At 43.6% G+C, this 115,343-nt stretch carries 97 protein-coding genes and 1 pseudogene (1 of these 98 cut by a window edge); 30 read left to right on the forward strand and 68 right to left on the reverse strand.

Annotated features, from left to right (window positions below):
- The first annotated feature begins 87 nt into the window (after positions 1 to 87).
- Positions 88 to 450 carry a DUF4199 family protein gene (locus tag ACO067_RS04540; RefSeq protein WP_421878268.1) on the forward strand — a complete coding sequence of 121 codons (363 nt, stop codon included), beginning with the start codon at positions 88 to 90 and terminating at the stop codon, positions 448 to 450.
- On the opposite strand, the pseudogene arsC reads toward ACO067_RS04540, so the two are convergent.
- Positions 351 to 698: pseudogene (arsC, locus tag ACO067_RS04545) on the reverse strand (arsenate reductase (glutaredoxin)); the annotation flags it as partial. The gene ACO067_RS04540 and the pseudogene arsC overlap by 100 nt on opposite strands.
- Positions 699 to 865: 167 nt before the next feature.
- On the opposite strand from arsC, the gene ACO067_RS04550 reads away from it, so the two are divergent.
- Entirely contained in the window at positions 866 to 3,772 is a 2,907-nt protein-coding gene (locus tag ACO067_RS04550) for a VPS10 domain-containing protein (protein ID WP_421871262.1), read from the forward strand.
- A 479-nt stretch (positions 3,773 to 4,251) separates the two neighbouring features.
- Positions 4,252 to 4,659, forward strand: coding sequence for an HU family DNA-binding protein (locus tag ACO067_RS04555; protein ID WP_421871264.1), 408 nt, complete (start codon positions 4,252 to 4,254; stop codon positions 4,657 to 4,659).
- Here the strand turns inward: ACO067_RS04555 and ACO067_RS04560 are convergent.
- A complete protein-coding gene (locus ACO067_RS04560; protein WP_421871266.1) occupies positions 4,656 to 5,072 on the reverse strand; it encodes a hypothetical protein in 417 nt (138 codons plus the stop codon). The two genes, ACO067_RS04555 and ACO067_RS04560, sit on opposite strands and share 4 nt — an antisense overlap.
- A gap of 112 nt (positions 5,073 to 5,184) precedes the next feature.
- On the opposite strand from ACO067_RS04560, the gene ACO067_RS04565 reads away from it, so the two are divergent.
- Positions 5,185 to 6,321, forward strand: coding sequence for a tyrosine-type recombinase/integrase (locus tag ACO067_RS04565; protein ID WP_421871268.1), 1,137 nt, complete (start codon positions 5,185 to 5,187; stop codon positions 6,319 to 6,321).
- 895 nt (positions 6,322 to 7,216) lie between these two features.
- A complete protein-coding gene (locus ACO067_RS04570; RefSeq protein WP_421871271.1) occupies positions 7,217 to 7,852 on the forward strand; it encodes a hypothetical protein in 636 nt (211 codons plus the stop codon).
- A gap of 27 nt (positions 7,853 to 7,879) precedes the next feature.
- On the opposite strand, the gene ACO067_RS04575 is transcribed toward ACO067_RS04570, so the two are convergent.
- Positions 7,880 to 8,095, reverse strand: a complete 216-nt coding sequence (locus tag ACO067_RS04575; RefSeq protein WP_421871273.1) for a hypothetical protein — start codon at positions 8,093 to 8,095, stop codon at positions 7,880 to 7,882.
- A 25-nt stretch (positions 8,096 to 8,120) separates the two neighbouring features.
- Here ACO067_RS04575 and ACO067_RS04580 point away from each other — a divergent pair, with 25 nt between their 5' ends.
- From ACO067_RS04580 to ACO067_RS04595, 4 genes are all read left to right on the forward strand, one after another.
- A complete protein-coding gene (locus ACO067_RS04580) occupies positions 8,121 to 8,567 on the forward strand; it encodes a hypothetical protein (protein WP_421871275.1) in 447 nt (148 codons plus the stop codon).
- Between the two features lie 245 nt (positions 8,568 to 8,812).
- On the forward strand, positions 8,813 to 9,358 hold the full coding sequence (locus ACO067_RS04585) for a hypothetical protein (RefSeq protein ID WP_421871277.1): 546 nt from the start codon (positions 8,813 to 8,815) through the stop codon (positions 9,356 to 9,358).
- Between the two features lie 418 nt (positions 9,359 to 9,776).
- Positions 9,777 to 10,004 (forward strand): hypothetical protein, encoded by a 228-nt coding sequence (locus ACO067_RS04590; protein ID WP_421871279.1) that lies wholly within the window; start codon positions 9,777 to 9,779, stop codon positions 10,002 to 10,004.
- Complete coding sequence (locus tag ACO067_RS04595) at positions 9,989 to 10,282, forward strand: type II toxin-antitoxin system RelE/ParE family toxin (protein ID WP_421871281.1); 294 nt, start codon at positions 9,989 to 9,991, stop codon at positions 10,280 to 10,282. Before ACO067_RS04590 ends, ACO067_RS04595 begins: the two co-directional genes overlap by 16 nt.
- A 234-nt stretch (positions 10,283 to 10,516) precedes the next feature.
- Here the strand turns inward: ACO067_RS04595 and ACO067_RS04600 are convergent, their stop codons facing one another.
- The 4 genes from ACO067_RS04600 to ACO067_RS04615 form a co-directional block, all read right to left on the reverse strand.
- The gene (locus ACO067_RS04600; protein WP_421871283.1) at positions 10,517 to 11,917 is read right to left on the reverse strand and encodes an ATP-binding protein; all 1,401 of its coding nucleotides are present in this window, start codon (positions 11,915 to 11,917) and stop codon (positions 10,517 to 10,519) included.
- 96 nt (positions 11,918 to 12,013) lie between these two features.
- Positions 12,014 to 12,934 (reverse strand): DUF3137 domain-containing protein, encoded by a 921-nt coding sequence (locus ACO067_RS04605; protein ID WP_421871285.1) that lies wholly within the window; start codon positions 12,932 to 12,934, stop codon positions 12,014 to 12,016.
- Positions 12,935 to 13,079: 145 nt separating this feature from the next.
- Positions 13,080 to 14,624, reverse strand: coding sequence for a DUF1501 domain-containing protein (locus tag ACO067_RS04610; RefSeq protein ID WP_421871286.1), 1,545 nt, complete (start codon positions 14,622 to 14,624; stop codon positions 13,080 to 13,082).
- Between the two features lie 21 nt (positions 14,625 to 14,645).
- Positions 14,646 to 16,358: a DUF1800 domain-containing protein gene (locus tag ACO067_RS04615; RefSeq protein WP_421871288.1), complete on the reverse strand. Its 1,713-nt coding sequence runs from the start codon at positions 16,356 to 16,358 to the stop codon at positions 14,646 to 14,648.
- A gap of 91 nt (positions 16,359 to 16,449) precedes the next feature.
- Between ACO067_RS04615 and ACO067_RS04620 the strand changes: the two genes are divergently transcribed.
- Positions 16,450 to 16,938: a YciI family protein gene (locus ACO067_RS04620; protein WP_421871291.1), complete on the forward strand. Its 489-nt coding sequence runs from the start codon at positions 16,450 to 16,452 to the stop codon at positions 16,936 to 16,938.
- 53 nt (positions 16,939 to 16,991) lie between these two features.
- Here ACO067_RS04620 and ACO067_RS04625 read toward each other — a convergent pair whose 3' ends face one another.
- A complete protein-coding gene (locus tag ACO067_RS04625; protein WP_421871293.1) occupies positions 16,992 to 17,810 on the reverse strand; it encodes an energy transducer TonB in 819 nt (272 codons plus the stop codon).
- 194 nt (positions 17,811 to 18,004) lie between these two features.
- Here ACO067_RS04625 and ACO067_RS04630 point away from each other — a divergent pair, with 194 nt between their 5' ends.
- Positions 18,005 to 19,273: a fasciclin domain-containing protein gene (locus ACO067_RS04630; RefSeq protein WP_421871295.1), complete on the forward strand. Its 1,269-nt coding sequence runs from the start codon at positions 18,005 to 18,007 to the stop codon at positions 19,271 to 19,273.
- A 53-nt stretch (positions 19,274 to 19,326) separates the two neighbouring features.
- Here the strand turns inward: ACO067_RS04630 and ACO067_RS04635 are convergent, their stop codons facing one another.
- The 29 genes from ACO067_RS04635 to ACO067_RS04775 form a co-directional block, all read right to left on the reverse strand.
- On the reverse strand, positions 19,327 to 20,142 hold the full coding sequence (locus tag ACO067_RS04635) for an ion transporter (RefSeq protein ID WP_421871297.1): 816 nt from the start codon (positions 20,140 to 20,142) through the stop codon (positions 19,327 to 19,329).
- A 75-nt stretch (positions 20,143 to 20,217) separates the two neighbouring features.
- Complete coding sequence (locus ACO067_RS04640) at positions 20,218 to 23,250, reverse strand: TonB-dependent receptor (protein WP_421871299.1); 3,033 nt, start codon at positions 23,248 to 23,250, stop codon at positions 20,218 to 20,220.
- Positions 23,251 to 23,420: 170 nt separating this feature from the next.
- Positions 23,421 to 23,753, reverse strand: a complete 333-nt coding sequence (gene gldC / locus ACO067_RS04645) for a gliding motility protein GldC (RefSeq protein WP_421871301.1) — start codon at positions 23,751 to 23,753, stop codon at positions 23,421 to 23,423.
- The gene (locus tag ACO067_RS04650; RefSeq protein WP_421871302.1) at positions 23,750 to 24,562 is read right to left on the reverse strand and encodes a M48 family metalloprotease; all 813 of its coding nucleotides are present in this window, start codon (positions 24,560 to 24,562) and stop codon (positions 23,750 to 23,752) included. The genes gldC and ACO067_RS04650 overlap by 4 nt, the downstream gene beginning before the upstream one ends.
- Before the next feature lie 6 nt (positions 24,563 to 24,568).
- Positions 24,569 to 25,381: a M48 family metallopeptidase gene (locus tag ACO067_RS04655; RefSeq protein ID WP_421871304.1), complete on the reverse strand. Its 813-nt coding sequence runs from the start codon at positions 25,379 to 25,381 to the stop codon at positions 24,569 to 24,571.
- Entirely contained in the window at positions 25,378 to 26,319 is a 942-nt protein-coding gene (locus tag ACO067_RS04660) for a bifunctional riboflavin kinase/FAD synthetase (RefSeq protein ID WP_421871306.1), read from the reverse strand. The genes ACO067_RS04655 and ACO067_RS04660 overlap by 4 nt, the downstream gene beginning before the upstream one ends.
- Positions 26,306 to 26,989, reverse strand: a complete 684-nt coding sequence (gene truB, locus ACO067_RS04665) for a tRNA pseudouridine(55) synthase TruB (protein WP_421871307.1) — start codon at positions 26,987 to 26,989, stop codon at positions 26,306 to 26,308. The genes ACO067_RS04660 and truB overlap by 14 nt, the downstream gene beginning before the upstream one ends.
- Complete coding sequence (locus ACO067_RS04670) at positions 26,980 to 27,777, reverse strand: undecaprenyl-diphosphate phosphatase (protein ID WP_421871309.1); 798 nt, start codon at positions 27,775 to 27,777, stop codon at positions 26,980 to 26,982. The genes truB and ACO067_RS04670 overlap by 10 nt, the downstream gene beginning before the upstream one ends.
- Positions 27,778 to 27,780: 3 nt before the next feature.
- Complete coding sequence (locus tag ACO067_RS04675; protein WP_421871311.1) at positions 27,781 to 28,011, reverse strand: DUF3098 domain-containing protein; 231 nt, start codon at positions 28,009 to 28,011, stop codon at positions 27,781 to 27,783.
- Between the two features lies 1 nt (position 28,012).
- Positions 28,013 to 28,903, reverse strand: a complete 891-nt coding sequence (locus ACO067_RS04680; RefSeq protein WP_421871313.1) for a cell division protein FtsX — start codon at positions 28,901 to 28,903, stop codon at positions 28,013 to 28,015.
- 41 nt (positions 28,904 to 28,944) lie between these two features.
- The gene (locus tag ACO067_RS04685; protein WP_421871315.1) at positions 28,945 to 29,889 is read right to left on the reverse strand and encodes an anti-sigma factor family protein; all 945 of its coding nucleotides are present in this window, start codon (positions 29,887 to 29,889) and stop codon (positions 28,945 to 28,947) included.
- A complete protein-coding gene (locus ACO067_RS04690) occupies positions 29,889 to 30,428 on the reverse strand; it encodes an RNA polymerase sigma factor (protein WP_421871317.1) in 540 nt (179 codons plus the stop codon). The genes ACO067_RS04685 and ACO067_RS04690 overlap by 1 nt, the downstream gene beginning before the upstream one ends.
- Positions 30,429 to 30,526: 98 nt before the next feature.
- Positions 30,527 to 31,192: a ligase-associated DNA damage response endonuclease PdeM gene (gene pdeM / locus ACO067_RS04695; RefSeq protein ID WP_421871319.1), complete on the reverse strand. Its 666-nt coding sequence runs from the start codon at positions 31,190 to 31,192 to the stop codon at positions 30,527 to 30,529.
- Entirely contained in the window at positions 31,182 to 31,610 is a 429-nt protein-coding gene (locus tag ACO067_RS04700; RefSeq protein WP_421871321.1) for a DUF2147 domain-containing protein, read from the reverse strand. Before ACO067_RS04700 ends, pdeM begins: the two co-directional genes overlap by 11 nt.
- A gap of 33 nt (positions 31,611 to 31,643) precedes the next feature.
- Complete coding sequence (locus ACO067_RS04705) at positions 31,644 to 34,106, reverse strand: ligase-associated DNA damage response DEXH box helicase (protein WP_421871322.1); 2,463 nt, start codon at positions 34,104 to 34,106, stop codon at positions 31,644 to 31,646.
- Between the two features lie 19 nt (positions 34,107 to 34,125).
- Positions 34,126 to 34,512: a DoxX family protein gene (locus ACO067_RS04710; protein ID WP_421871323.1), complete on the reverse strand. Its 387-nt coding sequence runs from the start codon at positions 34,510 to 34,512 to the stop codon at positions 34,126 to 34,128.
- A gap of 42 nt (positions 34,513 to 34,554) precedes the next feature.
- Complete coding sequence (locus ACO067_RS04715; RefSeq protein ID WP_421871324.1) at positions 34,555 to 36,150, reverse strand: ATP-dependent DNA ligase; 1,596 nt, start codon at positions 36,148 to 36,150, stop codon at positions 34,555 to 34,557.
- A gap of 315 nt (positions 36,151 to 36,465) precedes the next feature.
- On the reverse strand, positions 36,466 to 36,867 hold the full coding sequence (locus ACO067_RS04720; protein WP_421871326.1) for a response regulator: 402 nt from the start codon (positions 36,865 to 36,867) through the stop codon (positions 36,466 to 36,468).
- Positions 36,868 to 37,026: 159 nt separating this feature from the next.
- Positions 37,027 to 37,425: a DUF2784 domain-containing protein gene (locus ACO067_RS04725; RefSeq protein ID WP_421871328.1), complete on the reverse strand. Its 399-nt coding sequence runs from the start codon at positions 37,423 to 37,425 to the stop codon at positions 37,027 to 37,029.
- A 31-nt stretch (positions 37,426 to 37,456) separates the two neighbouring features.
- Positions 37,457 to 38,722: an ectonucleotide pyrophosphatase/phosphodiesterase gene (locus ACO067_RS04730; protein ID WP_421871330.1), complete on the reverse strand. Its 1,266-nt coding sequence runs from the start codon at positions 38,720 to 38,722 to the stop codon at positions 37,457 to 37,459.
- A 123-nt stretch (positions 38,723 to 38,845) separates the two neighbouring features.
- Positions 38,846 to 39,250 carry a hypothetical protein gene (locus ACO067_RS04735; RefSeq protein WP_421871332.1) on the reverse strand — a complete coding sequence of 135 codons (405 nt, stop codon included), beginning with the start codon at positions 39,248 to 39,250 and terminating at the stop codon, positions 38,846 to 38,848.
- 212 nt (positions 39,251 to 39,462) lie between these two features.
- Complete coding sequence (locus ACO067_RS04740) at positions 39,463 to 41,805, reverse strand: sodium-translocating pyrophosphatase (RefSeq protein ID WP_421871334.1); 2,343 nt, start codon at positions 41,803 to 41,805, stop codon at positions 39,463 to 39,465.
- An 88-nt stretch (positions 41,806 to 41,893) separates the two neighbouring features.
- The gene (locus ACO067_RS04745) at positions 41,894 to 42,898 is read right to left on the reverse strand and encodes a ligase-associated DNA damage response exonuclease (protein WP_421871336.1); all 1,005 of its coding nucleotides are present in this window, start codon (positions 42,896 to 42,898) and stop codon (positions 41,894 to 41,896) included.
- Positions 42,895 to 43,518, reverse strand: a complete 624-nt coding sequence (locus tag ACO067_RS04750) for a flavin reductase family protein (protein WP_421871339.1) — start codon at positions 43,516 to 43,518, stop codon at positions 42,895 to 42,897. The genes ACO067_RS04745 and ACO067_RS04750 overlap by 4 nt, the downstream gene beginning before the upstream one ends.
- Positions 43,515 to 43,961 carry a hypothetical protein gene (locus ACO067_RS04755; RefSeq protein WP_421871342.1) on the reverse strand — a complete coding sequence of 149 codons (447 nt, stop codon included), beginning with the start codon at positions 43,959 to 43,961 and terminating at the stop codon, positions 43,515 to 43,517. The genes ACO067_RS04750 and ACO067_RS04755 overlap by 4 nt, the downstream gene beginning before the upstream one ends.
- A 12-nt stretch (positions 43,962 to 43,973) precedes the next feature.
- Positions 43,974 to 44,237: a hypothetical protein gene (locus ACO067_RS04760; RefSeq protein ID WP_421871344.1), complete on the reverse strand. Its 264-nt coding sequence runs from the start codon at positions 44,235 to 44,237 to the stop codon at positions 43,974 to 43,976.
- Positions 44,238 to 44,295: 58 nt separating this feature from the next.
- A complete protein-coding gene (locus ACO067_RS04765) occupies positions 44,296 to 44,997 on the reverse strand; it encodes an SDR family NAD(P)-dependent oxidoreductase (RefSeq protein WP_421871346.1) in 702 nt (233 codons plus the stop codon).
- Between the two features lie 8 nt (positions 44,998 to 45,005).
- The gene (gene folE / locus ACO067_RS04770; RefSeq protein ID WP_421871348.1) at positions 45,006 to 45,662 is read right to left on the reverse strand and encodes a GTP cyclohydrolase I FolE; all 657 of its coding nucleotides are present in this window, start codon (positions 45,660 to 45,662) and stop codon (positions 45,006 to 45,008) included.
- 10 nt (positions 45,663 to 45,672) lie between these two features.
- Positions 45,673 to 46,080 carry a 6-pyruvoyl trahydropterin synthase family protein gene (locus ACO067_RS04775; protein WP_421871350.1) on the reverse strand — a complete coding sequence of 136 codons (408 nt, stop codon included), beginning with the start codon at positions 46,078 to 46,080 and terminating at the stop codon, positions 45,673 to 45,675.
- A gap of 106 nt (positions 46,081 to 46,186) precedes the next feature.
- Between ACO067_RS04775 and ACO067_RS04780 the strand changes: the two genes are divergently transcribed.
- From ACO067_RS04780 to ACO067_RS04795, 4 genes are all read left to right on the forward strand, one after another.
- Entirely contained in the window at positions 46,187 to 47,623 is a 1,437-nt protein-coding gene (locus ACO067_RS04780) for a phytoene desaturase family protein (RefSeq protein ID WP_421871352.1), read from the forward strand.
- A 142-nt stretch (positions 47,624 to 47,765) separates the two neighbouring features.
- Positions 47,766 to 48,197: a hypothetical protein gene (locus tag ACO067_RS04785; protein ID WP_421871354.1), complete on the forward strand. Its 432-nt coding sequence runs from the start codon at positions 47,766 to 47,768 to the stop codon at positions 48,195 to 48,197.
- A gap of 134 nt (positions 48,198 to 48,331) precedes the next feature.
- Entirely contained in the window at positions 48,332 to 48,988 is a 657-nt protein-coding gene (locus ACO067_RS04790) for a phosphoadenylyl-sulfate reductase (protein WP_421871356.1), read from the forward strand.
- 43 nt (positions 48,989 to 49,031) lie between these two features.
- Positions 49,032 to 49,952, forward strand: coding sequence for an NAD-dependent epimerase/dehydratase family protein (locus ACO067_RS04795; protein ID WP_421871357.1), 921 nt, complete (start codon positions 49,032 to 49,034; stop codon positions 49,950 to 49,952).
- Here the strand turns inward: ACO067_RS04795 and ACO067_RS04800 are convergent.
- From ACO067_RS04800 to ACO067_RS04810, 3 genes are all read right to left on the reverse strand, one after another.
- The gene (locus ACO067_RS04800) at positions 49,944 to 50,765 is read right to left on the reverse strand and encodes a DUF6268 family outer membrane beta-barrel protein (protein WP_421871359.1); all 822 of its coding nucleotides are present in this window, start codon (positions 50,763 to 50,765) and stop codon (positions 49,944 to 49,946) included. The two genes, ACO067_RS04795 and ACO067_RS04800, sit on opposite strands and share 9 nt — an antisense overlap.
- Positions 50,766 to 50,842: 77 nt before the next feature.
- On the reverse strand, positions 50,843 to 56,068 hold the full coding sequence (locus ACO067_RS04805; RefSeq protein WP_421871361.1) for a gliding motility-associated C-terminal domain-containing protein: 5,226 nt from the start codon (positions 56,066 to 56,068) through the stop codon (positions 50,843 to 50,845).
- A 13-nt stretch (positions 56,069 to 56,081) separates the two neighbouring features.
- On the reverse strand, positions 56,082 to 57,086 hold the full coding sequence (locus ACO067_RS04810) for a PorP/SprF family type IX secretion system membrane protein (RefSeq protein WP_421871364.1): 1,005 nt from the start codon (positions 57,084 to 57,086) through the stop codon (positions 56,082 to 56,084).
- Between the two features lie 222 nt (positions 57,087 to 57,308).
- On the opposite strand from ACO067_RS04810, the gene ACO067_RS04815 reads away from it, so the two are divergent.
- Positions 57,309 to 60,992 carry a response regulator gene (locus tag ACO067_RS04815; RefSeq protein ID WP_421871366.1) on the forward strand — a complete coding sequence of 1,228 codons (3,684 nt, stop codon included), beginning with the start codon at positions 57,309 to 57,311 and terminating at the stop codon, positions 60,990 to 60,992.
- Here the strand turns inward: ACO067_RS04815 and ACO067_RS04820 are convergent.
- The 3 genes from ACO067_RS04820 to ACO067_RS04830 form a co-directional block, all read right to left on the reverse strand.
- Positions 60,955 to 61,854: a flavin reductase family protein gene (locus ACO067_RS04820; protein WP_421871368.1), complete on the reverse strand. Its 900-nt coding sequence runs from the start codon at positions 61,852 to 61,854 to the stop codon at positions 60,955 to 60,957. The two genes, ACO067_RS04815 and ACO067_RS04820, sit on opposite strands and share 38 nt — an antisense overlap.
- Entirely contained in the window at positions 61,851 to 63,122 is a 1,272-nt protein-coding gene (gene fahA / locus ACO067_RS04825; protein WP_421871370.1) for a fumarylacetoacetase, read from the reverse strand. The genes ACO067_RS04820 and fahA overlap by 4 nt, the downstream gene beginning before the upstream one ends.
- Positions 63,123 to 63,193: 71 nt before the next feature.
- A complete protein-coding gene (locus ACO067_RS04830; RefSeq protein ID WP_421871372.1) occupies positions 63,194 to 64,330 on the reverse strand; it encodes an MFS transporter in 1,137 nt (378 codons plus the stop codon).
- Between the two features lie 222 nt (positions 64,331 to 64,552).
- On the opposite strand from ACO067_RS04830, the gene ACO067_RS04835 reads away from it, so the two are divergent.
- The 3 genes from ACO067_RS04835 (at position 64,553) to ACO067_RS04845 (ending at position 68,902) form a co-directional block, all read left to right on the forward strand.
- Entirely contained in the window at positions 64,553 to 67,234 is a 2,682-nt protein-coding gene (locus tag ACO067_RS04835) for a valine--tRNA ligase (RefSeq protein WP_421871376.1), read from the forward strand.
- 25 nt (positions 67,235 to 67,259) lie between these two features.
- Entirely contained in the window at positions 67,260 to 67,895 is a 636-nt protein-coding gene (locus tag ACO067_RS04840; protein WP_421871378.1) for an RBBP9/YdeN family alpha/beta hydrolase, read from the forward strand.
- Between the two features lie 143 nt (positions 67,896 to 68,038).
- Entirely contained in the window at positions 68,039 to 68,902 is an 864-nt protein-coding gene (locus ACO067_RS04845) for a CPBP family intramembrane glutamic endopeptidase (RefSeq protein WP_421871380.1), read from the forward strand.
- Positions 68,903 to 68,956: 54 nt separating this feature from the next.
- Here ACO067_RS04845 and ACO067_RS04850 read toward each other — a convergent pair whose 3' ends face one another.
- From ACO067_RS04850 to ACO067_RS04860, 3 genes are read right to left on the reverse strand one after another with little or no spacing between them, the layout of a single operon-like run.
- Entirely contained in the window at positions 68,957 to 70,183 is a 1,227-nt protein-coding gene (locus ACO067_RS04850; protein WP_421871382.1) for an alanine dehydrogenase, read from the reverse strand.
- Positions 70,176 to 70,601 (reverse strand): tRNA (adenosine(37)-N6)-threonylcarbamoyltransferase complex ATPase subunit type 1 TsaE, encoded by a 426-nt coding sequence (gene tsaE, locus ACO067_RS04855; RefSeq protein ID WP_421871384.1) that lies wholly within the window; start codon positions 70,599 to 70,601, stop codon positions 70,176 to 70,178. The genes ACO067_RS04850 and tsaE overlap by 8 nt, the downstream gene beginning before the upstream one ends.
- Positions 70,598 to 72,151: a PglZ domain-containing protein gene (locus ACO067_RS04860; RefSeq protein ID WP_421871386.1), complete on the reverse strand. Its 1,554-nt coding sequence runs from the start codon at positions 72,149 to 72,151 to the stop codon at positions 70,598 to 70,600. Before ACO067_RS04860 ends, tsaE begins: the two co-directional genes overlap by 4 nt.
- Before the next feature lie 183 nt (positions 72,152 to 72,334).
- Between ACO067_RS04860 and ACO067_RS04865 the strand changes: the two genes are divergently transcribed.
- The 7 genes from ACO067_RS04865 to ACO067_RS04895 all read left to right on the forward strand — a co-directional run bounded on the left by ACO067_RS04865 (position 72,335) and on the right by ACO067_RS04895 (position 78,637).
- Positions 72,335 to 73,591, forward strand: coding sequence for an HD domain-containing protein (locus ACO067_RS04865; RefSeq protein WP_421871388.1), 1,257 nt, complete (start codon positions 72,335 to 72,337; stop codon positions 73,589 to 73,591).
- On the forward strand, positions 73,588 to 74,640 hold the full coding sequence (gene lpxD / locus ACO067_RS04870; protein ID WP_421871390.1) for a UDP-3-O-(3-hydroxymyristoyl)glucosamine N-acyltransferase: 1,053 nt from the start codon (positions 73,588 to 73,590) through the stop codon (positions 74,638 to 74,640). Before ACO067_RS04865 ends, lpxD begins: the two co-directional genes overlap by 4 nt.
- Before the next feature lie 19 nt (positions 74,641 to 74,659).
- Positions 74,660 to 76,054 carry a bifunctional UDP-3-O-[3-hydroxymyristoyl] N-acetylglucosamine deacetylase/3-hydroxyacyl-ACP dehydratase gene (locus ACO067_RS04875; protein ID WP_421871392.1) on the forward strand — a complete coding sequence of 465 codons (1,395 nt, stop codon included), beginning with the start codon at positions 74,660 to 74,662 and terminating at the stop codon, positions 76,052 to 76,054.
- A complete protein-coding gene (gene lpxA, locus ACO067_RS04880; protein WP_421871395.1) occupies positions 76,051 to 76,833 on the forward strand; it encodes an acyl-ACP--UDP-N-acetylglucosamine O-acyltransferase in 783 nt (260 codons plus the stop codon). The genes ACO067_RS04875 and lpxA overlap by 4 nt, the downstream gene beginning before the upstream one ends.
- A gap of 2 nt (positions 76,834 to 76,835) precedes the next feature.
- Entirely contained in the window at positions 76,836 to 77,432 is a 597-nt protein-coding gene (locus tag ACO067_RS04885) for an ABC transporter ATP-binding protein (RefSeq protein ID WP_421871397.1), read from the forward strand.
- A 157-nt stretch (positions 77,433 to 77,589) separates the two neighbouring features.
- Positions 77,590 to 78,084: a hypothetical protein gene (locus ACO067_RS04890; RefSeq protein ID WP_421871399.1), complete on the forward strand. Its 495-nt coding sequence runs from the start codon at positions 77,590 to 77,592 to the stop codon at positions 78,082 to 78,084.
- A 55-nt stretch (positions 78,085 to 78,139) separates the two neighbouring features.
- On the forward strand, positions 78,140 to 78,637 hold the full coding sequence (locus ACO067_RS04895; RefSeq protein WP_421871401.1) for a hypothetical protein: 498 nt from the start codon (positions 78,140 to 78,142) through the stop codon (positions 78,635 to 78,637).
- 26 nt (positions 78,638 to 78,663) lie between these two features.
- On the opposite strand, the gene ACO067_RS04900 is transcribed toward ACO067_RS04895, so the two are convergent.
- The 5 genes from ACO067_RS04900 to hppD form a co-directional block, all read right to left on the reverse strand.
- Complete coding sequence (locus tag ACO067_RS04900) at positions 78,664 to 80,391, reverse strand: cellulase family glycosylhydrolase (protein WP_421871403.1); 1,728 nt, start codon at positions 80,389 to 80,391, stop codon at positions 78,664 to 78,666.
- Between the two features lie 269 nt (positions 80,392 to 80,660).
- Positions 80,661 to 80,921 carry an acylphosphatase gene (locus tag ACO067_RS04905; protein ID WP_421871405.1) on the reverse strand — a complete coding sequence of 87 codons (261 nt, stop codon included), beginning with the start codon at positions 80,919 to 80,921 and terminating at the stop codon, positions 80,661 to 80,663.
- A 3-nt stretch (positions 80,922 to 80,924) separates the two neighbouring features.
- Positions 80,925 to 81,572, reverse strand: a complete 648-nt coding sequence (deoC, locus tag ACO067_RS04910; protein ID WP_421871407.1) for a deoxyribose-phosphate aldolase — start codon at positions 81,570 to 81,572, stop codon at positions 80,925 to 80,927.
- Between the two features lie 9 nt (positions 81,573 to 81,581).
- Positions 81,582 to 81,953 carry a hypothetical protein gene (locus ACO067_RS04915; protein ID WP_421871408.1) on the reverse strand — a complete coding sequence of 124 codons (372 nt, stop codon included), beginning with the start codon at positions 81,951 to 81,953 and terminating at the stop codon, positions 81,582 to 81,584.
- A gap of 48 nt (positions 81,954 to 82,001) precedes the next feature.
- Positions 82,002 to 83,132: a 4-hydroxyphenylpyruvate dioxygenase gene (hppD, locus tag ACO067_RS04920; RefSeq protein ID WP_421871410.1), complete on the reverse strand. Its 1,131-nt coding sequence runs from the start codon at positions 83,130 to 83,132 to the stop codon at positions 82,002 to 82,004.
- Positions 83,133 to 83,258: 126 nt separating this feature from the next.
- Between hppD and ACO067_RS04925 the strand changes: the two genes are divergently transcribed.
- Entirely contained in the window at positions 83,259 to 83,837 is a 579-nt protein-coding gene (locus ACO067_RS04925) for a hypothetical protein (RefSeq protein ID WP_421871413.1), read from the forward strand.
- Here the strand turns inward: ACO067_RS04925 and ACO067_RS04930 are convergent, their stop codons facing one another.
- The 8 genes from ACO067_RS04930 to ACO067_RS04965 all read right to left on the reverse strand — a co-directional run bounded on the left by ACO067_RS04930 (position 83,838) and on the right by ACO067_RS04965 (position 102,869).
- On the reverse strand, positions 83,838 to 84,812 hold the full coding sequence (locus ACO067_RS04930; RefSeq protein WP_421871415.1) for a deoxyhypusine synthase family protein: 975 nt from the start codon (positions 84,810 to 84,812) through the stop codon (positions 83,838 to 83,840).
- Between the two features lie 127 nt (positions 84,813 to 84,939).
- Positions 84,940 to 87,315, reverse strand: coding sequence for a TIM-barrel domain-containing protein (locus ACO067_RS04935; RefSeq protein ID WP_421871417.1), 2,376 nt, complete (start codon positions 87,313 to 87,315; stop codon positions 84,940 to 84,942).
- A gap of 18 nt (positions 87,316 to 87,333) precedes the next feature.
- Positions 87,334 to 89,724: a glycoside hydrolase family 2 TIM barrel-domain containing protein gene (locus tag ACO067_RS04940; protein ID WP_421871419.1), complete on the reverse strand. Its 2,391-nt coding sequence runs from the start codon at positions 89,722 to 89,724 to the stop codon at positions 87,334 to 87,336.
- Positions 89,725 to 89,902: 178 nt separating this feature from the next.
- Entirely contained in the window at positions 89,903 to 91,339 is a 1,437-nt protein-coding gene (locus ACO067_RS04945) for a hypothetical protein (RefSeq protein WP_421871421.1), read from the reverse strand.
- Between the two features lie 54 nt (positions 91,340 to 91,393).
- A complete protein-coding gene (locus ACO067_RS04950; protein ID WP_421871423.1) occupies positions 91,394 to 93,031 on the reverse strand; it encodes a RagB/SusD family nutrient uptake outer membrane protein in 1,638 nt (545 codons plus the stop codon).
- An 11-nt stretch (positions 93,032 to 93,042) separates the two neighbouring features.
- Positions 93,043 to 96,198: a SusC/RagA family TonB-linked outer membrane protein gene (locus tag ACO067_RS04955; protein ID WP_421871425.1), complete on the reverse strand. Its 3,156-nt coding sequence runs from the start codon at positions 96,196 to 96,198 to the stop codon at positions 93,043 to 93,045.
- A 244-nt stretch (positions 96,199 to 96,442) separates the two neighbouring features.
- On the reverse strand, positions 96,443 to 100,462 hold the full coding sequence (locus ACO067_RS04960; protein ID WP_421871428.1) for a two-component regulator propeller domain-containing protein: 4,020 nt from the start codon (positions 100,460 to 100,462) through the stop codon (positions 96,443 to 96,445).
- Between the two features lie 250 nt (positions 100,463 to 100,712).
- Entirely contained in the window at positions 100,713 to 102,869 is a 2,157-nt protein-coding gene (locus ACO067_RS04965) for a glycoside hydrolase family 3 C-terminal domain-containing protein (RefSeq protein ID WP_421871430.1), read from the reverse strand.
- Between the two features lie 181 nt (positions 102,870 to 103,050).
- Between ACO067_RS04965 and ACO067_RS04970 the strand changes: the two genes are divergently transcribed.
- The gene (locus ACO067_RS04970) at positions 103,051 to 104,361 is read left to right on the forward strand and encodes a BNR repeat-containing protein (RefSeq protein WP_421871432.1); all 1,311 of its coding nucleotides are present in this window, start codon (positions 103,051 to 103,053) and stop codon (positions 104,359 to 104,361) included.
- A gap of 10 nt (positions 104,362 to 104,371) precedes the next feature.
- On the opposite strand, the gene ACO067_RS04975 is transcribed toward ACO067_RS04970, so the two are convergent.
- The 4 genes from ACO067_RS04975 to ACO067_RS04990 all read right to left on the reverse strand — a co-directional run bounded on the left by ACO067_RS04975 (position 104,372) and on the right by ACO067_RS04990 (position 109,214).
- Positions 104,372 to 106,996, reverse strand: coding sequence for a DUF5916 domain-containing protein (locus ACO067_RS04975; protein ID WP_421871434.1), 2,625 nt, complete (start codon positions 106,994 to 106,996; stop codon positions 104,372 to 104,374).
- A gap of 164 nt (positions 106,997 to 107,160) precedes the next feature.
- Positions 107,161 to 107,286, reverse strand: a complete 126-nt coding sequence (locus tag ACO067_RS04980) for a hypothetical protein (protein ID WP_421871437.1) — start codon at positions 107,284 to 107,286, stop codon at positions 107,161 to 107,163.
- Between the two features lie 58 nt (positions 107,287 to 107,344).
- A complete protein-coding gene (locus ACO067_RS04985) occupies positions 107,345 to 108,676 on the reverse strand; it encodes a hypothetical protein (RefSeq protein ID WP_421871439.1) in 1,332 nt (443 codons plus the stop codon).
- Positions 108,654 to 109,214, reverse strand: a complete 561-nt coding sequence (locus ACO067_RS04990) for an RNA polymerase sigma factor (RefSeq protein ID WP_421871440.1) — start codon at positions 109,212 to 109,214, stop codon at positions 108,654 to 108,656. Before ACO067_RS04990 ends, ACO067_RS04985 begins: the two co-directional genes overlap by 23 nt.
- Positions 109,215 to 109,327: 113 nt before the next feature.
- Here ACO067_RS04990 and ACO067_RS04995 point away from each other — a divergent pair, with 113 nt between their 5' ends.
- Entirely contained in the window at positions 109,328 to 110,575 is a 1,248-nt protein-coding gene (locus tag ACO067_RS04995) for a type IX secretion system plug protein domain-containing protein (RefSeq protein ID WP_421871442.1), read from the forward strand.
- On the opposite strand, the gene ACO067_RS05000 is transcribed toward ACO067_RS04995, so the two are convergent.
- The 4 genes from ACO067_RS05000 to ACO067_RS05015 form a co-directional block, all read right to left on the reverse strand.
- The gene (locus tag ACO067_RS05000) at positions 110,555 to 111,364 is read right to left on the reverse strand and encodes a CRISPR-associated endoribonuclease Cas6 (protein WP_421871444.1); all 810 of its coding nucleotides are present in this window, start codon (positions 111,362 to 111,364) and stop codon (positions 110,555 to 110,557) included. The genes ACO067_RS04995 and ACO067_RS05000 overlap by 21 nt on opposite strands.
- Positions 111,365 to 111,440: 76 nt before the next feature.
- Complete coding sequence (ychF, locus tag ACO067_RS05005; RefSeq protein ID WP_421871446.1) at positions 111,441 to 112,538, reverse strand: redox-regulated ATPase YchF; 1,098 nt, start codon at positions 112,536 to 112,538, stop codon at positions 111,441 to 111,443.
- A 3-nt stretch (positions 112,539 to 112,541) separates the two neighbouring features.
- Positions 112,542 to 113,633: an AI-2E family transporter gene (locus ACO067_RS05010; protein ID WP_421871447.1), complete on the reverse strand. Its 1,092-nt coding sequence runs from the start codon at positions 113,631 to 113,633 to the stop codon at positions 112,542 to 112,544.
- A 57-nt stretch (positions 113,634 to 113,690) separates the two neighbouring features.
- A complete protein-coding gene (locus ACO067_RS05015; RefSeq protein ID WP_421878270.1) occupies positions 113,691 to 114,041 on the reverse strand; it encodes a DUF3276 family protein in 351 nt (116 codons plus the stop codon).
- Between the two features lie 173 nt (positions 114,042 to 114,214).
- Between ACO067_RS05015 and ACO067_RS05020 the strand changes: the two genes are divergently transcribed.
- Positions 114,215 to 115,117, forward strand: coding sequence for a DUF58 domain-containing protein (locus ACO067_RS05020; RefSeq protein WP_421871449.1), 903 nt, complete (start codon positions 114,215 to 114,217; stop codon positions 115,115 to 115,117).
- Between the two features lie 59 nt (positions 115,118 to 115,176).
- Here the strand turns inward: ACO067_RS05020 and ACO067_RS05025 are convergent, their stop codons facing one another.
- Positions 115,177 to 115,343, reverse strand: the final stretch of a protein-coding gene (locus ACO067_RS05025) for a 4Fe-4S dicluster domain-containing protein (RefSeq protein WP_421871451.1). Its footprint extends 181 nt past the window's final position; 167 of the gene's 348 nt are visible here — the last part of the coding sequence; its start codon lies off the right edge, out of view — the gene reads right to left on this strand; it ends in the stop codon at positions 115,177 to 115,179.

Below are 115,343 nucleotides of genomic sequence, written 5' to 3' on the forward strand. Positions count from 1 at the left end.
AAAATGACCATTATGAAAACGATAGAATCGAGAAGTTTGACATTTGGTGTACTGACTACAGCGGCTCTGATTGCTTATTTCATGATTATGAAAGCAGTGGGTTTGGTACACAACTTTGAGCTGAGAGCATTTAACGCCATCATCATGCTGGCGGGCGTCTATTTATCCATTCACACGTACAAGAAAGCGAAGGAAGGACGCTTCCAATTTTTGAAAGGTGCCGGAGTAGGTTTATTGACCAGCCTTGTAGTGGCGGTCACTTTCACCATCTTTATTTCCACATATATCTTTCTAAATCCGCAGTTTCTGGCAGAAATCAAACAGGCTGAGCCCCAAGGTAGGATATCCAATACATTCTCCGGAGGGCGGCCAATGGCTGCCTTTCCGTTTTTAGTGACGATTGGCCGTTCCATTAGCTTTGGGTACTCAATCATCGCATCAATCCATTGATCATCCGTTAGGTCCTTACCTTTAAACTGTTCTTTGTAAATAGCCTCCCCTTTTCGCAGGAGTTGCTCAGGTTTCATGTCCAGCATCTCCAGTATTTCCTTCAACTCCGCTTTGCTCGGCGGGGTATTGAGGTACTCAATGATGGTCACCATTTCCTTTTTATCTTCTAACAGCTGCAGGGTTTCTCTACTTTTTCTGCATCGTGGATTGTGAAATATGCGGGTCATATTTTCGGTTTTTCTGTACATACAATACTAAGAAGATTCCGCAGAGGATAAAAGCATTTGCCAACCACACAAATCAACAAATCTCCACAAGTAAAGAATGTACAAATGCCACATAGCATTTTTCACTAAATTGATAGTCGGTTACATGACCGACTAGTTTATTGTTGAAAGTATCGAATAACACGACTATGCGCACGACTCTCCTGGCCTTGATGGTCATACTGATGGTACAAGCGGACCTTACCGCCCAAAAACGTAAAAAAAACTCCACTCCGGCGGCTACTCCGGCTGCAGATCGCTGGGCTGGCTATCAGCAACGCCAGCAAATCACGGAAAACTCCTGGGTGAAAAACATCCCCTTTCGCAATGTGGGACCAACCATCATGAGTGGCCGGGTGGTTGACCTGGAGGTAGACCCTACTGATCCTACTCACTTCTACGTGGCGTATGCTTCAGGTGGACTCTGGGAAACGACCAATGAGGGCACTTCATTTACTCCCCTCTTTGACAATGAAATCGTGATGACGATTGGGGATATTGCCGTGGACTGGGAAAATGGTACCATCTACCTGGGCAGTGGTGAAAACAACTCCAGCCGCTCCAGTTACTCCGGTTACGGCCTGTTTAAATCAGCGGATAATGGTAAAACCTGGGAGCACCTCGGTCTGGAAGAAACACATCACATCGGGCGCGTAATACTCCACCCTTCTGACCCGAATACCCTATGGGTGGCGTCACTCGGACACCTCTACTCCACCAACCCTGAGCGTGGTGTCTATAAAACGACCGATGGTGGAAAATCCTGGAAAAAGACCCTCTATGTAGATGATCAATCTGGAATTGTGGAGCTGGTCATCAACCCGTCCAACCCCGATGAACTATTGGCGGCAGCCTGGGAGAAAGACCGCAAGGCCTGGAACTTTGTGGAAGCTGGCAAAGGATCGGGTATTTACCAATCTACCGATGGTGGTGAAACCTGGACGAACGTCTCAGAAGGAGACTCCGGTTTTCCAGATACCGATGGGATGGGACGGGTAGGTCTTGCCTATGCTCCATCAGATCCAAACATCGTCTATGCCGTACTGGACAATCAGGACCGTAGAGAAAAGGAAGATGAAGAAACCTATCCAGTCACCAGAGAGCTTCTTCGCAACACCACCATGGATGCATTCCTGGCGCTAACAGATGATGACTTGAATGACTTTCTGGATCGCGAACGCTTCCCGAGAGAATACAATGCTGTAGACATCAAAGCAGATGCCCAAGCTGGAAAATTAAAACCTCAGGACCTGGTCACCTACCTGGAGGATGCCAACAGCATGCTATTTGACACGCCAGTGAAAGGTGCGGAAGTCTACCAATCCACTGATGGTGGGCTGTCCTGGTCCAAAACGCACGAAGACTACATTGAGGCACTGGTGTATTCGTATGGCTACTATTTTGGACAGATCCGGGTGGACGGTCAAAATCCAGACATCCTTTACACCATGGGGGTGCCATTGGTCAAATCCATGGATGGTGGTAAAACCTGGGAGACTACTTCCTCACAGAATGTACACGCTGATCACCATGCTCTTTGGGTTAACCCCAATCGATCGGGTCACCTGATCAATGGAAATGATGGCGGAGTGAACATCTCCTACGACTATGGCGAAACCTGGTACAAGTGCAATTCCACGCAAGTGGGCCAGTTCTACTCGATAGCCTATGACATGGCCGAACCCTACAATGTGTATGGAGGCCTACAAGACAATGGCGTGTGGAAAGGGCCAAGTACCTACGAGTATTCGTACTCATGGTATGAGGAAGGCAAGTATCCGTACGAACGACTGATGGGTGGGGATGGTATGCAAGTGGCAATTGATACCCGTACCAATGAGCTGGTATACACTGGCTACCAGTTTGGGAATTACTTCCGCATCAACATGAAAACAGGTGATCGCCAATACATCACACCGAGTCACCAGCTCGACGAAGAACCTCTCCGATGGAACTGGGAATCTCCAATCATGCTTTCCAGCCACAACCAGGACATTGTGTACTTCGGTAGTAACAAGTTTCACCGCAGTATGAACCAGGGTGATGATTTTGAGACGCTTTCTGGCGATCTGACCAAAGGTGGCATTAAAGGAGATGTGAGCTATGGTACTTTGACCTCCATCTCCGAGTCTCCCCTGCGATTTGGACTGATCTATACGGGTAGTGACGATGGGCTGGTGCATGTATCCAAAGATGCCGGCCAGACCTGGACGAATATTTCCACAGGACTGCCGGCGGACTTTTGGGTGGGCAATGTGCAAGCCTCCAGCCATGTGGAGGGACGCGTGTTTGTGAGTTTTAACGGTTACCGATGGGACAACTTTGAGCCGATGGTCTATGTGTCCAATGACTATGGAAAAAGCTGGACGTCCATTAGTGCCAACTTACCGAAGGAGCCTGTGAATGTGATCAAAGAAGATCCGAAGGATGCTAACATTCTGTATGTCGGTACGGATCATGGTGCCTATGTGAGCTTGAATATGGGCAAATCTTACATGGCGTTTAGTAAAGACTTACCCGCTGTGGCCATTCATGACCTGGCTATACATCCAAGAGAAAATGACTTGATCCTGGGTTCACACGGCCGATCGATATTCATTGCAGATGTGACCGCTTTACAGCAGCTACCCGCTACTGAAGCAGCAGTGAAGGTATTCCGTGCCGAAGGAGCTACCTTCTCCGATCGGTGGGGTGACAAAGGCTATTATTGGGGTGATCCGTATGAGCCCTCCACTACTCTGGAGATCTTTACACGATCATCAGGAACGGCCACTTTGACCATCACCAAAGATGACCTAACGCTTAAAGAATGGACAGCCGATGTAGATGCCGGACTAAACTACATCGACTATGACTTCACCATTGCGGCAAGCGCAGCCCCAGAACTGCAGCAAGCACTGGAACTGGAAGAAGACCTGGAAGCAAAGGAAAATGGCTCTTACTACCTGCAGTCGGGAGATTATACCCTGAGAGTGATGGTAGGTGGTGCAAGTGCGAGTGAAACACTAAGCATCAAAGAACCGCGAGAGCGACCAAAAAGAAAAGGCAGCAAATAAATACTGCTCTAGCTAAAGAATTCAATTGGCTTGCCCGATCTATGGAGGGTGGTCAATTGAATTCCTTTTGTATGGCTTTGCAACTGGATAAAGTCTCTTACTAACTAATAAGTGTTTAAGTAAGAGTGGCTATCTAATTAAACCGAAGCTGACTACCTTATTTGGAATGATTTGTGCTCAATCTACTCTGTAGCTAATTCACGCCCTCAAATGGCTCACTGTCTATGGGTTTAATCCGACTTTGAGTAAGCCCCCTATCTTTTCCCTAAATGATACCTATCAAAATTCAGTAAGATACCTATCTCCTTTGCTTTAGATAGGTATCGTTTTTGCTACACTACCGCAAAGGTCGACCTATTCATAGGTATGTGCAGACACACTTTACCTTGTGTGCAGACCATAAAGCCTCTGGTTCCCAGTTGAGTGTCGGTAGGTTGACCTTTAACAGCGTATGGTGTAACTCTTAAAACTCAATGATCATGGCAGTATCCTATAAAGTAGTCAGTAAAAGACCCGGCGGCCTGGCCGGCGAAAATCCACCCAAATATTATCCCGTGGTAACGAAGCGATCCCTGGTGGATACCAGAGATCTGGCCGAAGAGATTAGTAGTCGCAATAGTTTCAGCACGGCAGATGTGATCGGCATCATTGAGTCATTGATTCAAATGGTTCCCGAAAAGCTGCAGCAGGGAAGCAACGTACGTCTGGATGGGTTTGGCACTTTTAGTCTTCACGTATCGGCCGTAGGCCAGGAAGATCCAGCCAAGGTCACCAAACGAGACATAACTAAGGTGAAGATGGCCTTCCTGCCAAGCAAGCACATCAAAAAGAAACTCACCGGAACCACATTTACTAAAGTACCCAAAAGCAGAAGGAAAACAGGTTAACCACCCCATGGATTGACCTGGTACTGATCCATGTAGTTTTGCTTCTGGATGATGAGCGCCTTTTCTTTTCCATTGTCATGAATGGGTGCAAAGCCATAGTCGTAACAGAAATAGTATGTGAGCTTGGTGGTGAAAAATTGCCCTGAATAGTATTTGTAATCATACCCTTTGATTTCCAGGACTTCCCTTCTTACAGTGGCCTTTCCTTCGGGGCATAGATCTTTTAGGATTCGTCGATTCTTCCTTATCTGTGCATTGACATTGGCCATGTAGCGCTCATCGGCTCGTTTATGCCTGTTGTGATAAGCATTTCTACACTGTGCATCGCAGAATTTCTGATCCAGGCGTCCCAGGAGAGGCTTCTCACAGTGGAGGCAGGTTCGCGCTTCATTGATATCTGTTCCAAAAGTCATAAACTGCAATTAAACCACTATAGTAAACATTATTCATTTTATTAAATGCTTAGATACGTATATAAATGCTTAAGCAAATGACTAATGCCTCCTTTTTTACCTATTTGCATTCATGAATCCAACCAAAGAACGTCATATCACTTTAAAACACCTGGTCATAGGTGGTGAACGGATGATTGGCTTGCAATTCTACCCTGACAAGGTCATTCATGCGATGGTGAAAAAGTTTCCTGGTGTGAAGTGGAGCCATACGTTTCAAATGGTGGTGCTTCCGAATAACCAGAAGATACTTACGGCCATTTTTGAAACTTTCAAGGGAGTAGCCTGGGTAAATACCAGCTCTTTCTTTGTGAACCGACCAGTGAACAGTGGTAATGAACCATTGAGTGTGGATGCTTACAGGCAGCGTCCGAAAAATCCAAAATGGAAACATTGCCCAGAGGAGTTTTATCAAAAACTGGAGATCAGAAAATACGCCCTCAACACGGCCAAAATCTACATCAGCATGTTTGAGCGCTTCATAAACCATTTTAAAGAAGTGGAGAATCCCATGCACATCTCCGAACAACAGGTGAAGCAATTCCTGCAACACTTAGTGCAAGAACGGCGGTCGGACAGTTACATCAACCAGGCAATCAATGCCATTAAGTTTTACTACGAAGTGGTCAAGGAAATGCCCAATCGCTTCTATGATGTAGAGCGGCCAATTAAAAAGGAAACATTACCCAAAGTGATCAGTAAAGAGAGTGTTTTCAAAATGATCGACTGCTGCAGCAACATCAAGCACAGATGCATCATCGGGCTGCTGTACTCCGCAGGCCTAAGAAGAAATGAGCTGCTCAATCTGAGGTTGGAAGATATTGATAGTGAAAGGATGGTGATTGTAATTAAAAACAGCAAGGGCAATAAGGATAGACTGACCTTGCTTAGTTCTCGACTTTTAAAAGATCTAAGGAAGTATTATCAAATTCACAAACCCAAACACTTCTTATTTGAAGCTCCGAATGGAGCTAGGTATAGTGCTGCCAGTGTGTCCAAAATAGTCAGACGTTCAGCTGAGAAGGTGAAAATCAATAAGCGAGTCACTCCTCATGTTTTGAGACATTCATTTGCCACCCATCTATTGGAAAGTGGTACGGATTTACGTTATATCCAAACTCTTCTAGGTCACAATTCAAGCAGAACTACGGAAATCTACACCCATGTCGCAGTAAATGGTTTGGCATCCATCAAAAATCCACTAGATTAGTCAAGACATAGTGCGTATATGTTGCACAAGTGCAACATATACATACGTTGTGAATCATCTTTGGTTTCTTCTACCGACCCCAGTCCATTTTTTCATCAAATAAGATACCAAGCTGTAGGCATCTGAACCGTCCTAACCGCTTGAGTTTGAACCTTCATCTTGTAGCTCAACTCTGTCATTTCCAAAGGAACTTCATCGCTAAATCAACTTCATCTCAGTTAGTATCTAGTCGCCAAAGTGGCCCATCAGATGGAACGCCTGCATAACCTGATTCCTCCGTCAGAAACAGATTAGTTATCTACTTACTTCGTGCTATCGCGAATAGGCCAAACTGCCGGATTTAGGAACTTTCTACAAAACGGCGTTGTTTTCAGCTTTGCAGTGAACCTCCGGCAGTGCTTAAACGATGGAAGAAGTAGGAAGCTTTGCTTAAGCAGGTAGCGCAGGGTTGGAAGCATCTGCCAGGTTAACAGCTTTTAGCTGAAAACTGATGATTTACCAAGAAGGCGGGCAGGCCCGGCGGAATACCGGGGTGAGCGCAGGCTTTGTGGGTGGAAGGATTATTCCGCCTTGATTTTTGCCTACTTTTCATCTAAGGAAAAGTAGGGGCCCCTCGGCCTGAGGGATGTACTAACAAGCAAAAGACGAATTCACAACAAGCGCTGATCCGCCATGTGTCTTATCATCATTTGACGCTGAATCAAAACCTGACCGCTTACTGCTCATTCTGAAATTTCTTCACACTATTTACCTGAAGTGCTTCTGGAGGAAAACTTGCATTACGCAGTTCTTTGTAGATACTGTTGTGGGGATTGAGCAGTTTCACTACTTTAGAGTATTCTAGCTATCTCGGGACACACAGCGGATAGCTTGGCGTTAGCTGCCAGAACCTCACATGAGAAAATTCATCACCCCATTCAACTTCATCGCTTTACTCCTTTTTGGATTGGGAGTTTATGGAGTTATGGAACCTGGAACATGGGGGTTCGGGCTCTTGGCAACTTTCTATTTCATTCCAATTGCATTGCTAATATTCGGTCTGGATTCATTTATCCGGAACATCACAAACAGAAGGAACCAATATATAAGCGAATTCATTATTATTGGAGTACTTTACTTTTCATATGAATACTCCGAACGCTCAAAAACGTTCATAATTCCAGATAACCCAACATATGAATTCGTAGTAACTATCTACAACCTAGAGAACCAACAAGAACTACCTACCTCAATATTCACTTGGAACTACGAAATGGCTATCCCTGAAAATGGAATCATCTTAACGTCATCCTCAAAGTTTAGCGATCTTCCAAGCACAACTATTCGGACTGCCTCGGGGATCAGTTTAAATGACAGAAATAAAAGCACCGAACTTTGTTTTGGACGAGTTGGATCAGGAACGCTTAACTGCGGAACCCTGAAATTTGACTATGCTGCTTGGAAGATTGACAAAGGGGGTGCAATTTCTTACTCAAGCAACGACATCAAAACACTCGAAAGAAGGCTCTGTCAACTGATAAACCCGGATTGAAATCCGGCAGCTAACAGACACTATCGGTTATGTGCCAAACTGCCTCTTTGCCAGCCTTATCGGGACTTGACCGCTCCAGTACACCTTCTGAAAGTTCATCGCTTTAGGATGCTTCTGTGGTTCTGGATTTTTACTTTCTGAACGCAGTGCCTTGTGGAAACCGTTGTGCTTCTGGTGCACTTCCGCTATTTTAGCTGTACTTGCCAACTGTGGGCACACAAACCGATAGTTGAGCGTTAGCATCAATAAATCTTCTAAACGGATAATTTTGGAATTCGGAATTGGTCAACACTCTAATCTAACAACCCAACAAACTGGTTGGATTAACGAACTTTCTGAAGAACTCAATTCCTTTCTAAATGAACGCAATTTTGGCGATGGTCTGGCAGAATTGGTAATTGGATTAATAGTTGTTAAGCCTGAATTCGAAGCTTTTGCGAAACCTAAACGTCCACGATATTTTCCTGGTGAAAGATCTTTCACAACAGAAGGAATTACAATCAACACTTTGAATTGCGCTGAAATCGATGTGAAAATTGACTTTCAGGATGCAATTAAGCTGGAACGCTTGGAGCTTTTGCAGTTATTATCCGAACGAATCATTGAACAGTTACCTTCATTGACAAGACTATCTAAACTAAAGGATTTTGACTTTGGAGCCTTTGAACTAGAAATAACAAAGTTTCTTCGAAGCAAAAACTACCTGAAAAACTGATGCTAACATGATGTATGAAAGGCATGTGCTAAAGTGCTTTCTACAAACTGTATTGGGACTTGACCGTGAGTCAGCCGCCGAGAAAGTTTTGTGGCTTTCGGAGACTAAAGTTCGCGGGATTTTTTACTTGTGGAACGCACTGCTTTCTACAAACTTTGGAAGCACCGGCAGCTTCACTATTTTAGTGCTGTCCACAAAGTGAGAGCACACGCCTCATACATGGGCGTTACAGCACATAATCTCCCATGAACGAATTTGCAATTCTAGCCCTAATTTTTCTTGCTGTTGTTGGTAACCTTCTATGGTTCTGGCTCAAGAACGACCTCCAACAACTTGGCTATGAAACGCATTTCTTTAGAGGTCATTTCAACGACCTTTCGAACGCTGCTGAAGTAATCAAGAAAACAGATAATCCTCAAACTAAAAGAACTTACCGAAGCGTCCTATTCTCTATAATTGGAGTTATCATTTTGATGCCAACGATCTTCTTCACGAACATCCCAACAATTGGAACCCATAGATGTAAACTCTTCAACGATTACCTGGAAAACCATGTGCAGGCAGTAATTGAGTCAAAATTTATCGACTCTTTTAACCACAACATCCGAACACTGAACTTGAACAACGGGAAGAGAGAAACTCAAACTCCCATATTTGTAATTGAACTTTACGATTATTTACAACCGAACGACAGCATTAGCAAAGTCGCAGGCAACACTGAACTCATAGTGTACCGGAACGGAAACGAACGAACCTTTAATGTCGAACGCACTGACTGGTGCAACGAATAAAAACGTGCTGTAACAGGCGATATAGCGAATGGCCAAACTGCCTATCTGATACTTCAGTGCAACTTGACCGTGATCCTGCCCATTCTGCTGACCTTTCGGCTTCTAGCTACTTTTTTATTTCTGGATTTGACTTGCAGAACGCAGTGCATTGTGGATACTGTTGTGGGGGTTGGGCAGTTTCACTACTTTAGAGGTGTTTACAAAGGATATGGCCACTCGCCATATCTGAATTCCAGGGGTTAAACAAGGGGATGGGTATAAATTTCGTCATATATTCTACCATCCCTCACACAAGCAAAAACTCTATGAATAAGCTTATTTCTAATTGCATTGAGCACTAAGCTAAAGGTTCGTTGTGGTTGTTAGATTTCATTCTATGCTCTAGCAACTCTCATCTCAACTGCTTAACTTTATAAACATGAACGTCAAAGAAAGAATAAAGGAACGAGTTAACGATATCAATGACCCAAGACTATTGGATGAACTGCTGAAGGCAGTCGAACTTGAATATGAAATCGAACATGTGGATCAACTAACAGACATTGAAAAAAGTGCCATAGACGAGGGAATTTCTGACGCTGAACTTGGCAAACTCCACTCCAACTCAGAAGCAAGCCAACTGGTTAAAGAATGGCTAAAAAAGTAAGATGGACTACTCGATCCATTACTGATCGAACGGACATTTACAGATATTGGCTCGAACGGAATCAATCTGATTCATATTCCGAAAAACTTGAACAACTGTTTGAAAAATCGGCAGAACTCATTTCGAACTTTCCAAATATTGGGAAACGAACAGACTATCGTAGCGTGTATTCTAAAGTTGTCCGAGACTACAAGATTTTCTATCGCATTGAACCTAATGAAATCCAAATACTGAGAGTGTGGGATACTCGTCAACACCCTAATTCAACTGGATTGTAAAACGAAAATCTAACAGTCGCTAGCACGAATGCGCCAACTGCCAATCAGCCTGGTGCGGTGGGATTCGCCCACTTCAGTGCACCTTCTGCCAGTTTCTGTGCTCTCTATTCTTCCCTTGCTTCTGGCGAATGTCTTTCTGTACGCATCGGTATCTGAAAGTTTGCGGGGGTGGTGCACCTTCGTTACTTTTATCGTTACCTAGCAAGTTTCGGACATCCGCCGCTTAGCTAATCGTTAGATTCCATCATGCGCCTCTGAAATAATCTCAGGTGTTTTTCCAATCATATAGCACATTATAGCAGCTGGAACTTTTTTTATATCTTTACTTAAATCTTGCTGATCAATAGTGGTAATCCAACCAGCTTGCAGCTTATTAGCTTCCATAAAAGATCTCAAGTTGGAAGTATCTCCGGAATTTGACCACTTAATCTCTAGAGCCCAATTAGGTTTTTGAGTAGCCCTATCAACGCTTACAAAATCGATCTCTCTAGTCTTCCTTCCATCTTTCCATCTTGCATATCGAATATCATAACTCCTATGTAGATATTGATCGAATATTGCCGTTTCTACAAGACCTCCAAACATATCAGATGTCGACTCGATTGGAGTAAACATAGCACTCCTAAATGAGACGTTAGTTAAGAATAGTTTGAACTGCTGCTCCTTTTTAAGTCTGCGCGCATTAACATCAACTCTAGATAACTTTTTAATAAGAAATGCAGCCTGAAGATACTCAATGTAATTATCGAGTAGGTGCCTTGATATTTGCAGGTCACGCTCCATATTGGCCATTGAGGTTTCATTTGATGAGTTGTAAGCAACTACATTAAAAAATGAATTCATATCCTGAGTATCTCTTACTCCATACAAATTGGGGAGATCCTTAAGGAGAACTTTATCAATTATATCCTGAGTTACATATCTTTTTAAATCATCCTGCATTTCAGGATTCATCACAACTTCAGGGTAACCTCCATAATGGATGTATTTAATAAATTCCTGATTAAATGCAACGATATCGAAGGCTTCCGAAACTCTATCAGCGTGCTTGAGCATTCCTTCCTTGCCAGTCATATCTATAAACTCAGCAAATGTTAAGGGAGGTAAGACAAAATCGGTAAATCTACCTGCACCAGACTCCTGACTTTTTCTTCTTAACGCAGCGGCCGCACTTCCAGAAACAATAAACTTTGTTTCATGGTAAGAATCAACCATGGTCTTTAGATAATTCTCCCACTCTTTTAAATATTGAATTTCATCAAAAAAGAAATAACAGCCTTCTGGATTCTCTAAACTTGCCGCTTCGAGAGACAATGACATCAGATAGTCTGGGTCCAATCTCGAATAAATAGGCTTATCTAAACTTATATAGATGATCTTTCGTGACTGTATACCAGAATCAATAAGTTTCTGGATAGATTGATTCAACATCACCGTTTTACCAACCCTCCTTGGCCCCATTAATACAACTGCTCGTTTTGGTCTCTTGGTTGTAACTAGACTATGAAAGGAATCAAAATATGCCCTGTATTTAAACGGTTGGAAAAACTCAGCAATTTCGGATGTTTGCCACCACGGATTGTCAACAACAATTCGCTTTTTAATATCTTCTTTGTCGTATTTGATGAAATTCATTTAAACAAATGAAACATATTTGTTCTTTTTTAACAAAATATTTTACAAAATAAAAGAATAAACAAACACTATCATCCATAAGCTAACTGAGTCTCCTCACACCAAATTCACCAGTTTCGTACACTCTTCCAATAAAGCCAGCTCTTGTTGTAGAAATGCTTCGGTGGTTACCGGACTGGACAACTCGGGCTCCATAAATCGTTTTCGAATGGATAGAGCAATGCGGATCGTATTCCCGATGAAGGCAAACCTGGCATGACCCCAGATCACTTTGCGAGCACGTAAGTCTTCATCAACAGTCAGCAGCTTATTGATTACCTCCACGGAGAATAGCTGCTGCGCAAATGCGGCGTTCTCCGAATACAACCGATACTTACCTAGAGACTTAGAGGTGGACTCATTCAGTTTTACAATCTCAGCCTGGTCGTTTTCACTTAACCGCTTTTTCTTTCGTACCAGCCAGCATGGTGCCGCAAACTGTTGAGACAATTGGATTTCCAGGTACATCCCCTTAAATGCTGTCCTGGTCTTAGTGGAATCCGACCCGGAGAGTAGTTCCAATTTTACCTCAGCAAAACTTATCGACCTACCCTCTATCCTTCCTGAGACAAAATCTTCACTATGACAAGCATTGAAATAAGAAAACAAATAACTCTCCTCCAGTCTCTGCTGGGTAAAACCTCCACGACTCTCATAGATGAATCCAGGACCTAAATGCGGTATGATCTTCGATACCACATTTCTTTGAAAGTAATCCTTGTACTGCCCATGCTCATAGGAGTGCTTGACCCCATAAATCACCAGACACAACATGAATATCCCCCCAGCTATACTAGACGAGGTTGCTCCATCGTCAGGCACTATAATGGCATACACAATGAACAGCAGGGCACTGATCATCCCTAGATTAAAGGCGATTTTGAATGGACGTACGCGACGGTAGTGATACTGGCGCTTTTGCTCAGCATCGTTTAATTCAGCGCTAAGTTCCTGCAGTAGAAATTTGGTATCGAGCATGTTAACCAGAGGGTGATGTCTGATCAAATTACACAATTAATCCGTAACCACCTATAGAAGAGCAACTTACAGAAATACTACTTCTTACCTATTGAATCAATTGATGACTTAAAAAGAGTGGGAACTTGCTCCAATCAAGCATGGCTCACTTAACTACCGAAAACACAGAATGTGTCTCCTTTCCCCGCAATATGACCAGGTATCGGCCCGATGATAAATGATCGGTGCGCCAACTGACTAGTCGCTTCCGGTCTACTACTCCGGCAAAGATGGACTCCACTTTCTTGCCCTGCATATCCACCAGGTCAATCGTCACAAAATCAGTGACATCCTTGACAGCCACCGTCACATTGGACGTGAGGGGATTGGGGTACACCATCAACTGATCGCTCTTTTGTCCAGCTGACTGTACCGTCCGTGATCCAATGATCGGAATCTGTTCAAACCCCTTAAACAAAGCTGATTCAGCCATAGAGGCATCTGCACCAAGCCATTGCTGCAAGATAGATGAATAGGTCTGCCGAAAATCATAGGTCATCTCCAGGTTATCATCATAATTAGCGGTTGATTTGATTATTGGGTTGGAACCTGTCACTCCTCCCATCACGGCATTGCCAAAAAAGAACATAGGTGCGGCGGCACCATGATCGGTACCCAGGCTAGCATTGGACACTATCCTTCTTCCAAACTCCGAGAATGTCATCCCTACTACCCGATCTTCAGTGCCCTGCATTTCCAGATCATCTATAAACGCCATGATGGAATCATTTAAGTCACTCAAAAGATCCGCATGCTCACCTGTGGTATGGTCCAAGGCTTCTACCTGGGCATCATGCGTATCAAATCCCCCAAGACGTACCAGATAAAGCGGAGTGCGTAACCCTCCAGCGATCAACCGACTCACTATCTGTAGCTGCTGACCGAGTGAACTCTGAGGGAAATCCGCCTGGCGCTTTACTTTCTCTGCAGCTTCTTGCACCACTTTACCGTATTGTTGGCTTTGCTTCTCTATCACACGAATGTAGTGCAGCTTATCGCCTGCATAGCTGTCAGGCACTTCACGATCTTCATTGTCCACCAGCTCATAAAAAAACTCCGGATCGCTGATCACCATACTCATGGCACTTTCTGGTCCTTGAAAGAGCAATGAACTGCCATAACCAAGCTCAACAGACAGTGGATCTGTAAAATCATCATTGGGATAGCTATCGGGGTATCCCGGAAACCGGTCGCTTAGGTACCTTCCAGACCATCCGGAATTGACCAGCTCATTAGAGTCGGAAGCACTCATCCAAATATCGGTAGACCGGAAATGCGAATAGTTTTGCTGTGGATATCCTACATTCTGAATAATCTGCAATCGGTCTTCGGTGTAAAGATCATATAAGCCAGATAGAGCTGGATGTAAGCCCACCGGTGCATCACTTAGTCCCAACAGGCTGTTTTCGGGCAATATCACGTGTGGTCGCACTGTATTAAGAGCTGAAAGTTGATCCATTGGCACGACGGTATTCAACCCATCATTACCTCCTTCCAAATAAATCATGACCAGCACCCGGTCGGTGCTAGTAGCCATCCGAAGCAGGTCAGCTAACGTCTGAGCGCCTGGTTGGCGAAAGCCCAGACTCCCCAAAATACCTGGAACGGCCAGTGAATGTCCTACATGCCTTATAAACGACCTTCTTTTCATGTGTTCAAAAGTTTACGCTCATTACATTAGTTGAGCCTCTCCCAGTTGCAATAAATGTTGCATAGCAGGTTTGAGTCTGTTAAGGACTACCATTTCATATTCTGAGTCGCCCGGATTGTTAATTAGCTGATTCCAGGCAATCGTCCAATAGCTGTCAGTCTGCTGGCCTGACAGCAATATCGCTTTGAGGTTGTCCAGCGTGGACTGCTCCAGCTGTATGCCCAATAGCAGTAGACTGCACTCTTTCAGCATGAGATTGGGATCCTCAGGATTATTCAACCGCTTCAAAAATTGGATCAGATCAGCAGGTAACTGAATGTCGCTATTGATCCAATACCCCCAATACACCATCGAATCTCCAGTCAATGCTCTATTGGTAATGGTATCTGTAGTGATCCAGTATTTGTCAAAGGAAGGCTCCTGATAGTACGCAGGCCACCCTGACACACTTGGCGGGTCGCCGAGTTCCATCCCCTGGTTGGCCATCTGCCAGAGTACACTTGAATATTGATCTTTTAGATCCAGAACGTCAGCCTCCACCAGTCCCATACCAAGAGTGCGCCACAGCCCAATCATAAACTCTGCCGGGCTTTTGATCATGGAGCCATGATTAGCAGGATCATTAAAATGAGCACTCGACAGCAGTTTTTCCAACACGGGCTTGATTTCATAATTGCTGGACCGAAACAGGTCAGCCAAAGGCTGAATGATGGTAGACTCGACTGATTCGTCAATATGGTGATAGACGAAAAACTTGTACAACCTGCGGCAGATGTACAGAGCTGTTTCGTTATTATCAAATAGCATGTCCAGCAACTCGTCGAGCTCCTGGGCTCCATCTGCACCGGACTTTCCGGTGATGACTCGATTTCCATAGAAGGCAGAAAACTCTTTGTCTGAAGTCTCATGAAAGGGTGGATAGAAGAAGACCTGAAGCTCTCCGGCATCATAGAAATGCTCCCAATCCACTACCCAACCGGTAAGGACTCTTGCTGCGGCCTGCACATCTGATTCAGTGAAATTAGCAGCTGTCCCCTTCCCGATACAAAACAGCTCCTGAAGCTCTCTGGCATAGTTTTCATCTGGTGCCTCTTTGTTGTTGAAGGTACCATTTAAGTAAAGAAGCATGGCCGGGTCCAATGTGAGCTCACGGATCAACGTCTTGAAATTGCCAAAACAGTTGGTTCGTAGCATGTCAAAATAGCGGTAGCATAGTTTGGCATAAAACACATCCCACGTCTGAACAGGCAATAGATTGTGCCAAAAAAGCACCATCTTCTCTTCCAGACTTGTTGGCTGCTCAATCATATTTCTCACCAGCCAATTTTTCAATGAGATGGTCCTGGGCCCTTCATAGTCTCCTGCATGTGCTGCATGTATCCAGGTTTCCCCAAATGCTACCTCCGGATCTTCTATTCCTTCCGATGGATCGTTGTAATCATTAACCGGTGGCTCAGGCGGAGTGCTTTTGGTCAGTACTAGCTCTACTGCTTCCGCCAATCCAAGACCTGCCAGTGAGTGAAAATCTTCTGGCTTTACTCCAAAGAGCACACGCTTTAAAAAGTGGGCATGATTCACATCGTTCCAGTCACCGGTATAAGGTTCCAGGCCCGTTGAGGTGTTTCGTTGTACAGAACGACTACCCGGATCTGTTTTCAAGATCACGAGTGGCACCTTGCGGTATTTCTGCATCAATTGATGATAGTTCTTTGGACGATAATCCTTAGTTTTCATCTTTATACTTCTAAGTGTATGATATGAAGTTAGCTTTTTTAAACTGCATTCTCAATGACAATTAACGAATCCATCCTTAATCCCATCTATTATGATCAATAAAATTTTCGCCGGAGTACTCGTACTGATATTAGTGCACTCCTGCAATGAGCCAACCAAAAAGGCCCAAATGACTGAAGCCAGCGATGATATGATAGCCTATGATTCCGCCCTGGCTGCCAAAGTAGGGGCTGATGCCTATGGCATGCGCCAATACGTGATGGCCAATCTGATAGCCGGACCGAATCGGGATCAGGACTCCACCACTGCCGCCCAGCTTCAGCGAGCACATCTCGACAACATCACCCGGATGGCGGAGGAAGGTAAGCTGGTACTTGCTGGACCTTTTATGGATGACGGTGACGTACGCGGTATTTATGTATTTGCTGTGGAAACGATAGAAGAGGCCGAGGAGCTCACCAAGTCAGATCCGGCCATCCAGGCAGGCCGTTTGCGTATGGAGCTGCGTCCATGGTATGGCTCAGCAGCACTGATGCTGCTCAACGACTGGCATGAAAAAGTCTCCCAGGAAGGTATATAAACCAAAAAAGCCCCCTGATCGTCCATCAGGGGGCCAAACCAACAATAACCCAATCAACGCTCCTTCAAGATGAAGCGAATTGGGACAGTCCTATAAACTCTTACCGCCATCCCACGTTGCTTACCAGGTTTCCAGGCAGGAGCTTCGCTTACCACACGCATGGCTTCTTCATCACATCCGGCACCTATTCCTTTCACTACTTTCACGTCGGTGATGCTACCATCCTTTTCTACTACGAACTGTACGAAGACCATCCCACTTATATTTAATCTTCTCGCGGCTTCCGGGTAGTTCATATTGTCAGCTACGTACTGATAGAAGCTTGCCATACCACCGTATGGTTCTGGCCATGTCTCCACCACCTGGAAGATCTCTTCTACTTTCTCCTCTTCCATGTCCAGGATCACTTCTTCATAAACCACATCTTCCACGGCTAGATCTTCTGTCATTTCCATGTCCAGGTTGATCTCCATGTCTTCGATGAGCACTTCATCCTCCACTTCTTTCAGCTGAAAGACTTCCAGGTTTTTCTTTGGAGGGGGTGGTGGTGGTTGATTACTCACTGGCATTTCCACTACTTCATCAAAGTTTCCTTCTACATTTCCTAGATCGACCAGATTCATATTGTCATAGGTCTTCCAGTTGAAAGCAATGATGATAAAGAGCAAACTGATACTGAGGCTTAGGAAAAAGAGCATAGGTCTTCTATCGGCTTCTACTCGTTGACGCTCTCGCTTGATCTGCATCAATCCATCATACTGATTGAGTTTCTTTTCCTTTCTATGAATGATTTCATTGGCATGAATCAAATGAGGTAAATGAGCCTCTTGCAATCCAGGAATTTTCTGGGGGGTGTTGATATGCGTTTTCATGACTTATTGTGGTTTGTTTATTCTAAGGTCATGAAATGCTGAGAGTAGACAAATGACCGTTATCAGATGCGGAACTGATTCTTAACGGAGCATTAAGAAAAAATTTAGTATGCTTGCATAACAAATTTTTTCCTAACTTTATAGGTCTCTTATTAGTTAGAGAACATTAACTTAGAAACAAATTAAATCTGAAGATGATGAAGAAAAATTTATTGAACCCACTAAGAGCTCTAGCGCTTTTTACGGCGGTGATTGCTCTTGTATTTACAACTAGCTGTGGTGATGATGAGGATCCCGATTGTGATGAGCTTACATGGTATGCCGATGCGGATGGTGACGGTCTAGGAGATGCTGAGACATCTGTTATGGCTTGTGAACAACCTGAAGGATATGTTGATAATTCAGACGATGATGATGATACTCAAGCTGAGCCTACTTCAAATCTATGGGAACTTGTTGAGTCAACTGAAGGATTAGACTCTCTTGAAAAATATCTTGGTGTTTATCCTGATCTAGTTGCAACTTTGGAAGCTGAAGGAACATTTACACTATTTGCTCCAGACAATAATGCATTTATAGGTCTTCTCCAAACTCCTGGATTCCCTCAAAATATAGCCTCAATCAATCCTGACATTATCAAAAATGTGCTAGCCTACCACGTATCGGTTACACTGTATGAGTCTTCTGACTTAACTGCTGGTACTCAGGTGGCTACAGCTAGTGCTGGTAACGAGTTGATCATCGTAAATGAAGATGGAACGCTTAAGACAGGATCAACGAATCAGAATATCGAGATTAAGACAGCAGATAGAGCTGCTACTAATGGAGTGATGCACATAGTGGGTTCGGTCATGATACCACCAACTGTTGGGCAGACATTGACTCCAATTCTAGGTACAAATGCTGGCACACTGCTTTTAGGTGCTGACTTCTCTATTTTAGCTCAAGCAATTCTTAAGGCAGATACTTTTGCAACAGGTGCTGGTCTACCAACTCTAGCGTCCATACTTTCAGCTGATGCATCAGAGGATGCCACCAAGTTGAACACGGTTTTTGCACCTTCTAATGCAACATTCGAAGTGCTTGCTGACAGTCTGTTTGGTGATAACAATGATGAGGCTACTGAAGCAGAAATTAACAGTTTCTTAGGGTTTTATTCAGGCCAACAATTCTATGGTATTGTTGCTAATCACGTAATTGTTGGACAAACGTTAGGTGTTTCTGATTTATCAACTGGAGCATCATTTGCTACAGCAGCATCCTCTGCGGCACAAGCCCAAATGTTAACTTTCTACCAAATTGAAGGGGCTGGAGATTTTACAGATGTTTTCATCGATTCAAATGGAGACTTTAACCCTACTGAAGGAACAGGGCTAAACGCCGAGGTAGCTCTACCAAATGCGGCAGATTCAGGTAATGGAACTGTTCACGTGATAGCTGGATTGCTTACCCCAATACAGTAATTCAAACATAAATTATTTTAAAAAGGTCAGTGTTTCAACGCACTGACCTTTTTTTATAATCTTTCGCCACACTTATTGCAATAGTTGGCATTACGCGGATTCTCTTCCATACATCGCTCACAGCGCCGATCCTTTTTTCGCTCTAACTTTCCTATCTCAGAAGTCATGATACCCGTTGGTACGGCAATAATGGCATATCCGGTAAGCATCAGCAGCGTAGCAAATGTCTGCCCCAAAATGGTTTGAGGTGCAATGTCACCGTAACCTACAGTAGTCACTGTGACAACCGCCCAGTAGATGCTTCTTGGAATACTGGTAAACCCATTTTCTCCGCCTTCTATTAAGTACATCAGGGTTCCGGTGATCACCACCAGTGTGGAAACTGCACCCATAAAAACCAATATCTTGCGTTGAGCTCCCTGCAGTGCATGTCCTAGCAATTTTGCTTCTTCCAGATATCTGGTCAATTTGAGTATTCGAAATACCCGAAGCAAACGAATTGCTCTGATGACCACCAAATAGGTTCCTCCTGAAATAAAGATGGATATATAGGTGGGTAACAAAGCGACTAAATCGATCAGCCCTAACCCACTGAACACATAATTTGAGGGTTTTCGGGTTATAAAAATCCTCAGGAGATACTCAATTGTAAACAGGCCTGTAAAAGTCCATTCCAACAGCAAGAATACATCTAGATAACTTGAACGAAGTTCACCTACACTTTCTAACATTACCACGATGATACTAAGCAGTATGGCAATTAATAGAATGACATCAAATAGCTTTCCTGCTGGAGTGTCTGTACCAAATACAATGATGTACAGTCGTGTTCTTAATCGATGAAAATGCTTGAATTTGATATCTTCCATACCTCTAAATTCGCAAAAACATAAAAAAAGCCCAATTCTAAGAATCGGGCTCTCTTATATTATTCATTTAGGAATCTAATTCATCAACTCGTCAAAGGTTACAGATATGTAATAAATAGCTCCAATGTTTGGACCACCAATACTTTGGATATAGTAATCCCCTAGCACATTAGATCCTCCGAGTTTCACAACAGATTTTAATGGGTCTAGTCTATAGGATACCTGAGCATCAAGAGTACTGTAGGCTGGAACAGTTCCTGAACCAAATGAAGATTCCCAACGGAATGCATCTTGCCATCTGTAAGTAATGTTGAACCCTAGGTTATCCGTTAATTTACGATTCCCAAACTTTATATTGAACTTATGTTCCGGGGTGTTGAAGTCATTCAGGGTATTGTCGTTATATCCACTTATAAACTGATTCCAACTATAATTACCCCCAATAGTATATCCTCTACTCAAACTGTAGGTTAAACCCAATGCAGCTCCCTGAGTTCTGACGGTCTCATTAAGATTAGTGTAAATTTGATAGGAGTTGTCGGCTGAGCCATTTAGTATTGATCCATAATTGGCAGTTCCCGCAAATGTCGCGTCTGGATTATAAGTGTAGCCATAAGGCGACTGATCTGTGTCCAGTGACTGATTCGTTGTAAACTCCTCAGCAACAACTAACCTAATTTGCGTGATGAAATCATTGTAGATATTGTAGAAATAAACAGCATCTACCATTAGTTTATTATTTATTAAGCTCTTATAACCAAGTTCCATGGACTTGACCTTCTCGGGTTTGACTGACTGATAGTCTGTAAATGATTCCAATTGAGCTATAGCAGCCTCTGAAATACTTCCGTCTTCAAATGCCTGATTCCTAAAATCATTAACAGAACCGCCTGTGAACACTAAAGGCTGATTCGTTTCACTGGTTCTAGTTAAACGATAGGTCTCATAGAACTCTGGTAAACCACCCAAAAGACGGGCAGAAATTATATTCAAATCAATAAACTGACCTTGGGTAGTAGGATTTCGAAATCCCGTTTGAAAAGAAGCTCTAAAATTATGATTTTTATTTAAAGTGTAAACTCCTGATAATCTGGGATTTACTTGCCCATTAAAGTTTTCATTTTTATCAAACCTCACTGAACCACTTAACTTAAAATTATCAGTCAATTTTTTACCAGCCTGTACATAGGCACCATACTCCTTAATCGTTATATCATTTCCTGAGGTGTCGGGAAAAATGGTTCCATTCGAACCTAAAGCAAACATTCTAAAACTAGCTCCTGCCTGTAATTCCATAAAGTCAATCTCATTTTTGAAATCATATTGACCTTCTGCTTGGTACATGGCCGATTTGTCGTTGAATTTGGGACCTTCAGGAACAACTCCATTTACAGAAGCTTTTTTCAAATCATTGAATTCCTGAGAATTAGGATCTAAGATGAACAAATCATCAACGAAAGCTCTAGCTGTATTATGTGCTTCACTAATTATCTGTAACCTTTGACTTTCTGGTAGGGTCGCCAATTCTCCCGGTGATAATCCAGTTCCATTGGCTTGTGTGGCAATGTACTGCAAATAAGCGAGTGAATATGACGTGAGATATCCGGTAACACTTTCACGACCTTCGGGTTCAGGCGGTGCTAGAAACCTAACATACCGATCTGATTGAGGAAGAGTGGAATAAGATGTTAAACCAGCATTAACCGCCTTCTCATTTATTTTAAGAGCCAAAAACTCCGTGATATATGAATCTCCTGAATTTTCAAAGGTACCATATGCTCTTAAATAAAAATTATCTCCTCTCAATTGGGCTCTGTGCTGTTGAATGCCAAAATTGGACAGGCTGTATCTCTGTGCTCCAGTGTAAATACTCGTACCAAACCCTCCATTATACAGATAACTCAATTCTAACTGGTCTGTGATGCGATAATATAAGCCCACATTAGCTTTGATATTCTCAGCACCATAATCAATGAGATCGACTTCTTTATACGGTGTTAGACTAACCACATGTGTTGGTAAATCTCCTCGGTAACTATCCAAACTTACTCCTGGCCCAACTGTATTGGTCCTTGCAAGCGTTCTCCATGCAGAAGAAAAAGGAAATATGCCAAGGTTAATAGATGCTTCATCTCCATGAAAATGGGGCTTATCACTTCCAGGGTTAAAGCTTAAGCCTTCGGGCTGAAGAATTGCATTTCTATCCAATGAAGACGTACCATGCCAGTCTTCTGCAGATGAATAAGATCCATTGATTTTGAAAGCAAACTTATTATTAAAAGACTTGGCATATCGCAGTGAAGCCTCTTTCATTAATGCAGGCTCATGATCAGCGTTCGAACCTACATGATTAACTCCTGTTTTTACAAAAGCACTTAAGCCCTGATATTCAAACGGGTTTTTACTGTTAATCAAAAGGATACCATTGAAGGCATTCGGTCCATAAAGTGCAGAGGATGCACCAGGTATCAGTTCCACACTTTCCACATCCAGCTCAGAAGGTCCGTTGAGGTTACCAATAGGGAAGTTCAATGCAGGGGCTTGAGTATCCATCCCATCGATCAGCTGCACAAATCTGGTGTTTCCTGTGCTTCCAAAACCTCTCGCATTGATGATCTGAAAGTTGATACTACTAGTGGCTACATCTACACCTTTCAGGTTCGCTATCGCCTTATAGTAAGTATCAGAAGAGGTGTTTTGAACAGCCAGAATGTCCATTTTCTCTATACTGACAGGAGACTGAAGAATGTTCTCCTCCACACGTGAAGCAGACACTACTACTTCTTGTCCCAGCATCATGGATTCCTTCATCTCCACCTTTAAGCTGGAAACTGACGCCTGGTCTATATCCAACTCCAGACGTTCATAACCAACACTGGAAATAATCAATGAGACCGGTGGAGGTGATTTGATATCCAGACTGAAGTTTCCTTCTACATCGGTGATGGTTCCCAATACGGTACCTTTCACCAATATACTCACACCAATTAGGGGTTCTCCTGTAGCCTCGTCCGTAACTTGACCTTTGATAGATACTTGCCCAAAGGCTACCGAAACAAGCATCAAAAAGACCAAACTCAATAATGATTTGGGTAAAGTAAGCTTCATATACTTTAATGAGTTAATGTAAATTCTCTGTGTAAAATCTAATATTAGATAAAAATATCAAGATTGGCGCTATTGGAGCATTTCATTTGATATTATTTACAATTGGTACAATCAAAAAAGCCTGCCAATTACGAAATTGACAGGCTTTTTAGTGTTCTATTGCATTTCAATTAACTCATTTCATTCTTGAGGTGCTCCACAAATTTGTCACAAACGGCATTGAGTTCTGAAGACATGTACTCATCGCCAGTACTATTAAGAACTGACTGGGCCATTCCTCCGATACAATCGATGTAAAAGCGCTTCATGTCTTCTACCGGCATGTCTTTGGCCCACAGGTCAATCCGTAAAGTATTCTTAGTTTGGTCATCCCATAGGGATAGACTCATGGATTTGGTTTCGGAAGGTCCTGGTTTTTCTTTTTCATCCGCATCCCAGGTAATCTTTTCCGGGATATTCTGCTCATCCAATTCTACAGAAATGTTGATTTCCGACTTTTTCATTGAGGTAAACTATTTATAAAATCCTGATAGGTAAATCCTGTTTCACTAACTGCTGTCTTATCACAAGCCAATTCATCTGCCTTGGCATTGATATCCTCCACCCGGTTATCTGGTGAAGGGTGTGTGCTCAAAAACTCAGGGCCCCCGCTCTGTCCAGAGTCCAGAAGTTTTTGGAAAAATGATGCTGCACCATTACAGGCATAGTCTGTATCTGATAGGTACTCCACGGAGTAGTCATCTGCTTCTGATTCCGCATCTCGGCTAAAAGCGAGTGTTGCCCCGGTGCCGGCTATCTGTCCCACCATTTGAGCAAGCTGGCTGGACTCTTCTCCAAGTGCAATACTTAGCAAAATCTGAATACCATAGGCTCGTTGCAACTGTTTGGAGCTGTGGCGCTGATCAGCATGAGCTATTTCATGCCCCATTACTCCAGCCAGATCATCGGCACGCTCCAGGTATTTGATCAGTCCAGTATACACATAAATGTATCCTCCAGGCGTACAAAACGCATTGAGCACATCGTCATCAATGATGTGAATCTTCCAGACAAACTCATCTTTATAGGTCACCTCATCTGATGCCAAAATGTTGTCAGTCATATCCTGAAGGTAATTATAAGCATCAGGATATTCTTCGGGGGACAAAATCACAAAGCTCTCATCTGCTTCAATTTCAGCGGCTACCTGAGCGCCGAGTTGCTTGTCATTCTCAATGGAGAAAAGCACCACATCTCCATTTTTATCACATGACCAAAAGGTGGATAAACCAAGGAGAACAATTACAAAAAGAGGTATTCTTATGTACATCATATGTTTCTAATTTGGTAAACTAGCTTTGAAATCAGCATAAGTCATGCCGGTTTCCTGAATCAACTGAGTACTGCAGTTCATCGTACTCACTTTATCTTTGATATCTTGAACCCTACTGGATGGACTGGGGTGCGTACTGAGAAACTCAGGAGTTCCTCCTGCTTTTCCCTGATCCAGTAACTTTTGAAAAAAGGAAGCTGCCCCATCACAAGCATATCGGGTATCAGAAAGGTACCTCACCGAATAATTATCGGCCTCCTCCTCCGCATCTCTGCTGAACTTAAGTATGGCTCCTGTACCTGCAAGCTGTGCCGCAATCTGAGCAAGCTGACTGGTATTCTCACCAAGCAGAATACTCGCCAAGAGTGAGATACCGTATTGCTTTTCGAGCTGTTTGATAGAGTGTCTACGGTCTGCATGCGCTATTTCATGTCCCATGACACCTGCCAGGTCATCGGCATTATCGAGGTACTTAATCAAGCCGGTATATACATAAATGTATCCACCTGGGGTGCAGAAAGCATTGAGCACATCGTCATCCTTTACGATTTTCAGCTTCCAGGCAAATTCCTCCAGGTAATCAATATCATCACTGCGGAGTATGCTCTGTTTCATTGAATTTAGATACTGGTAAGCTTCAGGGTACTCTATTTCTGACAACAATGGATACTCTTGTGGGTTAGAATTAATCTCTTCACTCACTTGCTGCCCAAGTTGTCGGTCATCAGCAGGAGCAAACAACAAGGATGAAACCTTCCCAGAGGATGAACAACCAGCTATTAACAATACAACTGGAAGATATAGGAATAGCTTTTTCATGTAGTTCTGTCTTGATTTAGTATATCAATCGCCTGAAGTCGGTCTTTGTTCAATTGATCCTTTAGCTCATCAATGCTACCAAACTTCTGCTCCTTCCTAAGTAATCTAACAAATTCCACTTTTATTCTTGCATTGTAGATGTCTGCATTGAAGTCAAATATATTCACTTCTATACGCCTTTCCTGACCTGACACGGTGGGTCTCTGACCTATATTCAGCATGCCTTGAAATAACTCCTGATCTACCCGCACACGTACTGCATAGGCCCCATCTGCCGGTATCAACTTGTAGGATTCGGGTATATCGAGGTTCGCTGTTGGGAAGCCTATGCTTCTCCCAATGCGATCACCATCTTTCACGAATCCAGTGATACTGTACTCCCTTCCTAAAAAATCATTCGCTATATGAATCTCTCCCTCCGCCAGTGCTTCTCGAATCTTTGTAGAGCTTACACCCACGTTTTCGATATCCTGCCGGGAGATTTCTTCTATTTCAAATCCATATTCATGCGAATGCTCCATCAAGTAATCAAACCCTCCTTCGCGATTGCGTCCAAAGCGGTGATCATAGCCGATGACCAACTTTTGTGTCTTAAGCTTGTCCACTAGAATCTGTCGGATAAACTGGTCAGAAGTCAGTTCAGAAAACTCTTTGGTAAAAGGAATCTTAACTAAAAAATCGATCCCATTTTCTTCTAATAATTGTGCCTTCTCCTCAAAGGTGGTAAGCAACTTCAAATCACTAGAGTCTTTCTTCAGCACGAAGCGTGGATGTGGCCAAAAAGTAAGCACAATACTCTTACCTCCCTTTTTCTTAGCTATTTGGCTAATTTTGCTGAGGATTTTTTGATGACCATAATGAACCCCGTCGAAGGTCCCGGAAGTAACCACCGAATACTCTGGAGCAGAAAAGTCTTTTAAATCCTCAATCAGTTGCATCTTCCTTAATTCGATTGATAAAATCGTCTAACTGTTCAGCATCAGCCACTGAGTAATCTCCAATCATCGTTCGCCTTAGTGAACTCAGGTGGGCACCAACTCCCAATATTTCTCCAAAATCTCGGGCCATACTTCGAATGTATGTACCCTTGGTGCATTCTATTCGAAAGTGAATGTCATCCCCATCTATCTTTAGCAAATCAAAAGAATGGATAGTAATAGCTCTTGGATCCAGCTTCACCGCCTCGTTTTTCCTGGCCTTTTTATAAGCTCGTTCCCCATTTACCTTCACCGCCGAATGTGCCGGGGGAATTTGTGCGAGAGGTCCTGTAAGCTTAGCGGCAGCTTGTTGTAATTCCTCTGACGTAATGTGTGAGGTATCCCTCACTGAGTCAAACTCAGTTTCCAAATCATAAGAAGGAGTTGTCTTCCCTATGGTAATCACGCCTTCATACTGCTTATCAAGCCCCTGAAGCTCATTGAGTTTTTTGGTAAACTTTCCTGTTCCAATAAGTAACAGGCCTGTAGCCAACGGATCCAGTGTGCCCGCATGTCCAATTTTCTTTACTTTCAGCGCATACCTTAGCTTCTTCACCACATCAAATGACGTCCAGGTGAGTGGCTTGTCGATCAGGAGTATTTTGCCTTCTGTGTATTGTGCTAGATCCAAATCTGAGATACAATTGCGATGAGTCCTACTACGAAACAGTAAACAGCGAAATAAGTTAGCTTGCCTTTTCGGACAATACCTACCATCCATTTACATGCGATGTACCCAGCGATAAAAGATGCTAAAAACCCAACCAGCATTGGAGTAGCTCCCAAACCTTCATACGCTGCTGGTGCCTCAAAATAGGCTTTGAGTTTCAACATACTGGCACCTAAGATGGGAACCAACACCATCAAAAATGAAAATCCAGTAGCCTTACTCTTTTCCACACCAAGCAGTAGAGCTGTAGCAATTGTTGATCCCGAACGCGAGATACCAGGCAATATCGCTATGGACTGGGCTAATCCGATGATAAAGGCTGATGGCTTACTGACCTCTTTGTGGTTATCTTTCTTAAAATGTGTAAAAAACAACAAAGCAGAGGTCACAATCAGCATACTCCCTACCAATAACAAGTTGCCGGTAAATAACGCTGTGATCTCATCTTCAAAAAACACACCGACGATTCCAACAGGAATCATGGAAATAATGATTTTGATAGCAAAGTCCCAGGATTCGTTCCACTTGAATTGAAACAATCCAGCCAGTATTTCAGCTATATCTTTTCTAAACACGACGATAGTGCTCAATGCAGTAGCTGCATGCACCACCACCGCAAACAGTAGGTTTTCGCTAGACTGTACACCCAGCAAAACACTTCCAATCTCTAAATGTCCGCTACTACTTACAGGTAAAAATTCGGTAAGTCCCTGAATGACCCCTAGGATCAACGCCTCAATCCATGTCATGAATTACTTGCTTTCAGCTTCTGAATTTTTCTTGGGTTTGTAGAAAATGGCTACAAATTCGATAATGAAACCCAGCATAACTACTATTGGCCCAAGGGTTAGGCCTAAAAATCCGAAACCATAAGGTTCGCCATCTGAAGACATAATGAAAAAACCAACAACCAGGGTAAGAACCCCAATTAGCATAATGATGTAATTGACCTTTTCGAAGGCGAATTTGCTCTTATCTGACATATCAATAAAGTTCGTCTAATGAAAGTTTTAAGTATTTTCTAACGGCTCTGTAAGTACTGAGGTAACCCACAATCATTCCAAGCACGATGATTGACCCAAATAGGACGGCAAGACTTTGAAAATCCTGTAACTGGTTCAGGTTTTCTATTTGGCTGTTGGCATAGTTCATCAACAGGTAAAGTGTAACACTGGCAAAGCTACCAGCCAGCAACCCGTACCAAATAGAGCGCTTGAGGAACGGACCTCTAATAAAGCCGGCCGTGGCACCTACTAATTGCATGCTCCTGATCAGGAAGCGCTGGGAAAACAGGGCGAGTTTGATGGTATTGTTAATCAAAATCACTACCACGATGAGTAATATGATGAAGAACCCAAAGAGAATCAAGCCTATTTTGGTCAGGTTCTCGTTGATGCTTTCTACCAGCGATTCCACATAAGATACTTCGTATACGCCACCGATCTGTTCCAAATCTGCTTTGATCATGCGCAGCGAGTCAGAAGCCTGGTAGGCCGGATCAATATTGACCACTAACAAATCCCTCAACGGATTGTCTCCCAAAAACTCAGTGAAGTCTTCACCGGTATCTTGCACAAACTGCTCAGCTGCCTCTTCCCTGGTGACCATTCGGATCATCGGGTTGTTTTCTTTCTTCAACACAAAAGGCTTAGAACCAATGGTCCGATTGATTTTGGTAATTTCACCAGAAGAAATTTGCTTATTGAGAAAAACCTGGAGCTCAATGTTTTCCTGAATGACGGTAGTTAGCTTGTTCGCGTGAAGAGCTAACATCCCAAACAAACCAATGACAAACAAGGCCAGTGTGATACTGAGCGTAACACTGGCGAAAGGGTAACTACCTAGTTTTCTTTTTTTACGGGTTTTCTGTTCCATCCCGCCTCAAAACTAAATAATGTCTGTGGATTTGTGCTGTACTAGAGCTTATTGTTGCGAATAATCTCCAGCTCGTTGATAAGTCTGCGGTCACTCAGCTCATTCAACTCCTTCACCTTATCGGTAACTTCAATGCTGAAGTAATTCTGTTCAAAATACAGGTATAGTTTTCGCTCTTTCACTCCATTGATTTCCAGGATCTCGTATGGGTTTTCACTGAAGTCACCATAGAGGAATAGTTTACCATCAAAATACTTGTATTTGAGTGCTTCATTCTTCCTATTGACGGTTTCTACATCTACTGCCACTGGCTCTTTATCAATCAGCTCATCAGAAGCAGTAACCTCCGGAAGTCGAGAATCTGGAGTTGTCAAACCATCCTCTTTAGCCAGATCGCCTGGCTGAGGAACACTCACCTCAGGTGTAAAATCCTCAGAAGACTTCTCTAGTGAAGCCACCTCTTCAGGGGACACTTCGATCAGCTCCTCTTTTACTTCTTTCATAGGTGCAGCTACGAATTGCTGCTCTTCAGACTGCTCAGCGTATTGTCGATCAATTGTTTCTTCGGGTATTAAATCTTTCCAGGAGGTACTAGCTTGCTCCTGATCCTGTGGATGATTTATTTCGGTAGTGATGGTTTTAGAAGTATCGATAGACTGCTCACCATCTAGATCTACAATATTGTAAAGCACAACACCGACGATTGAAGCCGCCGCAATACCGCCAAGTGTTTTCACCACAGCATTGTTGGCCAACTGACCGATTCCTCCTACCCAACCAACTGGAGTAACATCGATGGCATCCAGGCGCGCTTTGAGCTCCGCTTTTCGTACTTCACTAAGGCCTTTTACAATCTTCTCTTCAAATCGCACTTGCTGTGCGAAATCTGGATTACTCTCCATGTGCGCATGAAATTGATTCATTTGCTCAGGGTTTAATTCATCCCGTAGATAGGCTTCTATTTGATTTTTATGTGTTGGGTTCATTAATCAAAAAAGTCTGTTGTGCTGTAGCGTTCTTTTATTAAACTATCTAATTTCTTTTTACACTTATACTTTTTGGTCTTTGCAGTGTCTGTATTCGCAAAATTTAGCTTTTCTGCAATATCTGACATGTTCAAACCATCAAAGTAATAATAAGTTAATATCCGCTTGCAGGTGTCACCCAGCTCACTGATACACTGCATCACAATTTTATATCGCTCTTCCTCATCATGGCTTTGGAACTCTTCTCGATCAACCTCCTCATTACTCAAACGACTCTTTCGGTCTAGCTCTTTCCGCCATTGGTTTAGGCATATGCTGTATAAAAACGTGCTGATCTTGGAAGTTAGCACCAGTTTTCCGCTTGCTGCTTTCTGCCAAAACACTACCAGTGCTTCCTGGTACACATCCTTTGCCTCATCAATGGTACCATTGTTTTTCAAGACGATGTTGGTCATCATCTTGTAGTACTTCTTGTAGAGGTAGTCAAGGGCACGCTCGTCTCCTTTGCTTATTCTATCCAGAATTTCCCTATCCTTCATACACCCAGAGCTTTCGCTCCCCTTTTAAATACTTTACATGGTTAAAAAGTAACCTCATACTTGATGAATAGCTGGTTTATTTCTGTAAAATAATGGATTTAGCCCATTAACCCAATGAGCTGACCTTCGCCTATGGCGAAAATAAGATCCGATTTCTTTGGTCGAATGGGATGGTTTCCGGTGAATTCTCCAAAGGCTGGAATCATCCCATACTGCACTCCAAAATGAAAACATGATAGTCTCGCTCCTTGTCTGGCCAGACCTCTGAGATAGACACAAGGATGCACGTGCCCTGAAATATTGTAAGCCTCTGTCTTCTCCTGCTCATGTGTGAGTGAAAATGGTCCTGACTCATAGCGATCCATCAGGATCATTCTCGTTTGCCGATAAGAATCCGGCTCCAGAATGTCATGATTACCTTCAATCAGAATCTGCTCTACTCCCTTTTGGAAATTGGACCACTCCACAAAATCCAACCATTCCTCATTGGAGTCACTGTGAAACAAATCTCCAAGAAACAATACTTTGGCAGGTTGATAACGGCTGATAAGTGAATTTACTCGCTGCAAGTCCGAAATATGAACCTGTCGTGGAATCGGGACCCCATGCTTGCGAAAATGACCTGCCTTTCCCAGATGTACATCTGCAAGTACCAATGCACGCTCTTCATGCCAATAAAAAGCTTTGGATGCATCCAGCGTAAGTTCCTGGTTTAATAACTCTAAATCATGTGTAGCACCAAGTAGTTCGAGACTACCCTTCATATGGAAGCCAGGTTTGTGTTCTGAAGAGGAACATCACGTAACCACGCACTTTGAGCTTACCATTCTCTATCCACAGTTTGCAATCGTACACGTTACCACTCTCCGGATCAAGTATCTCTCCTTCTGAGTACTCGTTTTCTTCTGAATCATACTCCATATCAGTGATGATTTCCATCCCAATAATCTTTTGATTCTTTTTTTTGCCGGGACATTCATCACATTTCGGATCTTGCTCTTCTCCAGGTTCACGAAATAGTTGGATGATTTTTCCAAAATACTGACCATCTCGTTCTTCTATCTCCACTACCGAGCGGGGCTTGCCGGTCTCATCATCGATGGTTTTCCACTTACCAGTGATGGATTGGGCATTTGTAATTAAAGTGAGTACTGTGAAGCAAACAATAAAGAATGTTTTCATATCTACGGGTTAACAATTGAGGGTCAAAAATAATCAACTCTTCTTATTTGCAGCACGTTCCAATTGTAGCTGCATTTTGGCAATACGATCGGACAGTTGCTCCGATGTAAGATTTTGTCGCCTTAACATATCCACTAAAATAGGAAAGGCAAAGGGTGTTGGCTTTACCGTCTCTTTAAGGACAATTTTCTGTTGGTTGATTCGACGAATGGCCTCCAACAAACGGCTATGCTCAACTTGCAGTGTGAGCACTTCTTCCATTGATTGACGGATCAGTAAATTGCCTTTGTCGTATTCCTCGAAGACCTTGTACAGAATACCTGATGAAGCTTGTAAATGTTTCGCTCGGATGCCTTTGCCTGGATATCCCTGAAAGATCAACCCAGCGATGGTCGCTACATCTCGAAATTTACGTTGAGCCATCTCCGTCATATTGATAGACTCTTGTATATCAGCAAATAGGTTTTCTTCACTAAACAGGTCCAGTTCCAAAGCTTCCTCTATCGGTATTTCCTGATCGGACAGCAGCTCAAACCCATAGTCATTCATGGAGATAGAAAATGATATAGGACGAATGCGGCTAATTCTCATGGCAATGACACCTCCCAGTACCTCATGCACAAACATCCCCTCGAAAGGGTAAATGAATATATGATGTCCAAACCTTGTTTTGGTTTTCTCAACTAGCAGCTTTGTCCGGGAGGGGATTTCGGACCACTTGGCCTGTAGATCCAATATAGGTTTGATGGTTTGCATCTCCACATCACCATAATTCCCATCCACAGCCTGTTCAAACTTTTCTCTGATTTTATCGGCAAGCATCGAAGACAAGGGTAACCGCCCACCCATCCATTGGGGAGTAAGACCACTTTTTTTACTCGACTTCCGAACTAGCACAGTTAAGTCTTTAATGCGAACAAATTCCAGATTTCGGCCAGCGAACCAAAAGCTATCCCCAGGATTCAACCGGGAGATAAAACTCTCTTCAATAGTACCTATATGTCCTCCGGTGAGAAACTTAACCTTGAGTGCAGGATCACCCACGATCGTGCCTATAGAAAGTTTGTGCTTGGTAGCGGCTTTCTTGTTGATGATTTTATAGATGCCATCATCGTTGTAAACCTTAGCAAACTCATCATACTGCCCCAGAGTCTTTCCGCCTGTGGTGATAAACTCCAGACACCACTGCCACTCCGGCGCTGTAATCCGTCGATAGCTGTAAGTACTCTTGATCTCTTCGAGGATTTGTAGTGGCTTGAACCCACCACTAACCGCCAGAGTGACCAGGTACTGGATCAACACATCCAGACTCTTTTCCAAAGGTTTGCGGCTCTCAAACTTCTCTTCCTGGATGGACTCTCTTAGAGCTGCACCTTCTACCAGCTCCAGGGAGTGTGTAGGCACAAAATAAATCTTAGATAGTGCTCCAGGCCGATGACCACTCCTACCAGCACGCTGGAAGAATCGTGAAATACCCTTGGGTCCGCCCACCTGAATCACCGTATCAACCGGTCTGAAATCCACTCCCAAATCAAGACTGGACGTGCATACTACGAGTTTAAGCTTTTCTTCGTGAAGAGCATCTTCTACCCAGCCACGTATGTCATGGTCCATGGAGCCATGGTGCATGGCAATCACACCAGACAGTTCTGGCGCAAATTTTAAAATCGCCTGGTACCAAAGTTCGGTCTGTGAACGTGTATTGGTGAAGAGCAGCGTGGTTTTGGACCGATTGATGATTGGTAAAATCTTTGGTAGTAGCTTGGTGCCCAAATGACCTGTCCAGGGAAACTTCTCCACTTCATCCGGAAGCACAGATTCTACGCGGACTTCCTTATTGATGTCCGCCTTGATGGTGACACTATCTTTGTACAGGTCCTCGCCAAGAAGGACCCGCTTGGCCTGTGGTAAGTTGCCTATGGTGGCACTCACTCCCCAAACCTTCAGCTCCGGACCATTTAAGGCTTTTAGTCTGGAAATCGCCAACTCAGTAGCCACTCCTCGTTTGGTTCCCAGGATTTCATGCCACTCATCTACAATGATGGCCTTGAGATTCTTGAAAAAATTGGGATAGTCACTTTGACTGAGCAGCACATGGATACTTTCAGGAGTGATGACTAGTGCCTGTGGAGCTTTCCTTTTTTGCTGCTGACGTTTACCTGGAGTAGTGTCGCCAGTTCGTAGACCGACTTCCCACCGGAGGTCCAGATCATCGCATACCTCCTGCATGGCCCGTTGAATGTCTTTTGCGAGGGCTCGCAAAGGCGTAACCCAAAGCACTCGAACCTCTGGAGTGACTTCTTCGGGAGCATGATCTCGAAGAAATTCCAATATACAAGGGATCCAAAGGGCATAAGTTTTACCACTTCCAGTCGGTGCATTGAGCAATCCACTTTTACCATTGAGATAAGCGCGCCATGCTTCTTGCTGAAAACCAAACGGTGTCCAGTTCTTATGCTCAAACCAGTTAAATGCAGGTCTTAAGAGATCATCCACTCTCCACTAAATGATTCTTCTAGGCAGTTTGTTTTTGAAAAAATGGTAAGTCGTTTTTTCTCATGATCAAAATGATCAAACTGCTAATGAAAACAGTCAATGCATAGTAGAACAATTGTCCGTCATCGTTCATCACTTCTATGCCCAATGTGGTCAGGTGAAAAAAGAGCGCACCAGATATGACACCCAGAGCAAGTATGGCTCCATACACTCGATACCTGGACCACAACAAAAGCACACCTGCGACTAACTCTACCACTCCAGAACCAATGCGCCCCCAGGGCTCCATACCTACCTGCGTGAATATGTAGACACTTTCATCACTTCCAGAAAACTTAAAGAACAACGTTTGTAATAGTAAAAATGCAGCCAAGATACTCAGCAACCATTCAAAGATTATTTTCATAGGGGTATCAGTTTGATCATCTTAAGATAATCAAATTACGAATTATCCATATACATTCAGTAGGGACTTCAAATCCCCAAGAGTGTTGGCTTCTGTGGGTTTCTTGTCTTTGCGCCAGCGGTGAATTCTAGGAAATCGCACTGCAATGCCAGATTTGTGACGTTTTGACTCAGCAATTCCTTCAAAGTGTATCTCAAAAACCTGTGTGGCTGCTACCGTTCGCACTGGCCCAAAACGCTCTTTTGTATTCGCTCTGACAAATCGCGTTACTTCCAGCAATTCTTTATCAGTAAGTCCGGAGTAGGCTTTAGCAAAGGGCACCAACTGATCTCCATCCCAAATGGCAAATGTGTAGTCAGAATAAATATCTGCCCTGCGTCCGTGGCCTTTCTGCGCATAGATCATCACCGCGTCTACCGAGAGCGGATCTACCTTCCACTTCCACCAATCTCCCCGTTTTCTTCCGGTCTGGTAGGTGGATGACTTCCTCTTCAGCATAAACCCCTCAGCAAAATATGACCTTGACTCCTCACGCAACTCAGATAAGCCCTCCCAGGAGTCTAAGGTGACTTCTTCGGACAGCTCCACCAACTCGTTGATTGCCGCCGAGTCGTTGAGGATTTGCTTCAGTTTTGCTCGTCGCTTCTCGAATGGCCAATCACGAATATCGGCTCCCTGATGTTCCAAAAGATCATATGCCAGGATTCTGGCAGGAGCTTCTTGCAATTGTTTTTTGGAAATAGTTTTCCTTCCTATCCTGGTTTGCAAGAGTGCAAACGGAAGTGGCTGTCCATTCTTAAATGGCAGCAGCTCACCATCGATCACCGTTCCCTCAGGTAAGAGTTCATTTAGTGGATCAAACTCTGGGAACTTCTCGGTAATCAACTCTTCACCTCTACTCCAAAGATATATTTGATCCGATCTTTTGATCAGTTGTGATCGTATACCATCCCATTTCCATTCAGCAATCCATTCAGAAATATCCCCCAACTCCCCAACATCATCTTCTAGTGGATAAGCCAAGTAAAATGGATATGGCTTGGAAAGGTCTTCATTTTCATCTTTTTCCAGAATGAGTGATTGATAGGAAGTGGTAGCAGGGTCCCAGTTTCCCATCAGTCGATGCGCAATCTCTGTGGATTCCTGGTCTGTGGCTTCTGCCAAAGAGCGTATAATCAGGTTCTTGGAGATGCCAACACGAAAACCACCTGTGATGAGCTTATTAAAAACAAAGCGTTCCTGACGATCCAATTGGGACCAGGCATACAGGATTTTCTGTTTCTTCTCCTCCTCAGAATCAGATTTCATCTCAATGAGCAGTGTGATCCATTGGGTTAAAGAATGATCAGATGTTTTGTCGGTCTCAGGCAAAATCAAGGATAGGGTTTCGGCAAGATCTCCTACTACCGAATAACTCTCTTCGAACAACCAGTTATCCAAACCAGATTGCTCCACGGCCCATTCAGCCAGCAGTCTGGTGTTTACCCTGCGTTTGGGACGTCTATGCGTAAATAGCGCAATTGCCCAAACACGATCCGGTGGATCTGCCACTGAGAAATACGTTTTCATAGCCGATACCTTTTTTAAGGTACTGGTAGTATTCTCCAGATCCAGTAGTAGCTGAGCAAATTGCTTCATTTGATTTATGAACTACTTCTCATAGGTTGTGTTTGCCTATAACAAAAAAAGCCCCCCTCTGGATCGAGGGGAGCTAATCACCAACCTAACCTAACTAAAAAGTATTGTTTGTATAAGAATTCTACTGATTAATAGAATAGCGATTACCGTGCCAAAATAGGATTTGACTAAATATTTATTCCATTAACCCTTTAAAAGAGCGAGAAACAGCATTGATATGCTACTAAAAGCGTAGGAGCCATCTCTGGATTGTCAAAATGAAAAAGCCCTTCTCATTGCGATAGAGAAGGGCTTGTTTCTATAGTTAATGAGCTGTTATTCGTAATTCATTTTCGGAGATTCCTCTTCGGAGAGCAATCGTTCGAATGTGGCATTCACATCTTCAAAGTCCCATGGCTTAGGGATGTATGCGTGCAAACCAAACGATCTGTTAGCTTCTACTAATTCCTCCTTGGAGACGAAACCACTCAATATGATCCGTTTGATTTTATCATCATAGTCATGAACTTCTCTGAGGAGATCCGTTCCAACGAGATCTGGCATTCTGTGATCCGAAACAACTATTTTCAGGTCTTTCTCCTTCACAATGTCCATCGCCTTGGATGGATGATCAGCAATATGCACTTTGTATAAGCGTCTAAATGCCGATTTGAAACTCCGCAGGTTTGCAGGCTCATCGTCGACATATAAGATTTCAAGTTTTTCAGGACGTGTCATAAATCGATTAGGTTGACTTCAAATCAATGTACAAGTTAACAACTAATTATAGTCATGAACAACTTTCCTGCTGATCGGGAATTTTTTGGTACTGAATATTTTTTCTTGAGCAATCATTTCCAAAGAAATAGAATGAGAACGACACCTTGATTATCTCTCTTAATTAGCCATTTGCGGTGGTTTCTTTTCAGAATTCCTAACATGTCTGACATACCCCACTAGGCTCATTACGATACCAAAGACCAACCCGGAAACAGTCACAATGTCGATGAATAAGGTTGGGAAATTCAATCCGATAACCTTCTCCACCATGTACTCGATGAATGAACTTGGCATTCCGGTCTCACCAAGGGCCCTTTTGATATCCCAGTGCCAATCAGTGAGTGGGCAATACCCCAGATACCCTTTGTATAATCCAACCAAAAGCCAGGCAACCAGGGTCAACAAAATTGCGGTAACGTGGTATTTCCTTATTTTGGGGATCGTCCACCCAAACAAAACAAGTAGCACAAAAGCGCTATGAAATACCGTAAGGAACAAATCTAAAAAGTGCAACATAGAGACCTACTTATCTAAAAGTATGCCAATCTCAATTTTCGGCCTTACTGAGCAGGTAATCCATCATTTCCAGCTTTCCATCAATTGGTTCTGTGATCTTTAGACCTAAGATCTCCGCTATGAGCGGGTAGATGTGGATGTTTTCAACAGGTGAAATTTCCACTCCCGATTTGAACAATGGACCCTGTCCATAGAAAATCGCCCCCATGTCCCGATCGGCATACGGGTCGAATCCGTGAGTTCCCCCGGTCACTACCTGGGGTTTCTCCATAATGATGGTGGGAGCATCAGTCATTAACACCAAATCTCCAATGCGATCCCTATTGCTGAAGTGTAGGTAATTTGGCACCTGCTCCTGTCTATAAACATACAAACCTTCAATTTGCAGCAGTTGATCGTAGAGCCTCTCGAGCTTAGCGGAATCAGATTGATAGATCATCGGCGGAAAGCTATAGGATACTTTGGCATCCTCCAGATCGATCATTTCTGGCAGTACCATACCGTTGGTGATGGTGGACATCCCGTGATCTGACACCAAGACGATATGAACTGGCAAGTTCAGCTTCTCCAATCCTCTTATTAGCTGACCCACCAGCTCATCTATTCTGAGTACAGCTTCTTTTGTTTTCGCATGCTCAGGACCATATCGGTGACCCGCATCGTCCACCAATGAGAAATAGCCCAGTATCATGTGAGGCCTTATCTCAGGAGGCATCTGTAGCCAATCCAATATGCGCTGCACCCGATGTTGATTGGAGACTCCAGAATTGTACTGATAAGAGTATGTGGATAGCGAACCACCTATTGGAGCTTCAGAACCTACCCAAAAGAAGTTCGCAGACAGCATACCTTGTTGTTCTGCTAAAGTCCACAGTGGTACTCCACCATACCAGGAACCGTCCTGAACTGCACTTTTGTCCCGGATCTTATACCAATAGTCTTTCTCCCGGCTGTAAAACTCATTGCTAACCAGTCCATGATTTCCAGGATATAATCCGGTGACTAAAGTGTAATGATTGGGAAATGTCTTAGTAGGAAAGGAAGCGATCAGAGACTGGGTACTCACTCCATTTTTGGCAACAGAAAGAATGTTTTTGGCCTGATACATTTCAGCATAGTCATGTCTGAATCCATCAATACTCAGCATGACGACATAAGGCTGATTTTTAGCCCATTGGGAGTTTTGCCGGTCTGGTACCACCATTTCCAGTTGCTTGACTTCCTCATAAGAAAGCTGCTGACCAAATGTGCTGAAGACGATTAAAAAGAATAAGAGGAGCGTAAGTAAACGTGTCATTAGGTGTTTGTCATCCCTGCAAAACTCATGAAAACATCTTAAATCTACCGTCCCGTCCATCAAAAAAACCCTCCCAATGCATGGGAAGGTTTTAGATAATTATCAGTAAACAAAATAAGGTCTTTAGCTGAGCTCTATGAACTCTGAAACTTCTTCTTTGATGAGTTTGGATTTACTCCTCAGTGCTGCCGGCGATACTCCGACCAGCTTTTTCAGTGAATTGTATAGTTCTGTTTTGCGATCAAGCTTTTTCTGAAACGAGGCGGGATCTTCAGTAGGGTTGTCCTCTTTTTTTAGAGCTGAGAGCTCCTTCTTATCTTCTTTTAAAGCCTCTTTCATTAGCGGCATTAGCTCCTCGATAGTGGTGCGTGCATCCTGAAAGTTCCTAGCCTCAATGGCTTCATTCAATCGTTCGGAAAGAAGTTCGAACTGTTCTTTGTCTGCATCAAAGTTGGCCAACAAAAATAGCGGTGCAATGCTCATCCAAAGCACCAGGGAAATGTGGTTTGGTTGTAAGATTTTACTCATGTAGTCAAGGCGTTGGTCTATGCAAATATAAATATTTTTCTTAAACTCCTATTTTACAGCAAGTTATATACCTTTGATTAAACTATATATTTCGATAAGCGGGCAAAAAACATCTATCTACCGCCAAAAACGAAAGTCAAGACCAGAGACGTAAAAACAAAAAAACCCTTCGGATTGCTCCGAAGGGTTAGTCATCTAGTCATTTAATGGGACTATTTCTGTTCTTCTACTGCAGCTTCAATTTCTGCTTTAGTCCCTTCTACTGTTTTAGTTTCTGTCTTATCTCCATCGACGATAGTGATTTCTGCTTTAAGGTTTTCTTCATCTTCTCCTTCCACAGTCACTTTGATTTCACGTTTCTCTACAATTTGCTCCACAGCATCCACTTTGGCAGCACTATGAGACACTCCTCCATAGATCTCACCCAAAATAGGTGCAATAACCAGCCCTACCAAACACGTAAGTTTGATGAGGATGTTCATAGAAGGCCCTGAGGTATCCTTGAAAGGATCTCCTACAGTGTCACCAGTAACAGCCGCTTTGTGCGCATCAGATCCTTTGTAAGTCATCTCACCATCGATCATAACACCGGCTTCAAATGATTTCTTCGCATTATCCCAAGCACCACCGGCATTGTTTTGGAAGATCGCCCAAAGTACACCTGATACTGCAACCCCAGCCATATAGGAACCAAGTGCTTCGGGTCCCATGAGGAATCCAATAAGAATAGGGAATACAATGGTGATCGCACCAGGAAGCATCATCTCTTTGATAGAAGCCTTTGTAGAGATCTCTACACACTTATCATATTCAGGCTTACCTGTTCCCTCTAGAATCCCCGGAATTTCCTTGAATTGTCTTCTTACTTCTTTCACCATCTCCATGGCGGCTTTACCAACTGATTCCATAGCCAAAGCAGAGAAGATTACTGGTACCATACCTCCAATAAATAAAGCAGCTAACACATCCGCTTTGAAAATATTGATACCGTCAATTCCAGTGAAGGTGACATAGGCAGCAAATAGCGCCAATGCAGTCAAAGCTGCAGAAGCAATCGCAAATCCTTTGCCAATGGCGGCAGTCGTATTACCTACTGAGTCCAGGATATCCGTTCTGGTTCTTACTTCCTCAGGTAGCTCACTCATTTCTGCTATACCACCAGCATTATCAGCGATCGGTCCGAACGCATCGATAGCCAACTGCATAGCCGTAGTAGCCATCATAGCCGAAGCTGCAATACCTACACCATAAAAACCAGCTAACTCATACGCACCCCATATTGCTCCAGCAAAGAGAATAACCGGTCCAAAAGTCGATTTCATACCAGTAGCCAAACCTGCAATAATGTTGGTTGCGGCTCCTGTAGAAGAGTTTTGGATGATATCCATTACAGGCTTCTTGCCTAGTCCTGTGAAGTATTCTGTCATGTAAGAAATAGCTCCTCCTACGAAAAGCCCCACTAACACAGCACCGAATACGCGAGTTGATGAAATCTCAACTATTCCTTCACCAAACAACGACATTTGCATGGTAGCAGGAAGTAACATGTTTATTAGGAAGTAACAAGCGATTCCCGTGAGGATGATAGATCCCCAGTTACCCATATTCAAGGCTTTTTGTACTTCAGCCTCTTTGGCATTTTCATTACTTATTTTGATTACCCATGTTCCGGCTATTGAGAAGATGATCCCAACACCAGCAATAACAAGCGGCAACAAGATTGGGCCTATTCCTCCAAATTGATCTTCAATGGATCCACCCATATCGCGGATCACATAGTTTCCAAGCACCATAGATGCCAGAACTGTTGCTACGTATGAACCAAACAAGTCGGCTCCCATACCTGCAACGTCTCCCACATTATCACCTACGTTATCAGCAATGGTAGCAGGGTTTCTTGGGTCATCCTCGGGGATACCAGCCTCTACTTTACCTACCAGGTCAGCTCCGACATCTGCAGCTTTAGTATAAATACCTCCACCTACACGGGCAAACAATGCTATTGACTCAGCGCCTAGCGAGAACCCTGCCAAAGCCTCTAGTACCATGGTCATGTCGTCATTGGAAGTCCACTGACCTCCCATAAACCATGTGAAGAGTAAAATGAATAGAATACTCAAACCGAAAACGGCCAAACCTGCAACACCTAATCCCATCACAGTACCTCCTGTAAATGAAACTTTGAGTGCTTGTGGCAAACTGGTACGAGCTGCTTGAGTCGTTCTTACATTAGCTGCAGTAGCGATACGCATGCCGATATTTCCAGCTACTGCTGAGAAGATCGCCCCGATCACGAATGCAACTACAATAAACCAATGAGTTGTCTCCACCAAGGTAGATATCACTCCCAATAGGATACCAGCCACTACAACGAAGACGGCTAAAACCCTGTACTCTGCACTTAAAAATGCCAATGCTCCTTCACGAATGTGGTTAGCGAGCGATTGCATTTTATCATCTCCGGCATCTTGCTTGTTCACCCACCGTGATTTGATAATCATCACGATGATCCCAATCAATGCCAATGCCGGCACTGCGTATATCAAATAACTCATATTTTTATTTGGTTTTTCAAAAGATGTGCAAAGATAATAGCCTTGAGAAATTATAAAAATGTAAAATTTGAGGAGTATTTATTGTGATTTATTGTTGATTTTCCAAAACCTCTCCATCGAATTTGGTTTCGACAATTCCGGCTTCAAGTCCCTGCTGTTCCAGCCACTTCTTGAATACATCTGTATAACCATGCGTGACATAGACTTTTTCTGCACCCGTTTGTGCCACTGCCCAGTTAAGGCCATCCCAGTCGGCATGATCTGACATCACAAATCCATGTCCCGAATTTCTCCGGCGCTTGATCCCACGTATCTGCATCCAACCTGAAACAGTGGCTACTTCATAGGGTTGAAATTTGCGCATCCAGGATGTCCCTACCGATGATGACGGGGTAATTATCAGACTGCCGGGATATTCCCTCTTGTCGATATCAGGACAGGCATAAGCATAGGCCGGCAGTTGAGCTCCGTCCCTTTCTAATGCCTCATTCACATTGGCGACAGCTCCTTGCACAAATACTTTTCCGATATGATGATCTATGTTATACAAAATACGCTGTGCCTTACCAAGAGCATAAGCGCATAGAATGCTCGTTTTACCTGCGGTCGCATTGCGTCGCCACCAATCATTGATCTGGTTAATGACCTCCTCTTGAGGTCTCCATTTGAATACTGGCAAACCAAAAGTGGTCTCAGTGATGAACGTATGACACCTTACTGGTTCGAACTCACCACTAAATCCATCACTCTCTACTTTGTAGTCTCCGGATACTACCCACACTTCTCCCTTGTACTCCAGGCGAACCTGACAAGATCCCCAGATGTGACCTGCCGGATGAAACGAAAGTTTCACTCCATTGATGGTTTGGGATGCACCATGATCCAAGAGTTGCAATCTAATATCATTTCCAAGTCTCAGTTTGAGAATTTCCCGGTTGAGAGTCTGTGTGAGATAGTGTTTATGCCCAGGTCGGGCATGGTCAGCATGCGCATGGGTGATGATGGCTCGATCCACTGGTCTCCAGGGATCGATGAAAAAATCTCCCTGCGGACAATAAATGCCTGATTCGGTATAGGTCAACAGGCCATTCATAGCTCCTTGGGCTCATGACCAGGTTTGGCGTAGGTGAATCTGGCAATTTTACTGGTCTGGTGATAACTGTCCAACCCTGAGCAGGTCAAAGTACCGGCTGCCTCGAGATCTACAAAACCATCTTCCAGTATTACCTCGTCGGGAACCTTGATGCTTAGAATCTTACCTACAACAAAATGAGTTCCGTTCGCTTTTACATCCAGGTTTTCTACCAGCTCGCAGGCGATTTGAATATGCGATTCGTTTACAAAAGGTGCTCCAAAACCATCGACCCATTCTTCTGTGAGTCCACATGCATTGAACTCACTCTCTTCCCACCTTGCTGCAGTATGATGTGCTTTTTTGACAAAGGATGAGTGGATGTGATTGATGGTAAACACCTTGCTGGCAAGAATATTTGAGTAGGTATGTCGGGGTACCACGTCCGGCCTGAACAGAATTCCAATAAGTGGTGGATTGGCTCCAACGTGTATGATTTGGCTAAGAATGGCCAGATTAGTCTGGTTGGCAAGGCTCTTGGTACCCACCAAAGCCACGCTTTTGAAACCTGTGATTGAATTAATCAGATTGGTACGAAATCGCTGGTCTAAGCCTGCAATCCCTTCACTTGACAATATCATCGGTCAAGTGCTTCTTCTAAACTATCGCAGTAAATTATGTCCAATTGATCCATAACCTCATTGGGTATTTTTTCCAGAAGTGGCTTTTTGGCGATCTCTACCGCTTTCACAAACCATGGAAGATCAGGAAGAAGCTTTCGATGTTTAACAAGTCCACTTTCAATCATTTTGGTTTTCCACTCTATAAAGTACCACTCCATAGATGGCTGATGAAATGTCCGAAGTTCACGCTTATCAAAAATGAATTTCTCAAAACTTCCGTGCAGTACTTGTTTGCTGATTTGATTGAATGTTTCTATAAAAAATCGAATAGGAACATAATCCGCTGTGATTTTACAGGAAATGGTCTTTCGAGATCTATTGGTATAAACCTCTGCATATTCATTGGAATAGATTTTTTCAAATCCCAAGTCAGTCAATTGCTTTTCCATGACATCCTTCATCTTACTCTTGATTTAGTGATAGCCATTACTATTGCGCTCGTCATCATTTTCAACTCTGGCTTTAAACTCTTTTAATTGATTCTCGAGTTTCATAGCGTATTCCAGAGCTGTTTTCATCATTTCTTCCTGGGCAGCCATCTTCTCTTTAAGAAGACCCATATCGGAGGAAAATTGTTTGATTTTTGACTCATACTCCTCCTTGAGACGCTCTTTCTCCAACTGAGCTTTTTTCAGCTCTTCCTTAAAAATCATGAATGCTTCTGGTGGACGACTCATAAAAACGTTGTCTTAACTATTAATTAAGCTGTTCTATGAAATTGTTTAGATTTTTTTTTCAAAGAGGACGAATAGACGACATACCCCCGTCCAAATGGAGCACCTGACCTGTCATCCAACTGGTAGCTCCAGATAGCAAATAAGCTGCTGCGTCCGCCATTTCTCCGGCAGTCCCGACTCGTTTCAAAGGGTGACGATCTTCTGAGGCTTTTCGCTTGTCGTCACTAGATAACAAACTGGAGGCCATGGGTGTATCTGTGAGGCTCGGCGCAATGGCGTTGACACGGATGCCCTGCCTCGCAAACTCTGCAGCCAGTGATCTCGTGACACCCTCAATAGCACCTTTGGCGGCTGCCACACTGGTATGAAAACTCATTCCTTGTGACACTGCCACCGTGCTAAAAAAGACAATGGAGGCAGATTCAGATTTTTTGAGACTTTTCAGGCTTGCTTTTACAGCATTCAATGCTCCTACCACATTGATCCGATAATCTTCCAGATAGTCCTGTGGTTTTAAACTCTGAAACGGTTTTAAGTTGATAGAGCCCGGACAGTACACCAATCCATCCAATTGCTCTGGCAGCCCTTCGATGGATTGGAAGTCTTCAGTCACGTCAAGTGAAATGTTCGCAACACCATCAGCTTCTGATCTGGAAGCATTGATGACATTGGCTCCTGATGATTTGAGTTTAGAAACAAGAGCCTTACCTATCCCGCTGGTTCCGCCAACCACCAGTATGTTCTTTCCTTCAAACTCCATGAGTTACTCTATTTTAAATCTGTCTTTGAATTGATGTAATTCAAAAATTCGGTTTTAACACTCTGTTCCTTGAATTTACCATCAAAAAAAGCCGTACCTGTCATGCTGTTGGTATCATTCACACCTCTGGATGATACACACATGTGGGTGGCGTCCAACACAACAGCCACATCTCTGGTCTGAAGTACTTCTTTCAGCTCATTGGCAATCTGCACAGTGAGACGCTCCTGTACCTGCGGCCTTTTAGAATAGTACTGAACGATCCGATTGATCTTAGACAAACCAATCACCTTGCCACTAGAGAAATATGCCACATGGGCCTTACCATAGATGGGTACAAAATGATGCTCGCAGTGCGAATAGAATGTAATATCCTTTTCGACCAGCATTTGATCATAGTTGTACTTGTTCTCAAAAAGCCGGGCTTTGGGCTTATTCTTAGGATTCAATCCGCTGAACACCTCCTGTACATACATTTTGGCCACACGCTTTGGTGTGCCTTGCAGGCTATCATCTGTCAGGTCTAATCCCAATATTTCCATGATCTCTTTGAAATGTTTTGAGATCAATTCGATCTTCAGATCATCATCCTTGGCAAAAGCATCTGGTCTTAAAGGGGTTTCATCAGAAGAACCTACGTGATCTTCTTCAAACTCATCTTCCATATCTTGCAAATTAAGCGGGGTATTCAACATAGTTTCTCTCTGTTTCGTATAAAGTCACTTTCATTTCTAATCGCTCATCAATTTTTGGTCTCAAGATATTGTAGATGACTACCGCAATATTTTCAGCCGTTGGGTTGAGCTCTTTAAACTCGTCTGTATCTAAATTCAAATTCTTGTGATCAAACCTGATCAATACTTCATTCTTGATCAGATCACTTAATTCCTTCATGTCGTACACATAACCTGTGTCAGGATCTGGCTCGCCTACCAATTTGACAATTAGCTCATAATTATGGCCGTGCCAATTGGGGTTGTTACATTTCCCGAAAACCTCATCATTTTTCTGTTCAGACCACTTAGGGTTATTAAGACGATGGGCAGCGTTAAAGTGTTCCTTGCGAAATACAGCTATCTTCATGAATTAGTGCTTTTGGCAAAATAGTAACATTCTGACCACATTTTTTCTCTCAAACATAAAGCAAAATCTATTTGTTTAACTTTTATTGAGATAAATTAAACATTTAATGCGGGATGTGATCGTAATCGGTAGCGGAATGGGTGCTCTCACTGCTGCAGCTATGCTGACCAAACGGGGAATGAAGCCACTTATCATAGAGCAAAACTGGCAACCTGGCGGCTGCACTTCTTCGTTTTGGCGCAAGGGCTATGTATTTGAAGCTGGTGCAACCACACTGGTGGGATTAGATGCTCATATGCCGCTTAGGTATTTGCTGGATTCGACCGGAATAGAAATTCCTTCAAGAAAATTGGAGCTACCCATGCAGGTACATATTGATGACAAGGTAATCAACAGGTATCAAGACCTAGAGAAATGGAAAAAAGAAGCAGGCAAACACTTCACTGGTAATCAGGAGAAATTCTGGCAGGTTGCCTATGGGTTAAGTCAGTTTGTGTGGAAGGCCTCTACTCGATACCAACATTTCCCACCTAAGACCTGGCAGGACTGGCTGAATCTCGCAAAAAAAGCCAATCCTATGGATGTACTGGACGCCCGATTTGCCTTTAAGTCCACTCAGGACATAGTGGATCGTTCAGGTATAAATGACTCGTTGTTCAAGCGATTTGTAGATGAACAGCTTTTGATCACTGCTCAAAATCGTGCAGAAGAAGTCAATCATCTATTTGGTGCTGCGGCACTTTGCTATACCAATTATGGCAATCATTACATAGATGGTGGCTTGATCAATCTGGTGAAACCCATTATCAACTACATCACCGATAATGGCGGGGAAATCATCTACAGAGATGGCGTACAGCACATCATCAAAGAAAAAGATACCTATCAGGTTATTACAAAAAACAGTCGGTTCAAAAGTAAATACCTCATCTCTGGCATTCCCATCAACAATCTGCAATCCATAAGCTCCAATGTCATTAGAAAACCAATTCATCAGAAACTACTCACTTCAGAAAAGCTCTACAGTGCCTTTCAGATGGGAGTTGCCTTTAGGCCACATCGTAATTATGAAAGTCTGCACCATCAGATTCATCTAAATGCGCCGTTATCCGAGACTGGCAGTCACAGCATTTTCTTGAGCTTAAGCCACCCTGAAGACACCACAAGATCTGAAGATGGATGCATGGTGGCGTCTATTAGTACACACATTCCCGACCCTAAAAACACCATCGTTGACTCAGCGAAAGTGGAAGCAGCTATTTTGAACATCTTGCAAGAGCGAGACCTCATTCGAACAAACCAAGTGGTATTTCAGCATAGTAGCGGTCCTAAGTCATGGAGTAAATGGACTGGTCGTGCTTTTGGTTTTGTAGGCGGCTATCCACAGTACTTAAAAACCAAACCCTGGCAGATGATCGAAGCTCGTCTCGATATGGACAAAGCCTATCAATGTGGAGATACAGCATACCCCGGGCAGGGCATTCCCGGCGCAACATTGAGTGGGTTGATTGCCGCTCAAAAATTAGTCTCTGACTGGTTATAATTCAATTTTTTCTACCAAAATCAACATACCTGTGCGTGGTATATAATTATACTATTCCTTTATTTAATTGCATTATTGTATTGCAGTATCAGATGAATTACCTATATTTATCGATGAAACCACTAATTAAATAGATAAGAATATGGGATGGATACAGTCGATCTTCTCTCTTAACAAGGAGAAAGAATATGTGACCAAACTTGCATTGATTGGTGAAGCCCACAATGCATTTGACCCGGAAGAGCTACAAATACTCATGCGGGAACTTAACTACACACCTTCAGCTAAACAGCACAGTGAGGCAGATGTAGAAAGCTTCAAACTCAAGCTACCAGAATCTTCGAAAGATCGGTTTTCGATCATTTACTACCTGGTGAGCAGCTTTATGAAGAATGGTGCACTGTCAGAAAAGAAAGAATCGCTGATTAGAAAACTTATTTCTGGCCTTGAACTCTCTAGAGAAAAAGCCGCTGAATTGGTGTCATTTTTAAAAATGAACATCAGAAATGGGCTGTCAGAAGAAGACTCCTTCAGCAGATTAGGCTATCTGTTGGAGCGCGCTAAATATGCTTAAACCTGCCTAAGGCCGTGGAATAGTCTCCACGGTCTTTCCCATTCTCCCACCCTCAACTTCTATTTCGAAAGAAAAATCCCACATTGTTTGAATTCTTCACACAGGCCTGTTGTTTTGTAGGCTAAATTTGAACAATGGAAATTCCACAAATCAAAGAAAAACTCAACCAGTACCAAGCCCAAGGTAAGAAGCTGTTTACCACTAGCTCTTTTCAAACCCACAGCTTGGTGATGCTTCATATTATCAGCCGTATCGACCGAAGTATTCCTATCTATTTTTTAAATACAGGATATCACTTTCCCGAAACGGTGGCTTTTAAGGATCAAATAGCCGAAGAGTTTGGCTTGAATGTGATTGAAACCAAATCATCCATGCCGCGCTTTATGCAGCGAGATCAGGATGGCAAACTCTTGTTTACTTCTGACCCCGATCATTGCTGCTACATCAACAAAACAGCACCTACAGAAGAGCTTCTAAAGACTTATGACGTATGGATCAATGGTGTTCGTGGCGACCAAAGTGCTATTAGGAAAGCCATGCAGGTAGAACAAGACGCTCCTCACGGAACCATCCGGTTTCACCCGATGCTCGACTGGAGCATGAAGAGTATCTTTGGCTATATCAAGGAGCACAACCTACCCCGACACCCACTGGACGCAAAAGGATATATGAGTATAGGGTGCGAACCATGCACACGCAAAATGGATCCAGAAATGCAAGAACGCGAAGCGCGTTGGTATGGACTCAACAAAGTGGAATGTGGTCTTCATACCGATCTCGTAAAGAAGTAGACAACCCTCACCCAGTAAATTTAACTGTTAACGAATTCTATCCATGAACATACTTATCACCGGTGGAGCCGGTTACCTCGGAACTGAACTCATCAAACGTCTTTCTCAGAATCCTGAGGTGAAACAAATCAAAATTTATGACAACCTAAGCAGGGACAATTTTGCCTTATTCACAGGACATAAATATCAAAACCACGAGAACATCTCATTCATCCAAGGAGAATTACTAGACTCTAGAAAGCTCAAAAAAGCGCTAGAAGATGTGGATGTGGTTTATCACCTGGCAGCCAAGGTAACGACCCCCTTTGCCAATACAGACCCTCATTTCTTTGAGCAGGTGAATCACTGGGGTACGGCCGAGCTGGTATATGCCGCAGAAGAAAGTAATGTGAAACACTTCATTTACAGTAGCAGTATTGGGGTATATGGCTCCAGCAGTACGGAGATCAATGAAGAGACTGTACCCAACCCTCGAACATTTTATGCCATTTCCAAATTCAGAGGCGAAGAGCATGTGAGCCGGTTGCAATCAAAAATGAAAATGCACATCATTCGATGTGGCAACATCTACGGCTACAGTCGAAGCATGCGGTTTGACTCGGTGATCAATAAGTTTGTCTTTGAAAGCAACTTCAATAATCGGATTACCATCCACGGCGATGGCAAACAAAGCCGCGCCTTCATCCACATCGACCACATCACAGATGTATTCAATCAACTATTGTCTTCTGAAGCTCCATCGGGTATTTACAATCTTGTGGGTACCAACTTCAGTATATTGGATATTGTAGACGTGATGAAGGAGGTCAATCCAACACTCGAATTCATCTTTATTAATCAGCACTTGAAGCTCAGAAACATCCTGGTGAGCCCAGAACTAAAACTGGCGCAATACGTGGATATCAAGGATAAGATTTCTTTCAAAAATCAGATAGCAGATTTTCACAACAAGTTTTCATTCTGATAGCTGAAGGTTGTACACAACCCTAGAGTCTAGGATTATACCTGGATCGAAAGAGACATTTTTCTGAATGCGATCATCGCCAATGGTGATGATCGCAATACGTGCGTCTACTTGATCATCGGCCGCAAATTGCTTGTAGGTCCGGCCCACAGCATATCCTCCTCGAAATTCAGCAAATAGTCGTCCGACCAGTTGATACCGGCCGAAAACACATAGATCGATACTTTTTCTCTCAAAATAATCACCTCCAAAGCTGGCTTCTCCCATTTGATAAGAAGTGATCAGACCAAACTGGCTTAACCCTACCGCCAGCCGCTCATTCACTTGATAGTTCAGCTTGGCATAAATTGGCACCAGCCCAATAAAACTTAGTTTGTCACTGATCTTCCAATCAGCATAAATCAGCGGAACGAACATTGGTCCAAACAGGTCTCTATTGGCCATCAGCCCAAAACGCATCAGCAATTGATCACTAAACTTGTTTTCATACATCCCGATTCCGCCAAGTTGGAAGTGTCTCGAGTCGATTTGGTGCAAATCCGACATCAATCGAGGAACAAACAATACCTGCATTGCTTGTTTACTGTTGAACCGCTGGACCAATCCAGTTTGAAGAATGAATTGGTGCAGCCCCACTGACGAAGTAGAAGGTGAAGAAAAGCTCACAAACGAACCCTGATAGGTTAAATCGTTGTACCAGATGGCGCGATCATTCAATACTATGGGTAATTTCACATTAGCAAAAGCCACATCCTCTACCGCTTCTCCAGTGCCGTCGGACAGGTCTGTGGGTAATCCTCTGCGATATGACAAGGTCAGCAGATCAATACTAGATTGGCTGTAAACGCAGGCCGATATCGCCATAAAAACTAAAAATGTCGGGTATCGAATCAACGCATTAAGAAGATTTTTCCAGCCTGTTTGCGCACTTTCCCTGATCTGGCAGTGAAGGTAACTTCATAGTAATAAACTCCCTGAGGAGCGTTCTGACCATTGAATTTACCATCCCAAAAGGCACTTAGCTTATCCGACTGGTAAACAATAACTCCGTTGCGGTCCTGCACTTTTAAGTCCATACTTTCAATATTCTGAAAAGCTGGTCTAAAACTCTCGTTAACTCCATCATTATTGGGTGTAAATGCCGTTGGCACTGTAAAGTTGTACCCCTGCGCTATCACCAATGTATCCGTTTTGGACAATCGACAACCCACTTCATTTTCTACAGTAAGTGTCAGTGCATACTTACCTGGCGTGGTATAGGTAACTGAGGTGTTTTGATCTTCGGATGCTCGCGTATCACCAAAATCCCAAAACCACTGCACGATGGCTTCTCCAAGCGATTCATCTGTCAGTGTAATGGGGAAATCAATAGCAAATTCATCCGTTTCAATGCTAAACTCTGCCTCGAGCTCGTATTCATTGTCAATAGTAATGAGCGTATCAAACGTACATCCCACATTATCCTGCACACTGACCAAATACTGTCTTCCTGCCAGATTAAAGAAGTTATTCACGGAACCATACGCCGCAGTGTCAAATGAATACCTGTAAGGGAAAGTACCTCCTGTTCCCTGGAAGCTAATAGCTCCATTCTGGGTGTTGGGGCAGAGGTTGTTTTCAATAGAAATAACCTCCAAACCTAGAGGTACTGGTGTAGTGATGACGATATCGTCGGATACGGTCTCACAGAAATTAGTATCAGTCGCCATCAGGTAATAAGTACCCGCAGGAACACCGATCAAATCCTCCTCTTTGGAATATGGCAGACCGTCTTTGAACCACTGCAATTTATACGGCAATGTTCCTCCCCTGACCGTCGCATTCAGTTCAGAATCATATGGAGTAGCACAAATATTATCGGCAGACTCTACTTCTATCACGAAAGGATCCGGCTGCTCCACTTCCACCGTGCGACTTATACTACAGTCTTCCGCATCGGTGACGATGATTTCATAAAAAGCAGCTTCCAATCCAGTGGCAAATGAGGCCGTTACATCAAAAGGTTCATCATCTTTCAACCACTCATATGTATAGGAACCATATCCACCTGTCACCTGTACAGCCACAGATCCATCGGTCTCCTGGTAGCAACTAACATCCTTTACTTCAATTATCAAACTTAACTCCTCAGGGTTTTCAATAAGAAACGTTTCAGATTTGATACAACCATATTGATCCTCCACAAACAACTCATATTCCCCATGCCCAATACCGGTTAAATCTTCATTGTTCTGAGAAAAAAGAGAGCCATTTTTCTCCCAATACACCTCATAATCCAGGTCAGGTTCACCAGTGATGGCTATGGTCACATCGATACTTCCATCTAAAGCATCCCTGCAGGTAATCTTGTCAACAATTCCCTCAATAGTAAAATCAGATGGTGGGTCCGACACTATCACTTCTGTGGTATCAATAGCACAGTTGAAGCGATCTGATACAATGAGTTGATAGGTATTTGCTGAAAGGTTTGAGATGTTCTGCTCGGTACTGAAGAGCTGGTCATTTAGCAACCATTTCACCGTATAAGGTGCATTTCCATTGGCAATGGACAAGCTAATGGCTCCATCGGAACCACCCACACAAGACGAGTTGGTGACAGTAGGTGTGGCAATGATCGGTAGTGGGTTATCTATAAAGATGGTCGTATCCACCTCACAGCCTCCAGCATCACTTAATGTAATGTCATAACGGCCTGCAGAGAGGTTGGATCGGCTCAAATTAGTACCAGTAAGTGTGGCAGATTGGTTCTTTACCCATACCGCACTGAAGCTTCCATATCCTCCGCTGGGGTCTAAAATAATTTCCCCATCACTGAAGTCATTGCATGTTACTCCTGTTACTAGTGGATTGAAATAGACCTGTTCGGGGTCTTGCAAATCATAAGTAGCTATGCGAACACATCCATTGGCATCCGTCACCTCTACTTTATATTGGGCTGAATCAAGTCCAGAAATCGTCCCTCCAGAAGAAGACAGCTCCGTATCATTTCGGTACCACTTATAGGAATAAGTAGAAGGATGGCCTGCGTCGGCTGTGATGACCACTTCCAGTTCACCATCATTCTCATCTACGCAAGTGATGTCAGTAGCTTCTAGATCAATACTATAGGCCGTGGCTGGCTCAGTGACTGTGTAGGTATTGGTGTAAATGGGTGAGCAAGAATTCGCATCTTCGATGGAAACAAAATATGTCCCTGGACCAAGATCTGTAATGGTGTCATTGGTGCTGATGGATGCTCCCGATGCATCATTTTCTTTCCAAAGGATGGTGTAAGGCGCTGTACCTCCGGCAATATCCAATGCGATGCTTCCATCTTCATCACCTTTGCACTGTATGTTGGTAACGGCTGAGGTGGTGCTGACAGCATCCGGTGCATCGATGACGATGGTGGTGTCTTTGGTGCAGCCAAGTGAATCTGAAACGACTACTCGATAGGTAGCATCTGGTAAGTTGTCGTACTCCGTTTCATCATTGAGCAATCCTTGGATAGTACCATCTTTGTACCATCGGATGGTGTACCCATCATTGGTTCCGAGATAGCCACCGACTGGATTTACCACTATTCTACCATCCGTATAACCGTCGCAGGTATTGTCCGTCACGGTCGGGTTCACCCGGAGCTGAGGATACTCCTCTACCTCAAAGGTGGCTGTCTGCTGACAACCATAAGTATCATTAGTAGTAAGCACATAAGTGCCTGGTTCCAAACCTGTTAGGTCAATCACATCAGATGCATAGGCTACTCCGTCTTTGGTCCATTCTATACTGGTTGGGTTGGGATGTTTGGTCGCTGTGATGTCTCTATTGATAGTCACGTCAATTGCTCCACTTCCTTCTCCATTGCAAATGACCGGAGTAACCTCTCCGCTAAGTGAATAAGCACTGGCAGGTTGGGTGATGGTGTAATTGACAGTAGCAGCAGTGCAAGAATTGTCATCAGTCACAGTAACAGCGTAAGTCCCTGCTGCTAAGTCTGACAAATCCTCCGTATTAGCAAATTGAGTACCTGAACCATCCTTTTCCCAATAATAAATGTAGGTATCGTCTGACTGTGGTGTTCCTCCCGTTACTATGATGTCAATTGATCCAGTGGATTCGCCTCTACAAGCCACATTCACCTTGGACGCTACTGTGATTTCAATTTCATCAGGTATTTCCACATTGAACGTACGAGTGACTGTACATCCCTTGGAATCTTCTACTTCCAATGTATAGTCCGCATTTTCTTCTATGTTTTCAAGCTTTCCATCAGTAGCCACTTCTGTAGTAAGAGCACCACCATCTTTTGTCCATGTATACGTATAGCCTCCATTGCCTCCGGTGACAGAAGCATCGATCTCCGAAGCAGTGGAAGACAAACTCAAGGGACAATTGAATACGGGAGCAGACCCCAATATCTCTAGTTGGGCAGGTTCGCTGATATCAAAAGTCAGCTCTCGATAGCAACCAGAATTAGCTGTTACCTCAATACGGTAAGATCCTTCAGGGAGGTCATCTTTCTCGAATACCCCAGTTGCTATTACTTCATCAGAATCTACATCCTTCCAAATAATATTATCGTCCTCCACTACGGGATCAGTATCTAGAGAAGTATCAAATTCAAAAGCATATTGTCCATTATCAGCTCCATTGCAGGTTACATCTGCTCTACTTACTTCTGAAAGTGCCCATTGCTTGGCTGGTTGAGTCACTGTGACATTGGCAGCATCCACTGGACAATTGGACTCATCCTGAATCCAAATGTCATAGGTTGCTGCAGCTAAACCAGTAATATTTATCTGATTATTTCCGTCACTATTCCATGGGTATGAAGTTCCACCATCGGAACTAGCACGATAACTACCAGACCCTCCTGAAACCGTCAACAATATGGATCCGTCACTATCTCCTTTACATACGACAGGAGTCATTTCAGCATCATCCACTTGTGGCGCATCAGGTTCGGTGAGCTCTACTTCTATTTCTCTTTCACATCCAGTGGCTCCTTCTGCCACGATCGTATATGTTCCTGGACCGAGACCTTTAAAAGTAAGTGTATCAGCAGGTTTTCTGCCTGTTTTCCTCTTACTTACGATCTCTGGGTCAGAAGTTGAGGCTCCATCATAAATCCTTAGCTCAAATGGGTCTTCGTCATTATCGGAGTCTGTATCCACGCGAACAATGATTTGGCCGTCTTGTTCTGCCGAGCAAGAAACATTCGTTAATCCGTTTTGCTCCAAATTAAATCCACTGAAAATAGTGAACTGCTGCGATCCCGTACATCCATTTTTATCAGTAATCACCACCGTGTATGTACCGGAGTCCAGATTGGTTATTGTTCCCTGATTTTCCAAAGCCGTTAACTCTGCTTCATCATCGATTACATCTCCATCATACCATTTCTGTTCATAATTAAATGATCCTGCAGTTCCTGCACTAAATGGTGTTCCTCCAGAAATTGTCAAAATGGTGATTTGTCCACCTGCGTTGTTACAGTTAGCATTGATGGTGTCATAGGTGATGGAAATACTATTGGGTGCGGTAAGGGTAAACTCAGCTGTTGATGCTACACACCCTCTATCATCTTGAACAAACGCCTTGTAGGTTCCTGCGGAGAGTGAAGTAAATGCTCCACCATTGTCGGAATAGCCACCTGTATAGTTGGGGCTCGTCTGTCCAGTACCAGATGCCAAACCAAATTGATAACCTCCAGCTCCCCCAGTAGCAGATACTTGAACCTCGCCTGCTGCATCTCCATTACAAAGATTTTGTGCTGTGACAGACTTACTAGCTACCAATGCAGAAGTAGACCCTCCAACAGTTATATCCTTTTCTCTGGTTTCTGTTGGCTTATCTCTTCTGGTCACAACTACTGTGTAATCGCCATCTTCTAAAAACTGATAAATATCTGGAGTTTGAACACCTACCTGACCGGTGCCCTCTGACACATCGCTTGCATTGAAGACTTCCCAGTCAAAGGTAAGTCCCGAGGTGGTTCCAGACATGGTAATATCTATAGAGCCGTCTCCTGCATCGAAGCAAGTTTCGTCTACAGCAGTAAGACTAAAGTTCCAATTTTGAGCAGTAGCAACCAGACCACTCAGCAAAATCAACGTACCTAGTAAAAATCTCTTCATCCTCTCTTCGCAGTTAGTATGGTAATGGACATTTGAGCCTTTTTGCAGACCGTGGTGTTGCATTAGGATCTGTCGGGTCAAAAAGGAATGTCAATGATATTTCGTGTATCCCACCTGGATCAGTAGGAGTATTCAATGGCATGTCAAAACTATAGCCAATAGACAAATCAAACTTGCTGATGCCGACAACCCAGGAGACCGCTGAGTACTCACCCTCTGTCAGTGGATTAGGAATGCCCCGGTAAAACGCCCCCAACAAAATGGGCTCCAGCTGAACCAAAGCACCTGCATCCAATTGGGAAAAACCACCCTGTGACATGTAGTTGACAGTTGGCATAATGGTCTTTTTCATTTTGGTCTTGCGAGTATGCTTACCCAAAAAGAAGGTATATCCCGCATGCGCTGAATATCTCACAGGCAGAATAGCCTCTCCACCCTGCACGAAGGAGACATTATTCTGAAGCATGTTGTGCATCGCGTAGCCTGCCCACCAACGCTCACCATAAATAACTACCCCTGCAGCCACATCAAAAAAGCTGATTTGGTTATCAACAGCTAGCGGCTCAGCGGATCCACTACCAGTCACATTTCCATTGGCATCAATCTGATCCGAGAACAAAAACCTGCTGAAATCTACTCCCTGACGAGTGTAAGAGCCCTGCAGAGCAGGTTTTACGGTGATGTCTTTGTTGATTGAAAAATCGTAACTCACAGGCAAAGCGATGGACTGTGAACTGAAGCCACTGTATTGATCCCTATCAGAAACAAACAGCAGCCCACCACTGATGTATAGGTCTTTGACATAATAGTCTCCAAAAGCTGAGAAGGACTCGTACTGGGATTCGTCCGTGGTGCCCTGTTTGCGATAGTTGGTCCCAATTCGCGCTGCACCAGATGCTCCGGTAAATGCAGGATTGAGATACAATGGCGCCTGATAGTATTGGGTGAACCGGATGTCCTGAGCATCCACCTGGATCACCAGTAATATCAGCACAGCTACAAGAAGGTGGTGTCGCATGTTGGCTTAGGTTAGTTGGAATCTCAAATTACTAACAGTCAGCATGTTTACAAACATTCTTTTGTGAACATCAATATTTAACTTGTGACGATTAATAATCCTTGTAAATTTTCAAATTAATTAGCAGATATTCACTACCTAAATTAAGGTATTAATGCTGCATTTAGTCTCGCTCACTCCAGATTGTGAGTGCATGATTCCTAATAGTTTGTATCTTCAAGTATGAATTTTCACCGATTCAGAATTTTCATTGTTGGCCTAATTTGTATACTCAATCTAGCTGCGCAACCGAAAAATCCTCTGTTTTATCATGTATATGCGGATTGGGGAATAACCAGTGACAAATCTACCGTTATTTACCAGGATTACCTGGGTTACATTTGGATCGGTACTGAAGAGGGTTTGAACCGATTTGTCTCGTATGCTGAGTATAACTTCATACAATACAAAAGCAGCCGCAACGACTCCACCACTCTCGATAATGACTACATCACTACCTTGTTTGAAGACAGTGAAAATAACTTATGGATAGGGACTTTGAGTGGATTATCGCTGTACAATCGAGCTTTTGACAACTTCATTAGAGTGAGTCAAAATCATCCACAAATAACCAATAAGCGGGTGCATGCGGTAAAAGAACACCTGGGTCAGCTCTGGATAGCCACTGATGACATGCTGTTTGTCTACGATAGAGAGACTGACAGCATCAAAAAAACCTTTGAATGGAAGGATCAAAACGGGAAACCGGCCAGCTTCCAGGCGCTCTATACCACCAATGATCACATATGGGTGGGCACGTCAGATGGCCTCTATTTTGCTCGGGAGCTCGAACTGGACCCAATAGAAGGTTATGAGAATGTACAGATTACCAGCATATCACTGTCCAATGGACAGATAATAACCGGTACAGCCAATCAGGGATTATGGGCCCTCAATAAACTTGGCGGGATCACGCGCTTTACCACGGAGAGTTCTCCTGCCATCTCCAGCAATCAGGTAAATGATGCCATAGAAGTAAAAAGTGGCAAAATCTGGGTGGCTTCAAAGGATGGTTTGACCTTCTTAAATGTAGAGGACTCTACTTCTCAATTCTTAACATATGATTTCAACAATTACTATGGACTTTCAGATTATGAAGTTAGGGACCTATTCGAGGATTCAGCTGGTGCTGTGTGGATGACCACTCCATTGGGTGGAGTGAATTACTATCACGAATCCGATAATCAATTTGACTATTATGGTCAAAAAACGAGCTCAGCAAAGAACGATGAATTGTTGGACTACAATGTGCTGTCTACATACACAGATCGGACTAAAAATGAGCTATGGCTTGGCTCCAGATCTGGTATCTCCGTTTATTCCGAAGATGAAGACCGCTTCACTCATTATCCTTTTTTGATGAATGGTGTGCGCACCAATAACCAGATTCTTTCCATCGAGAGAGACGCCTCCGGATTGTTCTGGTTGGGGACAGAAAAAGGATTGTACACCTTTGATGAACCCACTGGTAGATATCAGAAGATCAATGATCATCCAGACTTTCGAGATCAAGTAAATGTAGTTTTTATTGATAGTAATGAGGCCTTGTGGATTGGCACTCAAACCAAAGGGTTAAAACGTCTTGGAAGTGAGCTAGACGAATATGATGTAAGGTTTGCGATAGGAGAAGATGAAGTAGCCATTCCAAATATCAATGACATCATGGAACTACCAGATGGAAGCATCTGGGTAGGTACAGCCAGTGGCTTGTTTAAAGTAAATGGGAACAATGTGTTGGAATCTCGGCCTATTGTACTAAAAGACGACAAGGTGACTAATTCATGGGTCAATTATCTGTGTACAAGTACGGCAGGTGAGCTGATCGTGGGTACCAGACAGGAAGGACTGGTCATCATCAAAGAGGACCAACCAGAAGACAAGGTCATGATCAGTAAAGCCAGTGGGCTGGCTACCAATGACATCCGTTCCATGATCCGCATGTCTGATAGTTTGGTCTGGATCTCCACCAATGCAGGTCTCGCTAAGCTCACTACGAGCAAAGACAGTGTACTGAAAGTGACCAACTTCTACTTGCATGACGGTCTACAGGGAAAACAATTCACCCCTAAAGCTGGAGTTGCCCTGAACAAACGTGTCTATTTTGGCGGACTAAGTGGTATCACACATTTTGATCCTGCCAAAATCAAGGAGTTTGACCTTCCCCTGAATGTGAATTTTACCCATTTGCATGTCAACGATAAACTCATTAAGCCCGGACAGGACGCAGGACTAGCCAAATCAATAGACATCTCAGACACCTTGATGCTTGCGGCTGATCAGAACAATTTTACGATCACCTTCACGGCAATGGATTACATGCGTCCTGACAGTGTTAAGTACCGATATAAGCTGGAAAATTATGATCAAAACTGGATGAACTCTACGGATCATTCGGCCACTTACACCAATATTCCCAGAGGGAAGCAATACACCTTCACTGTGGAGGCAGTCAGTAGATTTAGGACATGGAGTGAACCAAAGAAACTCACCATTTACATCGCTCCTTACTTTTACGAAACTGCGTGGTTCAAAATTCTGGTTGCTTTTCTCACAGTAGCTATACTATTTGGCGTATTGCGCTACAGGGAACAGGCCGCAGACTTCAAGCAAAGAAACCTACAGCGACTGATAGACCTACGAACCAAGGAATTGAAACTGGAAGTGGAGGCGAAGGAAAAAACAGCTGTGGAGCTCGAAAAAGCGAAAAACGACGCTGAAAAAGCCAACCGTATCAAAAGCGAATTCCTCGCGAACATCAGCCACGAGATCCGAACACCCTTAAATGGGATCCTGGGGATGAGTCATCTGGTCTCCGAAAACGAACCCAACCCGGAGAACAAAGAAATGTTGGGCATTTTGGGACGGTCGGCTGAGTCACTGAGAGATATCATCGATGATCTGCTAGATCTCAGCAAGATAGAAGCTGGAAAGTACGATATTTCCTTTGAAGATTTTGATCTACCGAGGCTCGTCAATGAGATAGTGTTGGCTTTCCAGCCAGAAGCAGAACACAAGAAAATCGACTTGAAGGCTTCCATTGCGCCTAATATTCCCAACCTCCTCATTGGGGATGAACTGCGCATCAAACAAGTGATAGTCAACCTCCTGTCCAATAGCTTGAAGTTTACGGAAACTGGAAGTATCGAGGTGATCCTGAGACAATTGGAAGACTCTGAAACCCATACACGTCTGTTTATAGGTGTCAGAGACACGGGCATTGGCATACCGTATGACAAACAAGAGGATGTATTTTCAAGCTTTACACAAGTAGAGACTGGATCCAAACGCAAATATGGTGGCACTGGTCTTGGTCTGGCCATCTCCAAAAAGCTCATCAGTCTGATGGGTGGAGAGATCAGTTTGGAAAGCACACCGGGTGAAGGCTCGTTTTTCAAAATCGAATTACCACTCAAGCATAGCCAGAAAGACTCGAATTCACTGGAAGGCTCAACAGACATCTACATACCAGAAGGGAAAAAGATCCTGCTGGTAGAAGACAATATGGTCAATACCATGGTAGCAACCAAAATGCTCAACAAATCGAATCAGCAGGTGGATACTGCCAGTAACGGAAAAGAAGCGCTCGAAAGAGCGAAAGAAGAAACCTACGACCTGATATTGATGGATGTGCAGATGCCTGTGATGGATGGTCTCGAAGCAACGGTGAGGATACGGCAGCTTGACAGTGAGTCCGCCAAGACACCCATAGTGGCCCTAACAGCTGGAGCCATGCAAAAAGACCGGGAAAAGGCGATGAATGTAGGTATGAACGACTTTCTAGCCAAGCCGATCAGCTATGATCAGCTCGCCAAAATCCTCTCAAAACACCTCAGTAGTCCTGAAGAAGTACCTTCCATGCAGAAGTAACATCTCCTGCATCCAGGTGCTGTGCGGCTAGCTTGTGCAATTCATCCTGTATCTGATCTGGTTCGTGATCTATGTACTCCAGAATAGCACTTACTTCGGGTTCGTTTGCAAACTCCTCCACTTCTTCCTGCGAAGGTAAGGTTTCCACATTTCCAAGCTTACCCAGATGATTACCAGTCAGTATTTTGCTGTTCTTGATGCTTCCAGGTATCTGATCTACTCCCATTCCTTTATTCTTTATCGGTTTCTCTATTTCGAACAATGCATCTCCCTGTGCTCTACAGTACCAATTGCCCCCCATTCGAGATACGGCATCTAATTTAACAGGATCTATCTGATTATCAAGGATAATTCGTTCTTCTATGTGCGCCTTGAGCACTTCACAGATAACCAACACACCAGCTCCACCCTGATCACCCAGTGGCTTGATCTCTATGACCCTGCACTCATATACAGCCGGCGACTCAGCCACTCGTGGTGGAGTGACCAGGTCCGAATCTTCTGGTGTGAGGCCAGATTTCACAAACTCGTTGACGCCCTTATCATATTCAGTACTGGATAAAGACATCTGCTCCACCATGCTATAATCTACAATGGATATGGTGACTTCCGGCACTTCATACACATTATCCAGGGTATGCTTGGTGGTATTGTCTCTTCCTCTCCTTGCTGGCGAAAACACCAGAATAGGTGGATTAGCACTAAATACATTGAAAAACGAAAAAGGACTCAAGTTGACATTACCCTCCTTATCTACTGTACTGGCAAAGGCAATTGGTCTGGGAGCTATTGTTCCTAGCAAAAACTGGTGTAGCTGTGGAACTGGCAACTCTCCCGGGATAATTGTTCTGTAGGTTTTCATTTGGCAGGTAAGATTTTAGTTCTCACTTCTCCAAACCCGATTCGCACACCATCTTTCTCACCATATCCTCTCATGGTAACCTCATCTCCATCGTGGATGAATTTACGCTCGGTACCATCTGGCATCATCAACGGCTTGGTTCCTTTCCAGGCTAGTTCCAACATACTCCCATAAGCGTCAGGCGTTGGGCCACTGATGGTACCACTAGCATACATATCTCCTACATTGATGTTGCAGCCATTCACTGTGTGATGTGCCAGCTGCTGCCGCACGTTCCAGTACATGTGGCGGAAATTGGATCTGGCTACACACGTTTCCGTAGAGCCCTCTGGTTGGATGAACACTTCCAGATTGATATCAAAATGGCTCTTTCCGGTGTATTTGAGATAAGGTAGCACCTCTGGTTCTTGCACTGGACCTGCCACTTTGAATGGCTCCAAAGCCTCCATGGTCACAATCCATGGTGAGATAGAAGAACCAAAGTTCTTGGCGAGGAATGGCCCTAAAGGAACATATTCCCATTTCTGAATATCCCTTGCAGACCAATCATTGAACAAAGTGAACCCGAAAATATATTCATCGGCCTCATCCGGTGTGATGGAGTTACCCAACTCATTCACCTTTCCGGTGACAAAGGCCATTTCTAATTCGAAATCTAGTCGTTTCGTAGGCCCAAAAGAAGGCTTAGACGCCTCAGGCTCCATGGTCTGCCCTTTAGGCCTTCGAAGGTCTGTCCCGCTCACCACGATACTGCTGGCCCGACCGTGATAACCCACAGGGATGTGTTTCCAGTTTGGGAGCAGTGCATTATCAGGATCTCTAAACATAGTCCCTACATTAGTTGCGTGTTGCTCGCTGGAGTAAAAATCAGTATAATCTCCAACATGAACGGGCATCAGAAGGTCGACTTCCCCTACAGGCGTCAAAACCGATGATTTTCCTTCGGCATTGTCCCTTAGTTCTGCATTATCTTTTTGAAAAATCTCCGACAGACGTTCACGTACCGCATTGGTAGTGGACTTGCCCAGAGCGATAAATCCGTTTAGTGTATGATGATTGAAAATTCCTTCGGGAAGGGTTATGCTGGAAAAGTACCCCAGCTGATGCAAAGCATCTAGATTAATGACCTGATCACCGATGATGGAAGCGGCTTTTGGGGTGTTATCTCCTTTTTTGATAATACCAAAAGGCAGATTCTGAATGGGGAAATCAGAATCTGCTGGTACTGCTATCCATGATGTTAGTTTGGGGTTATTTGCTGCTATCATTGATCTCTGTTGTTTCTTGAATTAATAGATGCAATGATAGATGGTTAGATGTGTTTCACAAAAACACCCAATTAGAATTTACCCTGATAGACGAGAATGGCTTCCAGTATTCCGTTTGGCAGTTCAAAACCTGCAAAGAAGATCCCTACACCAAATACTTTTTGTTTGTCTTTGACCACCGATAGTGCCAAAGGCAAGAAGCTTACTGACATCAACGCATAAAAGACAATGAAGAGAATGATCAGAATGGTGAGTATCAAATGGTTGTCGATCAGAAAAATACCAGCTGTTACCGCCAGTGTTGCCACGATGCTTAATAAAATGGACATGTATACTGATCGAGTCTCCGTGAGCTTACTCATTGGTAAGGAGAGTAGTGCCACTGCTGCCAAGATAATAGAAGCGATACCATCACCAGTCACACCAAATATGGCAAAACCTTTCTCTTCAAAGAGGGCCGGAAACAAGTTGAAAAGAACAGTGGTAGCAAGACCCAGTGCAATTCCCAGAATAAATGCGTAGGTAAAGTCTGATTTCGCTAATTCTGTTGGTTTCGGCTTGTCGGTAATGATGGTGCTGTTTCTTTTAAGCAAAAGTCCACTAAAGAATACGGCCACTCCACCTACTACAAAAGTCAGAGGAGCACCAATAAAATTCACTAAATCCACAATAATTGGTTCGAGAGCGTAAAGCAATCCATACACAATTGTCAGCACGGCCATCGCCGTTGGCAGCTTTTTAGAAGGCACGAACAGTTCGATCGTAGATATAGCCGGACTGGTAAATATGGCCATAGAAAACAACCAGAGCGTAATGAGTACTGGCAGTATCCATTTGAAAATCGGTCCTGGCTCCGTAAACAGTGTGAAGGCAGTAGCCATAAAAATCATGGCGGCAAAACTGACACCAGCAGAGATAATAGGTAGCCTCTTACCAGCTGTTACACGAAATTTATCTCCTAGCCGACCGGCTATTGGTGGAGCAATGACCATAATGATTCCCTGCACGATGAACAGGAACATGGTCAGGCTTGTGAAATTGTAGGTCTCCAACAGGATGGGTTGGTAATTGTAATAAGCGATCCACCCAATAATGACCGAAGCATAAAGAGTGGCAAGACTCAACAATTGCTTCCAGAGAATATCGGTTTTCTCCTGATATTTAGCGGCGGAATTCGAAGTATGAGTAATTGCGGGATTGTACTCCATGGTTAATAATTAGTTTAAGTTGATAGTTTCAAGTTTAAGTTAGGCTGTCTTAAACCTAACACCCCATGTACGTACAAATAAGAGCATTTGGATTTATTTGTTCAAAGATTTTTAGACCAACACTAAACAAAAGCTATCTATTCCTATTGGGAAACACTCTACCAATATTTTGATTTAACTTTGCCGCCTGATTTAATTCACTAAGATTTTCTAAGTTTCTCAATGGAGATTTCAACTAAATACGACCCGGCACAAACCGAAGACAAATGGTACCAATACTGGATGGAAAAAGGCTTTTTCAAAGCCAAAGTGGATCCTAACAAGGAGCCCTATTCCATCGTCATCCCACCACCCAACGTTACGGGTGTCCTCCACATGGGTCACATGCTGAACAACACCATCCAGGATGTGCTGATCAGAAAAGCGCGGATGGAAGGAAAAGAAGCCTGCTGGGTACCGGGGACGGACCATGCGTCCATCGCCACGGAAGCCAAGGTGGTGGCCATGCTTCGTGAAAAAGGCATTAAGAAAAGTGACCTCTCCAGGGATGAATTCATGAAATACGCCTGGGAATGGAAGGAGAAATATGGCGGCATTATCCTGGAGCAGTTGAAGAAACTCGGTGCATCATGTGATTGGGATCGCACGGCCTTCACCATGGATGATGATTACTACGACGCTGTAATCAAAGTATTCATTGACCTCTTCAATAAGGGCTTTATCTACCGCGGCTTGCGCATGATCAACTGGGACTGTGAAGCTAAAACCGCGCTCTCAAATGAAGAAGTGATCTACAAAGAAGGTGGTGAACAAGCCAACCTCTACTATGTGAATTACCACATTAAGGACTCTGATGAGCACGTAACCATCGCCACCGTACGACCTGAGACTATACTTGGTGACGCAGCAATCGCTGTGAACCCAAATGACGAACGCCATGCACATCTCATCGGCAAGAAAGCTATTGTTCCATTCGTAGAACGTGAGATCCCAATCATCGGTGATACTTATGTAGAACTGGATTTTGGAACAGGATGTCTGAAGGTTACTCCAGCGCATGATCCTAATGACTATGAAATCGGTCAGCGTCACAATCTGGAAGTGATCGACACCATCAACCTGGATGGTACCTTGAACGAAGCGTGTGGCATACCAAAATATGTAGGCAAGGATCGATTTGTCGTTCGAAAAGAAATTGTCAAAGACCTTACTGAGGCCGGACACCTGATCAAAGAGGAGCAGTTCACTACTCGTATTGGTCGCTCCGAGCGAACCAACACAGTAGTAGAGCCAAAACTATCGCTACAGTGGTTCATCAAAATGAAAGAAATCTCCCGAACAGCTCACCAGGTAGTGATGGATGATGAGATTCTTTTACATCCGCCAAAGTTTAAAAACACCTACAACCACTGGATGGATAATGTCCGTGACTGGTGTATCTCACGTCAGCTCTGGTGGGGGCAACGAATTCCCGCTTATTACTACGGTCAAGGCGAGGATGATTTTGTAGTTGCTGATAGTCTTGAAAGCGCACTACAACTCGCTCAGGAGAAGTCAGGAAACAAAAGCCTAACTACAGCAGATTTGAAGCAGGATGAAGACGTACTCGATACCTGGGCATCATCCTGGTTGTTTCCATTAGCAGTATTTGATGGGTTCAATGACCAGTATTTCGATCAGGAAAGTGGAAAAATCATCAATGGCAAGAATGCTGAGTTGGACTATTTCTATCCGACCAATACACTGGTGACGGCTCCAGAGATTCTCTTCTTCTGGGTGGCACGGATGATCATCGCTGGTTACGAGTACAAAGGCGATAAGCCATTCAAAAATGTATACCTAACGGGAATCGTGCGAGACAAGCAACGTCGAAAGATGTCCAAATCGCTGGGCAACTCTCCAGATCCATTGGACCTGATCAAGGAATATGGGGCTGATGGCGTACGCACAGGGATGCTCTTTTCCTCCCCTGCTGGTAACGATTTACTGTTCGACGAAAAACTGGTGGAGCAGGGAAGAAACTTTGCGAACAAGATCTGGAATGCCTTCCGTCTGGTAAAAGGCTGGGATATCACTCATGAAGCACAGCCGGAAGTGAATGCAGTGGCTATTGAGTGGTTCGAAAACCGATACAATCAGGCGAAGGCAGAACTGGAAGATCATTTCGCCAAGTACCGACTATCCGATGCACTCATGACCGTATACAAGCTGGTTTGGAATGACTTCTGCAGCTGGTACCTAGAGTGGATCAAGCCTGGTTACGAGCAGCCGATAGACGAGGCAACTCATGCGAAAACCCTGGATTTCTTTGAACAGGTGATGAAGCTATTGCATCCGTTCATGCCATTTATTACCGAGGAAATTTGGCATAGCATCAAAGAACGATCTGAGGAAAATTGCCTGATCAAAGCAGCCTGGCCGGAAACAAAGGACTTTGACCAATCCATTCTGGATGAAGCGGAACTGCTTTTTGAAATCACTTCCAATGTTCGGAATCTCAGAAGCAGCAAAGGGATCTCTCCAAAAGAGGAGTTGGATCTGTCTGTAAAAACCGATCAGGAAGCTGTGATCAACAAACTCGGCTCATCTCTGAAGAAGCTAGCAAACGTTTGTGACCCAATCATCACCACTGAAAAGCCCGAGAATTGTTTCAGTTTTGTGGTGAAATCACATGAGTTGTTCGTTCCAGTTTCTGAGGAAATAGATGTGGAAGCGGAAAAAGCCAAACTCACCGAAGAACTGACGTACACCAAAGGGTTTTTGAAGTCCGTGGAGAAAAAGCTGAGTAACGAACGGTTTGTAAACAATGCACCAGAACAGGTCGTTGCGATGGAGCAAAAGAAAAAGGCTGATGCGGAAGCTAAAATCGCTTCGCTGGAGGCTAGTCTTGCATCACTGAGTTAAGAGAAAGCAATTAGAGAAGGAGTAGATGCTGAAACAAGTTCAGCACGACCGCTCAATTCTGAATGACTCTCCGATCCAAGGTGTCACCCTGAACTCGTTTCAGGGTCTTTTCTTTTATCTGGCACGATTTCTAAAAATGAAAGTACTCAACATTCCAGGTTGGAAAAATTCACGAGAGGGTCACTGGCAAACCATTTGGGAAGCCAGTGACCCTTCTGTGTTTACCCGCATCCAGCAAGACAACTGGCAGCATCCCACCAAAGAGCATTGGGTTCCCAAAATAGCCCAGGTAATCCAGCAAGCTGGTCCTGACGTGTTGGTGACAGCACATAGCATCGGCGTTACAGCTTTTGTCCATGCAGTACATCAATACGATCTTCAGATCAAAGGAGCACTGCTGGTAACCCCCAGTGACCCTCAGCATCCCGACTGTCCGGAGGAGTTGAAAAACTTCCATGAGATTCCCAACAAAAAACTACCATTTCACTCCATACTAGTGGCTAGCACCAACGACACGGCCATTGATTTTCCTAAGGCAGTAGAACTTGCTGTAGACTGGCAGTGCACATTGCAAGTACTGGAAAACGCCGGCCACCTTACACCTAAAGATGGCTTTGGCGCCTGGACGGAGGGAAAAAGGTTGCTGAAGCAGTTTTTGTGAGGCTTTGATTAGTGGACTTTTCCTCATTTAAAATGAGCTATTTTTATAGTCCGCGTTACAAACGCGGACTAGCTGGGGAGTAATAACTCGTTGTTGGTGAAAAGCTAATTGTATGGTTTTTAAATTATGGTATAAATTCAGGCATGAACTGGAAAGAGATATTTTATGCCTCTGATAAACGGTTAAGAACAGTCTGGAGAGTACTCCTCTTTGTCGGACTACTCGTAAGCGCTGTTTTTCCATTGATACTTCTGGAAGACAAAACACTCCAGTTCCTAGGTGCCGTCATCATCCTATGGGTAGGAATCCATCTGAATGCAAGGTTACTAGATAAATTACCAGTTGTAAACTATGGACTACAAATATCACGAAAGAGCCTTATCCAACTGCTCATCGGATTAATAATTGGTGTACTAGCAGTCGGACTGATGCTTGTGATTGGTTTATTCTCTGAAACTATCGAATTGACTCGTAGGAAGGCTGCTATGAATAGCAACTCCTTTTTAATTTTCACCATTAACATGCTGCTGGTCGCTATTCTTGAAGAGAGTCTCTATAGAGGTTATTTGCTTACCACAATTCGTTCATCATTTAACTATAAAAACGGAATCAAGGCTCTAAGTACTTCCATATTCATATCTTCCGTGGCATTTGGTTTAGCACATCTTGGTAACCATCATGCATCGCTTATTTCTGTAACACTGCTTACATTAAATGGTCTTGTATGGTGCATACCTTTTGTCCTGACCAGGAGCTTGGGTTTGTCGATAGGCATGCACGCCAGCTGGAACATCACTCAAAGTATGCTAGGCTTCACCATGAGTGGTAATAAAGCAGGTAAAGCTTTGTTTTCGATTACTAACGATGGAAATTCTTTAATTAATGGTGGTGAATATGGTCCGGAAGCCGGGCTGATGGGTCTGATGGGATTCTTGATTATGCTTGGTCTCAGTTACCTTTATATCAAGTTAACTCAGGGTTCCCTTGACTTGAGTCCTCGATTGTAACGAGGACTCTTAAAATTCGGCATTTATAATGCTCGCCTTCTTCAACGAATCACCCTAAAACCTGGCGGCCATCAATAAATTCAAATCTTTATAGCCCAGATTGAATTTTCTGGCCAAGTGGATGTTGCAGATACTTCCTCGGTAGGTGTAAACCCCACGCATGAACCAGGTGTGGTTGAAGATCATCTCATCGATACCACCCGCATCAGCCGCATGGAGTAGCATCGGCGTGAAAATATTCGATATAGCTATGGAGGCAGTACGCGCCACCCGTGAAGCAATGTTGGGCACACAGTAGTGAATTACATCGTGCTTTTTGAAAGTCGGCTTTTTGTGGCTGGTCATCTCACTCGTCTCTATACAGCCTCCCTGATCCACGCTTACATCGATGATCACGGATCCTGGCTTCATCAGACTCACCATCTCTTCGGTAACCACACATTTGTTTCGTCCCTTCTCAGCTCTGATAGCTCCTATCACCACATCTGCATTGGATATGGCTCTGGTCAGTGTGGCATTGTCTATGGTGGAGGTATGGATCTGCTGTCCTAAAGCGTGCTTGATTCTTCTGAGTTTGTAAATGTGATTGTCAAACACCTGGATATCCACTCCCAAACCAATGGAAGCTCTTGCGGCATACTCACCAACGGTACCAGCACCAAGTATTACCACCTGAGTAGGTGGTACTCCGGTAATGCCACCAAGAATAATTCCCTGGCCTTTGTTGGTATTGCTCAGCAGCTCCGCGGCAATCAACATGACGGTGCTCCCGGCTATTTCGCTCATCGCACGAACCAGTGGTAAACCACCCACCTTGTCTTCGATGAATTCATAGCCAATGGCCGTGATCTTCTTCTTGTTCAATGCATGGATGTAGTCAACTGATTGTCGTCCGGACTGAAAAGCTGAGATAATCGTCGATCCGTTATTGAGGTATTCGATTTCCTTCATGGTGGGTGGTTCCACCTTCAATACTGCATGCGCTCCAAATACCTCTTTGGTGTCTTCCACGATCTTCGCACCAGCCTCACTGTATTCATTATCTGAAAAATGAGCCGACTCTCCGGCACCCGCTTCTATCCAAACTTCGTGACCATTGCTCGTCAGCACTTCCACAGACTCTGGCTTCAGTGCCACACGGCTCTCCTGCAGGGACACTTCCTTAGGCACACCAATAAATAAGGATTTAGAACCCTTCTTAATCTTAGCAGGTGCTTCCTGAGGGTATAAACTCTGCTCCCTCGCCAACTGGGCAAAACCAGATTTCATTTGATCAGCCATTCGATCTGATGGTTATTTCACGTGAGTTATCTCCTACTAATTTAATACTTATTTCGAGGTGATTTTCAGGAATCAAAGGCTTAATCATATCCGGCCACTCGATCAGGCATAAATCTCCTGAATAGAAGTATTCTTCCACACCAATATCCAAGGCCTCTTCCAGCTTTTCTACCCGATAAAAATCAAAGTGGTAAATGGGATTATCCTCCTCATCGCGGTATTCATTGACGATAGAAAATGTAGGTGAGCTCATGGAGTCTACCACGCCTAGTTCTTCACACAGGACTTTAATGAAAGTAGTTTTGCCAGCACCCATTTCTCCCTGAAAGCAGACAATCTCGTGCTCACTAAGCAATGGAAGAATCTCCTGCGCTACAGCAGGCAATTCGTTTTCATCATCTACGGTGTATTGTTTCATTTCGGCTCAAGCTCCACTATTGGGATAATCATTTCCTCCATACTAACGCCTCCGTGCTGGAAGGTGTCCTTGTAAAAATTAACATAGTAGTTGAAGTTGTTTGGATAGGCAAAGAAAAAGTCTTCACGTGCGAATGCAAAGGATGTGCTCACGTTTACTTTTGGCAGACGAAACTCATCCGGCTTCCGAGTATACATCACCCCTTCTTCGTCGAATGCCAGATTCTTTCCTGCCTTGTACCGAAGGTTGGTGTTGGTATTTCGATCCCCAATGATCTTATAAGGTTTCTTTACTCGAATGGTCCCATGATCGGTGGTGATCACTACTTTTACCTTTTGGTTACTCAAAAACCGAAGCAGATCATACAGTGAGGAGTGCTGAAACCAGGACTTGGTGATACTCCTGTAAGCCGACTCATCAGGAGCGAGCTCTCGGATCATATGCATGTCCGTACGTGCATGAGAAAGCATATCCACAAAGTTGTAGACAATAGCATTCAGCTGATTATTCATCAGGTTTTTGGCACCATCTACCAGTTGCTTCCCATCACTTGCTTTAATGATTTTATTGTAGGAATACTTGATATCCAGTCGCTCTTTCTCAATGTTCTTGCCCAGCAGCTCTTCTTCATGTAAGTTCTTTCCCTCATCACTATCCTCATCTTCCCAGAGGTTTGGGTGTTGTTTGGCTATGTCCAAAGGCATCATCCCTGCAAACAGCGCGTTTCTGGCATAAGCCGTAGTGGTTGGCAAAATGGAGTAATAATGATCCTTACTTGTCACCTCAAACAGCTCCGCTATATCCGGTTGGATGATCTCCCACTGATCGAACCTGAGGTTATCAATCACAATCAAAAACACCGGGTCACCAGACTTGAGCAACGGAAAAACGCGCTTCTTCAGCACTTGATGTGACATGAGTGGTCGATCCACATCGGGATTATTCAGCCAATTATAATAGTGATCCTCTATGAAATCACAGAACCGCAAATTAGCCTGTGACCGTTGGTCATTGAGGATGTCATGCATACTTTTATCCTCTGTTTCGTCTATTTCCAGATCCCAATAAACCAGCTTACGATACAGCTCTGCCCAGCCGTCAAAGTCTTCCAAGTCCTCCACGTCCATAGTCAGCTTTTGAAATTCCTGGAGGTAACCCTGGTTGGTGTGTTCGGAGACAATTCGCTTGTTGTCCAGCAGCTTTTTTACACTCAGTAGAATCTGATTTGGATTAAGTGGTTTGATGAGGTAATCGGCAATCTTCGCCCCGATGGCTTCCTCCATGATCTGCTCTTCCTCACTTTTGGTGATCATCACCACAGGCATATTGGGGTGTGTGGACTTGATGTAGTTTAGTGTTTCCAGTCCAGTCATGCCTGGCATATTCTCATCCAGGAAAACAATATCGAAAGGATTGTGATCGATCTCATCCAACGCATCGGAGCCACTATTGACAGGAGTCACTTCAAACCCCTTATTTTCTAAAAATAATATGTGAGGCTTCAAAAGGTCGATCTCATCATCTGCCCAAAGTATTCGATACTGCTGCATTTATCTCTATTAAGTAATTTCTAAAATGTCTAAATCCAAAGGATTTTTTGACTTCCAATCTGCTAGACGTGTTATTCTAAACTAAGTTTACACAATACTAGGAAAACGAACGCTTTTAACATTTATTAAAACGCACGCATTCTTAAAACATTGAACCATCAGAAACTAAAACCGATTGCTGTTTTGAACAAAAAGAAAATTCTAAACGATCCGGTCTATGGATTTATCAACATTCCCAATGATTTAGTTTTTGATATCATCGAGCACCCCTACTTTCAGCGTTTGCGGCGAATCAAGCAGCTAGGCCTCACCGATCTGGTTTACCCTGGTGCTCATCATACCCGATTTCATCATGCCATTGGTGCCACATATCTCATGCAAAAGACGCTGGACACACTGAGAAGCAAAGGTGTGATGATCTTTGATGCAGAATACGAAGCTGCGCTGGTAGCCATACTACTGCACGATGTTGGTCACGGACCGTTTTCACACACGCTCGAGTTTTCATTGTTCAAAGGTGTGCATCACGAGCAAATTTCCCTATGGATCTTTGACCGACTTAATAAAGAGTTTGGAGGCCGGTTGGAACTGGCCAAGCAAATTTTTACTGGCACTTACCATCGAAAGTTTCTACACCAACTGGTTTCCAGTCAGCTGGATGTAGACCGTCTGGACTACTTGAAACGTGACAGTTTTTTCACAGGAGTGTATGAGGGAACCATTGGTGCAGAGCGTATCATCAAAATGCTCAATGTGGTAGACGACCAACTGGTGGTAGAAGAAAAGGGTATTTACTCCATCGAGAATTTTGTAAGCGCACGGAGGCTAATGTATTGGCAGGTGTACCTACACAAAACGTCCGTAGCGGCAGAAGCTATGCTCATTTCTCTAATTAAAAGAGCTAAAAAGCTCACTCAGTCTGGCAAAAGCATTCCAGCCACACCTGCTCTTAGCATTTTCATGGAGCGGGACATCACCAAACAGGAATTTCTGGATGATCCAGACTTGCTGGGTATTTTCACCATGCTGGATGATACGGACATCTGGGGCTCTATCAAAATGTGGCAGTCTCATGAAGATCCGGTATTGAGTGACCTGAGTCATGGGTTACTTACCAGAAAGCTATTCGGTATCCAACTGTCCAATGATAAGTTTTCTTCTGACATCATTGACACTGTCCAGCAAGCTATTATTGACAAAGGTTACACATCATCAGAGGCTAAGTATTTCATACAGAAAGACTCGATCAGTAATGCGGCCTACATCGCCAAAGGCGGGAGTATCAATATCCTAATGAAAAGTGGTCAGATTATTGATGTAGCTAAGGCTACTGATTTACCCAATATCAAAGCCATGAGCAAGATTGTGAAGAAACACTACCTCTGCTTTCCGAAAAACCTACAGCTACCTAAAGGCCTATTCGACGTTCAGCAGGGATGAGAGAATTCAAACTGACCATAAGTGAAATAGCGAAGCTACTCTCTGGAAAGGTGACGGGAGATGGTGATGAGCACATCTATACAATCAGTGAAATCCAGCAGGCTAAAAGGGGAAGCATCACATTTCTTTCCAACCCAAAATACCGCAAGTATTTAACATCCACTGAGGCTTCAGCAATCCTTGTGGATGAAAGTTTTCAGAAAACCTCCTTCCCTAACGGGCTGACGAGGATCGAAGTTGACAATGCTTACCTGGCCTTCACTGCTTTACTTGAAACATTTCAAAAACTGACGTGCACAGTAAAGACTGGAATAGAGCAACCCAGCTTTCAAGCTGCATCAGCATCATTCGGAAAAGATACCTACCTGGGAGCCTTCAGCTATTTGGGTGAGCAGGTAAAAATAGGCGATCACGTCAAGATCTATCCTCACAGCTATATAGGTGATGGGACCATAATTGGCGACCACTCGATCATTTACCCAGGAGTCAAAGTCTATCCAAAAACAATCATCGGTAAATCCTGCACCATTCAAGCCGGAGCAATAATTGGGTCACATGGATTTGGGTTTGCGCCGAGACAAGATGGATCCTACACCAACATCCCTCAAATTGGGAATGTGGAGTTGGGAGATCATGTGGATGTGGGTGCCAACACCACCATTGATTGTGCCACTGTGGGGACTACCAAAATCATGGATGGAGTCAAAATCGACAATCTCGTGCAGATCGCTCACAATGTAGCAATAGGTAAGCACACGGTAATCGCCTCTCAGACGGGCATTTCGGGATCGGCAAGAGTAGGCAAGCATGTGATGATAGGTGGACAGGTAGGTACTGTTGGACATATTGAAATTGCCGATTACACCAAAGTTGGTGCCCGATCCGGCATCACCAAAGATACCCGGTCAGACCAGATTCTTTTTGGCGTTCCGGCTATTGATCGTCAGGAATATTTGAAAGCGTACGCAGTTTACAGGAAGTTGCCAGAGCTTCTGAAGAAGATTGACGAACTTGAGGGAAAAATTCTAAATTTGATGTCCGGCAAATGATTCCGGTTGATTACACAGCATGAAATTCTATCAGCAAACCATCAAAGAATCTGTCAGTCTATCTGGAATCGGACTTCATTCCGGCGAGGAATCCACCATTACATTCGTACCCGCCCGGCCGAACCATGGCATCAAATTCCAGCGCGTAGACCTACCGGATCAGCCGATCATACCTGCTGATGTAGATCTGGTGGTAGAGGTCAATAGAGGTACTACCCTGGAAAAAGATGGTGCACAGGTACAAACCATCGAACATGTGTTGGCCACCATGGTCGGTATGGAGATTGATAACATTCTCATTCAGCTAGATAATGCCGAAACTCCAATCATGGACGGTAGTGCCAATGATTTTGTGGAGGCCATTCAGTCTGTAGGCATCAAAGAGCAAAATGCTCAACGCAACTTCTTCGAGATACCGGAAAGCATATTCTATCAGGACAAGGAACTGGACGTGGAGATTGCGGCTTTACCACTTGACGATTATCGGATTACCGTCATGGTGGATTACAACTCCAAGGTACTGGGTAGCCAACATGCATCACTTAATACACTCTCGGACTTCTGCAAGCAAATTGCCAAGAGCCGTACATTTTGCTTTTTGCATGAGCTGGAAGAGCTTCACCAGCATGGGTTGATCAAAGGTGGAGACCTGTCCAATGCCATTGTAGTAGTTGATAAAAAAGTAAAAGCTACTGATATTGAATACCTCTCCAAGCTGCTAGGTAAGTCCAAAGTGGAAAACTACGAGCCAGGCATTCTGAACAATGAAAAACTTCATTACCCTAATGAACCCGCTCGACACAAGCTTATGGACGTTTTGGGAGATCTGGCACTTGTGGGGCGGCCGATCAAAGCACAAATACTAGCGGCAAGACCGGGACACAGCACCAACGTAGCTTTTGCCAGAAAGCTAAAAAAGATCATGGCTGAGGAGAGTCACGTTAACATCCCTCAGTATGACCCTAAGGTACCGGCCGTGCTGGACATTAACAAAATATCCAAAATCCTACCTCATCGATATCCTTTCTTGCTGATTGACAAAATCTTTCATCTGGATGATCAACAGGTAGCAGGGATTAAAAATGTGACCATGAACGAGCCCTTCTTTTCAGGTCATTTCCCAGGCAATCCAGTAATGCCAGGAGTGCTACAGGTGGAGGCCATGGCTCAGATAGGTGGTATACTGGTGCTTAACACTGTCCCCGACCCAGAAAACTACTGGACCTACTTTCTGGGAATCGAAAACTTCAAATTCCGCAAAATGGTGGTTCCTGGGGATACCCTGGTCATGAAACTGGAACTGATGCAGCCCATACGGCGAGGCTTTGCCAAAATGAAAGGTGCAGCTTATGTGGGTAACAACCTGGTGTGTGAAGGAATCATGACCGCCAGCATCGTTAGAAAAGATCTATGAGTCAGGACTTAGCTTACATCCATCCGGGAGCCAAGATTGGTCATTCCGTGCGTATTGAGCCGTTTACTTACATCGCTGATCAGGTCGTAATTGGAGATCATTGTCAAATAGGACCTAATGTAACCATCAAATCAGGTACTACCATTGGCAATAACTGTCAGGTTTACCCCGGGGCGGTCATTGGGGGTGAACCGCAGGATCTAAAGTTCCAGGGAGAAGAATCGACCATTACGATCGGCAATGACGTGATCATCAGAGAATGTGTAACGATCAATCGAGGAACAGCACTAGATCGTGGAAATACACAAATTGGGAATCAGGTGGTACTCATGGCTTACACACACATTGCTCACGATTGTGTGATTGGTGATCATGCAATATTGGCAAATAGCGTGCAGATGGCCGGGCACGTCCATATTGGAGAATATGCCTTTATTGGAGGCACTACAGCTGTTCATCAGTTTGTAAAGATTGGTGGTCACTCGATGATATCGGGTGGTTCGCTTGTAAGAAAAGATGTACCTCCATATGTAACCGCGGCAAGAGACCCACTTTCTTATATGGGTGTAAATTCCATAGGTTTGCGCAGACGAGGGTATTCCAATGAGAAAATCAATGAATTGCAGGATATCTATCGCATCTTTTACGTCTCAGGATTGAATAATTCGGATGCATTGGAAAAAATAAAAACAGAGCTCAAACCAACCCTGGAACGAGATCAAATCATACGGTTTATAGAAGACTCTAGCCGTGGGCTTATGCGTGGTGGTCAAGATTAGTTATGGACATTGAATTAAGCAACATAGGAAAGAAGTTCAATCGCAATTGGATTTTTAGAAAAATCGATTTTCAGATCTACTCAGGAGACATGGTCTCTATCACAGGTCATAATGGCTCAGGTAAGTCCACACTGTTGCAAATTATCAGTGGGTTTATCACTCCGTCAGAAGGTAACGTCCACTACGCTGAGGATGGGGAAGACCTCCAGACGCAATTTGGTTTTGTGGCACCTTACCAAAACGTGATTGACGAATTTACGCTTCTAGAGCATTTAGAATTCCATTCACGATTCAAACAGCCTCTCATGAATTATGAAGAAATGATAGAACTTGCTGGTCTGGAAGGAAGTGAAAATAAACTCGTACAGGAGTTTTCCTCTGGTATGAAGCAGCGGTTGCGACTGTCATTGGCATTTTTCTATGAAGCAAACACCATCTTTCTGGACGAACCCACTTCCAATCTTGACAAAAGTGGTGAAGCGTGGTATCAGAAGCTCATCCTAGCTAACAAGGGTGAAAGGACGCTAATAGTCGCCTCCAATCAGGAATTTGAGATCCAGGAAGCGAAAAAGAACCTTTTCGTCGAAAATTTCAAATAGTAGGACACTATTTGGAATGGGTTAAGCGTTGTTTTTTTGGTTTACACGAAAAAAATAGTGTTACACAAAATAATCATAGGTTAAATCCTTTAAATCCTATACTTTTGAATAGGTTGCATTGAGTGCAACAGAAAAATTATTATCACACAATCGAATTATGAGAAGATTCACACAACTACTAACTGCCTTAGTATTTTGCTCTTTAGTAATCTTTATTTCTTGTAAGAAAAAGAATAAGGAAGAAGATCCAGATCCACGTGATGAAGTAGCAGCAGCTCTACTGTCTGCAACATGGGTCCCTTCAGAAGTTACCTTTGATGGCTCCAACCGTACCGAATGGGAAGGTTTCAGCATTGGGTTCTCTTACAACAATGATACAGATCAGGGAGGTTACTCAGTATCTGGAGTACCAACGGAAGAAGGCGCAGAAGCAACGGACGTTTGGGGAGAGAATGTAACCTGGACGTTTGATGGTGAAGATGAGAGTGCAAACACCGGAACGATCGTAAGAAGTGATGGAGTGTCCATGACCGCAACGCTCGATAATCCTGACACACCTACTCAACTTAGATTGGAGTTTAGTGTAGAAGATCCAGGTGCACGAGTTGCTGGATTCTACGGCACATGGGTATTTGTGTTAGTACCACAGTAATAGATTTAGCACAATATTTATAACTTTGAGGAACGGCCCAGCCGTTCCTTTTTTTATGCACTACCAGGACAAATACTTCGATCAGGACAAGAATACGATCTTAAGAGCAGCACAAGGGTTCGTAGAACCTCAGCTACTTAAAAGGTGGGTTGAAGTGGCTTATAAGACTTATATGTTGCTGGAAAACCCGATGGGCCTGGAAGATGCATTTATCAAAAAACTAAAGAGTATCAAGGAATATGACTACTCTTTCCTGCAGGAACTATACGCTATCCTATCGGCCATCTATCGGTTCGAGCGTGGCAACAATCAACTGGAAATAATCTGGGATGGTCGCTCACACTATGAAGTGTATGCTGAAAACTGGTCTGAGACCTTTGATGAGTGGGTGAAGCATTTTTGTACCAAGCCTGAAGTGTACCGCTCTATCTTAAAGGCTTGTATCCTACGACAAGGCATGAATAACAAGTTCTTGTATTATGCGATTCGCCGTGTCATTCTGAGTCATTTTGATCTCAAAATCTCAAGAAATAAAATGTTGAAAACAGCTTAACATTCGCTAAGCTGCTTTCCTAATTTTTACTCAGCTCCACTCAGCAATGCCTGGAGTAGACTCTCATCTTTTACATCTCCATTGGATCGATTGATCATTCCACCCGTATCCCAATAAAACGGTATCATGCCATTATCCAAAGCTGTTTTGACCACATACTGATTGAAGTAATCAACGGATGCAGCGTGTAGTTCTGGTTCAGCTACTCCACTACGCTTGTAGGCGCCAAACTCTCCCAAGACGATTGGGTACCCTCTGTTGACCAGCTGTGTACTAGCAGCACCAAAAAGTCGCTCCATATCGGCTTCTTCACCCCAGGTCGCATTTCTTTCTGGCTCCACCTCTGAGTGATAGTCACTACCCCAGTAGTAGAATACATTGCCCCAGTCCGCGTCTTGTTCCATCAAGGTAAACTGGTAAGGAGTGTAATAGTGCAACTCAGCCATCAATCGGTCTTCCACTTCATCTGTAGGGTACTGTACCAATAAATCTTCAGTCTTCTCAATATCGGTAGATGGCCCCTGAAAAATCAGTATCCGGTAGCTGTTTCTTCCACCTGTAGATCTCACCGCATCAATAAATGTCTGGTGATAGGACATTAACACTGACATCTGAGAAGCATTTTCGGCATGTGGTTCGTTGGCACTTGCAAAAATGAGCCGTTCATCGTAATCACGTAAATGAGTAGCGATCTGCTGCCAGTATGCTTTCTGCTTGGCATTCACTTCTTCTTGCTTGGCGCTGCTCACATTGTTCTCTAACCAGCCACCATCCCAGTGAATGTTTAAGATCACATACAGGTCATTATCAAAGCAGTATTGAACTACCGTCTTCACTCTATTGAGCCAAGTGTCACTGATTTTAGCCTTGGTATCTGCGTATTGATCAAATGAACAAGGCAGTCTCACTGCACTAAACCCCTTTTCCTTTAGTGTCCCAACAAATGTCTCATTGATCTGCGGGTTGCCCCAGGCAGTTTCACCACCAATAGCTTCCAGAGTGTTACCAATGTTGATACCCAGCGTCATTTTAGCAGCCAACTCTACCGCTGTGCTCTCCATGCCTGAGGGATCTGGGTCTTGAGGCGAAGTGTTGTAATCAGGGTAGTACTCACCGATTTGTGTGGCTGGAATTTCCTCTGCAGGTACATATTCTCCGGTGATGCTGATCACCGCTTCACGTTCTAGGCCAGACCTGTTTTCGTCGGCAGTTATGCTTACATCTGTTACCCCTGCACTTCCAGACTCTTTGTCAAAATGAATCCAGGAAGCATCGGAAGAAATCTGCCACTCAGGCGCATCTGTAGTCACTGAAATGGTATTGGTACTGCCTCCCTTTTTAAAGCTTAGTTCCACAAAATTGGCACTCAGGGAATAAAGATATTCTGATGGTTCCTGCGTAACACCTATTTTGACTGGATCAGCTGAACCAGCAATGACGGTGAGTTCTCCACTTCGCTCCTCTGGAGTTTTAGTGGAAACGGTAATTACTATTTCAGTGGACTCTGAATTGCCACTTGTGGGAGAAATAACCACCCAATCCATCGGGTTTTGTATTCTCCATTCATCTGCATCTGTTTGGAGTAGAATGGTGACTTCTCCACCTTCACTGGGCAAACTGACCTGATCACGACTCAACACCAGTTGATTGACGCTCTCTTCCTCACATGAAGTCAGGCTTAAAAGACAAAGTATAACTAGGGTCAGGAATTGCAAAGGCCTTTTCTTTTTGGGTTGCGTATCTTGTTTATTCATCGCTGATTACTTTTTCATTTCAATCCCACAAGTCTAGCCGGATCGTTTTTTCACAAGTTTGCAAAAACCAGAATCATTTTGCACAACCTGTCTTTCCGTAAAATATGAGATGTGTGTTTTTAAAGAATGGAAAGATATAGCGGTCATTTTCGAGTTCCAAACAACCGAACATTACCACCTCAGACTTCATACATTCTTTACCCCAATATCGGTTCGATAGTTGGAAGGCCTTACTACATACAATTGAAGCAGGTATGGTATGTAATGCACTATCTTTTGATCTCAAACGAGCCAAGACCTTCATCGGCCACTTCTGCTACCTCCTGTTTGTCAACTCTTGCAAACTCGGGGCCTTGTTTGGACCAGGTAATCAACTCTTTGGTCTTGCTGCCTTCGGCATGAATGGTTACTGATCCATCAGCTTCATTCTTCACCCAGCCAGTCAAGCCCAGATCCTCGGCGACAGTTTTGGTGGATGCTCTGTAAAAGACCCCTTGTACTTTACCAAAAACCCTAATCTTAACAGCCATTTATTATTTCTTTAAAATCACTGATGCGCTGGAGGTACCCAATCGATCCGCTCCTGCACGTACTAACGCCTCCGCTTGCTCAGGGGTTTTGATTCCTCCTGATGCTTTGATACCTACATTGGATGGTAATACTTCTCTTAGCAATCGGATATGATCTGCTGTCACCGATCCATTTGGCGCAAAGCCAGTGGAAGTCTTGACAAAATCCACACCAGCATCAGCACACAGTTTAGCTGCTTTGATGACTTCAACATCTGAGAGATAGCCTACTTCAATGATTACTTTCAACAATGCCTCATGCTCATGAGCAAGGCTGGACATTTTAGCAAACTCAATTTTAGGCCAGGACATGCCGTCTTTAAAAGCGGAAATATTCATCACCAGGTCCAACTCATTGGCTCCATCGCGCAGTGCGAGTCGGGCATCCTCCAGCTTAGTCTCTGTCATCTGATAACCCAATGGAAAACCAATTACAGTCACTAAAGCCAAATCAGAATGGGTCAGTTCTCTGGCGGCACGCTTTACCCAGAAAGGTGGAAGACAAACGCCATAAACCCCAAGATCCCTGGCTTCCTGGATTAGCAGATCCACATCTTTCCCTGTAATCGTTGGAGACAGGTTGGTTGATTCAATGAGTCGGGCTAGATTCATCTATTGTTTCTAATGCCAGAGACCACACTCCTTACAAAACTTTTTCTTACCGTTAGGTCGCTTCTTAGGAGGCTTTTTATGACCAAAATAAAGTGGGTTAGTGTACTGAGGCTTGTCGGCTTCTTTTGCTGCCTTGGCTTTCTGCTTCTGCACTTCAGCCATCCGCTTTCGAAAGTCCGCTACTTCCTCGGCATGGGTCTTGATTTCGGTTTTTTTCTTCTTTTTAAATAGCCCCCATAGGAAGCCTTTCTTTTCTTTTTTGAATGCCTGGTACTTGGGAGCTGGAGGTTTAGGACTAGTAACATCCCGGGTCGACTGGGCCTCTCCCATCAGCACAAAGCCAAATACCATCAGCACTATCAATCCGTATTTCATCTGCATAACATACTATTTTACACCTAAACCTACAAACGCAGGAAACCCTAATTATTATAGGGTTCCGCGTAATTCTTGCTCACGCTCGATGGCTTCAAACAATGCTTTGAAATTGCCCTTACCAAATGACTTGGCACCTTTTCGCTGGATGATCTCAAAGAAAAGCGTAGGTCTTGGCTCTATTGGTTTTGTGAAAATCTGTAATAAATATCCTTCATCATCTCTATCAACCAAGATTCCCAGATCCCGCAATGGTTCCAGATCTTCGTCGATTTCTCCCACTCTATCCAATAACTCTTCGTAGTAAGTACCTGGAACTCTTAAGAAGTCAATACCTCTGTTTCGCAGTTCTGTCACCGTTTCAATAATGTTATCAGTAGCTACCGCGATGTGTTGTACTCCTGCACCTTCATAGAAATCTAAATACTCTTCTATTTGAGACTTCTTTTTTCCCTCAGCTGGCTCATTGATAGGAAACTTGATTCTTCCATTCCCATTGCTCATCACCTTACTCATCAAAGCGGTGTATTCTGTGGAGATATCTTTATCGTCAAAGGAAACCAGTTGAGTGAATCCCATCACATCAGCGTAGAAATTTACCCAGGTTTTCATCTCTCCCCAGCCTACATTGCCTACCATATGGTCTACATATTTAAGGCCAACGTTGTTGGGGTGGTAAGATGTTTTTAGCTCTTTAAAACCTGGCAGGAAGACTCCTTTGTAATTCTTTCGTTCGATGAACAGGTGTATGGTTTCTCCGTAAGTGTAGATTCCAGCCTTTACTATTTCTCCGTGTTCATCTTGTTCGACCACCGGTTCCATGAAGGATTTTGCACCTCTCTTGATTGTCTCGTCATAGGACAAACGAGCATCATCTACCCAAAGCGCTACTACCTTCACTCCATCTCCATGCTTATCGATATGCTGACCGATAGCAGTTCCAGATTTTAACGGTGAGGTCAATACCAATCTGATTTTGTCTTGAACCAAAACATATGATTCACGATCTTTCAGACCTGTTTCTAATCCAGCATAAGCCAGATCTTGAAATCCAAAAGCTGTCTTGTAAAAGTGGGCAGCTTGTTTGCTGTTGCCTACATACAGTTCTATAAAGTCCGTACCATTTATTGGCAAAAAATCAACATTTTCAGGGGCAAGTTGATCTTGGGTTAATGTTTTTTCCATATCCAATACTTTTTTTACGAATTTACAGGGATTCAATGGGCTAACAAAAGAAGGGCAACATAGGTTTATACCAAGTTCTCAAGAAGCCCGTTAAATTTGTACTGTTTAGTTGGCTAATAGATATTCATGAAGCAATTCTTTTTCATTTCGATCTACCTGATTTCCATAACCCTTTTCGCACAGAATCCAGCAGATGGGTACCTATCCAAAAAGATTGATGAATCAGTTGATCTAATGACGATCGGAGAATATGAGAAGGCCAACGAAGGCTTTACCTATGTACTTAAAAACATCACAGCGGTACCAACGGATTTGGCCTATTACTTCGGGAAGAACAGTTATTACCTCAAGAAATATAAACAAAGCATCAACTGGCTCAATAAGTACATTCAGCTAAAGGGTACTCAGGGTCGCTTTTATGAAGATGCGGTAGAAACCCTCAACCTGGCCGAAGATGCCTACATCGATCAAGCCCGATCTACCAGTCAAACAATGCTGGAAGACATGGCAAGTGGCACCTTTGACTGTGGTGGGATGGACAAGATACTGTGTCCCGTGTGTAAAGGTGAAGGTGTGGTATTTAAAAAAGGGCCTTTTGAGACCCTTTATCAAACATGTCCTTACTCTGAAGGCAAGCCATACATCACCTGCGAAGAGTACAACCTCTTCATGAGAGGTGAGTTGGAGCCAAAGATTAAAAACTAGTTACCAGCCTAGCACATAGGCAAATATCAATGGAGCCACAATGGTCGCATCTGACTCAACAATGTACTTCGGCGTATCAGCATCCAGTTTACCCCAGGTAATCTTTTCGTTGGGCACAGCACCACTGTAAGAACCATAGCTTGTGGTAGAGTCAGAAATCTGGCAAAAGTAACTCCAGAACGGCACATCTTCTTTCTCTAAATCCTGATAGAGCATCGGCACTACACAGATCGGGAAGTCACCGGCGATTCCTCCGCCTATCTGGAAGAATCCAATCCCCTCTGATCCAGCTTCTTTCAGATACCAGTCAGCAAGAAATGTCATGTACTCGATACCTGACTTCATGGTACTAGGCTTCAGTTCGCCTTTGATACAGTAAGAGGCGAAAATATTGCCCATAGTAGAATCTTCCCAGCCAGGGACCACCATCGGCAAGTTTTTATCCTTAGCAGCCAACATCCAGCTGTTTTTCGGATCAATCTCATAATACTGCTCCAGCACCCCTGAGTCTAAAAGTTTGTACATAAACTCATGTGGAAAATACCGTTCACCATTTTCCTCAGCATCTTTCCAGATTTTGAAAATGTGTTCCTGAAGCCTTCTAAACGCCTCCTCCTCTGGAATGCAAGTATCCGTAACCCGGTTCAACCCCTGATCCAATAGCTCACGCTCCTGCTCAGGTGTCAAATCACGATAATTAGGAATTCGTTTATAGTGGGTATGAGCTACCAGATTCATCAAATCCTCCTCCAGGTTCGCTCCAGTACAGGATATGATCTGAACTTTGTCATTTCGAATCATTTCAGCAAGGGAGATCCCCAGTTCACCAGTACTCATGGCTCCTGCTAGAGATATTAGCATTTTCTTTCCACTTGCCAGATGTGCTTGATATCCCTTGGCAGCATCTACCAACGCGGCTGAGTTGAAGTGAAGAAAGTGTTTCTCTATAAATGAGGTAATTGGTTTATCTGACATAACGAATAGTTTTAAACGTAAAAGTAACCCCTAAGCACTACCAGTCAAAATTGAAATACACTCCCTAAATAAAAAAGTCAGCTTCGCAATGAAACTGACTTTTTCGTACCAATCAAGATGAACTTGTTTATTGTTTCATGCTTTGTATCGTGTACTTTAAGTTCCCATTGTATGGGTCCTTGGAAACCTGGAAGTTCTCTCCATCTCGGGTTAACTGAATGGTGCTAAGGTTATCATCTTCTGGTAAAAACAGGTCGGCATCAGCTGTATTTCCAGTGCTAAAGACCTGCAAGTTGATATTTTTCCAGTCGATCTCTTTAGTAGTTTGAGCCAGTTTGACATGCGGAATAACAGCACCATCACGAACCAACACTACTACTGGTACTTTACCTGTAGGTATCAAATGCCAACCAGTAGTGTAGGTCTTACCTGTTTGGTAATCAATCCAATTCCCAGGAGGCAGATAGACGTTTCGTTCGGTTCCGTTTTCGAATAGTGGAGCCACCAACAGGTCTTCTCCAAATAAATACTGGTCATCCACTAACCAGCTGCCCGGATCATCAGGAAACTCCACAAACAAAGCCCTTACCATCGGCAATCCATTTTCAGAGCTGTGCTTAGCCTGACTGTAGATGTATGGCATCAGCTGGTAACGCATGTTATCTGCAAGGCGGAAAGCATCCATGAAGTCCTTGCCGTACTCCCACGGTTCGGTTGGTGGCTCACCATGACTTCTCACATGCGAGCTCAGCATCCCAAATGGAGTCCATCTTCTGTAGAGATCCTCTGGTGCTTTAGTCACAAACCCTCCTACATCATGCGACCAGAATGTAAATCCAGACAATCCGAACGAGAGTCCACCACGCAGCGTGGCTGACATAGCAGAATTGCTGGTAGCTGCATCTCCACCCCAATGAACCGGGTATCTTTGAGAACCTGCCCAGGCACTCCGAGCCCAGATAAATCCGTGACCGGTCTTCTCACGGGTAATGTCTGCAATCGCCTTGTTATATCTAAGTGGGAAAAGGTTGTGTTCGTAAAAGCCTGTTTTACCAGAGTGATAAATGCCATTGGCAGGAGCTGCCTCCCCGAAATCCACTTTGATCACGGCAACACCCTGATCCAGCAATCCACCGATTTTGTCCTGATACCACTTAACAGTAGCAGGGTTGGAGAAATCCACCACGGCATCTTCATAAGGCAAGTTGCCTTTGGCATCCCTTACCACCAGGTCTTTTTCTACCAACTCATCAAAGAGGGTGTTTTTTGGTGTGAAGTATGGCAACTGCCAGAGACATATTTCAAATCCCTGCTTCTCGAATTCTGCAAGCATTTTGGGAGGATTGGGAAAACGATCAGAAGGAAACTGATAATCATTTCGCCAATCGACACCAAACCACCCAGTATCAAAATGAATAACATCAGAAGGTATCTTATGCTTGCGAAGGTTGGATGCCACTTTCATCCCATCCTCTTCAGAGAAGTAGGTAATTCGGCTCATCCAAAACCCAAAGGACCAAAGAGGTGGCATTGGAGACTTTCCAGTCAGATCAGTGTATTCATCCAGGATATCTTTGGGTTGACCCAAAAACACGAATAGATCCAACTCATCGTCACCAATCATCATGCTGTTTACCCCACTGAAGTATTTGCCAAAATCCACAGTAATGGGACTAGAATGGTGCATGAATACTCCATACCCACGATTGCTCATGTAGAACGGAATAGGCTTATACATGGTCTCATTCTGTACTCCATTGGCATCATCCGTCCAAAGAACTACCTTTTGTCCACGTTTATTAAACTCAGTGAATGACTCTCCACATCCAAAAATCTTCTCACCAGGAGAGAGGGATAGTACAGCGTCCATACTTCTGGAATAGTCAGAAGCTCTCCTGACATATCCAAATGGCGTCACAGGCGTGTAGGTATTGCTCACATCTGACTTGTGTATGGTCTGGGTAAGCAACTTACCAGATGCATCATACACATATACATGCCATGGTTTTTCTGAGATTACTACTTTACCAAATGCACTGGTGTAAGTATGACCCTGGCTGGTTTTCGTATATTTCCAACTGTTATCTTCCGGAGCTACACCATCTACTAGCATCAGGGACTTCTCATCACTTCTCAGTTGTGGTCCGGAGGTCAGTTTTAACCTAAAGGTACGCGGACTGGTAAACGATATGCTGAAAGGATGCTCTGGACTAGCTGCATATTCAGTAGAAGGAAATTCATTGGCTTCCACTGGCACCAGACGCAACAGCATGTTGTCAAAAGCCTGACGAGTGGCATAGTTGTGTCGAATAAACTTTACTGCTCCCTGACCCGTATTTGGGTCGAAAGAAGCTAACTCCTCCGCCAGGTAATAGGTATTCCGAAGATCTTCAAAGTCTTCACTTACATCAGGTGCTTCATTCAGGATGCCTGAATTCTGCAATTGCCCAAAAGTAAGCAGTGGCAACAAAGTCATTAACAGGCCTAAATATTTCGTCTTCATTAGCTTATTTGTCTATTATCAATTTGATTCTATTATCAATTCATCTCCAATCAATCCATCTGAACTTGCTTTAATGGTGATCTTTCCACTTTGCTGATTGCTTTGAATGATCGCCAGGGCCAAACCGTGAAAGGCTTCTCGCTTCGATGCTGTAAAGGACTCATGACTAACAGGGTTGCCATTGTCAACACCTACTAGCTTACCTTCACCTACCACTTCAAAAGCTACCCGACTGGAAGCATTGGGCACCAAAACTCCCTGATCATCAAGCACTTTCACTGTAATAAAAGAAAGATCTTTACCGTTGGCATCAATTTGTTGACGATCAGCTATCAGCTCAATTTTAGCAGGCTCTCCTGCTGTTTGTATCGTTTTGGTAGCTACTTCTTCTCCATTCTTTCTGGATACCACCCGGATTTCGCCGGGCTCATAAGTTAGCCTCCACATGACGTGATAGTCTTGTTCACCTTTTGATTTTATTCCTTTTGATTCGCCATTTAGAAAAAGCTCTACTTCGTCTGCATGATTGTAGTAAGCCCATATATCTATCGATTGACCGGGTGTCCAGTTCCAGTGAGGAAATACGTGAAGTACCGTGTCCTCGGTCCACTCACTTTTGTACATGTAATAAGTATCTTTAGGAAATCCGGCTAAATCCACGATACCGAAATAAGAACTTCTGGAAGGCCATGTGTATGGAGTAGGTTCACCAAGGTAGTCAAATCCTGTCCAGATGTACATTCCACTGATGAAATCATTATTCTTCACAATCCTCCATGTGTCTTCCTGAGTGGAGCCCCACGGTGTACGGGCATTGTCATAGGCAGAGACTGTATTCCCAGGATTCCCGCCATCGAATGGCTTATCCCAGCGCTCGGGCCAGATGCGAATGCTGTCCGATGGCATGTCATAATAACCACGAGTGGCCAATGAAGAGTTGGTCTCTGTAGCAATAAATGGTATACCTGGATGGTCTTCTGGTACCTTCTCGAAAGAGTCATGATGGTAATTATAACCCAATAGGTCCAATCCCCCATTTTTGATCAATGAGTTATCAGGACTAATGTCGTTATTGGCTGTTACTATTGGGCGAGAATCATCCAGCTGGCGAACGATCGCTGAAAGTTCTCTAGCAATGCGACCCCCTGTGGAATCTTCATGATTGTACTGCTCCATGATTTCATTGCCTATACTCCAGACAATGATACTCGGGTGATTACGATCCCTCAGGATAAAATCCGTCAAATCTTTTTCGTGCCACTCCTCCCAGTACAATGAGTAATCATAGTCCACTTTACTGATTGACCACATATCAAACATCTCATCCATCACCAGTAAACCCATTTCGTCACACAGATCGAGCAATTCTGGTGCTGGCGGATTATGAGATGTACGGATGGAATTTACCCCCATCCCCTGCATGATCTCTAGCTGACGCTGTGCAGCTCGTTTATTAAATGCTGCTCCCAATGCACCTAAATCGTGATGTAAGCAAACGCCTTTTATCTTCACAGATTTACCATTGAGAAAAAAGCCCTGGTCTACATCAAAATGAAACGTTCGGAAGCCAAAGCGGGTCTCCATGGCATCTATAAGGTTTCCATCCTGCAGCACATTCGTCCTCAGCGTGTAGAGGTTTGGTTGACCAATGGACCACAACTCTGGATTCTCCACATTGATTTTGGCGGTTACTGTTTGAGCCATCCCAGTAGCCATAGAAAGCTCCTGAATGCTTTTGTTCAATTTTTGTCCGTTTGGTCCGATCACTTCATTGATCACCTGAAGTTCGGCTGCTAGTTGGGAGTCATTGTTTAGATCTATTTCGATATCCACAATGCCCGTCTGATTTTCTACATCAGGCTTCACATATATGCCTGATTTCGGAATGTAAACAGCATTGGTCTGAACCAGCCTCACTTCTCTGTAAATTCCAGATCCGGAGTACCATCTTGAGTTTGGCTGTGGAGTATTGGCCACTTTGACCATTAGTTCATTAGCTCCATCTCTATCGATATAAGGTGTGATATCGTATTCGAAAGAGATGTATCCATTTGGTCGTGTGCCTACAGAATCACCATTTACCCAGATGGTACTATTCTGATATACACCATCAAATTGGAGGAAATACTTAGCCATGGATGGGTCGATCTTAAGACTTCTCTGATACCATCCGATACCACCAGGCAATGCGCCTCCACCAACTCCAGCTGGATGACTTTCTGAAAACTCACCTTCGATGCTCCAATCATGTGGTAGAGCTACTGATCTCCAAACGGTATCTGGTTCTAGTCTAAATTCCCAACCTTGCTGCAATACTTCAACGGTTCTCGATGATCGAGGAGAGGTGCATCCAAAAAAAGTAGCTATGAAAAGAAGCAGTGGGATGTAACGGATAGAATGTTTGATCACAAATAAAAAGTTTAGAACTCAAATTCAATTGCAATAACGACCCACCAGTAATACTATTAACTCAGAATAATTCTTCAGATGAGTTGAAGATAGGCAATTGGAACCGTTTAAGGAAATAAAAAGGATAAAACACAGCCACCCGACTAATTACTGCGGGTGGCTGAAATGAAGAGACTGATTATTGTTTGATCAAATGCACGCAAGCAGACTCTGCTTTTGATTCATTTTGATTTCCAATCCAGATACCATCCTGGTCAGGCACTGATAGCTTCTTAACAGAAGTACCTGAAACTGAGAACCAGTGATCACCAATATTGAAGGTAACAGCTTCACCAAACGTGATGACTCCAGCATCTACTGTGTAGGTAGTGGTCACATCACCCACGGTGACTGATCCATCATCGCCAAATGTGAACTCCATAGCATGAGCAGCATCCAATTGTGCCTGGCTAATTCCTAGCCAATCTGCTGCAAGCATCGCTGCAGCATCAGCCCAACCATTGAGTGGAACTGCAGGAATGATAGTTCCTTGATTGCCTGTACCAGTCCAACCAATCCAATCAAATGGCGCATCTGCATAGACCCACGTACCTTCTAGGTCAGCTGCAGTAAATTCAGTATCTACTGGCTCAGCATAAGTGAACTCTTCTGCCTCTGGATAATCATAACCTACCACTATGAAGTTGTACACGTTGGTCCACTCAGACACAATTTGATTCCCTTCTTCATCGAAACCTTCGTAGCTTCTTTTGATACCAATCTGCATGGCAGAATCCGTCAGCGTGAAAATTCTTACCAATCCAAGATTTTCGTCAGTGAACTGTGGCTCGTACAATCTACCCGTATCAATAGGTAAAATCACGCCAGTAAGCGTAAGCTTCCAGGTCTCATCGTTAAAGCTGAATGATCCTTCTGATTCTTCACCAAACACATCCGTAGCAGTTACTTTTTGGTTAGTTCCATCAAAGGTGATTGTCCCATAGTTAGCAGCTGGCATGATCCAGGTATTGTTTTCATAGTCAGGTGACCAGTTGAAAAATCCAGTCATCTCATTACCTTGCAGGTCATATGGAAGATCTTCAGGTAGAACATCCCATGCCCAGTATGGCTGTCTGCCAATTTCCTCATTCTCAAATCCGCTGAAGAACATAGGGCCAACAAAATACTTGGTCTCAGCATCTGCATTTATATCCAATCTCCAGGTTTTGGTCTTATTAGCACCTCCACTCAAAGACTTCCAAAGCCCCTCATCCAAGAAGGACAAATCATCCTGCTCGATGGTAACTGTAAAAGGATCTGACGACAAAATTTCACCGCTTCCAAGACTACTGCAGGTAAATGTGTAATCGCCCTGGTTTGGAAGATTTACAGTTACTTTTTTGTCTGCAAAATTGTAGTCTACATCATTGACTGTGACCCAAACGTTACCATTAATGGTCGTTGTAAAATTCACATCGTTTCCGTCCACTTGATATTCAAAATTCTCATCTAGTACTGGTAAGAATTCATTGGTATCATCTTCTTTTTTAGGCTCATCTGTCTCACATGATGCCAGAAACATCAGTGGAATTGCTGTTAGTAACAGCACACATAGTTTAAGAGTTGATTGTTTCATAATTGATTGATATTTAGTCGTGTTTGTTTATTTAGTTGATTAGAATTTGAATGTTTACCATCCTTGATTTTGCTCTAATACGCCCTCAGATAGTGTTATTTGGTTATATGGAATTTGAAAGAGTCCTCTTGTAGCTTTCAGATTAGCTCCATCAATTGTTTTTGGTTCTTCCACCCCTCCGTTGAGGACTGTCCCTGAAAAAGAAACAGCGTTTGCTGCATAGTCTAAGGAGGCATCATATCGAAGCAAATCCCAGTATCGATGACCCTCAAAGGCCAATTCGAGTCTTCGTTCTTCAAAAATGATGTCTTTGTCAATAGCTGGTAGTGGATCAAGCCCAGCTCTAGTATGTACAGCATTGACGTAATCCAGTGCGTTGGCACTACCTAGCTCAGCAGCCATTAACAGCACATCAGCATATCTGATACTGAAGTAATCCTGAAACTGACTGATCATAAAGCTCGCTCCTCCCAGGACATCCTGAGCAATGCTTTCTCCATCTGCATTAGCAGTAGGTGTATACTTCTTGGTATAATACCCCGTGTACTCCTTGGCATCATTTACCTGACCAAAATCGATGTTCTCTTCGTCTATAGCCATGATGGATGCCTCTTTTCGCTCGTCGTTTGAGTCCCAGTTTGCATACACAGAAGGTGGTACTGTACAAGCGCCCCAGCCATTGCCATAGCCAAGTGGTCCCCACGCCTGGCTTCTGAGACCATTCATGACCATCCAATGGTTGCCATCCGCATTGCCATTCCAGTCACTAGTGTAGGTGTACTTTATCCCAAAAACGATCTCCTGGTGATTTTCACCGGCATAGGTACTGTTGGAGATCGAATCTCCGCGCTGTGCGGCCATGTAAGTAGCCGCTGCAGGCCATAAGTCCGAATAGGTCGGCAGCAAATCAAATCCACCATTCGCGATCAGGTCCTCAAGATGTCCAAGCGCATCAGCTCCAGACACCTCACCTACGAGATCAGAAGCACCGTAGTAGCCCGTGTAGTATAGATAAACTCGTGCCAGAAGTGCTTGTGCTGCCCATTTGTTGGCATGGCCATACTCCGCAGCTGGTATGCTGGCATAAGGTCTACTATCGCCATTTTCTATGGCAAACAGCAAGTCTTCAGCAATCTGTGCGTAGGTGTCATCTGGATCAGCCTGAGGAAGGTTTTCCCTACTCGGTTCTGTCAGCAGAGGAACACGCTCAAACATTCTCACCATATCGAAGTAGCAATAAGCCCGAATAAAACGTGCTTCTGATTCGATGATCGCTGCTCTTTCAGGATGTTCTGTCACCCAGTCATATTCCTCCATACTCAGAAGGAGTGTATTGACTCTGAAAATGGTCCGGTAATATGCCGACCAGTTTGGTTCAAACATATTGAGATCACCAGGTGAACGTGTTTTGTCAAACTCATCCATCATTGGGTAATTGTCACCATCAGCTGCACCAGTCCCGCCAAATGCCATATCGGCCATCACCGTACTGGCCACAGGGAATGAAATGCCCGATTCCCATACCCGCTGTAGTCCATCATAGCAACCGACCAGTGCGGTTTCAGCCTGCTCCAATGTAGAGTAATAGTTACCCGATGTTATAGTAGTAATTTGTTCGGTCTCCAAGTAGTCCTCACAACTGATAGCTACCAGGGCCATGAGAATAATCGATGCTCTTATTAACTTATTCATGATTTAGTCGATTAAAATTTGAAACTTATCCCTACGAGTGCAGTGCGTGGGTTTGGATAGAATCCCAGGTCAATACCCGATGAAAACCCGACATTAAATCCGATATCTGGATCCATACCAGTATACTTGGTGAATGTGGCCACATTGTTTACTGCCACATATACCCTCATTTGTCCAATAGCTTCTGAGCGAATTAACTTGTCCAGATCATATCCCAAAGTGATATTCCCAATTCGGAAGAAATCTCCTTTCTGAATGAACAAGTCAGAAAAATAGATGTAGTTCACGTTTCCATTAGTTACCCGTGGGATGGTGTTGGATGTACCCTGACCTGTCCATCGATCCAATATGGCCGTGGTATAATTATTGAATTTGCCAGAGTGATCACGATAACTCTGCACCAGTTGATGTCCAAATGACCCAAAACCCATTATGGACAAATCAAATCCACGATAGTTTAAGCCTGCCGAAAGGCCTAAAGTCACCGGAGGGTTAGGGTTTCCTAATTGGATTTTGTCCTCATCATTGAGAATACCGTCATCATTTCTATCTACAAACCGAACATCTCCCGGTCTGGCACTACGCTGAATCAACGTCCCATTGGAACTGGTGTGCGCCAGTACTTCTTCTGCATTTTGAAAAATACCGTCTGATTCCAGTCCCCAGAAGTACCCAATAGGAAAGCCGGTACGAGCCTGGAAGAATTCTGGTGAATTTGCATAAAGCTGGTTGGTTGGTCCATGAATGATACCATCCTCTGTAGGTACTTCTTTGACAGTGTTTTGATTGTAATTTGCATTGGCTGTTACATTCCAGTTGACATCCCCAATACTATTGCGATAGCTCATTTCCAACTCAAACCCTGTATTTTCAACACGTCCGCCGTTGATTGCCGGAGCATCTGATCCAGCAGTAGCCAAAATGGGTGGCGTGATGATCCAGTCTATTGTTGACTTCTTGTACCAGTCGATGGATGTAGCTAGTCTTCCTGATAAGAATCGTAAATCCAATCCAATATCTATTTGCTCTGAAGTTTCCCATTTCAGGTTCTCATTGCTCAGTCTGCTTGGATATGCTCCGGGTGTATTCACCCCTTCTTCATCTCCGAAAATATAAGTGGCTTGTGTAAAGGATATTGGTGCCAGATACTGAAAAGCGCCAACAGCCTGACTACCATTTTGCCCCCAGCTAGCTCTAATTTTCGCAAAATCAAGGAAGGCAACACTATTGAGAAATACTTCGTCACTCACTACCCAACCCGCAGATACCGAAGGGAAATATCCCCATCGATTGCCTTCAGCAAATCTGGAAGAACCATCCGCCCGGAAAGTAGCATTGAAAAGGTACTTGTCGTTGAAAGTGTAGCCTACCCGAGCGAAGTAAGAAAGTAGTTTGTCACGATCGTATGGTGCCCCATTCAGCTGTATTAGGTTGGCCTCTTCGTTAGTAGCATTATCTAGCCATGCTTGTTTGAAGTTGGAAAAAACAAGCTCTGCATTCTGACCCGAAATAAATGAACCCTGAAAGTCCCTACTGGACATCCCCAAAAGAATATCGAAGTTATTATCTCCAATACCGAAGGCATAAGTAGCATAATTATCAAACTGAAATGCTCTGCTCCTACTCATGCGTTGGTTGACACTAGTAATCGCATTCAATGCATATTCTGACAGCTCATAAGCTGGGTTAAACGACCGATTTTCATCATTGTATAGATCCACACCAAATGAAGTGTGAAACTTTAAACCACTGATAGGCTCAAACTCAGCGAATACTTTACCCAACAGTTTTTGATTGCTACTTTCATTTTGATTATTGAGTACCATTGATCCGTATGGGTGACCCTCGGTAGGATTCCAGTAGGTCTCACCATTCTGGTCTGTGATGGTATCAGCGGCATTGAAAAAGTTACCATAATCATCATAGACTGGTCTTAGTGGACTCACATTGAAAGCGCCTCTTAAGGTATTGAAATACTGATTGCCATCACTTACTCCATTTCGCTTGCTATAAGTGAAGGTGAGGTTCTCCCCTATCTTCAGGCGATCATCAAAGTATTTGCTCTCAGTATTGACTCGTGCATTGTATCGCTCAAAGTTGGATAGATCTTTACCGCCTACTATGCCCTCCTGACCGGTGTAAGAGAATCCTACGGAGTAAATATTCTGTTTACTACCACCTGTCAACCCAATGGAGTAGTTCTGTGTGGCAGCATTGTCCACAAACATTTCGTTTAGCCATCTAGTATCTGCGCTACCGGAATTCGTATAAGCTGGAAGGTTGTTAATATCAAATGGTAAACCGCCTATTGCTCCTCCAGAGTTGAGGTGCTGTTCGTTCATGATCTGAGCATACTCTTCTGCATTGAGCAGATCCGCTTTCTTAGCTACATTCTGCACACCATAGTAAGCATCGAGTGTTATCTGTGACTTGCCCTCTGAGCCGGACTTGGTGGTGATGAGCACCACACCATTCGCAGCACGAGATCCATAGATAGCAGCAGATGCTGCATCCTTCAGCACGTCTATGGTTTCAATGTCCGCATTGTTCAGGTAACTAATGTCGTTGGTGGCTATACCATCTACAATGTACAGCGGACCAGAATTACCGATAGTACCTTGGCCACGGATCATCACGTTTAGTCCAGCACCAGGCTGACCAGAAGATGAACGAATGGACACCCCTGCCACCTGTCCCTGTAGGGCCTGCATCGGACGGGTGATGTTTCTTTTCATCAGTTCGTCACCTTTTACTTGTGAAGTGGCGGCAGTCACGACTTTTTTACGTTGCGTTCCATATCCAACCACCACTACCTCGTCCAGGCTGGCTATATCTACGGATAGACCGACATTTATTTCAGATCGACTTCCTACAAGTTCCTCCTGAGGCTTGTATCCCACAAATGAAATAAGGAGGATATCATCAGCCGCTGCCTGGATACTATACTTACCATCCATATCTGTGATGGTCCCGTTACTAGTACCCTTGATTAGAATCGTCGCCCCTGGTATAGGCTCTCCATTTTCCATATCAGTAACTGTTCCAGATACCCTCTGATCCTGGGCATATACCATGGCACTGATTAATGTAAATACGATGGCGGCACCCGTCCTAAACCAATTGGCAAATGGCAAGATTTTAAAACCGCTGATTTGAATACACCACATACACTTTTTAATTATGATAATGATCAATTTGGTTGATTAATGTATTCGTAATTAAAGGCGCTTAGCATCACCTTATATTAGGAATATGTCAAATGTATTCGTATCCAAAGCGGAGTAAGGTGTAAGTTTATTCTGAAAAGGGTACAGAAATGTCAGGCAACAAAAAAAGCCCCTTTAGAGCATCTGAAGGGGCTTTTTATTGAGATAATTAGTGACTTTCAATAAACTAAAGTCAAAAATGTTTCTAGTTTTTCTGTGTTTTACTTCTAAACTCCGAAGGGTATTTATTGTAAACTGACTTGAAGTAGCGGCTAAAAAGCTTGGGGTTATTGTATCCTACTTTATAGGCAACTTCTGATACATTCAGCTGGCTCCGCTGCAGTAAATCAGCAGCCCGTTTCATTCGAATGTTACGAATAAAGTCAATTGGAGTTTGTCCTGTGAGACGCAGTACCTTTTGGTAAAAATGCCCACGACTGTAGCCCAACTCGTGACTCAGATCTTCTACAGAAAACTCGGAGTTATCCATATTAGCTTCTACCAGTTCTACTGCCTTGGTGATCAACTGTTCATCCAATGAGACTATCTCCACCTCGCCAGGTGACGCATCAATTTTGTTACCCGACTCCTGTACTCGTTTTTGGAATTTCAACGCACTATTGATGCTGCTGACAAGTATCTCAAAGTTAAATGGCTTAGAAATGTACTCGATGGCACCAGCTTCCAATCCCTGAATCCGGTGCCTGTCTGATGACTGAGCTGTGAGCATGATCACCGGAATATGTAGCGTACGTGGGTCACTCTTGATCTTCTCGCAGAGTTCATGTCCATCCATTACAGGCATCATCACGTCAGTGATCACGATATCTGGCTGTTTGTGTATCAGGCTCTTCCATGCTTCCTTACCATTAGAGGCCACTTGTATGTTGTAGTATTGCTTAAGATTGTCCTTGAGGTAAAACCGAAAATCGAAGTTATCTTCTACCAACATCACAGTGGGCAGAGCAGATTGATCCTCGGTATCTGCCTGAGGCTCTGATTGATTGACTGATTCTGCCAGTTCTTTGACCAGCTCATCGGCCATGTCTTCTTCAGAACTAATCTCCTTTAGCGGCATATCCACAGAGAAGGTAGTCCCCATGTTTGGTCGGCTATCCACAGATATGGTGCCCTTGTGTAATTCTACAAACTCTTTGGTAATGGACAATCCAATGCCCGTACCATTATTGATCAAATCTCCATTGAGGTCATTTTGAAAAAAGCGGTTAAAAATGAACCCTTGCTTTTCAACTGGAATACCGATCCCTGTATCGGACACACTGATGATCACACGGTTCCCATCGGAATTGCGCTGTAGTTCAAAATCAACAATGATCTTACCTCCAGACAAGGTGAATTTAAAAGCATTCGAAAGCAGATTGAACATGATCTTCTCCATCTTATCTTTATCAAAGAAGGTGTAATAGCTCTTCACTTCACTCTGAAAGACCACCGGTATGTCTTTTTCGCGTGACCAATCTGAGAAAGAATCAACCACATCCTGAAGGAAGGTAATGATATCACCGCTGGATTGACTTAGTCGATGTTGGTTGGCTTCTATTTTTCTAAAATCCAACAATTGATTGACCAGAGTCATTAACCGCTTGGCATTTCGCTGAACCATGATCAAATCTCCCTTCTTGATGTGTTCGCTATTTTTGATCATCCGATCGATCGGTGTGAGCACCAGTGATAGTGGAGTTCTAAACTCATGGCTAATATTGGTGAAGAACTTGATCTTCATCATATCTAACTGGTGCTGACGCTCCACTTCTCTTCGTTCATTTTCAATACTTGCCTTTAAGCGTTCACGACGCACGATATAAGTTCTGGTGAGGTAGAGAATGAGAATAATAGCGATGAAATAAAGCACAAACGCCCATGGAGTTTCCCAAAAAGGTGGAGCAATGGATATAACTAGCTCTTTGGATTCAGTCCAGGAATTGGTGCCCGTAGATGCTCTTAGTTTAAAAATATAGGTTCCATAATCAAGGTTTGAATAATTGACTTTTCGCAAATCAGCTGGCGCATTGATCCAATCCTGATCAAACCCTTCCAACATGTACTGATACCTGAGCTTACCTGACTGAAAAAAAGACACCGCCAAATAACTCAAGGAAACAGAGTTTTCGGAATGCTCTAACTCGATCGACGGGATATCACGAATAGGTTGATTGAGAAGTACTCGTCCATTAAACGTTTGGCCAGTAATGATCTCCTGATTGTTGATGCTGAGGCCAGTGATAAGGACCTCAGGTGCACTGCGTTTAATCTCAATTTTGTCCGGGTCAAACAGGTTGAACCCATTTTGTCCTGAAAAAATCAATTGTCCATTTGATGTCTTTAAACTTGCATCTTCAGTGAAGTTTTCAGCCTGCAGTCCATCAGATATGTTGTAATTGTGATACTCATAGTCCTCACCTTGCTGGGTCATTTTGGTGATCCCATGATCTGAACTGATCCATAGATTTCCCTGATCATCTTCTTCAATAGCCATAATGATGCTGGAGGAAAGTCCCTGACTCTTGCGATAAACAGTAAACGCCTCATCAGCCAGGGTAATCCGATTCAACCCATCAAGCGTACCTACCCAAAGGTATTTGTCAGAGCTGTGTATCGACGTTACCGAATTATTGGCTAAAGATCCACCATTGTTTTCACTATCAAATGTTTTTAACTCTCCTGTTTCCTGGTTGTATCGGTTTAACCCATTGCCGGTTCCTATCCAGATATTGCCTTCCGTATCCTCCTCGATGCAAGTGGTATAGTTGGAGGCCAAGCCGTCATTCATAGTGAACGACACTATGGACTGATCCACGGGATCGTATTTGTAAACACCACGATTGAGTGTACCTATCCAGATGTTGCGTCTGGTATCTTCAAACAACTCCCATACGCTGACTCCATCTCCATTGGGAAGTCTGAAGGGCTTAAGATTCCCATTTTTATATTGATAAACACCTTCCAGATAAGAACCAATCCATAAGGTTTGACGTGAATCCATCAGTAAGCTCACGATGACATCAGGTTGGCTTTTCACCAATGATTCTCCTACGGACTTGAACTGCTTTTTATCCAGATCAAATTTCAGCAGACCTTTACCATTGGTGCCAATCCATATATCTCCTTCAGCAGTCTCAGCAAATGAACTCATATCATTGTAGGCCAACTCCTTGTTTCGAGCTCTGAAATGGCTAAAGCTACTTGCTGCGGGGTGATAGTAGCTAAGCCCGCTCTTAGTGGTACCTACCCAAATACCGCCTGAAGAATCCTTGAACAAGGTATTAACATTGTCATTTACAAGGCTTTTGAGTTGATCTGGATCGTTTTGCAAATTACGAATACTCCCAGTAGACTTATCAAGTAGTGTAACTCCTCCATGGTCAGCACCTATCCAGATGGTACCATCTGCTGATTGCAATACGTCCGTTACCAAATCACTACTTATTTCAGGAGCATGATAGAGCTTTGAAGCACCTGTGCGCGTATTTAAGACATAAACTCCAAAGGGGTCACTACTGGAAGAAAGCCATGCATCATGATCTTTATCTACATAAAGGTTCCATTCTTTCCCACTGGAATCCAGACTTTCCGGGAGGCCATACTTGCGCACCACTTTTTGAGATACGGTATTAATCACTTCTATCAGTCCAGAAGAGTGAACGAGCCAAAGTTGATTTTCATCATCCAAATGAAAGTCTGAAACGCTGTTTGAAGATATTTTGATTGCGGCATCCTTTTCGTTATTGGCTGCTATCACCTCGTCATCCTCTGTAAGATAGACCAGCCCTCTATTTTCAATATTGAACCAAAAACCTCCCTTGTTATCCCGAACCATTTGGTTAACCAATGCAGGCTCAGTTTGGAGAAGTTCCAGATATCCTGTTGGCACTGAAAACTTGTCTGTAGCAGGGTGATATACAGAAATACCAGAAGCATTTTTTATCCATATATTGTTGTCAGGGCCATAACTCATCCAAATAACTGTATTGCTATGGAGGGAGGTAGTGTCTTCTTTGTTCTGGTAATAGGTTTTGATCTCATAGCCATCAAAGCGATTGAGCCCGGAAAGAGTACCTATCCAAATGAACCCATCATCATCCTGAAATATCCAGTTTACCTGGTCATTGGAAAGTCCTCCATCTGACACCGTGAGCCGCTCTAGCTTGATGTCCTCTGCAGACTGAGCAGATAGCATAACAACGGACAGAATCAGAAACAGCATGACTGTCAATCTGAAAATACTGCGTATAAAAAAATGAACTCCCATCATTCCTGTTGTTGTATTCGTGATATTAGATACAATTAAATCAGAAAAACTCGGAATCCAGAGAAACCTGACATTTGTTACCTAAATGACAGCCAATACATAACCAACCATTTTTATTAGTCAAGGATATCCAGGAAATGATTTTTGCACATAAAAAAAGCACTGCCTATCAAGACAGTGCTTCATGCAATCGCCACCAAAAAGATCAATTGATTGTAACCGAACCTTCTGAGCGAATATCCCTGGAAGAGGCCCCTATTAGCACCTTATATTCTCCACTTTCTACCTTCCAGTCACTTGTTGAAACGTCATAATATGCCAACTCACTCAGGGGTACCTCTATAGTTACCATTTTACTCTCCCCTCCATTGAGGCTCACCTTAGTGAATGCTTTTAGTTCTTTTGCCGCACGTTCCACTGTTGACTGCTCTTTGGAAAAGTAAACCTGAACTACTTCTTTACCGGCCACTTCTCCTGTGTTGGTTACATCCATACTCAGCTGGATGACATCATCAGTCTGTTTGCTAGAGACCTCTCCGTATTCGAAAGAGGTATAGGATAGCCCGTATCCAAACGCGTAGAATGGTTCCACGTTTTTGGTATCAAACCATCTGTATCCGACCAATATTCCTTCTTCATAGTTCACCACATCTGGTCCGCCAGGGAAGCTTTCGGTGGCATGAGCAGGAGAGTCCTCAAGCTTTGCGGGAAAGGTTACCGGAAGTTTTCCGCTTGGGTTGACGTTCCCAAATAGTACATCAGCAATCGCATCTCCTGCACGAGATCCGTTAAACCAGCTCCAAAGTAGACCATCTACAGTCTGATGAATACCCGACACATCATATGGAGCTCCTGCCACCATCACCACTATTGTATTTGGATTTGCAGCCTTCACTGCCTTGATCAGCTCCTCTTGAGCAAATGGCAGTTTCAACCCTTTCCGGTCCTCTGCTTCTGTTTCCACCAGGCGATTGGATCCACCAAAAACGATCGCTACATCGGACTTTTTAGCAGCCGCCACGGCTTCTTTGATCAGGTCAGGGTCAGCCGTGTAGTCAACTGGTAAACCCCATGAGCGATTCAAATCATTTGGTAAGTACTTTTCCTTGTATCCTTGAGCGTAGTTTATCTCAATATTCGGAAATTTGGCCACCAGACCATCGTAAGGAGTTACCTCAGTTTTGGTTTTGACACCAGCGCCAAACCCTTGATTTGCATGCTTCCTTTTGGCATTATCTCCTATCACTGCCACGCTCTTCACTACACTGGCATCCAAAGGCAATATGTTGTTAGCATTTTTAAGAAGAATAATTGATTCTGCCGCCACATCATACGCTACTTGCAGATGCTCAGGTGTGTTTATTGATCCTTTTTTACGTTTTGCGGTATCCAGAGCATTGATCTCCTGCATCACATACAGGATGTTTTTCACTTTGGCATCAATCACTTCCTCAGCTACTTTTCCAGACTTCACAGCTTCTATGAGTGGCTCTGAAAAATACCACTCATCATAGTCATCGAGCTCAGTACCCATTTCTATATCCAATCCATACATGGCAGATTCCACGGTGGAATGTACTGCCCCCCAATCAGACATCACAAAACCTTTGAATCCCCACTCCTCTCTTAGAATCTGATTGAGCATGTAATCATTCTCAGAGAGATACGCTCCTCTAAACCTGTTATAGGCACTCATGACAGAGTAGGCATTTCCCTCTTTGACCGAAGCTTCAAAAACCGGCAAGTACATTTCTCTAATAGTCCGCTCATCAGCCTGAACATCTATGCTACCCCGAAGAGTCTCCTGATTATTAATCGCATAATGCTTAACGCATGCTGCAACATCCTGCGCCTGCATACCGAGTACGTAAGGCACTGCTAGCTCCTTATTTAGAAATGGATCCTCGGTGAAATACTCAAAATTTCGTCCACCAAGTGGGGATCGAATTAGGTTCACTGCTGGAGCTAGGAGTACATCCTTGCCTCGTGCACGAGCTTCCTCCCCTATAGCCACACCGTATCGTTTGGCCAGCTCCAGGTTCCAGGTAGATGAAAGTCCACCACCTGCCGGGAAAAAAGTAGCAAAATCATTGTCCCAACCAGCCGGAGCCCAGCTATCATTTTGAATCTCTTCACGAATACCAAGAGGCCCATCTGTGGATTTGAGCTTTGGCACACCTAGTCGCTCCACTCCCGCTGAGGTAAACTTGCCACTACCGTGTAGCATATGAACCTTCTCTTCCAGTGTCATCTGATCTACGAGTTCATCTATTCCCATTGGAGCATCTTTTGAGGTATCTTTTTGAGTGGTACATGCCACAATTAAAGCCATGCAGATCACAGCCGTTAATACTTTATTCATTTGTTTAGTTGTCTTTTTGGTCAAGACAAATTTAGAATGAGCATCTACCCATCGGGGTATGCATATTGAGCAGATATGGGCACAATATGTCTTTATTAGCCTAAAGTCATACACTATTATCCCTTGTATCTTACATCTTCTAACTCATGATTAACCAAAACATGGTTATCTTCATCACCCTATGAATTGGAAGTCCTACAGTCCCCCGTGTACTCTTTTGATCTTAATTATCGGTTTAGTATTAAACTTCTCCTGCTCTCCCAAAATTTCGGTTGGTCATGTAGCAAATGGCTGGTCCAAGAACTCGGTCAATACAGTCATTTTCAGAAAACACTCCCTGTACACGTACAAAGACCATCAGTACATCGGCTTCTATGATAACAACCGGGACGTAATCCTGGGAAAGCGCAAAATAGGAACTAATACGTGGGAGCTACAACGTACTCAATACAAAGGAAATGCAGCAGATGCTCACAATAGCATCAGTCTAATTGTAGATACTGAGGGATACCTTCATATCAGCTGGGATCAGCACAACAGCTATCTAAGATATGCCCGCTCGCTAGAGCCAGAAAGTCTGGATCTGGGTAAGGAGCAACCCATGATCGGAACTCTCGAAAAAGTGGTGACCTATCCTGAGTTTCATGCACTCGCCGAGGACATGCTGTTTGCCTACCGGTCAGGTGAATCAGGCAATGGAGACTTAATCCTCAACAAGTATTCTGACGATACGGGAGAGTGGTCCCGACTGCAGGACAACTTAATAGATGGTGAAGGCATGCGCAACGCCTACTGGCAACTAACTACTTCAAGGGATGGCATTATACACATCAGTTGGGTATGGCGTGAGTCAGCAGATGTAGCCAGTAACCACGACCTCTGCTATGCCCGATCCCGTGATGGGGGCAAGTCCTGGGAGCGATCTAATGGAACGTCCTATCAGCTACCCATTACTGCTGCCACAGCAGAAATCATCCAGCCAATACCTCAGGGAAGTGAACTAATCAATCAAACGTCTATGACCACCACGCCTACAGGTGAACCGATGATCGTCACTTACTGGAAAGATAGTACTGACAAGGCTCCACAGTTCAAACTGATCTCACTAAGCCAAGGGAAGTGGCAAACAAACTCTCTCGGATTTCGCAAAATGGATTTCAGTCTTTCTGGAGTAGGCACGAAAGCAATTCCCATTTCCAGACCACAAGTGGTAGCTTCCAGCTCATTTGCCTACATTATTTTCAGGGATGCAGAACGCGCAAATCGCATCTCCGTTGCCCATGCCCCTCTCAATGATTTGAGCAAGTGGCGGATAAAAGACCTAACTGAAAACGCTTACGCCAGTTGGGAACCTACGCTGGATCCTGTACAATGGGAAAGAAATCAGGTTTTGCATGTATTCCTACAAAACACCGTACAGATAGATGGTGAAGGATTGTCCAATACCGCTCCCACCGCTGTTAAGGTATTGGAGTGGAAACCTCAGGACTAAGTAACGAAGCTTACAAGATGAACCGATAGGTATATTTCAGCAAGAAAATATTGCTCCCCTCTGCCCGATGCAAGTCACTAGTCAGATCTCTGAAGGTATTGGTTCGCGAATTGTGATACTCAGATGCATTGGAAGTCCACACTAGAAAAAGAGTTGAACCTGGCACATACTCCCAGCGGAGTACACAGTTGGACCGAAACTGCATGAAATTAAAGTTAGGATCATCCAACTCGTGATCGACCACACCATCATTATTATGATCTATATGGTATACCTCTGATCCAGGAATAAAAGATATCTGATTCTCCTCATAAGGCAGGTATCTGCTATCGTATTCAGAAGCGTTGGCGTTGAGTACACGTTTGAAGTTGGAATATTCACCACGAGAGATAAAAGGCTGCCCCCAGTACTCAATGGATAGATTGGGAGTAATGATGTAATTGGCGCGAAAGGAAGCACTAAAAGTAACCTGATCAATTTTACCCAGGACATATTCATTGGCATAAGAAGAGACGTACTGCAACTCATCATTATTGAATGAAATACCTGGAGAGACTGAAAGCCGCAACGCATCGGTTGGTTGATAACGGATACTAACATCTACACCCTTGCCGTAAAAATTATCATGATTTCCAAAAGCGACCCATGGATTCATTTCCATTGACAATTTTTTGTTGTCATTGCTACTAACATACAGCCAAAACTCCTCACTTCCAGGGTATCGTATGGACGGACCTCCGCGCAAGTCAGCATTAGAGATGGATTGCCCTTGCACTGTGCTCCCCATACCTACAAACCACAGATTCTTGAATTGCATGTGCATGTTGAGATTGATGGCTCGGTATAGATTAACTCCATCAAAATCCCAAGTGAGGTATTGATTGGCATTGAACCGCATCCAGCGAAATACACCAAAGGGCTTCAATATTCGATATTGAGCCCAAGACCACTGTGATATATAATCAGACTGTACTAAAAAGCCCACATCATTGAGCTCAAACTCAGGTGACCTCATGGTAGCTCCAGCTTGAAATACAAGTTTCCCATTTCGTTTGCCCAGGGCGAGACTAGCCGACGTTCCCGTCAGAGATGTTCGGGTAGAATCTACCTCACTCCTTCGATTGTCTTGACGCTGAAAATACCTCTCGCTTGACGTTTGTGTGGCGAGTACCGACGTGGCGCTTCCGTTGACATGACTAAATACGCCATTGACATTTACATAATAATTCCTATTGATAAAGTTTTGCGTAAAGTCGACACCTGCACTATAAGCATCATCATGTAAGTAATCAAAGCGGTCTTCATCCAGATTTCTATTAGTAGCAGTGACCATGGCTCCTATTAGTGCGTTTCCCTGGTTAATATCTTGCTGTACACGTTCCACCACATAGTTGGTCATTGGTTCTACAGATTCCATTCGGGTATTGCCCAGGGTATCAGTGACCTCCACCTTTTCTTTTCGGGTCACCGATTCAAGCACTCCCCATGAGAAGCCATTTTTATTTTTACCAGTGAGTTTTGCGGCTCCAAGTATCCGGGTATTGTTAATATCATCTACATAGGCTATATCTTCAGCATCTGGGTAATACGAAGGTCTACCACCTATCCTTCGGGAGTAAAACATGTTGTCATTATTGAAGGGACCACCCGCCGAAGACTCTGTCAGTCTAAAGTTCAATATGTTGTTACCTTCCAGAAAAAACGGTCTGCGTTCCTGAAAGAAAAGCTGAAATGCCGATAAGTTAACTCTGGATGGATCGGCCTCCACTTGCCCAAAATCAGGATTAATAGTCAAATCAAGTGTCACATCGCTCGTTAGCCCAATTTTGGCATCCACACCAAGGTCAATATCGCTAGACTTACCAGTAGCATAAGGGTTGCCCTCCTCTATGGGACTTCTTTCTGTTTTGGCTAGTATGTACGGTTGTATTTCTAGTTGCTTTTGTGGTTTGATTCCGACTATCCCATCCATCTCACCAAACAAGTGCACCCAGCCAGGAGCTGCCTGAGGAATCGGCTGCCAATAGGAACGCTCCTGCTCACGAAACAACATCCGCATGACCTGTATGCCCCAGACATGTGATTGCTTATCGGCAAACCTCAATTGGGATAGTGGGATTTTGAATTCAGCGATCCACCCCTGATCATCCACGCTAGTTTTGAGATACCAGATTGGATCCCAGGTGGCGTCCCAATTCTGACCATTATTGGAGATATACTCCTCACCCTTCACACCGGAGGCGGAGGCCGAGAAACTAAATGCCGTACGTTTGTCGGCATAGCTGTCAATATTGATTTCCACAAAATCCCCTTCAAACCCGTCCCGACGAGACATTCTGCGAACGACTTTATCGGGTTCTGTATCAAAAGCCCGAATTCCCACGTAGAGGTACTTTGCATCATATAGAATCTTGAATTGAGTTTCTTGAGAAGGTTTGGCTCCATCCACAGGCTGTCGCTGTATAAAATCACCGGCCCATTCCACTTGCTCCCACGCTTCATCATCGAGCAGGCCATCTATAGTAGGTGTAATGCTACCAGTATGTGCTGTAGTATAGGTCCTTCTGGGTGGCTCTGCCTGTGATGTGGCAGCAAAAAATCCTCCCATCAGTAGTAGGGTAATCAAAAATCTCATCAGTCGGGTCAGACCAGCAATGCTGGATTTCAGTTAGTTGTTGTGCTAAGGAATACTACAGAAAAGCATGGAGGTTACATAAAAAAGATTGGCCGGCTCAAAAACATGACCAATGGTAAATTGGAAATTGTTTTCAGGCCGGCCAAATGACAAACGCTCCGCTATTAACCTACATATAGTAAGGATAAAAAGATCAATACCAACAAGGTTAATGTGGATAGTCTAATCAAATCGAGCTTCTGTGGCTTCTCATCCACAAGCTGCTCGGAAGCAATTCTCTCGTCTTTCATATCTGGCGTAATTAGTTATCGATTGTATAGACCCTACCAGTGGTCGGAGGGTTGGAACTTAATTGAAATTATATCTCAAACCTGTAGTCAAAGCAAAACCAGATGGATTTGCTACGAAACTACTATTCGACTTAGTGATGGAATTAATCGACTGACGGTAATTCGGCTCTAATACAAAGTCGAAATTTTTCATGAACCGATAACCCAGTTGTACACCAGCCAGCCCACTAAAACTAAGATCTCTGTAAGGGGATGAATCACCAGGACCTATTGTCAACTCCGCTACGTTGGGGTCTGATGTAGAAAGTCTGTTGCCCAAGTAGATATTTGCCACCACCCCTGCATTCAATTCCATGCTAAACTTTTCATCTAGCAGCACATATCCCGCCTTGACTGGAATGGAGGTGAATTCGAAGACATTATTCATATTTACGTCTCGGTAATCATATTCGACTACTGCTTTTTTAGATAGCTCTGTGACTACCGCTGGAATATTCTTACTCTGGACAGTAGCTGGTATCACCTCCTGAAAGTTGTCACTTCGCACGATAAGGTTGGTTTCAGTCATCGCATCTGCCCTAGCATATTGCACACCACTCTCCAGCGTCCATCTTTCACCCAGTTTCAAGCCAAAGTTAACACCCATAGAGACCGTTTCTCCGGCAGTCATATTTTCGCGCACTGTGGGTGACTGACTATCAAATGCACGGTTGCTATTTTGTGAAAAACCAGATGCTGCATTTACTCCTAGATTACTCGCTAACGAATTGGCAGAACTCGAATAGTTGGGATTGAAGCTACCAGAACCCACATCCAATCCTGCCCAATACTGGGATGATTCAGCCGCTTTCTTCTTTTTCTGAAAATTATAAACAGGTAAATAGTACAGATGCTTGTCCTGATATGAGTTGGAAAATTGTACTTCTAATGGCCTACTGGTCAGAGGTTGGATCTCGTAAAGTGGCATTAACCCATTGCTCTCCTCTTCCCCTGCTAGTCCCGATATAGAGGCAATGTCTTGCACACCACTACCGACACTAGAAAACCCATTCACTTGTGGAGATGTATTGCGTTCGAACCAATTATCAATAGCCCAATCAAAAGGTAATTCTGGATTGGGAGCATTTATGTCTGCTGCTGCTGTGATGACATAGTTTTCAGACTGCTGGGAAAAATAGTTTATAACACCAAAAGATACCGCCATTAGTACTACAGCAGCAGCAACCCATCGATACACAGCAAGTTTGGTTTTATATGCCCCCAAATCTTCATAGGCTAACTGTCTGTCTATTCCTGTCCAGACAGTTTTTGGTGGTTCTTCGCTCCACTCATCAAAGGCTTCACGCCATTCTTTTTCAAATTGTTCTTCAGAATTCTCCCGCCCGGTCATAATCCATATTGTTATTTTCTGAAATCCACTCCTTCAGCAAGCTCTTTGCTCTGGCATATTGCGATTTACTTGTTCCTTCACTGATATTCAGCTGGTCCGCAATCTCATGATGCTTGTAACCTTCGATCGCATAAAGATTAAAGATTACCTGGCATCCGGTTGGCAACCGTCGGATCATAGCCAAAAGCTCCTTGTAACTAAAATTGGACAAGGTGAGCTCTGGACCAGTATGATTTCTTAGGTCGCTTATATCTACCATCGGGTAGAGATACAACTTACTGCGCTGATGGTTCAATGCGGTATTGATTACAATACGCTTGATCCAGTACCCCAGTGACGAATCCTTGCGGAAATCCTTAATGTTTTTGAAAACTTTGATGAAGGCTTCTTGCAAGATATCTTCGGCTTCCTGCTGCATCTTAGAATAGCGCAAGGCAATAGGATACATCTTAGAACTGTAACGGGCATACAATTCTTCCTGTGCTTTGCGTTTTCCTTTGGAGCAGGCGTCGATTAGGTCTTCGTCACTGAAAGTCATTCAGTATAGTTTAAATCATTAGACTCTGATATCTTGCAAATCGTTGGAATCAGTATAACAAATCTATGAAATATCTTCCATCAATTCTTATAATCCTCTTTACAACAAGTTGCGTGCCAGTTAGCACTGATAGCTCCTCAACCTCTGGTAAAAAAATCATTTATGACAACCAGGACTATGAAACCAACATAGGAATGGTCCAATTATATCCCAACGGTTCCAGCCCTCAAAGCAGTATTGAATACCCGACCATTGCTCTGGCCAACCAATCTGGAATGCGATTAGAATTTGACCTACTTCAAAAAAATGCTGATTATGTCAATGTAAGGATGATACACTGTACGTCCGACTGGAAGGAATCCAACCTCAACGACATACAGTTCCTGAAAGAGTACAATGAGTTTGCGGTCAACGAATACGACTTCTCACAAAACACCCGAACACAATACGTAAAATATGGAGTAAACCTTCCCACACCGATTAAGTCTGGCAACTACCTATTAATTGCCAACCGTGACAGTGACCAATCAGATCTACTCTTTACCAGGCGGTTTTTAGTGTACGATAATCGCGCTAGAATTCAATCCAGTATCAGATCGAGCAATATTGTCTCTAAGCGAGAACTAAACCAACAGATCGAATTCGGTATTTACTTTGAAGGGATAGAAAACATCAACCCTCTTAATGACATTAAGGTGGTGATCCTCCAAAATCACAATTGGAATACAATGATCGATGATTTAAAACCGACAAGAATACGGCAGGATGAAGGGTTCATGGAGTATCAGCACTTCAATAGTGAAAACAACTTCCCTGCATGGAATGAATTTCGGTTTTTTGATATTCGTTCCACTGAATTCAGAGGACGCAATGTCTCCAACATACGGATGGAAGACTCACGCGTACAGGCATTCTTAGGATTGGACCGATCTAGAAATAACCTCGCTTACTCCCAGCAGTTGAATGATGACCTAAATGGTGGGTATTATTTGCAAAATACCGATCCAAACGACAGTCAGCTGGAGAGCGAATATATAGAAACACACTTTGAGCTGAACTCAGAGCGCGTAGATGGTGAAGTTTACATTGTCGGCAGGTACAATAACTGGCAGCTTGCTGAAGCTAATAAAATGGTATACGATCAAGCTCTGGGAGGCTACAAAGGCCGATTGCTACTTAAGCAAGGATATTATGATTACATGTACTGGACCGATGCTCCAGACTTGCCAGTCACCTATATGGAAGGGAGCCACTACCAAACCATCAACGATTACGAAATACTGGTGTACTTCCGCAGCCCCTTCAATAACTACGAAGAACTAGTTGGATATCAGCTAACCTCAAGCCGAAACCAGTTCTGATTTGTTCATGAATGGTACGGTGCGTTCGACGGGATTGGAATTGGCCAAATCCAACATGCCAAACCCTTTGCAACATTGAGAACCTAATCCACAAGTGAATATAAAATCCTGGATTTCCTTGGCTGCATAGAGCGTAAACGGAAAAGTATAACCTCGCACTTCTTTCTTCTCACCATCAAAGTAAACCGGGTAGATTCTGGCAAATTTCTTATTCGAACTTCTGATTTTCTCTAAATATTCCTTATCCGGAACCAACTGGAATTTCTGCACTTCAGGAATAGACTCTATGTCAAATCCATATTTGGTCATCCTATTGATGGTGGTTTCATACAGGAAGTCCGAGAATTCGTCGAGAGAAGGATCTATAAATTCCTTCGCGGACTGTGAATCAGCATCTGGCGATATGAGCACCAGAGGGCTAATGCACAGGTATTTAGTGCCTCGTTCCAGGCTAATTGAGACCTCCTCTTCTGCTAGCTCAGGGTGAATGATCAGTTCAGCTATCTGGATAGTATCCTGCTTCAACACCAGAGCTACAATGTGCCTGATAAAGGACTCACTCAGTGAAGAAATCACAATGGTTACTTTTTTGGAATTGTACCTCAGGCCATTTCGGCTTAACCTGGTCTGACCTTTCAAGCCAGAAAAACTAAAGAACGGGTATTCTTTGAATTCATCTGACTGATCATTTTTCAATAAATCCTTTAAAACTTCTGATATCAGAAATTGATGGTGGAAAGGAACCAATGCTCCTCTGTTGCTGACGTTAAATGTTATCCTAACTCTCACGGCACTATGGTTAAAAAATAGAACTACGACCGCAACAAGGTGTTAAGATTTTTTGTTTAGCGAATTGAAGTATTTCTTAAACATTAAATCGGAAATGCATGATATCCCCATCATGAACCACATACTCTTTTCCTTCAATGGATAGTTTGCCTGCTTCCTTGCATGCCTGCTCGGAACCGTACTGCTTGTAATCTTCCATTTTGATCACTTCCGCTTTGATGAACCCTCGCTCAAAGTCTGTATGAATCACTCCGGCAGCTGCGGGTGCTTTCCATCCTTTTTTGATCGTCCATGCACGTACTTCCTGTACTCCAGCAGTGAAATAGGTAATCAGATCCAATAGTGAATACGCCGCTTTGATCAGTCTATTTAATCCTGACTCTTTCAAACCATATTCTTCCAAGAACATGGCTTTGTCATCCGGATCCTCAAATTCTGCTATTTGAGCCTCTAGTGCTGCGGATACTTTTACTACCAGGGCATTTTCAGCAGCCACTGCTTCTTCAAAAGTCTTGCTGTACTGATTGCCGGTATTTACGTTTTCTTCCTCCACATTGGCTACATAAATGATCGGCTTATCGGTGAGTAACTGCAGTTCTTTAACCAGTATTCTCTGCTCCTTGTCCATTTCTAATGCCCGAGCATTTTGTCCAGATTCGAGGTGTTTTTTAAAAGCCAGTAACACGTCCAATTCCTTCTTGGCTTTAGCATCACCACTTTTAGCAATTTTTTCTACACGCTGGATACGTTTATCCACCGACTCCAAATCTTTAAATTGAAGTTCAGTATCAATCACATCTTTATCCTCCACCGGATTGACACGACCCTCTACGTGTACAATATTGTCATTGTCAAAGCATCTCACCACGTGTATAATGGCGTCCACTTCACGAATATTGGCAAGAAATTGATTTCCAAGGCCTTCACCTTTGCTGGCACCTTTAACTAATCCAGCAATATCTACGAATTCAATCACTGTAGGCACCACTTTCTCTGGGTGCACAAGGTCTTTTAAAACATCCAACCGCTCATCTGGGACGGTAATGACACCCACATTGGGCTCTATGGTACAAAAAGGAAAGTTCGCCGCCTCAGCTTTGGCGTTGGAAAGTGCATTAAACAAAGTGGATTTTCCTACATTGGGAAGCCCTACAATTCCACATCTTAATCCCATATCTCAGCTCTTGCTTTTAAATACTTTGTATTGATTAAAACCAGCGTATATCTCTGTGGATGAGACTCTTACCACAGTGTACACCGGTATAGCCACAATCATACCGGGGATCCCCGCCACGGTTGCGCCCACAAAAATAATGACAAATATTTCTAAAGGGTGAGCTTTCACACTTTTCGAGAAAATAAGTGGCTGTAGTACAATGTTGTCAATGGCCTGGACGATTCCAAAAACGGAAAACACCTTAACAATCAATAGAATGTTGTCATTGCTAAATGAGAAATCACCAGAAGTGCTGATGGCGACCAAAATCCCAAATATTCCTCCTAGTAAAGGTCCTAAGTAGGGAATCAGATTGGCAATGGCCGCAAACACAGCTATGGTGACTGCATAATTAACGCCCACTATAGACAAGCCAATAGAAGCCAAACTGAAAATAGAAAACATCTGAAAAAGGATGCCAATCAGAAAATTGGAAAGTAACCGCTCAATCTTATAGAGAGCAGAAATAAAAACTTCAAAATACTGATTAGGAATCAAGGCAATTAGCTGACGCCTGATGATGCCATTTTCATAAAGCAAAAAGAACGTAATAAACGTAACGGCCAGCACACCTACAAAAAAACTCCCGGTGAGAGACAATACCTGATTGAAAACATCCGTTACGTTAATTTCTTTGATAAAACCGAGTAATCCTTCCCGGGTGGAATTGACCAAAAAACCCGACTCTTGTTCCGTCAGATGGTTGCTGATCATCACTTGTTCCACCCATCGAAGGGGCGCTACCAGAGAATCATATACTACATTGAATTCTAGTGCGCTTAACACTTCGATCTGCTCTGAGATCAGCGGAACAAAAAGCAAAACAAACAAGGTAAGAACAGCCACTACGACCAGGTAAGAACTGAGTATGGCCACAAAACGAGGAATCTTACCTCCAAAAAGCTGAAACCGAGTGATTTGATTGGTGAGCGGCCGCAAAACTGTGGCCAAAACAATAGATATAGTGAGGTAAACGAAGATATTGGAGAAATACCATACAGCTACTCCCAGCAGGATGACAAAACCAATGATAGCGGCCAAAGTGCGGTTCATGGCCTAAAAATAAGAAAAGCTCCGTAGGAAGGAGCTTTTTATCAAATATCTATTGAATTAATCCCATTTCAGGTCAGAATCATCATCAGTGACATTGAGGGTTTCGGCCTCATCTGAATCATTGTTCTCAAACTGTGAAAAATCCACCTCAGGAAGAAGCTCTGTTTTCACATGATTGACAGTTTCATTCAGAGCTTCCACAAACTTGTGAAAATCCTCTTTGTACAAAAAGATCTTGTGCTTCTCATAATAGAAACCGTCATCTTTAAATCTTCTCTTGCTTTCTGTGATCGTTAGGTAATAATCATTGGATCTGGTAGACTTTACGTCAAAAAAATAGGTCCGCTTTCCCGCTCTCACTCTCTCCGAATAAATCTCGTCTCTCCCTTTTTCCTTATTCTCTTCCACAATTCTAAATGTTTGTTTGGTCTTTAAATCGTTACTGATTCGGTTCAATCAATTTGCAGTTAAATATAGCATTTAAAAATTGACAAATGCAAACGACATATTTTAAGACTTCATCTGAAATTACGTTACTTTGGTAGAAGAATCATGAAGATAAAACCTGAAGATTAGCATAAATGGACATCCGATTAGCTGATATCAAACAATTCGAAAACCTCGACTTACTAGCCAAACAACTGGTAGAGGGGTTTATCACTGGCTTGCATAAATCACCCTATCATGGTTTTTCGGTAGAGTTTGCAGAGCATAAACTCTACAACTTCGGTGAAAGTACTCGTCACGTAGACTGGAAAGTCTATGCTCGAACGGACCGGTTATACACCAAACAGTTTGAAGAAGAAACAAATCTGCGCGCACAGATTTTACTGGATGTCTCCAACTCGATGCACTATCCCAAACCCCATAATGAAAAGCTTAAGTTTTCGGTATTGTGCGCTGCTGCACTAGCCTATTTACTCACCTCACAACGTGATGCAGTAGGTCTGACGACTTTCTCAGATAAGATTCTGTACCAATCTCCTTTAAAAACTACCAAGTCGCATTTGAGTCAACTACTCACTCACCTTCGTGAGCAGCTAAATGCTGAAGGAGATAATGCTACAGATGTCTCTGGAGTACTTCATCAGATCGCACAAAAGATTCACCGAAGATCGCTTGTGATCATCTTTAGTGATATGTTCCAAAAGACCAATGATCTGGATGAAATCTTCAAGGCCCTTCAACACCTGAAGCACAACAAACACGAAATCCTCATATTCCATGTGACCGATCATGCTACCGAACTAGAGTTCGAATTCGAGGATCGTCCACACCGATTCATTGATCTGGAGACCCAGCAGTCCGTGAAACTAAACCCAAGAGATATAAAGGAAGCCTATAAGGATCGAATGGAAGCTCTCTACCAAGAACTCAAACTGAAGTGTGGCTCCTATAAGATCGACATGATCGAAGCAAATGTGTCAGATAGCTTTGAAAAGATACTTGGTGCTTACCTGATCAAACGAAAACGTATGCGATGACATACTAAGACATAAAAAAAGCGGGTCAAGCCCGCTTTTTTTATATCTCCAGGTGATTGCTACTCAATGTGCAACCACTCTTTTTTCGCTTCGAGCTCTTCTTGAGTTTCCTCATAGTCTGGATCAGGCACACAACAATCCACCGGACAGACAGCAGCGCACTGAGGTTCTTCATGAAAACCGGTACATTCAGTACACTTTCCTGAAACGATGTAATAAAATTCGT

Source organism: Marinoscillum sp. (assembly GCF_965229915.1).
Classification (GTDB): Bacteria; Bacteroidota; Bacteroidia; order Cytophagales; family Cyclobacteriaceae; genus Marinoscillum.

Coding starts and splice junctions, on each gene's coding strand:
- ACO067_RS04810 (WP_421871364.1), bottom strand. CDS start 57,086: ATGCGACACCACCTTCTTGTAGCTGTGCTGATATTACTGGTGATCCAG.
- ACO067_RS04675 (WP_421871311.1), bottom strand. CDS start 28,011: ATGTCAGATAAGAGCAAATTCGCCTTCGAAAAGGTCAATTACATCATT.
- ACO067_RS04930 (WP_421871415.1), bottom strand. CDS start 84,812: ATGTCAGATAAACCAATTACCTCATTTATAGAGAAACACTTTCTTCAC.
- ACO067_RS04765 (WP_421871346.1), bottom strand. CDS start 44,997: ATGGAGTTTGAAGGAAAGAACATACTGGTGGTTGGCGGAACCAGCGGG.
- ACO067_RS04850 (WP_421871382.1), bottom strand. CDS start 70,183: ATGGCTGATCAAATGAAATCTGGTTTTGCCCAGTTGGCGAGGGAGCAG.
- ACO067_RS04630 (WP_421871295.1), top strand. CDS start 18,005: ATGATGAAGAAAAATTTATTGAACCCACTAAGAGCTCTAGCGCTTTTT.
- ACO067_RS04960 (WP_421871428.1), bottom strand. CDS start 100,462: ATGCTGTTTCTGATTCTGTCCGTTGTTATGCTATCTGCTCAGTCTGCA.
- ACO067_RS04655 (WP_421871304.1), bottom strand. CDS start 25,381: ATGAAAAAGCTATTCCTATATCTTCCAGTTGTATTGTTAATAGCTGGT.
- ACO067_RS04610 (WP_421871286.1), bottom strand. CDS start 14,624: ATGAAAAGAAGGTCGTTTATAAGGCATGTAGGACATTCACTGGCCGTT.
- ACO067_RS04980 (WP_421871437.1), bottom strand. CDS start 107,286: ATGAAAGACGAGAGAATTGCTTCCGAGCAGCTTGTGGATGAGAAGCCA.
- ACO067_RS04670 (WP_421871309.1), bottom strand. CDS start 27,777: ATGACATGGATTGAGGCGTTGATCCTAGGGGTCATTCAGGGACTTACC.
- ACO067_RS04830 (WP_421871372.1), bottom strand. CDS start 64,330: ATGGAGTACAATCCCGCAATTACTCATACTTCGAATTCCGCCGCTAAA.
- ACO067_RS04600 (WP_421871283.1), bottom strand. CDS start 11,917: ATGAATTTCATCAAATACGACAAAGAAGATATTAAAAAGCGAATTGTT.
- ACO067_RS04950 (WP_421871423.1), bottom strand. CDS start 93,031: ATGAATAAGTTAATAAGAGCATCGATTATTCTCATGGCCCTGGTAGCT.
- fahA (WP_421871370.1), bottom strand. CDS start 63,122: ATGATAGCAGCAAATAACCCCAAACTAACATCATGGATAGCAGTACCA.
- lpxA (WP_421871395.1), top strand. CDS start 76,051: ATGAGTCAGGACTTAGCTTACATCCATCCGGGAGCCAAGATTGGTCAT.
- lpxD (WP_421871390.1), top strand. CDS start 73,588: ATGAGAGAATTCAAACTGACCATAAGTGAAATAGCGAAGCTACTCTCT.
- ACO067_RS04970 (WP_421871432.1), top strand. CDS start 103,051: ATGAATTGGAAGTCCTACAGTCCCCCGTGTACTCTTTTGATCTTAATT.
- tsaE (WP_421871384.1), bottom strand. CDS start 70,601: ATGAAACAATACACCGTAGATGATGAAAACGAATTGCCTGCTGTAGCG.
- ACO067_RS04945 (WP_421871421.1), bottom strand. CDS start 91,339: ATGAAACAATCAACTCTTAAACTATGTGTGCTGTTACTAACAGCAATT.
- ACO067_RS04965 (WP_421871430.1), bottom strand. CDS start 102,869: ATGAATAAAGTATTAACGGCTGTGATCTGCATGGCTTTAATTGTGGCA.
- deoC (WP_421871407.1), bottom strand. CDS start 81,572: ATGAATCTAGCCCGACTCATTGAATCAACCAACCTGTCTCCAACGATT.
- ACO067_RS04890 (WP_421871399.1), top strand. CDS start 77,590: ATGAGAAGATTCACACAACTACTAACTGCCTTAGTATTTTGCTCTTTA.
- ACO067_RS04540 (WP_421878268.1), top strand. CDS start 88: ATGAAAGCAGTGGGTTTGGTACACAACTTTGAGCTGAGAGCATTTAAC.
- ACO067_RS04720 (WP_421871326.1), bottom strand. CDS start 36,867: ATGACACGTCCTGAAAAACTTGAAATCTTATATGTCGACGATGAGCCT.
- ACO067_RS04710 (WP_421871323.1), bottom strand. CDS start 34,512: ATGAAAATAATCTTTGAATGGTTGCTGAGTATCTTGGCTGCATTTTTA.
- ACO067_RS04725 (WP_421871328.1), bottom strand. CDS start 37,425: ATGTTGCACTTTTTAGATTTGTTCCTTACGGTATTTCATAGCGCTTTT.
- ACO067_RS04565 (WP_421871268.1), top strand. CDS start 5,185: ATGAATCCAACCAAAGAACGTCATATCACTTTAAAACACCTGGTCATA.
- ACO067_RS04760 (WP_421871344.1), bottom strand. CDS start 44,237: ATGAGTCGTCCACCAGAAGCATTCATGATTTTTAAGGAAGAGCTGAAA.
- ACO067_RS04730 (WP_421871330.1), bottom strand. CDS start 38,722: ATGACACGTTTACTTACGCTCCTCTTATTCTTTTTAATCGTCTTCAGC.
- ACO067_RS04650 (WP_421871302.1), bottom strand. CDS start 24,562: ATGATGTACATAAGAATACCTCTTTTTGTAATTGTTCTCCTTGGTTTA.
- ACO067_RS04635 (WP_421871297.1), bottom strand. CDS start 20,142: ATGGAAGATATCAAATTCAAGCATTTTCATCGATTAAGAACACGACTG.
- ACO067_RS04575 (WP_421871273.1), bottom strand. CDS start 8,095: ATGCTAACGCTCAACTATCGGTTTGTGTGCCCACAGTTGGCAAGTACA.
- ACO067_RS04680 (WP_421871313.1), bottom strand. CDS start 28,903: ATGGAACAGAAAACCCGTAAAAAAAGAAAACTAGGTAGTTACCCTTTC.
- ACO067_RS04935 (WP_421871417.1), bottom strand. CDS start 87,315: ATGAAGACGAAATATTTAGGCCTGTTAATGACTTTGTTGCCACTGCTT.
- ACO067_RS04585 (WP_421871277.1), top strand. CDS start 8,813: ATGAACGAATTTGCAATTCTAGCCCTAATTTTTCTTGCTGTTGTTGGT.
- ACO067_RS04780 (WP_421871352.1), top strand. CDS start 46,187: ATGCGGGATGTGATCGTAATCGGTAGCGGAATGGGTGCTCTCACTGCT.
- ACO067_RS04595 (WP_421871281.1), top strand. CDS start 9,989: ATGGCTAAAAAAGTAAGATGGACTACTCGATCCATTACTGATCGAACG.
- ACO067_RS04570 (WP_421871271.1), top strand. CDS start 7,217: ATGAGAAAATTCATCACCCCATTCAACTTCATCGCTTTACTCCTTTTT.
- ACO067_RS04835 (WP_421871376.1), top strand. CDS start 64,553: ATGGAGATTTCAACTAAATACGACCCGGCACAAACCGAAGACAAATGG.
- ACO067_RS04660 (WP_421871306.1), bottom strand. CDS start 26,319: ATGCAACTGATTGAGGATTTAAAAGACTTTTCTGCTCCAGAGTATTCG.
- ACO067_RS04775 (WP_421871350.1), bottom strand. CDS start 46,080: ATGAAGATAGCTGTATTTCGCAAGGAACACTTTAACGCTGCCCATCGT.
- ACO067_RS04840 (WP_421871378.1), top strand. CDS start 67,260: ATGCTGAAACAAGTTCAGCACGACCGCTCAATTCTGAATGACTCTCCG.
- ACO067_RS04815 (WP_421871366.1), top strand. CDS start 57,309: ATGAATTTTCACCGATTCAGAATTTTCATTGTTGGCCTAATTTGTATA.
- ACO067_RS04685 (WP_421871315.1), bottom strand. CDS start 29,889: ATGAACCCAACACATAAAAATCAAATAGAAGCCTATCTACGGGATGAA.
- ACO067_RS04590 (WP_421871279.1), top strand. CDS start 9,777: ATGAACGTCAAAGAAAGAATAAAGGAACGAGTTAACGATATCAATGAC.
- ACO067_RS04735 (WP_421871332.1), bottom strand. CDS start 39,250: ATGAGTAAAATCTTACAACCAAACCACATTTCCCTGGTGCTTTGGATG.
- ACO067_RS04615 (WP_421871288.1), bottom strand. CDS start 16,358: ATGAAAACTAAGGATTATCGTCCAAAGAACTATCATCAATTGATGCAG.
- ACO067_RS04555 (WP_421871264.1), top strand. CDS start 4,252: ATGGCAGTATCCTATAAAGTAGTCAGTAAAAGACCCGGCGGCCTGGCC.
- ACO067_RS04985 (WP_421871439.1), bottom strand. CDS start 108,676: ATGACCGGGCGGGAGAATTCTGAAGAACAATTTGAAAAAGAATGGCGT.
- ACO067_RS04620 (WP_421871291.1), top strand. CDS start 16,450: ATGATCAATAAAATTTTCGCCGGAGTACTCGTACTGATATTAGTGCAC.
- ACO067_RS04750 (WP_421871339.1), bottom strand. CDS start 43,518: ATGATATTGTCAAGTGAAGGGATTGCAGGCTTAGACCAGCGATTTCGT.
- ACO067_RS04790 (WP_421871356.1), top strand. CDS start 48,332: ATGGAAATTCCACAAATCAAAGAAAAACTCAACCAGTACCAAGCCCAA.
- ACO067_RS04690 (WP_421871317.1), bottom strand. CDS start 30,428: ATGAAGGATAGGGAAATTCTGGATAGAATAAGCAAAGGAGACGAGCGT.
- ACO067_RS04915 (WP_421871408.1), bottom strand. CDS start 81,953: ATGCAGATGAAATACGGATTGATAGTGCTGATGGTATTTGGCTTTGTG.
- ACO067_RS04560 (WP_421871266.1), bottom strand. CDS start 5,072: ATGACTTTTGGAACAGATATCAATGAAGCGCGAACCTGCCTCCACTGT.
- ACO067_RS04795 (WP_421871357.1), top strand. CDS start 49,032: ATGAACATACTTATCACCGGTGGAGCCGGTTACCTCGGAACTGAACTC.
- ACO067_RS04925 (WP_421871413.1), top strand. CDS start 83,259: ATGAAGCAATTCTTTTTCATTTCGATCTACCTGATTTCCATAACCCTT.
- gldC (WP_421871301.1), bottom strand. CDS start 23,753: ATGAAAAAGTCGGAAATCAACATTTCTGTAGAATTGGATGAGCAGAAT.
- ACO067_RS04805 (WP_421871361.1), bottom strand. CDS start 56,068: ATGAAGAGATTTTTACTAGGTACGTTGATTTTGCTGAGTGGTCTGGTT.
- ACO067_RS04755 (WP_421871342.1), bottom strand. CDS start 43,961: ATGAAGGATGTCATGGAAAAGCAATTGACTGACTTGGGATTTGAAAAA.
- ACO067_RS04860 (WP_421871386.1), bottom strand. CDS start 72,151: ATGCAGCAGTATCGAATACTTTGGGCAGATGATGAGATCGACCTTTTG.
- ACO067_RS05010 (WP_421871447.1), bottom strand. CDS start 113,633: ATGAACCGCACTTTGGCCGCTATCATTGGTTTTGTCATCCTGCTGGGA.
- ACO067_RS04955 (WP_421871425.1), bottom strand. CDS start 96,198: ATGTGGTGTATTCAAATCAGCGGTTTTAAAATCTTGCCATTTGCCAAT.
- ACO067_RS04885 (WP_421871397.1), top strand. CDS start 76,836: ATGGACATTGAATTAAGCAACATAGGAAAGAAGTTCAATCGCAATTGG.
- ACO067_RS04625 (WP_421871293.1), bottom strand. CDS start 17,810: ATGAAAACGCATATCAACACCCCCCAGAAAATTCCTGGATTGCAAGAG.
- ACO067_RS04745 (WP_421871336.1), bottom strand. CDS start 42,898: ATGAATGGCCTGTTGACCTATACCGAATCAGGCATTTATTGTCCGCAG.
- ACO067_RS04975 (WP_421871434.1), bottom strand. CDS start 106,996: ATGAGATTTTTGATTACCCTACTACTGATGGGAGGATTTTTTGCTGCC.
- ACO067_RS04845 (WP_421871380.1), top strand. CDS start 68,039: ATGAACTGGAAAGAGATATTTTATGCCTCTGATAAACGGTTAAGAACA.
- ACO067_RS04785 (WP_421871354.1), top strand. CDS start 47,766: ATGGGATGGATACAGTCGATCTTCTCTCTTAACAAGGAGAAAGAATAT.
- ACO067_RS04895 (WP_421871401.1), top strand. CDS start 78,140: ATGCACTACCAGGACAAATACTTCGATCAGGACAAGAATACGATCTTA.
- ACO067_RS05020 (WP_421871449.1), top strand. CDS start 114,215: ATGGACATCCGATTAGCTGATATCAAACAATTCGAAAACCTCGACTTA.
- ACO067_RS04700 (WP_421871321.1), bottom strand. CDS start 31,610: ATGAAAACATTCTTTATTGTTTGCTTCACAGTACTCACTTTAATTACA.
- ACO067_RS04905 (WP_421871405.1), bottom strand. CDS start 80,921: ATGGCTGTTAAGATTAGGGTTTTTGGTAAAGTACAAGGGGTCTTTTAC.
- folE (WP_421871348.1), bottom strand. CDS start 45,662: ATGGAAGATGAGTTTGAAGAAGATCACGTAGGTTCTTCTGATGAAACC.
- ychF (WP_421871446.1), bottom strand. CDS start 112,538: ATGGGATTAAGATGTGGAATTGTAGGGCTTCCCAATGTAGGAAAATCC.
- hppD (WP_421871410.1), bottom strand. CDS start 83,132: ATGGAAAAAACATTAACCCAAGATCAACTTGCCCCTGAAAATGTTGAT.
- ACO067_RS04715 (WP_421871324.1), bottom strand. CDS start 36,150: ATGAAGCAATTTGCTCAGCTACTACTGGATCTGGAGAATACTACCAGT.
- ACO067_RS04900 (WP_421871403.1), bottom strand. CDS start 80,391: ATGAATAAACAAGATACGCAACCCAAAAAGAAAAGGCCTTTGCAATTC.
- ACO067_RS04740 (WP_421871334.1), bottom strand. CDS start 41,805: ATGAGTTATTTGATATACGCAGTGCCGGCATTGGCATTGATTGGGATC.
- ACO067_RS04820 (WP_421871368.1), bottom strand. CDS start 61,854: ATGAAAACCTACAGAACAATTATCCCGGGAGAGTTGCCAGTTCCACAG.
- ACO067_RS04640 (WP_421871299.1), bottom strand. CDS start 23,250: ATGAAGCTTACTTTACCCAAATCATTATTGAGTTTGGTCTTTTTGATG.
- pdeM (WP_421871319.1), bottom strand. CDS start 31,192: ATGAAGGGTAGTCTCGAACTACTTGGTGCTACACATGATTTAGAGTTA.
- ACO067_RS04990 (WP_421871440.1), bottom strand. CDS start 109,214: ATGACTTTCAGTGACGAAGACCTAATCGACGCCTGCTCCAAAGGAAAA.
- ACO067_RS04550 (WP_421871262.1), top strand. CDS start 866: ATGCGCACGACTCTCCTGGCCTTGATGGTCATACTGATGGTACAAGCG.
- ACO067_RS04605 (WP_421871285.1), bottom strand. CDS start 12,934: ATGCTCGATACCAAATTTCTACTGCAGGAACTTAGCGCTGAATTAAAC.
- ACO067_RS04875 (WP_421871392.1), top strand. CDS start 74,660: ATGAAATTCTATCAGCAAACCATCAAAGAATCTGTCAGTCTATCTGGA.